The following is a 115,343-nucleotide window of genomic DNA, read 5'->3' on the forward strand; positions in this document are numbered from 1 at the left end:
TACTCAGCGTGAAGCCGCTGTTGTCGGGACAACGTTCTCAGCAGTATCGATCACGTTTAGCTTAGTGGTTATCGCTCAGGTACAGTTAGAGCATCTGTTCCTACCTTTCTACGGCGCAATCTGTTTAGCAGGTATTGTCGCTGCGGTTATCATTCCTCGCTTACCGCCGCTAAGCCTGAAGAAAGATCGCTACATTGATGGCAGCAACCCAGATAAAGATGCTGACGCCGTACCAGAAGGCCACACCACATTCTCATGGGGTATGGATCTAGCACTTAAGCGCGCGGGTCAGGTAACATCTGTTCAGTCGGTATTTAAAGAAGGCGTACATAACGCAATCGACATGGTGTTTGGTGTACTGCCTGTGGTTATGGGTCTGGGTACCGTGGCATTAGTGATTGCAGAGTACACTCCTGTATTTGAAATTCTAGGTCAGCCATTCATTCCATACCTAGAGCTACTGCAAATTCCAGAAGCTGTCGCCGCATCACAGACTATTGTTGTTGGCTTTGCGGATATGTTTATCCCGGCAATTTTAGCGGCATCAATTGATAATGAAATGACACGTTTTGTTATTGCAGCAATGTCAGTAACTCAGCTTATCTACATGTCAGAAGTTGGCGCCCTACTACTAGGCAGCAAAATTCCAGTAAACATTGTAGAACTGTTCGTTATTTTCATTCTGCGTACGCTAATCACATTACCTGTGATTGCTGGTGTTGCTCATCTGATTTTCTAAAATCAAAGCATCAATCAACAAAGGCTCCGCATTGTCGGGGCCTTTTTTATGTCTAAAACTCTATCTACAGCTCTATTCAGATCACTTAATTAGCAAACGCTCATAACTTACAACGAACAGCTCCAATCACGCCCCCTTTTACGACAGTTAAGTCGCTCTCATCTCACCAATAACGCCAACCTGAAACACTATGCTTTACGCAATTCTTTTCATTATTACGCTTTCATTAACAGAGCGCACAAATCTGATCAAACTCACGGTTTTTGTCGTAACTTACCGTTTTGTTTAAATTTGGTTAAAAAAGACAACAAATAGACTCATGTTTTTGACAAAGATGTCGATAAAAAAGATAACCAAACACAATAGGTTTCTCTTGATGCCGAATTCGCCCGTTCAAAAAGAGGTGAAAGCATAGTGAAGCCAACCGGGAGAATCAGAGGAAAGCTCATGAAATTTAGACATAAGGTTGTCATAGCCTCGTCATTTTTGCTGCTAATTACCGTGTCACTACTGTCGACGCAACAAGTTATGACGATTCGCTCCCAAACGCAGGAGCACATTGACTCGAGTGTGAACGAGATATTGACCAGTGTTGGCAATACTGTGCAATCAGAAATGAATGCTAAAAAGGATCTCGCTCGTTCTATTACTGAAGTTATCGAACTTAATCCAAGTTCACACAACTACGTTCAGAACATTCTTGAGCGACCAACACCAAAAGCCAGCTTTCTTGCGATTGGCTTTGGTTATGAAAGCAATGGCTTCGTGATTGAAAATGACGACGGCTGGGAAGCAGGACCAGACTACGATCCGCGTCAACGTCCTTGGTTCATCGCAGCTAAAAACAAAGGCGATTTGGTCGTAACAGACCCATACGTCGATGCGTCTTCAAAAAACGTCATCATCTCTGTTGGTACACCAGTAAAAGAAAACGGCCAGTTCTTAGCTGGTATGTTTTATGACCTTGAGCTCACTACCCTTTCTGACCTCGTCAACCAAGTGAATCTGTTTGACGCTGGTTACTTATTTTTGGTCACCGCTGATGGAACTACCATTGCCCACCCTCAAAGTAAGTACAACGGTGAAAAAGTTGGTAGCTACCTACCACAGGTCGATCTTACACAATCAACGCAACACATTGAGATCGATGGCGATCGTTATATGGTTAACTTGACTCACATCCCGGGCGAGAACTGGTACGTGGGTTCAGTTATTGATGAAGCTATCGCCTACTCTGCCGTAGGAGAGCTTCGCAACAGCGCTATTATTTATTCAATCATTGCCGTGATTGCTTCTGTTATTGCACTGACTCTGCTCATTCGCACACTCATGCGTCCGCTAGACACATTAAACAACGCGATTAAAGATGTTGCGTCAGGGAAAGGCGATCTTACACAGCGCCTTGAAACTGATACTGACCAAGAATTCTCAGAGCTTGCTACAAACTTCAATACGTTCATGGAAAACTTGCAACAGCAAATTATTGAGTCGAAGAGTATTTCTGATCAAATTTTGAATGGCACTCAAATCACCGCTGAGGGTGCAAAAGATTCGGCTGGTGCTATTCAAACTCAGCTACAAGAGCTAGAACAATTAGCCACCGCGATGCACGAAATGTCTGTTACCGCGACTGAAGTTGCCAATAATGCGCAAGGCGCAGCGAGTGCAGCCAAAGAAGCTGATCAAGCAACGGTTGAGGGCTCTTCTGTGGTCGGTGAATCGACACAAACGATCAATATGCTTTCCGATAGCATTGACCTTGCAGTCGAAGAAGTGCAAGTGCTTGAATCTGCAACCGCCAACATCGAAACGATTCTAAAAGTCATCAACGATATTGCGGACCAAACGAACTTACTCGCGTTGAATGCCGCAATTGAGGCTGCACGTGCGGGAGAATCTGGCCGAGGCTTCGCCGTCGTTGCTGATGAAGTTCGTACACTGGCGCAACGAACTCAAGAATCAACAACAGAAATTCGTACTATGATTGAGCAGCTGCAATCTGGCGCATCATCTGTGGCAAATGCTATGCATCAAAGCAAGGGTAGCGCTGTAGAAGCCGTAGAAAAAGCAGACTTGGCAAACAACGCGCTACAACGTATTCGTGATGCGATTAAGCGTATTTCTGATATGAACTTACAAATCGCCTCAGCGGCGGAAGAACAAAGCTTAGTTGCGGAAGAGATCAACAACAATACGGTGAATATTAAAGACCTATCGACTCAAGTCGCCGAATCTGCAAATCGAACTAACGATGCTATGCAGGCACAGCAAGAAGATGTACATAAACAAGATCAAATATTAAACCGATTTACAGTCTAGTCTTCACCTAAACAAAAACAGCGAGCCAATGCTCGCTGTTTTTGTTTTTAGACCTCTATCGCAGTGGTATCTAGACTTAGAACGCCTAGTTTTTAGTGTTGTTGCCACTCGGCTCAAAACTGTTATCACGCTTGCTATGCTGCCTTTCCCACTCTAGTTGAATTCAACATGGATATAGCGGTCATTGGAGCGACGATAGAAACGATCATCCACTTTTAAATAGGTGAAATCTCCAATCTTTATGTAGGTACTATTACGAGGAATTCGGTCGTGGTAGTAGTAACTGCGTCTTGGTCGTCGAGACTCCACATAAATAACGTCACGATGTTTATACTTATGTTTATGTTTATGCTTGTGCTTGTGCTTGCGTTTATGATGATGGTGATGCTCATGATGGTGATCATATCGATGACCATGCCTATGTTTCGGGTCAGCCATCACTTCTGTACTGAACACACCTAAAGACAATATAACGCCAACCATGGCAAAAGATAATTGCTTTGACACAACAGAGCCTCTTATTCATATCAACATCGATATAATAGAAGGGTGAATCACTGTACATGTCAGCCTTTCGCTAAGGAGTTTTACTACAAGGTCAAAGCTTATCGTGATTATCAGAGAAACGTCAAACATCACAAATGCTGATGACTTTGAGTGGCCTGGATTCGGCTATGAATACAAAAAAGCCGCCCGTTATACAACGAGCGGCTCAGTTTTTAAATCAGCTAGCGTGATTTTATACTGCTTGGGCAAACAGCAAGAAACAGCCGAACAGGAAGATCATGCTCATTCCCATTACGCCACCACCAGCTTCATAAATATTGTCATCTTCTACTGGCACTCGACGCACTTTCATTGTCATTGATAATGGGACAAAGACCGCGAGAAACACAAGAATAATCCCCGCGTAGCTAAGAATAGCCAAGAAGTGTTCTGGCGCAAATACAGCACCTAGTAGTGGTAGCACAAACGTGGTAACAAAAATCACCGGCTTGCTTGCTTTCAGTAGGTCTGCATTTTGATCGTATAGCGCCATTGCCACACCTAAGAACGATGTTAACAGTGCTAACCCAGTGAACATGGATAGGATAAACTCCAAACCCTCGTATTGCTGACCTAATACCGAGATCAACTCCGTTACGTTGGAGTATTGAACAAGCTCATGAGGTGGTAGGTTACCGACAACTGCTAACAACCATAATAAGTAACAAACAAGCGGAATAGTTGAACCCACGATAATCATATTACGCAGTTGAGTTTTGCTCGCTTCTTTGTTGTAAGTTACAAGCGATGGGATCACGACCATAAAACCGAAACTGGTGAAAAGCACCGAGCTTGTCTTAATTAGCGCCATCTTATCGTCACTCACGACTTCATCAAGTCCCTCAAACGAGACGCTTGGTGCAAGCGCAAAAAGTGTCAGAATCAGCGCCACGATCATGCCTAGGAACAAACCGCGATTAAGCTTATCTACAACCCCTGTGCCTGCCGAAACAATGATACCGACTAAAAGAGTAAAACCGACTTGGCTTGCGATCGTAGATGTTGGCAGCCCAATTGAGGCTGTTACTTTTTGTACGAGATCACCCGCACCAATGATATAAGCCATCAATAGACAAACTAACAGGGCGTAAAGCAAGCTGTTGGTTACCAACTGGCCACCTTTACCTAGCGTTTCGCGAGCAATTGCATTCATGCTCACGCCGCCGCCTACTTTGCAACTGGCCTCAAGAAGGAGCAGCGCAGCGTAAGTCGTCCCAGCCCAGATAAATAACATAAGAAGAGTGCCCCAGAGGAGGCCAAATTGAGCAAGCACCATTGGTATAGCAAGCATACCAGCGCCAAGAGCAGTACCTGCAACGATCAGGGAGCTGCCGACAAGTTTTAGGTTCACGGTTAATACCTCTAAATTCAATCCGTTTATTTCTCGCCAGTTGTGCTACATCCAAAGCACACCCAACAAAACGCTCTACTCAACCAAAATTTGGTTACAAGAACCCTATATGGCTAAGAAAACATGCAGCAAAAGGTGGTTAATTCAATTGCACATGAACACTTGAGAGTCGTTTTGGGCGATGTCATCGTTGATGAAATGCGCACAACTTTGGGTTCGAAGCAAAATTGTTCATCTTAATTCATCAACCCCATTCGTTGTGAATGGATTTGGTTCGAAAAGATTGTAAGGCATAAGCAGGACGATTGAAAAGCAAAAGGTCAATCTTATAGCGATATATTTTAACAACTCTCCTCATTCACCTAAGATGTGTTGTTATTTTCATCACTAATCAGTCTTTTATCGCCTAATGAGAGTAAGAACGTGCTCAACCGCTCAATTTTGGATGGGTGTACAAATTAATTTACAGTTCAAGTAAAGGTGTTAGATTCCAGGGGCGTAGCCTGAGATCGGACAATATCGCTATTATTCGCTGCGTACCGACACTGTTCGGTTCACATACCTCTAAACACTGATTTACGGTTCGAAACTATAGGTAAATGAGTGTCCGAATGCTGGGTGTGGTTCCCAGCATTTGCATCCTTTCTTTTTGGTGTTATCCAAACTGTCTAAATCTAAGCTAGCTTGCCCATTCTATTAATACGCTTTATCTAACGCTCCGATGATATAAGTTAATGCTGAAACGCCCATATCCGCGACCTGCTTCTCAGTCACACTCATATTTTCATACGCAATCTGCAACTCTACCTCACCTATCGATTCTTTATGAAGATAAAGCTCTTTGTAGTTCATCAACCTCTGTTGAGACTGTCGAGTCAGAGCGACAACATTTTCTTTAGTGACACGATACTGCTCATTAAGCTCGCTAAATAATTGATCTAAAATGCGTTGCATTTTGCGAATTGAAGATTTTGTCTCGATTGATTTGTATGATTGATACTTTTCCATTGAGTTTATAACTGACTAAAATATGTACATTTTTATTAGATAGCTATTCTTATACTGATTGCAAAACAGGTAAATATGAGATGGTTAAACTGGTCCACTTCTTGCTTTATTTAGGTCAAAACTGTCCTTTCAGGAGAGCACATGCAGGTCGACCCTATTATTGAAGCACTGATTGCGAGAAGAAAAGCGAGTGGCCTCTCCCGTGAACAAATGGCAAACATCGCAGGGATGAGCGTGAAAACGTATCAACGGATAGAGCGTGGAGAATCCGACCTGAAACTTTCCCAATACCGCTCCATACTGCGCTCTCTGCATTTGACCGATCTCGACATCGCATTGGATATAAGAGACGTTCAACATGTAACAGCGGATGATCTAATGGCCGTTGCACGCTTGCTGTCTCCTGAAGCTCAGTCCCTACTTGTTCGCCTGTTATCGCTCGTTATTGAACAGCAGAACACAAAAAGCGGCTCATAACCTTATGACTGATTAAGAGCAATAAAATTCCCGCTCGGCCTATAATATTCTCGAATTATGGCCTTCGTTCCCTTTTTCATTGATTCCTCTTTTCACGCTTTATATGACAGTCGCGTTGTTTGTTCTACGCCTCCCCAAAACGAATAAAACCCGCAGCTTGGCGGGTTTTAGGGCTGTATAAGAAAATACTTCATTTAATGTGTTTGGGATTTTACTTAGTAAAAATCCTTAAACTCTGAAATCCTCGCCTTACCTCTCAGCAATAAGAAGTTCAAGAATCGGCTCGTCGACGTAGTGAGTATCTTCTCTTCTTCCACACCGTGTTTTTCCAGCAAAGCAATCGCCAAATCTAACTTAGAGATCTCTTCACAGAAGTGCGCATCAGATCCGGTACTGAAGTAAACGCCAATCTCTTTACCCAGTTCCACAATACGATCACAACGGGAATCACTGCCCTTGCGGCTTTTGCCTGTCAAAGATGTATTGTTAACTTCAATTGCAACATTGTGCTCTTTGGCACATCGCAACACTTGCTCCATATCGAATGGGTAATTTGGGTTACCTAAGTGACCAAGAACATCCACTCTACCGCTTTTAATCGCATTGATCAGGGCTGCGGTATGTTCAGCTTCAGTCGCGGGTTTGAATACGGGCTCATGAAAACTAGCAATCACCCAGTCAAGATGTTGGTCAGAGGACGGTGGTAAGTCTATCTCCCCTTTCACATTCAGCGTGTTGGCTTCTACGCCACGGAGAATACCTACATCGTGTAAAAAGCGGGGCAAAATTCTTTGATTATTGAAATACCAGTAGTGAGGGGCTCCTGGCATCTCGGGAGCATGATCGGTGGTACAAAGAAGTTTTAGCCCCTTATTCTTAGCAGACAATGCGTTCTCTAAAATGGTGCTGTAAGCGTGTCCACTGGCAATAGTATGGGTGTGGCTATCAATCACGATATCCATGGTGACCTCCTGAAATTGTGGACGAACTATCGAATTTCGAACGAACCGTTTTGATTGAGGAACAACGATAAGTCAGCAGGAATTGAGTGATTCAACACTTTATCAACGTTGATCGCATCGGAGCGTAAATAGAACTCCAAGGCGGCTTCTGGGTCTGTGCCACCACGGATCTTACGATTGACCAAACGCTCTTGTAGGAACTCCGCTTGGGTATCAATAAACACCGTAAAATCAGCCAAGCGATGCAGTTCTTTCCATACCGGTTCATCTAGCAACAACCAGTTGCCCTCGACGACGACAATGTTGCGGTTAACCTGAATGGCATCATCAACCGGATCATGCATATTACGGTCGTAGTAAGGCCATTTGCTGTCTTTCACTTTAAGCTGTTTCAGCTTGTCGATAAGCTCGGTGAGATTGAACGTCTCGTAAGAGCCTTTAATGCTGCGCAGAGGAACAATTTCACCATTACGCTCAATGGAGTTGCTGTCTAGGATTTCGTTCGGGTAGTGAAAACCATCAAAAGGCAGAACCTGAAGTGGCTCTTGGTTTTCATCTTGTTCAGAGAGGTGTTCCCAGAACGCAGCAAGGGTCGACTTACCACTGCCCGGAGGGGCACACAAGAACACGACAATGCGCTCCTGCTTCTCATGATATAGACGGGTAAACTTTTCGATAAGAGGTTGATGGATTCGCTTTACGTCGGCATCAGGAAAGGTAGCTTCGGTTTCAAAACCACTGACGTTTAAATTCACTTTCATGGTGAACCCTTATTGATTGATCTCCCCTTCGATTCTTTCTATCAACATTTCACATGACAGCTTCAACACTGTTTTGATGAGAGATTCGTATCTCATTTGCGAAAAGGACTCAAACGAAGAGAACTTAAGCTGATTGATCGACTCAAGATAAAAGCTGTCTTGCTGAGAAGAGAGTACCGCTTGGTTTTTGATGAAGTCGTAAATCACGTCATCCGCAAATTCGACTTTCTCCGGTTGGCTAATCGCGTACTCCAAGACCTGATCGTACAATCCGATATCGGCGTAAGTTTCCAAAGAGATTTTGCCCATCGCAAACATCAGCTTCGATACCACATCGGTCGTCACCAACGGACCATCTTCTTTCAATAGAGGATCCACAGCATACTCCTTCACTAGATCGTCTTGGACGAACACGCTCGGAAGTAATGCTTTTAACTTGAGGTTAATTATTTTGTTAGAAACCTGAAGAAACGCAGTGGCATTTTCGCACTCGTCCAGTTTCTCCAGTAATTCATCTTCACGTGACAACGTATTATGACCTCTCCATTATGTGGCAGCGCAAAGGCTACCACACAAATTCGTTGCAACTAAACCGTTAAGCTCACGTCATAAAACTCAAGTAACGCTTTTTCTGCATGCGCGTTCCACACATAGTTGTTCGCGCACAAAATCGCATCGAGTTCCGCAAAGAACGGGTCTTGATCTGCCAGCGATAAAAAGTCATCAATCGCGGTCAATGGCAGGTCAATATGCGGGTAAATCAACTTCTTACCGCCCGGAATATCCAGCTGATTCAAAATCGTATGGGGTGCAGCTTGTAAGCCACCAACATGGGTGATCATGAACGATGGATTGATCTCACCTTGTGAGGAAAGCTCGATAGATTCCACCATGTCACCCTTTGAACCACCGGACGTTCCCACAATGTGCGTTGATTCGTAATGCACGTTGTAGAAGTTAAACGGCACTTTGAAATTCTTATCGGTAGGGCCTGCGAAGAAGTTTAGGCAGCCATCGTTACCCAACAGCTCATCGGCTTGTTCTAGCACTTGAGCAACAGCCGCGTAGACCATTACATCGTCATAACCATTGCCACCGTTGAGTGCTTTGAGATACGCGACCGGATCGTCGATTTGAGCGGTATTCACATAGTGCAGTTCAACGCCCTGCTCTTTGGCTTTTGCAACCGGAATGAGGCTTTCAGCTCGGTCTAAACGCGCAGCATCAATGTCAGTAACCACCACCAGCGTTGGCTTTACAGGGCCGTTAATCGCATAGTCAATTGCACCAATCCCCATTGGGCCAGCACACGCAAGTAGCGCTAATGCTCCGCCCTCTTTGATGCCCATATCGTGCTCGTACACGTATTGCGTGGTGTGGTAGCTCGCATGGTACGCACCGATAATGCAAGACATTGGCTCAGCCAGCGACGCATCAGCAAAGTAATCGCCGTGGTAAGGCAGCACGCAGCCTAGGTCGATAGCGATTTTAGGAATAATGGAATACGTCGCGTTGCCGCCAAATGTCTCATAGCTGTAGCCCGCCGAGTAGCCTGTTGGCAAGCCCATGGCAGGTTGCAGAACAAAGTAATCGCCAGCTTTGAATCGGTCTTTTAGATTCTCACCGACTTCAACAATCACACCTGCGTATTCATGACCTGTCATCACTGGCACTTCGTCAATGTTTTCAGGAACGCGTTTGTGTTTGCTACCTAACAATGCTGCTTTGTAAGTGGATAGACAAATGCTGTTTGAAATGTTTTTAACCAGAAGTTCATCGGCTGAAATGTTTGGTAAATCAAAGGTTCTTAATTGAACGTTTTTCTCACCACAGATAACCGCTGCCGTTGTTTTTACCATGATTTTTCTCCTAATTGGGGCGATACCTGCCGCCCCAAACTGCATTGTTAGGCTGGTTGCTCAGTCGCGACCGTTTGTTGCTTAATCTTATCCATCAGCTCGTCAAGCGCTGGGTCGTTGAGGAAGTTCTTGATCGTTACTACCGGTAAACCTGTCGCGTTGACTGCGCGGCTTTCTAAGCTCTCGTGTGTCACGACGATATCGGCTTCACTCGGGACTTTCTCGATGGCAAAGTTCTTCACTTCAATATCTATCCCAGCTTGTACCAGCTTGCGTTTGAAGGTCGATGCGCCCATTGCACTAGAGCCCATACCCGCATCACATGCGAATGCGACAAATGAAATTGGCTTGCTCGGTTCTTGCGTCGTCGCAGCTGCAACTGGCTTAACTGCGCCTTCCGCTTTCATCTCTTTCATGTCAGAAACTGATTTCTCAAACTCGCTTTCTTTTTCTTCTGATTTGCTCACTTTCAAAATCGCACTTGCTACCAAGAAAGAGACAATCGTTGCACTTGTCACACCTGCGATGGTCGCAATGAAGCTACCTTTCGGAGTAAGAGCAAGGTAAGAGAAGATAGAGCCTGGACTTGGACCCGCGACCAAACCGGCATCAAATAGGTTGAAGGTTGCGATGCCTGTCGCCGCACCAGCAATCATTGCCACAATCATGATTGGTTTCATGAGTACATATGGGAAGTACAGCTCATGAATGCCACCAAAGAAGTGAATGATGATGGCACTTGGCGCAGAGCGTTTAGATAAACCCTGACCAAACTTTGCGTAAGCCAGCAGCATACCAAGACCTGGGCCTGGGTTAGACGCTACCATAAAGAAGATGGACTTGCCCGTTTCTGCGGCCGCTTGCAGGCCTAGTGGGTAATAAATACCTTGGTCAATGGCGTTGTTCAGGAACAACACTTTTGCTGGTTCGTTAATGATCGCTAACAGAGGCAGGAAACCCGTCGCAACCAACGCTTCGATGCCTGATTTCACAAACAAGTTTGCTGCGGTGACTGAAGGGCCAACAATCTCGTAGGCGAACAGACACAGAATCATGCCCACAATACCTAGTGAGAAGTTGTTCACGACCATCTCAAAACCAGAAGGTATGCGGTGTTGAATACGTTTATCCACTTGCACCACAATCCAAGCGCTCAGTGGACCCATGATCATTGCGCCAACAAACATCGGTATATCAGCCCCGACAATCACGCCCATCGTACCGATAGCCCCCGCTACCGCGCCGCGTTTTTCACCAACAATCTGACCACCGGTGTAACCAATCAAAAGTGGCAGCAAGTAAGTGATCATTGGCCCCACGAGTTCGCCAAAGGCTTCGTTTGGCATCCAACCCGTGGGAATAAAGAGTGCAGTAATAAAGCCCCAAGCGATAAAGGCTCCGATATTTGGCAGCACCATGGCGGTCAAATGACCTCCGAAGGCTTGCACATTGGCTCGCATGTTTGCTTTCACGTTATGTTCCTTTTAGTATGCTTTTATTATGTCCAGCACTTGTTCTTTGGAAGAAGCTTGTGCCAGTTTTGCAATGTTCTCTTCATCCACAAACATCTCGCTCAACGCTTGAATCACCTCAATGTGGGTATCAGAGTCTTTCGCAGCTAAGGTAATAAGAATATTGGCCGGACCGAGATCCGATCCAAAATCAACAGGTGATGGGAAAATATGAATGCCTAAGCCTGTTTTTAAAACACCAGTTTCAGGTCGGGCATGAGGCATTGCCAATCCAGGGCATAACACATAGTAAGGACCGTTTTCTTCCGTTGAACGGATGATTGCATCAACATAATGCTGGGAGACGTAACCTTTATTTTCTAGGTATTGAGTGGTCTTTTTAACCGCATCTTGCCATTGGTAAGCGCGATCATTAATTACATCTACTAGTTCGTGGTCGATTAACTCGTACAACATATTTAACCCTATCAACAGTTCGTCATCTGATGGGTTAATTATCAATAACAGAGTCCCAACCGCGCAACCGAGCTACTTTTGCGCTTCGAGTCACACTTTAAAGCCTGTCAATTTGTTTAAATGGACAGAGCTCAAAAATCCCACACGTAAAAAATCTACAAATTTTATTTGAGCAACAAGTCAATAGACGAATTTTGAATACAATCACCTTCTCGAAAATATTCTTAAAGTTACATTATTTAAATCAGATCACATTAGACCTATTGACTCGATATAATTCGTGATTAATTTCAAAGTTCATTTCGGACCGTTTCTTGATCACTCGCGCTCAAACGTAGATAAGCATCACACTTGTTGGCTAGAAAAAATAAAAACGTCACTGGCTTTCACCAAATTGCAGACACAAAAAACCGCCATTCAGGCGGTTTTGATCAGTCCGCAGACCAAACGGATCGTATGTCTGGCCATCCCCAGTTTGTGAGTGCGACATCTTCCAAGACCCCTTGAAAACGTAGCGTCTGAGTATGGTGGAACATCGGTGCAATCCAATACTCGCTAATCAAAGTGGACGCAATCGGCTCTAACGCGCTCAGGTAATCTTCAAGCGGTGAGAATGCACGGACATTCTCCATTTGAGCATCCAACCACGCCGCATTTTGCACCCCCAAGGTGTGGTAAAGCACGGCATTGCTAAAGAAGTTGCTAAACGCAGACGCATGACGGTTATCGTCCAAGTTGATATTGGTGACAACCAGAGTCTCATCTAGCGTGCCGTTTTTGGCTTTCTCGCTCAGTTCACGGTAGGAGTACATAACGATCTCCACTCGGCTGCCCGCACGCTCTAAACGCGAAGAAATCGCTCGTGCGCACCGGCGTAGCGCCGTGTAATTGTACCCTGCGATGGTGATCAGCTTTGGCAACTTGACCGCATCTCCAAAGGGGCGCAACACTGGCTTCCAGTTAGGCAATAAGTTATAAGCAGGTATGCTCCCAAATATAATGTTTTCATTACGCATCACGTCAGCTAGCAGTTCAGGTTGAATCAATTCACTGATGTATCGGCGCTGGGCCTGAGACAAAGCGTGCTTTGCATGATGGTTAAACAGTGCGAACAAACAACCGTCTTCCGTTCGACTGCGTTTACTCGCTGGTGATACTTCACTGTTTGGCGTCGACATATAGTGGCTGCACATGTCATCAGCAGAATCAGGTTCTGGTTGCAATGTGTTTGCGGCAAGCGATGGATTTTCCATCTGTTCATCGTTGACGATCCATATCGTCACAAAATCCGTTAATACTCGACACGCGTAATAGCCATCAAACGCTTGCAGTTTCAAACGGTTTTCACTGTGCTCAACGACGGAAAATGGACCACTCCCCACCACCAACTTGTTGTTAGCAACGTTCACCTGACTCACGGGCTGAATGCCATATTTCACGCCAGAAATAAGTCCAGCAAAACCCAAGTCAGGTCGGTTAAGCTTAAAAACAACCTTCAATGGATTAAGTGCCGTAATGTTGGCAACATGCGCCAGCTCTTTTTCGTAGTATTCCAAAGAGCTTAATTTGGCGAACAAACTCACCACCGTGTCGGCATCGATTGGGTTGCCATTATGAAAAGTCAGACCCGGACGAAGATAAAATGTCCATTCGTACAAGCTGTCATCATAACGCCAATGATGAGCCAGCTCTGGCTGCACCTGCCCGTTGTAATCGCTCGAAACCAAACAACAATAAATTTGGCGAAGCAAAAAACGTTCACTACTTCGCTGCAGTTGATGCGGAACCACACGCTCGAACATGCGTTTGTAGGTCAGCTGAATATTGAGCCGCCCCTCTTTTACCGATGCGCCCGACGTTGTTTTGAGGAGTCGCCCAAATGCAGCTTCATCTTCATCCAGAATCGACAGCGCTTTCTCGTACTTACCAAGCTTGATCCGCTCTAGTGCAAGGCTTTCTTTTAGCGCGCTGAGTTCAACATTTAACAACAATGTTGAACGTTGGTTCCGTCCCGGTTTTGGTCGCCAACTTAACCACGCTATCTCTTGCATCTGCGCCAGCAAACTGCGCGCATGACGAGGCGAAGTAAACAACAAATCGGCGATTTCTTGCAGCGTGGTTTTTGCTTCATTACCAACACCAAAAGAGAGCAAGCGTTGGTAATAACGAAATAAGTTGAGATCAGACACCGCACGCACCTTAACTCTAGGAGGCCATTCAATAGGCGTATTTTACTGAACTTGGCGGCAATAAAATAAGAAAACTTCCAAACACTTTGTTCCCCTTTTACTAACATTTCGTACCTATATTGTAGGAAAACCCCACCAATTCGGTTTTATCAGGAATAAAGCGAAGAAATCTACTCTCTTTTTGCCTCCCCTTTTTTCACCATACTGGTTTGGCGAACAGGAAATATAGAGAATTGCTCATAACCTAACCCACAAGCAGAACTTAGCTCCTGATACCACACCCCAATTCGTCGTATCTTTAAGTTCTGCTTTTTTACTGCCAACAGTTGCGCCTTAGAAAAAGCACACGTACACTTAATCGCAATTCGACGATTAACTATAAAGGTTTGCTCATGAGCAACAAATGCAGCGAAACGTGCCAAATTGCTTTTGAAGCCACGCAAAAACAACTCGATAAAGAGCAAGCACTCGCCGCTCAAGCAAAAGCGCTGTCTCATCCTGCTCGCTTACGCATTCTGCATATTCTTCACACTTTAGACACTATGGGCGGCTGCTTAAATAGCGATTTAGTCTCTGAGTTAGGTTTAGCGCAATCGACCGTATCAGAACACTTACGTATTCTAAAACAGGCAGGGTTTATCAGTGCAGAACCTAACCCGCCAAAGGTTTGTTACCGCATTCAACGTGAAAAACTGAACGCGTTTAACGCTCAATTTTCCGGTTTATTTAGCTAAGACACGTTGCGCGCTTTCCATGCGCGCAAAGATAAACTATAACCTTATATATCGCCTTTCGACGATAAACGAATAGAGACCACTATGACGACTGAAGTTTTAAATAGTGCCAGCGAAAAAATGAGCTTTCTTGACCGCTACTTAACGGTTTGGATCTTTGTCGCAATGGCCATCGGCGTGGGGATAGGCGCAGCCTACCCGCAAGTAGCAGAATGGAACGAAGCAATGTCCGTTGGTAGTACGAACGTACCACTCGCCATTGGTTTGATTTTGATGATGTACCCACCACTCGCCAAGGTGAACTACGGTCTATTAGGAACGGTAACGAGAGATAAAAAAGCCATCACGCTGTCTCTGGTTATGAACTGGATCATCGGCCCAATCCTGATGTTCGTTCTTGCTTTAACCTTTCTTGGTGATCATCCAGGTTACATGGTCGGTATTATTTTGATTGGCCTTGCACGCTGCATCGCTATGGTTTTAGTGTGGAATGATATTGGCGGCGGCAACAAAGAATATGGCGCGGCCTTGGTGGCATTAAATAGCGCATTTCAAATTCTGACTTACAGCGTTATGGCTTGGCTATTCATCACCGTACTTCCACCGTTCTTTGGCTATGAAGGTTTTGTGGTTGATATTTCCATGGGAGACATTGCGGAAAGCGTATTGATTTACTTAGGCATTCCGTTCCTCGCTGGTTTTCTCAGTCGTAAATGGTTAGTCACTGCAAAGGGTGAGAAGTGGTACAACGATGTGTTTATTCCTCGAATTTCACCCATTACTTTGATCGCTTTGCTCGCCACCATCGTGCTTATGTTCAGCCTCAAAGGAGAGATGATTTTACAGCTACCAATGGATGTGTTCCGCGTGGCAGTCCCACTAGCGATCTACTTCGTATTGATGTTTTTTACCAGCTTCTTTATCGGGAAGAGAATGGGCATCCCCTACGATAAAAATGCCTCCATCGCTTTTACGGCGACGGGCAACAACTTCGAGCTGGCGATCGCGGTTTCCATTGCTGTATTTGGCCTGAACTCCGATCAAGCATTCGCTGGCGTGATTGGTCCGCTAATCGAGGTTCCTGTTCTGATTGCTTTGGTTAACGTCGCACTGAGGATGAAAATCAAATACCAGAGCTAAAATTGGAAACATAAAGATCGAGCCAAACAGCAATATTAAGTACTAACTGACGACAGTTTTTATGTACTCACTGGGCGTTAAACCAAACTTCCCTTTAAATCGTTGGCTAAAACGGCCTTCCGATTGATAGCCACACAACTGCGCGAGTAACGCAACGTTGTATGAACCATTTTGCATCAGGTAGAGTGCGTGATTTAAGCGCACTTCTGCCAGCACTTCGCGATACTGAGTGCCCTCTTGCTTGAGTTTGCGTATCAACGTTGCTCGGCTCATAGCAAAGCGCTCAGCAACAAATTCCAAAGGGTGGTCATCGCCCGGAGAGCGTGACAGATAGCGGCTGAGTTTCTGACTGAACGAGGTATTGGAACTCGAGAAAAGCCGATGCAATAGTCCTCGCTCTGCTAACTGCTGATACAACCCCATCATCCAATAACGTTGCGTCGCTTCACTTAAACTTTCCCGTTCAAAAGAAAACAAGGCATTTAATGTCGCTTGCAGTGCTTTGTCTGTCTCCACCGCTGGGACGTAATTTCCCAATGCATTACTCATACTCAGCTCTAACATTTCATCGCTAGGTACGCAGTGAAAACTGAACATTCGTGAAAGAAAACGCCCTTGTTGAGGAAGGTTTTCAAAATTCAGCGAAGCGTTTGCTTCACAAAGCATGATGTTAGGATGAAGAATATCAAACGCTTCGTCTTTCCAAAACAGACGCTTACTCCCTTTAATGATCTGGATAATACTCGGGAGTGAATCCTGACGTTACGCAGCTTTTGCTGCTGCTCCGCACGAAACAGCGTCACTTGATATTGATGCCCCATCTTCTCCCCTTAAGTATTTAATTATCGCGTGTAAGTCGCGGTTAACTTCGCGTTGTCCAATGCGACACTATTCAACGTAAATCCCACAACCGCCGCTGGCGTGTTCTCATCCAAGTTCAACTTATCACTCGGCAGCGCCCAAACGGTAAACTGGTAGCGGTGCATACCATCTTTTTCTGGAGGACATGCGCCGCCAAAACCAGTAGTACCGTAATCGATACGAGACTCCTTACCGCCGAGCTTGCTGATATCAACGCCACGAGGCAGCTCGTTAACTGAGGCTGGAATATCAAACGCTATCCAATGCCAAAAACCACTGCCTGTTGGTGCATCAGGATCGTACGCGGTAATCGCAAAACTTTTTGTACCCTTTGGAACGTCTTTCCACATCAGTTGTGGAGACTGGTTCGCACCATCACATCCCCAACCTGAATATTCAAATGTCTTCGCCATTGGATGACCTTCTTGAATATCTTTGCTCGTTAGTTCAAAAGCATGGGCAGAGCCGATAACCAAAACGCTAAGGGCCAAAACAGACTTGTGAATCGCTTTCATGTGTTTATTCCTTTCAATGAGTTCAATTCAAGTCTATTCATCAACCCAAGCCAAGATACATCAATAAGTATCACAAAATATAAAACCATCGTCTATTTTGATACTTTAAGATTCAAACATAAATTTCTTATTCTCTGAGTTGCATCTGGTTTATGCTAACCAACCGCTCAGAGAACAAGGAAGACAAAATGGAACTGGATATCTACGTCGTTGACGCATTTACAGACACGCAATTTAAAGGCAACTCAGCCGCAGTCGTACCCTTGCAAGAATGGTTAGAACCAGAGCTAATGCAAAACATTGCAGCGGAAAACAACCTCTCTGAAACCGCGTTTGTTAAAGCGATTGGTACGAATCAATATGAAGTACGCTGGTTTTCGCCACTCACAGAAATCGACTTTTGTGGACACGCAACGCTCGCGGCTTCCATGGTGTTGTTCGACCAACTCGGCGTTACAGGAAGTATTGAGTTTCACACATTAAAAGTGGGTACCTTAACCGTAATTAAGAACGCACTTGGCAAGATTGAAATGACATTTCCAACAAGACCGCCACTACCCGTCGACGCCATTCCTATGCAATTAATTAAGGGATTAAACTGCGAGGTCACACACGTACTGCTTAGCCCGCAAGCTTACTTCGTCATCGTGGAAGATGAGCAAACCGTTTTCGATGTTCAATATCGATCCGACCAACTGAAACAACTAGCCCCTTACGATGTCGTCGTCACATCAAAAGGCAGTCAATACGACTTTGTATCTCGCTACTTTTGGCCAGCTAACGGCGGAGATGAAGACCCTGTCACAGGATCAATCCACGCAGGCTTAGCACCATATTGGGCGCAAGAGCTCGGCAAAGCATCTTTAGTGGCGTATCAATCATCAGCACGTGGTGGCATTCTGTACTGCGAAGTCAAGGAGGATTGCGTCAATGTATCTGGTGATGGTGTGTTGTATATGAAAGGCAAAATTTACGTCTAACTGCGCGTTGAGGATTGGCGTTAACTGTTTTTATCCTGAAAGCCTAGCCGCCCGCTAGGCTTTTCTATTTCCTGTTGTTTCAGCGTTAATCGTTACAAAGGTTGTTCGACAATACACACTGGAGAGCCTATCTCACAGTCATAACCCGTTGGGGTAATTTCACCGGTTTGAGGGTTGCGACGAAAGCTCACCACATTGTTGGAATGTTGATTGGCAACCAGCAACCACTTTTGATCATGAGACAACACAAAATCTCGTGGAAAAGCCCCTTCACAGTGAATGGCTGCTCGCCTTTTGGGCGTATCACCAGACACATCAAACACACTGATTTTGTTCTGAGCTCGGCAAGAGACATACAAAAACGTTTCATCTTGCGACAGACGAATCGCCGCCGCCGCTTGCTGATTCTCTTCCCCTTCTAACAATTCTGTTTGATTCGAGATAAGCCATTTATCTTGGTGCTTAACCAGAACAATCAAGGTTTCTGACAGTTCGCAAACCACATACGCTGTCGACTCTTGTTGGTTAAACACCAGATGGCGCGGTCCCGAACCTGCGGGCAAATGAATCACTTGCGACAGTGAAAAATCCGGCGGCTGGGCATCGTAATCATAAATAAGGACGCTATCGCTGCCTAAGTCTACGACAACCAATTGATCACTGTGCTTTAAAAACGTGACTTGATGAGCATGAGGAGAAGTTTGGCGCTCTAAATTCGGCCCGCATCCATCAACGTATAAATCCGCCAATAAACCAAGCGGTTTACCATCGCGATCCAATTGAAATACGCTAACATTTCCAGAACCATAGTTAGCGACCGCCAACAACGGTTTTTTGATATCCAAATGACACGGATAATCGCCGTTAATCGGCAAAGAGACGGATTCACTACCGCGAAAAAACGCGAGCTCAGCACCTTCATTTCTATCCATTTCGCTAAACGTATACAGCCCGTGTTCGGTGGTCGTGAGATAGGACGGATTACGTTGAACTACAATATCGTCAAGCCGAGTCAGTTCACCCGTTTCAGTGTTCAGCGCTACACGCGCGATGCCCGTGCTCGTACTCGGTGGGTTGGTGTAAGTGCCAATATAAAAATGCACGTGACCAGTTGTTGTCATGGATGGCCTTATATGAGTGATTCGTATTATTCAACACCTTGCCTATTGTCATGGTCGACCGCAATCCATTTTACGAATCAACCACTTAAAATGTGAAGTGATTTCTAATTCAGAATCAATTGACAACTTGCAGCCTCAACTAGCCTAGTGTTTACCGCTGGGCATTTAATTTTACTTATCAGGAAAAACCTGACCTCGTTCAAGGTTTTTTCATTCCACCTCGCGACAAGCTTGTTCCAACGCTAAGCCTCTCTATTTAAAAAGAATCGCTTGTAGATAAAATGCTAAGCTCTAACAAGAAATCGTTATGGATGGCGATGAGCGACGGGTTAGCGGACTCAATCAACACGCTCCCGTTCACAAGTTATCTATTCATGCATTATTTCTTCAAAGGAAGCACCGCACTATGAAGCGAATCATTTTTGGCACATTGGTTATTGCCCTTTTAAGCGCCTGTTCAAAAGATAACACGCACCAAGCGCTTGGCACTTTAGAACGTGACCGCGTAACGTTTACTGCCACATCTAATGAGATAATTAGAGCCCTTCCTGTCAAAGAAGGCAGCTTGGTCAGTGAAGGGGAAGTGTTGGTTCAGCTCGATACCAAGAATCAACAAGCCGTTCTTGCACACGCCGTTGCCGAGCAAGCCAAAGCGGGAGCGTATTTGCTTAAATTGACCAATGGTGAACGTCCAGAAGACATTGCTGCCGCATCAGCACGCGTAGCCCGAGCGGAAGCGCAGCTCACCGAAGCGCAGAAAAACTATCAACGCAAAGCAGAACTGGTGCGTAAAAAGCTCATCAGCCAATCCGAAAAAGATTCCGCTCTTGCGGCAAGGGACTCTGCGAGAGCTGAATTAGACTCAGCAAAAGAAGAGTTCAGTAAGCTCACCGCAGGTTCTCGCCTAGAAGACATCGAACAAGCTAAAGCCGCTTTAATGGCGGCAAAAGCCGAAGTGGCGTTGCAAGAGCAAAAACTGGCAGAACTCACCATCACGGCCACGCGTGACGGTACGCTCGATAATTTGCCTTACAACCTTGGCGAACGCGTACCAGTGAACGGTGTGGTTGCCGTGATTCAAGCCAACCGCGTGCCGTATGCGCGAGTGTATGTTCCTGCCGATTATCGAATCGGGTTTATTCCTGGGAAAACCGTGACGGTAAATGTCGATGGCCTGGAGAGTCCATTACAAGGCACCGTTCGTTGGGTGGCTAGTGAGCCGTCATTCACGCCCTACTTCGCACTAACCGAAGAAGAACGTTCACGATTGATGTATCTAGCAGAAGTTGATTTACCTGAGACTGCCAAAACGTTGCCGTCCGGTGTGCCTGCCCAAGTAGATTTGATGGAGTAAGCCAATGACCGAGTATGCAATTCAAGCTCAAAATGTGGTCAAAAAGTTCGGCGACTTTACTGCTATCAATAACATCACACTCAACGTGCCCAAAGGCAGCATTTACGGATTTTTGGGGCAAAATGGTTGTGGTAAGTCGACCACCATTCGTGTGCTCACCGGCCTTCTTAGCCCAAGCGAAGGCAGTGTGAATGTGCTTGGATTAGAAATCCCAAAGCAATCCGAACAACTGCGGCTCAAAATTGGCTACATGACACAAAAGTTCTCGTTGTACGACGACCTATCCGTTCAAGAAAACCTCGAATTTATTGGGCAAATTTTTGGTTTAAGCAGCAAGTCGCTGAAAGAGCGGATCGAAGAGCAGCTCACCACTTACGGGTTGGATCAATTGCGCAAACAGCGCGTAAGCGGCATGAGTGGCGGTCAAAAGCAGCGCCTTTCACTCGCCGCGGCGACCATGCACAAACCCGAACTGCTATTTTTGGATGAGCCGACATCCGCCGTTGATCCCGAAAATCGACGCGATTTTTGGGAGCAGTTGTTCGACTTGTGCGATCAAGGTACGACGATTTTGGTCACCACGCATTACATGGACGAAGCAGAGCGCTGCCACCGTCTGGCGATCATGGAGTCGGGCGAAATTCGTGCCGATGGCGAGCCAGAACAGTTAATGGAACAGATGGGCGTTAATATCATTGAGGTGAAAACCGACAAACTTCGTGAACTCAAAGAAAAGCTGATTCAACGTGACGAAGTTCGCTCTGCGGCGCAGTTGGGGATTCGTTTACGCATCCTTATCCACCAGCATGTCGAGCAGCCGATTGAATGGTTAAAGCAGACGTTTCCCGAACTTCAAAACACTGAAATGAACCACGCTCGCCCAAGCTTAGAAGATGTTTTTGTCAGCGTGACAGGGAAAGGCCGCCAATGATGAAACCTATCGCCCGCATGAAAGCCGTCATGATCAAAGAGATTCGCCAACTTTCCCGTGACCGAATCACATTTGGCATGGTGGTGATGATCCCGCTTATCCAGCTTTTGTTGTTCGGCTTTGCAATCAATACGGACATTCGCAACATTCCGGTAGGTGTTGTCGACCAAAGTGGCAGCACCGCCGGACGGATCATTACCCAGTCCGTCAAAGTCACTCAAGTGGTGGATATCAAAGAAACCTATGCCACCGCGCAAGAGGCTGAACAAGCGATTCAAGATGGTATTGTGCGCGCCGTGCTGATTTTGCCAAGCGATCTCACACAACGCATGATGCAAGGTCGGGAGCTTGGGCAGTGGATTGTGGATGGGTCAGATACCATGATCAGCTCGGCAATATTGTCGTTGCAAACCATGCCATTGACCGATTTTGATTTCGAGATTCGCCCAGCGCCAAGCAAAACATTCGAAGTCGCACTCTACTACAACCCAAGTCGGCGTTCTGCGGTCAACATCGTACCCGGCTTACTCGGTGTGATTCTCACCATGACGATGATTTTGTTCACCAGTGCCGCGATTGTACGAGAACGTGAACGGGGAAATTTGGAGCTATTGATCACCACGCCCATCCACTCGATAGAGCTAATGGTGGCGAAAATCGTGCCGTATATCTTTGTCGGCTTAATTCAGGTTTTCATCATTCTAGGGTTGGGACATTGGATTTTCGGCGTGCCGATTAACGGTGCAATCAGCCAAATTTTGTTTGGAACCTTGTTGTTTATCGCCGCCAGCTTAACTTTAGGATTGGTCATATCCACCATCGCCACAACTCAGCTTCAAGCCATGCAAATGACGGTGTTCATTCTTCTGCCTTCAATTCTGCTGTCTGGATTTATGTTCCCTTACGAGGGCATGCCAGTCGCAGCACAGTGGATTTCAGAAGCCCTGCCCGCCACTCACTTTATGCGCATGATTCGAGGCATAGTGTTGCGAGGAGCGGATCTGATGGACTTATGGCGAGATACCCTTTGGTTGCTCGGGTTTACCGTATTTGGATTGGTCGTTGCGTCACTGAGGTTTAAGAAATCGCTCGATTAAACTTGCCAATTTTTCTCTTTCGCAGAAACAAAAATAGCCTCGACAATGAGGCTATTTTTGTTTGGATATTCAAATTTAGTTTTACCGGACTTAACTAAGCAACTCACCTTAATAATATTCGCCGTACGAGCAGTCTCGTAAGTCTGAAATACTGTAGTTTTTCAAAGAGTTGATTTTAAAGTTAAACACCACCTGTTTACAGACGACACCTTCACGATCGGTATAGGTAATAAAGCCTTCACTGTAAGCACGTTTGCCATCAGAAGACGTAACATCGGCCACGAGTTCTAAATGCCCTTTGTGCGCCTCTACGCGATTCATCATCTCAAACACATCCATCCACTCTTCGCGATTTGCCATTTGTATCAACATGGATTTGGCCTGTGTTTCCAACTGCTGCGGATACACGTAATAACGGTTGTAACCAAAGTATGCGCACATCAGTAATAGAACGAGTGCAAATGAGGTTGTTCTTGTCATGCAAGCTGCCTCTTGTTGTTATAAAAATCCTGCTTCGTTAGTTCAGTATAGGAAGCAAGCAAAGTTTAGGTCATGGAACTTGCTCAAATAACAGAGAACAGTCAGAGACAGTCAATTCTATGAAAAGCTCAGTACCGGTTTTACTTATGAAACATGACAAACTCTAAGGGCTTGAACTATGGGATATGCACACCGATCTGGGTTGTCACCATGCGGTGATCTGAGCCTTGAGGAAAAGCAGAGGATTCACGAGAGCAGATGATTCGCTGTCCTTGCTCAGATTTTAGCCACAAATGATCAATACCTATCATCATCGGCTCTGGCACGTTGATGCCTTTGATGTTAGTTGGCCAGCTCGTCACTGGCGCGGTTTGGAAACTCGGGAACAGCGCAGAAAAACGAGGGCTAACCGAGGAGAGATTGAAATCCCCCACAACCAACACCTCTGGCTCGGGATAAAGCGCGGTCAGCATTTCTATAGTTCGCACCAGCGCATTTCTTTGATGCCAAAGCTCGCTGGTTCTTGGTGACGGTGGATGAGCCGCAAACAAAGTGATCGGTGCTTGACCTTTAGGCAACCAAACCGCTCTGATGACTTCTTGTCCATTTGGCGCACGATAAACCGAAACCTCCGTGATCGGGTGTCGGCTAAGAATCATCAAATTTGATGGGTACCCTACGTCACGTTGGCCACCATAATAATGCGGATAGACATCATCCAACATGTGCAAAAGGCTGCCAACACGCGGCGTCAGCTCTTGCATCACCGCCAAATCAGCAGGATGCCTCAACAGATAGTTGATGAACTGATTGATGTCTGAGTTTTCGTAAAAAAGATTGAATTGAATGACGCTCAACGAGTGCGAGCAAGACGCCACGTGGCTGCGCTGCGACGGAACAAGTAACGAGACAAACAAAATAGCGACAAAGGCAGAAAATGCACTTTGCAACCATCGACGAGTGATGAAAAACGCCGAGGCTAACACAACGTAAGTGAACACAATGAGGGCGGGAATCGAGGTAAGATTCTCCGCCCACCAAATATGTTCAATTTGCCTGACCGCCAGCCAAATAAGAGCGGGTAGAAGCAATATGATCCACTTAAAAACGCTCGGCACACGCACTGCTCGTTTCGCTATTACATATCATAAGCTTAAATGCAATTTCTCAACTCGCCAGTGCGTGAAGCGTTGATGTTAGACGTGGTGTACCGCTTCCTCGACAGGCTCTGGTTGAGCAGCCGTTTCACTGATTTCAATCTTCACCGCTGCGACTTTGAATTCAGGAATTTTCGCATGCGGGTCCGTTGCCGTAGTCGTCAAGCGGTTGACCGGCGATTCAACGAAATGAAACGGGATAAACACGACGCCTTTTTGCATTCGCTTGGTCACAAACGCATCAATTTCGATGCTGCCACGACGAGTCGACACTTTTAGGCGCTGACCATTATGGATACCAATTGCTTCGGCATCTTCAACACTGATCATCGCTCTTGGCCCAGCAAGGTTATCCAACCCTTTCGTTTTGCGTGTCATCGTACCGGTGTGGAACTGTTCTAGCACACGCCCTGTTGTAAGCACCAAAGGATACTCTTCATCAGGCAACTCAGCTGCATAGCGGAACGGCACGCCCACCATTTGCCCTTTCCCTCGGGTAAATTGGGTTTGGTGCATAATACGAGTACCGTTTGGATTGTTCTTGTTACTTGGCCATTGAACACCGTTCGGCGTGATCGCGTCCCAGCGCAACCCTGCATATTGCGGCGTTACACGCGCGATCTCGCTAGTGATTTCAGAAACGCACTGGTAATGCCAATCGCTACCCATCGCGTTTGCGATCGCTTGAATGATCCACCAATCTTCTTTCGCCTCACCCGGCGCTTTCACTGCCGCATTAACGCGCTGCACGCGGCGCTCAGTATTGGTGAAGTGACCGGATTTCTCCGCAAATGAACAAGAAGGCAATACCACATCGGCGTACTGCGCCGTCTCGGTGAGGAAGATGTCTTGCACGACCAAGAAGTCGAGTGCTTCCAACCCTTCAATCACGTGTGCTTGGTTTGGATCACTCAGTACTGGGTTTTCGCCCATGATGTACATCCCGCGAACTTCTCGTTTGCACGCCGCATCGATGATTTCCGTTAGGGTAAGCCCTTGCTCAGAAGGTAAGTTCGGCGCATCCCACTCAATCGCGAATTTCTGACGAACAATCGGGTTATACACTTTTTGGTATCCCGGATAACAGTTCGGCAATGCGCCCATATCACACGCACCTTGTACGTTTGATTGACCGCGCAGTGGGTTAATACCACCACCCTCAATACCGATGTTGCCACACAACAATTGCAGGTTTGCAATCGAACGAACGTTGTCGTGCCCTGTAGTATGCTGGGTAATACCCATTGAGTAATACACCGCCGTGCGTTTTGCCGTACCGATCATTCGCGCCATCGCGAAAATATCGTCCGCTTTTACGCCCGTTACTAACTCAACTTTATCGAGGTTGTACGCTGGCGACATCACCTCTTGAAGCAAGGTATCAAAGCCGTCGACGCGCTCTTCGATGTATTCTTGATCGTACCAACCATTTTTGATGATTTGCTGCATCACGCCGTTGAGCAACATAACATCCGTACCCGGTCGATGCGCTAAGTACAGCTCTGCATGTTCGGCCATGTCCACTCGTTTCGGGTCTGCCACAATCAAGCGTGCCCCGTGATGACGAATCGCCTGTTTGATATGCGAAGCGATGATCGGGTGCGCAGATGTGGTGTCAGAACCGATAATAAAGATCACATCGGAATGCTTAATGCTTGGAATGTCGTTGGTCATCGCACCACTCCCCAGCGATGCTTCAAGCCCTGTCACACTTGATGCGTGACACAAACGTGCGCAGTGATCAACGTTGTTCGTACCAAGTTCACGACGGATGAATTTTTGAAACGCGTAGTTATCTTCGTTAGTGGTTTTCGCTGAAGAGAATCCGGCCAGTGCGTTGCTACCAAAATCTTGCTTGATGGTCGAAAGCTTCGAAGCCACTAGCTGAATCGCTTCGTTCCAACTTGCTGGCTGCAACCAACCATCTTTACGAATCAGTGGTGTCGTTAAACGCTCTTCGCTGCTAATGAAATCAAAACCAAAACGGCCTTTCACACACAGCATACCTTGGTTAACTGGCGAATCCGCACCTTTTACATAGCGGATTTTGTTTTGTTGCTCATCGACAAACATGGTCAACTTACAACCCACACCGCAGTAGGTACAAATGGTGTCGACGGCTTTTAGGTGTTCGGTTCTACCTTGAGAACGATCACGGCTGTCCACCATCGCGCCCGTTGGACACGCCTGAACACACGCCCCACATTGCACGCATTTTGAATCGCCCATGAGCGTCAAACCGCTGCAACTTGAGCCTTTTTCATCGGAACGGAATCGTGGACGATCATCTGGTCTTAAAGCTGGTCGGCCATTTTTATCCGACACAAAACTCAACACACCATGTACCGCTTGCTCGCGGCATGCTTGAATACACTGACCACAACTGATGCAGCGGTTAGCATCAAATTCAATGAACTCAGAACTGCGGTCTACTTCGTACTTATGACGAAGATCTTTCGCTCGCAAATCGAGCCAATCTTGATGGCCAATCACGCTAGCAGAGGAAACGTCCACGGAAACATCGAAATGTTGCTCGGCATGATATTCCGTTGAGTAATCTCGCAAGGCACAGTCGGTATTCGCTTGGCACCCACACTCTAAGCACCGCGCCGCTTCTTTCATGGCCTCTTCGTTATCAAAGCCCAGTTCCACTTCAGCAAAACTCTGCTCACGCTGCGCTGGAGTCAACTCCGGCATGATTGAACGAGCAACTTTTTGGATATTTTCGAAATGAAGTGGGTCTACCTGCGCCAGTTTTTTCTCTTTACGAGAGTTGAACGCAGGTTTCGGCAAGTCCGCCATATCGCCATTGAGGAACAGATCAATCGCTTTTGCCGCAACTCGCCCATCTCCCACTGCTTCAACCGCTGTCGCAGGACCACGACGAAAATCACCGATACTGAAGATATTGCCCGTACCCGTGTGCATGGTTTGCGCATCGGATTCAGATGTGTTCCAACGCGTTAGAGGAATGGAGAGCTCATCGTTTTCTAAGAAGCTGAGATCCGGCTTTTGCGATACCGCTGCAATCACGGTATCAAATGCTTCAGTAAAGAACTCACCCGTTGGTTTCGGGCTACGACGACCAGACGCATCTGGCTCACCTAACGCCATTCGTTCTAATCGAATTGCCTTCACGCGGCCGTTTTCATCCGCGATGTTTTCCGCCGGATTCGTTAAGAAATGGAACTTTACGCCCTCATGTTCAGCTTCGACGATTTCGTAGTCTTCGGCTGGCATTTCGTCACGAGTTCGACGATAGATCAAAGTGGTATCGGCACCCGCACGACGCGCCGTACGCGCGCAGTCGATCGCAGTGTTACCACCACCAATCACGGCAACTTTTCTGCCCGTCGCGTAGTTTTGTTCTGTAACGTAATCTTTCAGGTAATCAACACCGAGATAACAGCCGTCCAAGTCGCTACCAGGATAATTCATTTCTACCGCTTGAGACGCCCCCACAGCCAAACAGACGGCATCGTAGTCTTCACTCAATTGAGACAGCGTGAAATCAACACCAAGCTTTTTGTTGGTTTCAACTTGCATGCCGTTGCGGCACATCAGTTCGATTTCTTTGTCTAGAATGTCTTTGGGTAGGCGATATTCAGGAATGCCGTAGCGTAGCCAACCGCCTGCTTTTGGCATGGACTCAAATACGGTGACGTCATAACCTTCATTCGACAAGTAATAACCTGCCGTTAAGCCACCGGGGCCACTACCAACAACGGCGATCTTGCGATGCTTCGCTGTTTTTTTCTCTGGGACATACGCTTCATGCGCCGCTAAATCTGCGTCTGCGGCATGGCGTTTGAGTTGGCGAATGGCAATCGGCTCATCCACCAAAGAACGGCGACACTCACTTTCGCAGAATGCCGGACACACGCGCCCAATCGACAACGGCATTGGCAGTGTGCGTTTAATAACTTCAATCGCTTTTTGATGATCGTTTTGCGAGATATGGTAGAGATAAGATTGGATGTCTACTCCAGCAGGACACGCCGTTTTACAAGGAGCTTCACAGTCGGCGTAGTGGTCCGTCATGATTCGGTTGAGCGCTTTTCTGCGGTGCTCACTCAGTTGTTCTGATTGTGTGACGACATTGAGACCGCGGTACACTTTGAGATCACAGGCGCGCTTAGTTCCGCCACTTTCCACTTCGACCACACACAAATCACACGGAATTTTCTCGTTACTTTTGTTCATTCCGCACAGTGAAGGGATTTCGACCCCGCACACTTTGGCTGCTTCCAGAAGGGTTAGCCCCTCTTCTACAATTCTATATTTTCCATCGATGACAATTTCTATCATACAACCCCCGAAGCAGGCACACTAAACCTTACATTCTATAAGGATAAACCCTACCATGGAAAGTTCGTGTGACAAAAAACTCACTAGCGAGATATTTCTTAGCGATTAATATGTCCAATTGACTTTAAGATGTAGAACTCATTATCTCGAAGTGGGGTCGGTATAATCCTTGACTTTACCCCTAGGGTAACCTTTATTATTTAGTGGTTACTCGATATATAAGCTCATTTTGACTGGAAACCGTATGCGTCTGAAATCATTGCATACAATTTGGCTAACGTTATGTACAACGCTGATACTGCTGGTATCTAGCGTGGTAAATAGTGCGCCTTTAATGAGCCTAAAAATGATGTCGAGTGATGCCATGATGTCTGCTCACATGACGGAAATGGCAAGCGAGAACGATCACTGCGGCTCCCCGAGTATGAGCATGGAGATGGCCTCATCGTTGAGCTCCGACTCTGCAGAGATTACCATGAGCTGTGTTGATGGCTCCGGTATGATCCACAATTGCTGTACAGCATCTTGCTCATTCGTTTTTGTCCCATTACCAGTCACTGACAGCCAGCTCTCCCCATTGGCTTGTCGCGCATCCATTGCCTCAGAAATTACCGCACCAGTGGTACAAGTCACCCATGATTTGTATCGGCCTCCGATAGTTTAATCCATACAAAGCATTCGACCCTGCATCGCTTTGCAGGCAGTTTCTTTGCGCCCAACTGATAGCGTGCTCACCTCAGCTATTCGCTCGTAACTCCATTTGTTACCTGCTATTTAGCGATAAAAAAGTGCGTCATCCGTTTGGCAAATACCAACGCTCTCCCGCTCGGTTCAATCGATCCCGAAACGCAAAAGAGCTTGGTATCAATTTGGATGTAAATTATGGAATTCAACCCAAATCGCTTAGTGGCACCAGTATGCTCACTGGCTCTGGTTGCCCTACCTGCTTTCAATGTGGTGGCACAATCGCCAGCCAATACGAAAGCACAACAAGAAGCGCAAGCTCAATCAATCCAAGCTCAGTCAATCCAAGCTCAGTCAACCAATGAGCTAGCAAACCTCATTAGCGTTGCGTTGAGTAACGATGGCAACCGTAAGCAGTTCTATGCTCAATCGGAAGCAATGCGTGAAACAGGCGTAGCCAGCGCAACCTTGATGGACCCGAAATTGAAAGTCGGTTTTGGTGGTTTGCCTGTCGATAGCTTCAAATTTGACGAAGATCCAATGACCAATATCTCCGTCGGTTTGATGCAACAGTTCGAACGTGGCTCGACGCTCGATCTTCAACAAAAGAAAGCCAATCAACAAGCCGATGGTTTGTCGTTGCAAGTTCACGCACGGGAGCTTGAAGTGGCAAACAGCATGACTCAGCTTTGGTTGGAGCTGGGCTATCAGCAGAAAGCAGAGCAAATTTTGCTAGAAAACCGTCGGCTCATGACGGAAATGGAAAACTTCATTCAAACCAATTACTCAATCGGCAAAAGCGAAGCGCAAGATTTACTGAATGCACAGCTTCAAGTGAGTAAGTTGGATGAAAAGCTGCAAGCCAACGCACAAATGCAGCGCCGTTTGGTCTCGCAACTCTCAGAATGGTTGGGCTCTGACTGGCTCAATACCTATACCCAAAACGGACGCTCAACACTTCAAGCCAGCAACACACTGACTTGGGCGTCATTAAACCAAAAGTTGTCTGCAAATAACGAAACGACCAAGCACTACCAACAGTTGAGTGAGCACCCGATGGTAAAAATGGCAGACGTAAGTATTTCTGCCAATGAAACTCAAGTGGACATTGCAGAGCAAGCTTACACACCTCAATTTGGTGTGGAAGTGATGTATGCCTATCGTCAAGCCAACAATATGAAAGGCGAACCAGCATCGGATTTGGTGAGCGCGTATCTAACGATGGACATTCCCCTGTTCACTGGCAATCGCCAAGACCGCAACTTAGCTGCCGCCCAGTATCAAGTGGGTGCCGCTCGTTCACAAAAAGATACGTTACTGACTCAGATGAACGCAAAGGTCAACACATTGCTGGTTGATCGCGCCAACTTGAGTCAGCGTTTAGAGCGTTATCAATCCACCTTACTTCCCCAAGTTCAAGCTCGTATTCACGCGGTAGAAAGGGGCTATCAAAACAACACCGCACAGTTTAACGACGTGATCATGGCAAGCACAGACGAGCTGGCGCTAAAGCTCGAACAGCAACGTCTTATTACCGATTTAAACATCGTAAACAGCAACTTAGCGGCTTTATTGGGTGGTTTCGAATATCAAGTATCCGCACCCAACATCACGACTGAAGCAAGCGCGAACTAAAACAAAACATGAGAGAACCCAAGTTTGGGGACGATGGCGAATGCACACCAATAAACAATCAACATCGCTGTCATGCCTCATGGGGAAAATAAGGAATTAGGAATGAGTTCAAATTCAATCAAGATAGCAACCATCGCTCTGCTTGTTGGCGGGGCACTAGGGTTTGGCGTTAATCAGTACCTATCTGGTGCAAACCACGACATGAGTGGCTCAGGCGCTAACGCTGCAAGCAGCTCAAACGAGCCACTCTATTGGGTTGCTCCAATGGATCCAAATTATAAGCGCGACAAACCGGGCAAATCGCCAATGGGCATGGACTTGATCCCAGTGTACGCTGAAGATCTCGCAGGTGAACAAGACAAACCCGGCACGGTAAAAATTGACCCATCAGTTGAAAACAACTTAGGTGTAAAAACCGCTCAAGTCTCTTTAGAGCAACTTTCACCTCGGATTGAAACTGTCGGCTATATCGCGTTTGACGAAAGTCATTTGTGGCAAACCAACGTTCGCGTGGCTGGCTGGGTTGAAAAGCTTTACATCAATGCCGTGGGTGAAAAGGTCAACAAAGGCGATGTGCTGTTCACGCTGTATTCGCCTGAGCTAGTCAAAGCACAAGAAGAGCTACTGAACGCCTACCGAACTGGGCGTAATGGTCTGGTGAAAGGCGCGACAGAACGTTTAGTGACACTGGGTGTTGATCGTTCTCAAATCAGAGCCATCACTCAACGCGGGAAAGCATCGCAAACTATTGAAATTAAAGCTCCGGAAGATGGCGTCATCGCGAGTTTGAACGTTCGTGAAGGTGGTTACCTATCCCCTGCTCAAGCGGTGATCAGCGCGGGCCCACTTGAAAATGTATGGGTGGATGCCGAAGTATTTGAGCGCCAAGCTCACTGGATGAAAGCAGGAAGTAGCGCCACTATGACGCTTGATGCTATTCCAGGCAATGAATGGAAAGGGGTTGTCGACTACGTATACCCTATTCTGGATCCTAAAACTCGTACCTTGCGTGTACGCCTCAAGTTCCCTAACCCGAATGGCGATCTTAAACCTAATATGTTTGCCAACATTGCCCTTCAACCAGTCACTGATAACGCAGTTATGACGATTCCTAAATCTTCCGTTATTCGATCCGGCGGTATGACCCGAGTCGTGTTGTCTGAAGGCGATGGTAAATACCGCTCAACGCGCATCAAAGTTGGGCGTGAAGCCGACGACAAAATCGAGGTGCTGCAAGGTCTGTCTCAAGATGATCGCATCGTAACCTCTGCACACTTTATGTTGGATTCGGAATCAAGCCAAACGGCTGATCTATCCCGTATTTCATCACCTAACGAAGCCAAAGCAGAAACAGTTTGGGCTAAGGGTGAAATCACCGATGTGATGAAAGATCACCGTATGTTGACCATCAACCATCAGCCCGTAGCAGAGTGGGATTGGCCGGGTATGGTCATGAACTTTACCCTCGCAGATGACGTTGATGTGGGCACTCTGCAAAAAGGCCAAGCTATCGAGTTTGAAATTCAGAAAACAGAGTCCGGTCAATATGAAGTCGTTGACTACAAAGCCGATGACAGCGTTGTCGTGACTGACGTATGGATTACCGGAGATATCAGCATGTTGATGGCGGATTTTGGGATGATAACTCTCAACCACCTCCCAGTTGCAGAATGGAACTGGGAGGCAGGAGAGATGAACTTCTCTGTGGGTGATGAAGTGGATCTATCCGGATTCAAAGAAGGTCAGAAAGTACGGTTTTTAGTTGAAAAACAAGGAGCTGACTACGTCTTGAAGCAACTTGAAGCGGTTGAGGGCTAACTATGATTGGAGCAATAATCCGCTGGTCGATCAAAAACCGTTTCATGGTTTTGATCGCTACCTTAGCGCTTGTTTTAACCGGACTTTACAGTGTAAAGAATACACCTGTAGACGCCATTCCGGATCTTTCTGATGTTCAAGTGATCATCAAAACAAGCTACCCAGGCCAAGCACCTCAAGTGGTGGAAGATCAAGTTACTTATCCGCTAACCACCGCGATGCTCGCCGTACCGGGTGCAGAAACCGTTCGTGGTTATTCATTCTTTGGTGACTCATATGTTTATATCATTTTTAACGATGATACCGACATGTATTGGGCACGTTCGCGCGTTTTAGAGTACCTAAGCCAAGTAGCACCTAAATTACCACCGAGTGCAAAACCGACATTAGGACCAGATGCAACGGGTGTGGGCTGGGTCTACAGCTATGTACTACAAGATAAAACTGGCAACCATGATCTTGCTGATCTGCGTAGTATGCAAGACTGGTTCTTGAAATATGAGCTGCAAACCGTCGATGGAGTCTCTGAAGTCGCAACCGTTGGCGGTATGGTGAAGCAATATCAAGTTCAGATTGACCCAGCTAAGCTACGTGCTTACAACCTGACACTGCAACAAGTGAACATGGCGATCCAAAACGGCAATCAGGAAACGGGTGCCTCTGTTGTTGAAGTAGCAGAAGCGGAACATATGGTTCGCACTACAGGTTACCTAACGAGTATTGAGGATATTGAATCACTCCCGCTCAAAGTGACAGAGAAAGGTACACCGCTCTTACTGGGCGACATTGCCGACATCAACTTAGGTCCGCAAATGCGTCGCGGCATCTCTGAGCTTAACGGCGAAGGTGAAGCGGTTGGTGGCGTTATTGTCATGCGATTCGGCGAAAACGCGAGTGAAGTCATCAGCAAAGTTAAAGACAAACTGGAAGATTTACAGCGCAGCTTACCGGATGGTGTAGAAATCGTGCCTACTTACGATCGCTCCACGCTGATTAACGCTGCCGTAGAAAACTTGTGGAAGAAATTGGCGGAAGAATTCATCGTCGTGGCGATTGTTTGTGCCCTCTTCCTATTTCACATCCGTTCGTCTTTGGTTATCGCGCTGAGCTTGCCCGTCGGTATTTTATCCGCGTTTATCGTCATGCATTCTCAAGGCATTAATGCCAACATCATGTCGCTAGGGGGGATTGCCATCGCCATCGGTGCAATGGTTGATGGTGCCATCGTAATGATAGAAAACGTCCACAAGCATATTGAACGAACGCCTCTCACGGATAAGAACCGCTGGCAAGTGATTGGCAAAGCCGCTGAAGAAGTGGGCGCGCCCCTGTTCTTCTCACTGCTTATCATCACGTTAAGCTTTGTGCCAGTATTTGCACTGGAAGGTCAAGAGGGCAAGATGTTCTCCCCTCTCGCCTTTACTAAAACTTATGCAATGGCCGCAGCGGCAGGTTTGGCAATTACCCTCGTACCTGTGCTAATGGGGTATTTCATCCGTGGCAACGTATTACCAGAGCATAAGAATCCAGTAAATAGAGGCTTAATTGCGCTGTATCGCCCGTTGCTGAATACCAGCCTCAAGTACCCTAAGAGTATGATCGTTATCGCTTTAGGCCTAATGGCGTCAGCTTACTATCCAACCAGTCAACTGGGTAGCGAGTTCATCCCACCATTGGATGAAGGCGATTTGATGTACATGCCGACCACCTACCCGGGCATTTCCATCGGTAAAGCACGTGAGTTGGTTCAGCAAACGAACAAGCTGATCAAAACCGTACCGGAAGTTAAAACGGTTTGGGGCAAGATTGGCCGTGCAGAAACGGCCACCGACCCTGCACCACTCACCATGATTGAAACGGTAATTCAGCTCAAACCTCATGACCAATGGCGTGAAGGTGTGACCACTGAGTCATTGCGTAAAGAGTTCGACAATCTCGTGCAGTTCCCGGGGCTAACCAACGCGTGGGTAATGCCGATCAAAACGCGTATTGACATGCTGGCGACCGGTATTAAAACGCCAATTGGGATCAAAATCGCAGGCCCAGACCTGAAAGAGATCGAAAAAATTGGTGCTCAGATGGAACCTATTCTTAATAGCGTTCACGGTACCTCATCTGTATATGCGGAGCGTGTCGCGGGTGGCCGTTACGTAACGATTGATATCAAACGCCGCGCAGCTGCGAGATATGGATTGAGCATCAAAGACGTTCAGCAAGTCATCTCAACCGCTGTCGGTGGTATGAATGTTGGAGAAACCATTGAAGGGCTAGAGCGCTACCCGATTAACGTCCGCTATCCGCAAGATTACCGTGACTCTGTGGTTAAACTGCAAAACCTACCACTGGTAACCCCCAACGGCGCACGCATCGCACTCGCAGACGTGGCAGATATTCGTTATGAGGATGGCCCACCGATGATCAAAACCGAAAACGCGCGTCCAAACGGTTGGGTTTTCGTGGATATCGAAGGTCGTGACCTAGGCTCATACGTAGTGGAAGCACAACAAGTAGTAGCAGATCAACTTGAATTACCTGCGGGTTATTCGCTGGCTTGGTCAGGTCAGTACGAATACATGGAACGCGCCAAAGACCGCTTAAGTGTCGTAGTACCAATCACTATTGCGATCATCATGATGCTACTTTACTTCAGCTTCCGCCGTGTAGGTGAGGTGCTGATCATCATGCTGACGCTGCCTTTAGCAATGGTTGGTGGCTTATGGCTGATGCATTATCTGAACTACAACTTCTCTATTGCCGTGGGGGTAGGTTTTATCGCCCTCGCCGGCGTTGCGGTGGAGATAGGCGTCATCATGCTGGTGTATCTCAACCAAGCGTGGCACCACCGAAAACTGGATGCAGAAGAGAAACAACGACCGCTTCAAGCACGGGATCTTACAGACGCAATTCGCGAAGGCGCTGGCTTGCGTGTGCGGCCTGTCATGATGACCGTATTAACGGTAATCATTGGTCTTATTCCAATCATGTACGGCGAAGGGACAGGCTCTGAAGTGATGCAACGCATCGCTGCACCGATGATTGGTGGCATGGCCTCTGCCCTGCTGTTAACGCTGCTTGTGCTACCTGCCATCTTCAAGCTGTGGAAACAGCGTGAAGTGAAATCAACTCAACACCAAGATAAATAACAACGAGCGCCATTATTCAGAGAGTAATGGCGCGATAGCTCATTGATAGTAAAGGAAATCAACATGAAAAAGACTCTTATCACTCTTGCTCTAACCATGGTATCGGGTGGCGTATTTGCTCAAATGGATAACTCAAACATGAACCACGACAACATGGAGCATGATCAAATGGATCACGGTTCCATGAACATGGATAATATGCCGATGGATCATGGAAAAATGGACCACGGTAAAATGGATCATTCTGGTATGAGCGGCATGCCGGGCATGTCAGCGGTTGGTATGCCTGCAAATGGCGCAAAACCAGACAAAGTCGTTCATGTACTCTTAACGGATGATATGAAAATTACATTCAAAAAAGACGTGACAATAGAACCGGATGATGTGGTTCAATTTGTGGTAATGAATACAGGCAAAATCAATCACGAATTTACCATTGGTTCAGCAGAAGAACAGCTTAAACACCGTGAAATGATGAAAACCATGTCTGGCGATCACATGCATGACTCCGGCAATGCGGTCACAGTTGAACCAGGCAAAGCGAAACAACTCCTGTGGCACTTCCATGGCGATAAAAATGTAGAGTTCGCGTGTAATATTCCCGGTCATGCAGAAGCCGGCATGGTCAAAAAAGTGGAACTGTAGTGAAACCGGATTTACGCATTCACACGGTTCTTAGACGTTAAATGTAAATACAAAAGGAGCTGATTCAGCTCCTTTTTATTTCACCCCAAATACTAGATTATCGCATCACAAACAGCTCTTCATGATAGTGATGTTCTGTATCAAAACGATATGCCTCTAACTCTTTTTTCAGGGTTCGAGAAAATACCTCCGGTCCACAGAAATAAAACTCATAACGCGATAAATCGCCGCATTCCTTCGCAATTTGTTCAACATTAAGTCGAGGTGAAATCGCAGTATCTATCACGTTCAGTTTCACTTGTGCCTGACGCGCAGCATTCCACAGTTCATCCACTAAATGACTATCTAAGCCACGTGTGCAATAAAACAAATGCACTGGCGGATGTATTTTTAACGCTTTCAGTGAAGATAAGATGGCAAAGAACGACGCTATCCCGACACCACCAGCAATCCAAACTTGCGGCTTGTTGACATCAAACTCTAAACGTCCATACGGCCCTTCAACAACAACCTCATCGCCCGCTTTCACGCGCTGGTACAAATTGGTCGTGAAATCGCCTAGCTCTTTGATCAAAAAGCGAATCTCTGGATCGTGCCCACCTGAAACAATCGTAAACGGATGCGGATCTTCATTACCAAAACGAACATAAGCAAACTGCCCGACTTTGTGTCCTTGCCAAGGTTTTCCTTGACCGTTATTGCTTGGCGCCAAAACCAGCTCCATCACGCGCGCTTGAGGGAAGTAGCGAGTCGACACCACTTTGGCGGGATAGCGATTCGCTCGTCCGACAAAGCCAAACAAGCTATAAACGGCAGCCGCAGAGCCCATCAATGCAAAACCAAAAGCGACAAAATGAATGGGATCGCCCCAGTATGCATGCTTTATCAATAAGACCGAATGCAAGGCAACCATCAAATACACCACAGCCATTAAACGATGGGATAACTTAAACGGTTTGTATTTAACAACAGTCCAGAGTGACACTACCAGCAATACCAATAGCAAATAAAAGCCCCACTCACCTAAATCCAAGCCTATATCACGCAGTTCTTTAACCCATAACTCAAAACCAACGAAGTTATTGCCTGATGGCCCCGCTCCAGTGTGTTTTACTGGTTTTTCCAACCAACCAGCAGCAACGAGCCACTTCGGCACTTTATACATAAGCCAATGGATCACACCCAAACTGACGCCTGCTATACCTAACCACTTGTGTACTCGATATGCCTTGTCCATGCCATGAACCCATTGCTCTATCACAGGTAAGCGCAGCGCCAGAACCATCGCAATAGACATCAAAGCTAACGACAAAACACCAGAATATTGAATAAGCGCGGAGCGCCATTGGAAGAATTGGGTCGAGGAAAGCAGTTGCGGTTCACTCATCCACCACAACACAGACACGGCGGCAATTATCATCCATACAAAATTTCGTACAGTTTTCATGAACATCACTCTCAAATTGACGACAACTCTAGTTTAGTTTTTCTAGCGTAATGCAACGTCAATATTCGTAAAGTTGAGTAAAGCCACAATATACTTAAGGTCAATAACAAACTTGGAGGTATTGCGCAGAATCCTACAAAAAATCGACATGGATTTAACAGTGGTTAGAGTATTCGCTCGTTATAGTTTGCGTAACATCGCCACAGTGCGAACCAAAACCAAAATGAAGAACACGACGCATGAAAAAGTTATTTTTGTTGGCTGGGCTAATAGTTTGCTCAACCCTAAGTTACGCTTCCCAACTGAATGAAGACATTTCTCTCATCGAACAACAAACCTCAAGCAGAATTGGAGTCTCGGTTTGGGATACGCAAACCGATGAGCGCTGGGATTACCGTGGCGATGAACGCTTCCCACTCATGAGCACATTCAAAACCTTGGCTTGCGCCACAATGCTAAGTGATATGGACAGCGGTAAGCTAAGTAAAAATGCGACCGCGAAAGTCGATGAGCGCAGCATCGTTGTGTGGTCTCCAGTGATGGACAAACTCGCAGGCCAAAACACACGCGTAGAACACGCTTGTGAAGCTGCGATGTTGATGAGTGATAATACTGCTGCCAACTTAGTATTGAATGAAATCGGCGGCCCTAAGGCCGTTACAATGTTTCTGCGATCAATTGGTGATAAAGCGACGCGCCTAGATAGATTAGAACCACGTTTGAACGAAGCGACACCGGGAGACAACCGCGACACAACCACACCTAACGCCATGGTAAACACTCTGCGAACCTTGATTGAAGGAGAAACGTTGTCTTACGAGTCTCGCGTGCAATTAAAAATCTGGATGCAGGACAACAAGGTTTCAGACTCGTTAATGCGTTCAGTATTACCAACAGGTTGGTCTATCGCCGACCGCTCTGGTGCGGGTGGTCACGGTTCGCGCGGTATTAACGCAATCATATGGAAGGAAAACCATCGTCCTGTTTACATTAGTATCTATGTCACAGAAACCGAGCTATCACTGCAAGCCAGAGACCAGCTCATCGCGCAAATCAGTCAGTTGATTTTACAGAAATACAAAGATAATTAATTCACTGCTTACGTATTTACTTTCCTAAGTTCACCCTCTTTGCCCTTCTCTTCCCTGAAGGGCTTTCCTATTCTTTGGTTCTACCTCAAAAACACCCCTTATTGAGTAATGACTTACTTATAAATAGGTATAACATTTATTCATTTAGGCGTGAGTTAACGCCCACATTAAGCAATTGAACACACATAGATGGCGATAAATAAACCATAATCTTACGTAGAAACGCATTTTTCTTGAAAATAGCTTCGTGTAACTTATTGTTGGTATTTGCAACATCGCAAGGAGATGTCTATTGAGACTTGAAAGAACTTTTAACCCTGATGACTTATCGATGCAGAATATGGAAAGTCCGATCTGTATGCCGATAGGGTTTGTTCACTTTTTAGCTCAATCGGAAACATTGCAGCAGGTGCTTGATACGGTCGCAGAATGGATAAATCGTATATTCAATTCCGACCGCGCGAGTATCACGCTTTATGAAAATGATGATCATCTAAAGGTCTACTCTTTCTCTGGTAATAAAGCGATTCCGGCTGAATTCTTGGTACCTATTCACCGAGCTTTTGTTGGCCGAGTGTTCAAAAAACAACAACTGATGATCTGTGACGATGTCACTCAATCTGATGAGGTCGATTGTGTGATGCTGGCATCCAATGGCATGGGGACGTGTATGGATGCGCCTTTAATGCACGGTAAAGTCTGTTTGGGCACGCTTAATGTTGCACATCATCAAACGCACACTTACACAAACGAACAAGCGGCACAGCTTCAGTGCATCGCTAACTGGATTGCTTTAAACATTGCTCTTCATATACAAATTATGAAAATGGAGCATCTCGCCACAACGGATGATCTGACTGGCATTCCAAACCGCAGAGAATTCATGCGACAAATCGAAAGCCGCTTGACTGAATACCGCACCCAAGGCATTGACTTCCATGTTGCTATTCTAGATTTAGACAACTTTAAGAGCCTTAATGATCGGTTTGGTCATGATGCTGGCGATAAATCGCTGATCCATGCAGTCAACACCATTCAAAGTCATCTACTTGACTGTGACTTACTTGCCAGAGTTGGCGGTGAAGAGTTTGCCATCGTACTAAGAAGCCGCTCATCGCAAGAAGCCCTAAACACATTAGAAACGATTCGCTATGCGCTAGAAACTACGACGATTCAACACTCAGGTCGTGATATGAGCTTTACCGCTAGTATTGGTGTAACTCAAGTCTGTAGCTTGGATGACTCGTTTGAACCACTCGTAAAACGCGCCGACTTAGCCCTTTACAAAGCCAAAGAAACCGGTAGAAACCGTGTTGAGGTTCATAAAACAGAAGAAAACTAGAAAAGAGAGTGATAAAAAAGGTAGCGACTTGTTGCGCTACCTTTTATAAATTCTAACCCGCCTAAAATAAGTAATACGAACTTTAAGCCAGTTTAGAAATAAGAGTGAGCAAATTTAATTATGCTTTCTTAAGATCTTTAGCTGGGTAAGTTAGCGTTTTCTCGCCTGCTTTTACGTGTGTGTAAAAACCGCCACTGCTTAAACCTGTAACAACCATTTCGCCAAGATCGATACCTTTAGTCGCTACTACTACGTCACCGATTGAAAACATATTGAATACCTTGTTTATTTAGATTAAGACACTAAGTCGTTGCGCGGTATTTAATATGATATTAGGCAAACCACCTAATCGAATTTTTTATCGTAAAGATTAATTTTTATTTGGCGTGAACTCTAAGTTTCCATATTGAAAAAACCACAATATTTCCCAAAAACAGATGCGCTATTCTTGTTAAATACGTTAAGATTTTCTAGCATCAATTGCGGAGGTTTACTCCGCCTCATTGGAGATAAATGATGAAGAAAGGCCTAAAAATGCGTGCACTAGAACGCTCTGATTTGCGCTTTATTCACGAACTAAATAACAACCGAAATATCATGGCCTACTGGTTCGAAGAGCCTTATGAATCTTATGATGAGCTCGAAGAACTGTACCGAAAACATATACATGATGACGCAGAAAGACGCTTTGTGGTTGAAGATGAAGACGGCATAGTGATTGGATTGGTCGAACTTATTGAGATCAACTACATTCACCGAAGCGCTGAGTTTCAGATAATCATCGCCCCAGAGCATCAAGGACGAGGTTATGCGACAGAGATGATTAATCGTGCATTGGATTACTCCTTCTCGATTCTTAATCTACGTAAAATATACTTATTGGTCGCAGTGGATAATGAAGTCGCTATTCATTTATATAAGAAATGTGGTTTTATTGAAGAAGGCCATTTAGTAGAAGAATACTTTATTAACGGAGCCTATAGCGATGTTAAGCGTATGTATATATTAAAACACCAATATCAGAAAAAGATCGAAGAAAAGAACGCGATTCACTAATTTATTCCATCAAAGTAAAAACGCAGCCATCGTTGCTGCGTTTTCAATTTACTCAAATTGATATTGGTAAGATAATGCGACGCGCCTATCTGCCTCATCTAAATAGGTGTTGTTGTCCATGACAAACGTCATTACGTTAAACGAGTGACGTTTATTCACGAGATAACCAAGGCCGATACCACCAAAGAAGCCTTTGTAGTTCTCTCCTTCACTGTTTTCTGAGCCGTAAGTGCCTGCTGCGAAGCTGATTAACGTCAGCTCTTTGGTAAACGATTTCAGCGCAAATGCACCAACGTAACCACTGCTGCCTGAAGAGCTCATCATATTGAAGCCATTCTCTGCACTTGGAGTGCCCGTAAAATTAGGCTCGCTACAGTGGCTACTTTCTGCACCGTCACATACGGGAACATCACCAGTGTTGTACGTATAGCCTGCCATTGGGAAAATTTGGAAGCCTGCTGGCTCAATCCCGAAATAACTTAACGGCATAAAGGTACCAACGCTGTAGTTGGTTTGATCCGCGCCGTTTACGTATTCATTTTTACCAAAATTGAAATTCACGATACCGACCGGAAACAACCACGAACCACCAATACGCCACTCGCTCGCATCATCATTGATACGCAGGTTGATTTTGCGCGCTTGGTCAAGCGCAAGTGAGCCCGAGAAGGAGATGTTTTGATCATCAAAATCGTAGTTGTTTGCGTACGACGCGCCAAATTTCGTGATGACTTTTGTTGGGTCATCCGCCAACTTGTTTTTATTGTCTTTTACTCGATGCTCGGCACCATGAGCCAGCGTACTGACCAACAAAGTCGTACACACTAACGCTAGTTTGTTTTTCATTTTTAGTCCTTTGAGATGTTGAATACCCACACTTAGCCGCACAGATACTTTTTAAATCATCACTCACTGGGTGTGACAGAAGCGCCCTAACTACCTTAGATAGCGCGACAGCATCCAGTGCAGGTAGTTAGGGTAGAATGGCCTGTAAGGAAGGCGTTTTAGCGATTAGGAATGATTAGTTTTTCCAGTTGTAGCTCATGCTCATGAAGTACAGAGCAGGCTCATCAAAGCCAGCTTGTAAGCGTGGCGTTTCTGACGATTCCATCAAGATCGCTTCAAACGCGAAACCAATTGAGTTTTCTGAATCCAATTTGTAATCAATGCCTGTACCAATGCGGTACGCCTTGCCAGTAGGAACGGTTATGTCACCGTTTGATTGGCTTTCATACATGCTGGTATCGAATGCAAAACCTGCATTCCACATCATTTTTTCATTCAGTTTGTACTGAGTACCCAATGCGATTTGGTAAGTGTCTTGTGTCTCTACGTTCAGCGTGGTTGTGTATTCGCTCCAGTCTTGCCAGTTCACGTTCCACATCACCGCTAGGTCATCATTCACTTCATGGTAAGCACTGAAGATCAGTTGTTGCGGAGCAATGGAGTTACTATTGTCGAATTCAAATTCGGTTTCAGAAGAGTAAGACAGACCAAGACGCGTGCCTGATGTTGCCTCATAAAGCACACCTACTCGGCCATTAACCTGAGTATTTTGGTCTTCGTCTAAGTATTTTTTATGCACGCCAGAGCTAGCCAACGTCCCTTCTACTTCATACATACCGTACTGAATACCAAGCGCCGCACCCACAGACCAGTGATCATTGATGCGGTAAGAAGCGGAAGGTTGAATGGTCAAGGCTTGCGTCGTTGCTGTAGGAATATCTAAATGATTATCCAAAAGACCTTCGTACTCGAGGCCAAGACCGTAGTTGCCATACAGACCAATACCCAGCGTCCATTTGTCGTTCACTTGTTGGCTGTAAAATGCCGACGCCATAGGAACAAAACCAATCACGTTGCCCGCATCACCAGTCATCGTGTCTAGTTGCGCGTCACCGTAAAGGCCAATCAGGTTACCAGAGAAAGATTTACCAGAAACATTCGCCAGACCAGCCGGGTTTGCTGCCATTACTGAGGCATCTTGCGCACGAGCCGCCATACCAGCGGATGCCAAACCAATATCCGATGCTGTTGTTTCGTAAAGGTATAACCCACCCGCTTGCGCAGCAGCACACGTCAGTAGAGAGCTCGCTACGACGATTTTTGAAAGATTTTTCATGCTAAAACCTATTATTGTTAGGGGAACCCACGCTGCGACGGTGGTTGTATATCAATGAAAGGCATTGGCCAATCGCACACAGCGTGGGGGTGTTGTGGAGTCAGTCGGTTGAAATCAGCGTTATTGCTCGCTCACCTCAAGTTCAGTGGGTTTCTTTCGCTTAAACTTCTCGCGCAGAGATTGCATCATCACGAAGAACACTGGCGTCAGTAACGTGCCTACAAACGTAGAGAGAATCATGCCGCCGAATACCGCAAAGCCCAGTGAATGACGAGATGCCGCACCAGCACCCGATGCAATCACCAACGGGAATACCCCCCAGATGAAGGCGAATGCGGTCATCTGTACTGCACGGAAACGGATTCGAGCAGCTTCTTTAGCAGCATCAATGATGGATAAGCCCTTTTCTTCTCGCAGAACTTTGGCAAATTCCACGATAAGAATCGCCACTTTGGCGGACATACCGATCAAGATGACCACACCAATCTGCACGTACAAATCGAACGGTTGTCCCACCAGTAATAACGTCCCCATTGCGCCGAGAATCGCGACTGGAACCGCCATCATTACCGCAGCAGGAATGGTCCAACTTTCGTACTGAGCCACCAAGAACAAGTAGGTGAACAGCAAAGACAATGCGAACGCGATTGGCGCCATGTTGCCTGCTTTCATCTCTTGGTAAGTCATGCCTGACCACTCGTACGAGTAACCACTTGGTAAAGATTCTGCAGCCAGTTTTTCAATGGCTTTTACAACATCACCCGAGCTGTAACCTGGCGCTGGTGCACCGTTCACGGTTGCAGAACTGAACATGTTGTAGTTCGACAAGGTATCAGGGCCGAAGATCGGCTTCACTTTCACTAGCGTTGCCAATGACACCATTTTTCCAGAGCTTGAACGAACAAACAGATGGTTGATGTCGTCGATGTTGTCACGGTATTGCTCTTCTGCTTGCACTTTCACTTGGTACGAACGACCAAACAAGTTGAAGTCAGAAATGTAGGCACCGCCCAACTGTGCTTGCAGTGTGCTGAAGATTTCATTCAACGGTACGCCCATCGAAATCGCTTTATCGCGGTCAATATCGATGTAACGTTGCGGAATGTTCGCACGGAAAATCGAGAACGCACGCGCCACTTCAGGCAGTTGATTGATTTGGGCAACAAAATCAGCGGTTGTTTTTGCCAACTCTTGTGGAGAACGGCCCAAGTTGTCTTGCAGCACAAGGTTGAAACCATCCACCGCACCCATGCCTTTGATTGCCGGCGTCGCGAAAACGAACGAAGCGGCATCTGGCGTTGAGTTCAGCATTTGGTTAACTTTGTTCATCAACGCGCGTTGGTGTAACTCAGGGTCTTTACGTTTGTTCCAGTTATCCAGTTTGATGATCAACATGCCCGAGTTTGGAATCGACGCCATGTTAATTACCGAGAAGCCCGCAACCGAAACCACGTTCTCCACACCTTCCATCTGTTTTAGCTCATCAACGTACTTCTTCATTAATGGTGCAGTACGCTGCAATGCTGCTGCGTCTGGCAAACGCATTTCGACCATGAACACGCCTTTATCTTCGTTCGGTACGAAAGAAGAAGGTACGGTCATGAACGCAAACGCCAGCACCGCAATAAGCGCGCCATAAACACCGATACTCAGCACAATGCGACGGCTCAAGAAACCAACTAAACCTTGGTATTTGCGCGTTATTGCTTCAAAACCTCGGTTAAACGCACGCAAAGGCGCAATAGGTTGCGAGTGAGTTGATTTCAACATCAACGCACAAAGCGCTGGCGTTAACGTTAATGCGTTGATCGCAGAGATCAGCACCGACACACAGATGGTGACCGCGAACTGGTTGAACATTCGACCAGAAATACCCGGCAATAGCGCAACCGGTACGAATACCGCCAACAAAATAAGCGTTGTTGCCAATACTGGACCCGTCACTTCTTTCATGGCTTGGATCGTGGCCGGAATCGGGTCTAAATGCTCTTCATGAATAACCCGCTCCACGTTCTCCACCACGATGATCGCATCGTCCACCACGATACCGATGGCGAGGATCAAGCCAAACAACGAGATGGTGTTAATGGTCATGCCCATCACGCCCATGATTGCGAACGTCGCAATGATGGAAACCGGAATCGCTAAGGTTGGAATGATGGTCGCTCGCCAGTTCTGCAAGAAAACGTACACAACGAAGGTGACAAGAAGTACCGCAATCACCAGCGTCTCATACACTTCATCAATCGACGTCTCTACGTATTCGGTAGAGTCATACGCGATGTCGTAGACCAAATCATCTGGGAACGATTTCTCGTACTCTTTCATGGCCTCTTTCACGCGTTCCATCACGTCTAGCGCGTTCGCTGTCGGCAACTGGTACAAGGCCAGAACGGCGGCTGGTTCGTTATTCATACGACCATCAGCTTCGTAACCTTGTGCGCCAACTTCCACACGAGCCACATCTTTCAAGCGAATCAAAGAACCTTTCTTGCTCGCACGGATGATGATGTTCTCGAACTCTTCCGCAGAAGTAAGGCGGCCTTTGGTTTGCAAAACATATTGATATTGCTGGTCACCAGGAGCTGGCATACCACCGATCTTACCCGCCGCCACTTGGATGTTTTGCGTTTTAATTGCGCCAATAACATCACTAGCGGAAAGCTTCAAGGTGGCCAGTTTATTTGGGTTCAACCAAATACGCATTGAGTAGTCTTTCTTACCCAGCAGCGTAATGTCACTCATACCTTCGATACGTTTTAGACGCTCAACAATATTGAGATCCGCATAGTTGGAGAGGTAGATACTATCGTGAGACTGTTTCGGAGAACGCAGTGTAATAACGCCCAACATGTCGGAAGATTTCTTCTTAACCGTCACACCGATTTGGTTTACTTCTTGTGGGAGAGAAGACGTCGCTTGCGCCACCAAGTTGTTCACACGAACCTGCGCCATATCGCCATCTGCGCCCACTCGAAAATAGATACGTAGTGTGTATGAACCATCGTTACCAATCACAGAAGACATGTAAATCATGTCTTCAACGCCGTTGACTTTGGCTTCTATCGGCTGTGCAACCGTCTTTTTAACCACGTTCGCGTTTGCACCCGGATACAGGGTGCTCACCGTAATTACCGTCGGAGAGATTTGAGGATACTCAGAAATTGGCAAGACTTTCAGGGCGATCATACCCATCAATGTCATCGCCAGTGAGATCACCAAAGCAAACTTCGGCCGGTGAATGAAAAATTTACTTAACATCAGTACTCACTCAGCCTTGTTCACTCTGTAGTTCAACGTCTTTCACCGTTGCACCCGGACGCACTTTTTGTAGACCATTGACGATGACTTTTTCGTTAGCCGCCAAACCAGTCAGCACAGCACGTTTCACACCGTAGGTCTGACCGAGTTCAACGTTACGACGAGACACCACGTGATCATCACCAACCACCATGACGTAGTCACCCGCTTGATCTTGCTGAACAGCCGCCGATGGGATAAGCAAACCATCAATGGTTTTGTTGCGCAGCTTGATGGTCAAGTTGCCATATTCACCCGGCATAAGCGCGTAAGTTGGATTATCGAATTGTGCCTCTGCTCGAATTGAGCCTGTTTCTAAATCGATCTTGTTGCCAACGGCGTAGATCTTGCCATCAAGCGGATACAATGAACCGTCTGAAAGCGTCAGTGTTAAATCAACATCCAGTTTGTCATCGTTACGATGAGCCACATCAATGGCACTTCTTACTCGGCGGTAGAGCTTCTCATCCACATCAAAGCCAAAGCGAATTGGGTCGATTTGAGTGATCGAAACAAGAGGAACGAGTTGAATTTTCGAAATACGGTCACCCACTCGGAAGTTGCTGAAACCCACGCGGCCAGAGAAAGGAGCACGCACAGAGCTAAATTCAAGATCGAGCCTTGCTGAAACCAGCGTCGCTTTCGCCTCTTCTACCGAAGCAATCGCTGCGGCGTGCGCGGCAATGGCGTCATCGTATTGCTGCTCACTGATGCTTTTATCTTTGATGAGTTTCTTCACACGTTCTGCATCACGCGTAGTTTGAACGAGTTGTGCTTTTGCTTTTTGCAACGACGCTTTTGCATACGCCAGTGCCGCTTTGTAAGGACGGTCGTCGATTTCAAACAGCAATTGGCCTTTTTCTACCATATCGCCATCTTTAAAATGAATCGCGGTTAATTCGCCACCGACTCGAGGCATAATATCAACGTCATTTACCGCTTCAGTTCGACCGATAAAAGTATGATAAGGAGTGATTTTTGTTTCGGTTAGGGTAACGGTTTCAACAGAGTGTGCTTGGGCAGTTTTCGTTGCGATATCGCCAGTTTTGCATCCTGATAGTAATGCAGAAGATATAGCAATAGATACCAACGCAAATTTATATTTGGCTTTCATGATAAACCTACTTTATGTAGAAAGTGCCCTAGCCTAAATATTTAAATATATGGATAAACACACTTTATATTCTGGAAATAAACGAGGGAGTTAGAATTGGTAGTTAAATTCGATACGGTGATCACCATCACCGAAATTAACGTGCTCATTCCAGTTTGCAAAGTAACGAATATTTGCGCGAGGATTAATTTGATAAGACAACGCAAACTCATGAGTTAAGATATTATCTTCACCCGCGTAATAAGTATCTTTATATTGACTAGACCCTGACAATGTATGCATATACATTGGGTTGTAGTTAATCCAGATTTTATCGGTTAATTCAATTTTTGAGTACATACCGACAACGGTGAAAGTACCTGGAATTTCATAACCTTTGCCATCACCACTAAAATCATTAGCAATAGTGACACCTGCACCAGCCAAAGGAAATAACTGCAACATACCAAACTTAGGTAGGCCTTGAATAAAGCTGTAAGATGCATCTAATTTATCGTTATCAACGTCGTAGTTTACATCTAATTGACGGCCTAGACCTTTTGCGACTTCTACTTGGAAATTACGTAGTCGGAACGAGTCAATGCTGTCATCAACATTGGCATACATTGGATCGTCATTGTCGCGAATGCCAAATAGCTCACCACCAATGCCTTTCATTTCGATGATGTTCATCGCCATGGTGCCAGGCTGGCTAGATTGGTAAGTTTGACCGATTTTGATGTTTGCGCCTTTGTCAGTAATACCAAAGCCCGCTTGGGTGTAAACCGCAAGTGGGTCAGACATATCTTGTAGTTCTTCGTCATTATTTGTCTGAGCATAAGCAGAAGACGCGAGTTGAAGGGCTGCTGCCATGATAACAACAGACGGTTTCACTAAATTCATAAAACTGTATCCATTTTAATGATTATAAAATTATTCACGTCATGAGGTCATCATAAATAGCAAGCAACACAACTCGCTTTGGATAATATAAATTATCAAAGCAAATTTAATAATGACGAAACATTAGACGTTTTAATTAAAATAAAATAAAGCGTCGTAAAAGTTCAATCACTGCTACTTATATCTTATATAACTTGAAATTTGGTAGGCTTTACGAAGAAGGGAATATTAAAAATTATGAAAATTCAATTATCATTAGAACAAATGATTAATTAAATTTACCATATAATTAAGGAGTGCAATGGTGTTAGGTGATCGCGATCAAGTTTTATTTGTATCGTATATTACTCTTCAGGTAAAGAAGAGAGTTGTAATAAATTGCAAATACCTTAATTTAATTAGCCTTGCGGTCAATTTAGAATAGTTACTCCACAATAAATTGAAAGGAAATCACACTCTGTGATTCCCTTTTATTTTCGAGAGCAAAAGCACCAATGCATTTCGTTAACTAAAAACGCAAACGATTCGCACTATTGCAGTTTCTCTATCCCCATATTGAACAGTGCAAAGCTATAAATATCTGCATTTGTCTCAATTATTTTACGCGTTGGTGTGCCAGCACCATGTCCTGCATTGGTTTCGATGCGAATCAAGGTCGGATTTGAACCCGCCTGTTTTGACTGCAACTCAGCAGCAAATTTGTAAGAGTGAGCAGGAACAACACGATCATCATGATCACCCGTTGTAATCAATGTTGCTGGGTATTCCACCCCCGCTTTTACATTGTGCACTGGCGAATAACCTTTCAGATATTGGAACATCTCTTTACTTTGCTCTGCCGTACCGTAGTCATACGCCCAACCAGCACCTGCGGTAAAAGTATGATAACGCAGCATATCCAGTACGCCGACTGCTGGCAGCGCCACTTTAAACAACTCTGGACGTTGCGTCATAACAGCCCCCACTAACAAGCCACCATTCGATCCACCGTTAATGGCTAACTTGTTTGATGACGTTACCTTTTCATCAATTAGAAATTCAGCCGCCGCAATAAAGTCATCAAACACATTTTGCTTTTGCATTTGAATGCCAGCGTTGTGCCACTCTTTACCATACTCCCCACCGCCACGAATGTTCGCTACCGCGTAAATACCACCAAGCTCCAGCCAAGCCGCACGTGTCGGGCTAAAAGATGGTGGGAGGCTAATGTTGAAACCACCATAACCATATAGGATGGTTGGTGCACTGCCGTCCATCGGTGTCCCTTTTTTATAGGTGATGATCATCGGCACTTTTGTTCCGTCTTTTGAGGTGTAAAACACCTGGCGAGAGTCATACAAAGCGGGATCAAATGGCGCTTTAGATTTGTAGTACATCTCGCTATCACCATCTTTGATGTTCAGACGATACGTAGTGCTTGGCATCTTGTAGTTGGTGAAAGAATAGTAGACTTCGGTTTCATCTTTTTTACCCGAGAAACCGTATGCGCTGCCAATATCAGGCAATTTGATTTCTCGGATGAGTTTGCCGTTCATGTCGTATTGCTTCACCATCGAGATCGCATCAACAATATAACTCGCAAACAAATTGCCACCCGCGGTAGAAACGCGTAACACATTCTTTGTTTCAGGAATCAAATCTTTCCAGTTTTTGGGCTGCGGCTGACTCGCATCCACCGTCACGACGCGTTTGTTCGGCGCGTTAAGGTTCGTAACCAAGTACAGTTTCGTGCCTTGGTTGTCTATCACCCAAGTATCAGAACTGGTGTTATCTAAAATGGTTTTAAGCGGGCTGTTTGGCTTACTCAGATCTTTAAAGAACAGTTTGTTACCCGATGTCGATACGCTGGCTGAGATAAACGAGTAGCGTTCATCATCTGACGTATAGCCGCCAACATAACGGTATTTCTCTTCCTCAAAGCCGCCGAAAATCAGCTGGTCTTCACTTTGCTTCGTTCCAAGTTTATGAAAGTAGAGCTTGTGTTGATCTGTCTTCGCGGAGAGTTCACTCCCCTGTGGCTTGTCAAACTTGAGTAATAGAAACCTTGATTGCCGAGCCAACTGATGCCGCTGAACTTAATATCCACCAGCGTTTCACCGACTGGCTTTTTGGTTTCTGTGTCTAACACAATGACTTTGCGCCAATCGCTACCGCCTTCCGAAATGCTGTATGCGACCAAAGAACCGTCTCGTGAAAAACTCACTCCCGCTAACGATGTGGTGCCATCCTCACTAAAAGTATTTGGATCGAGGAAAATTTCTGCTTCACCATCACCTAGCTGCCGATAAAGCACATCTTGGTTTTGTAACCCGTCATTTTTGTAGAAATAAGTGAACTTACCCTCTTTGAACGGTTGGCTTTGCTTTTCGTAGTCCATGAGCTTAGTGATGTGCTCTTCAATCTGCTCGCGGTAAGGGATTTTCGACAGATAATCAAACGTCACTGCATTTTGTGCCTTCACCCATTCTGCGGTTTCTAGGCTGAGATCGTCTTCCAACCAGCGATAAGGATCACTCACTTTTGTACCAAAGTAGTCATCGACAACATCCACTTTTTGTGTGATTGGATACGTGATGGCTTTCGGGGTTACTTGTTCAACCGACGACTGCGCCGCTTCATTTGCATGCGCCACAGACAACACACTTCCGAGTGCGAGAGCCGTTGCTAATGCTAGGGTGTTCTTTTTCATGAAATTCCTTTTTATTTTTCTGTTGTCTTTTTGTGCAATACATCAGAACTCTACTATATATCGACAAAATGAATCTAATTTCATTAAACGAGTTGTGAAAGCCATCCTAACTCCCTCATTTCCTACCAATTCTACATATCGGTAAGTGGCGGTGTAGAGCTTAGGAACAACGCTGAAGAGCTACGATGGCGTTTACTCTCTTTCGTTTAATTCAGTTCGATTTGACGCAAAACCCCAGACTCAGAAGCGAAATCTTGGTCGTGACTAATCAGAACAAATCCACCTTTGTATGTATTTAACGCCTGACTAAGCATTATTTTTGAATCGAGATCGAGATGGTTATCTGGCTCATCAAGCAGCAGAAAAGGCAGAGAGTGTTGGTGGCTGACGATCAGCATCGCGAGCTTCATCTTCTCGCCACCGCTCAGTACGCGCCCCAACCGAAATACAGCATTCCGACGAAAACCGATCCCCGCCAATAAGGTTCTCGCTTCACTTTCCGTCATCTCTAGGCAGCTCTCCATTACGTTCTCAAGTAACGAAAGATTTGGATTCACTGCGCCAAAGTGTTGGTTGAGATAATACAAGGGTGTATTCACTTGCAGCTCACCACTCAGCAACGACAACTCGCCAAGCAACGTCTTTAACAAGGTTGACTTTCCGCAGCCATTTTTCCCTTTGAGATGGACTTTATCGTTCGCAAAAATCTGCAAAGTGATAGGAGTAGAATCCCCAAAAGGCAATATACCTTCTTGTGTCGACAACACTTTTCTCGAACGGTTCGGATTATCTGCAAGATAAAACTTTTGCGCTTTGAGCTGCTCATGTCGCGATTGCAACGCCCGCTCTTTGGCTTGTAAATGCGCTTGTCTGAGTTGCTCATTCTTATTGCGATTTGAGGCGCTGGCGGTCGCGCTATCCTTTTTGCCATCAAGCAAAATTTTGGGCTGACTGCCGTCTTTGCGCAGTTTGTTCCCTTGCGCGGCGCGTTGGTCTGCTTTTTCGCGATTTTTCTGGGCTTGCTCAGCTAACCGTTTTTTGTGTTTATCGACCTGCGCTAACTGCCTTTCGACCGCTTGTAACTCAGTGCGTTTTTGCTCGGCATACACATCGTAATTTCCACCAAAAACCTGTAAGCCTAGGCCCGAGAGTTCCCAAATTTCCTCCATTGCTCGAAGCAGCTCGCGATCGTGACTGATGAGTAAAATCGCGCCACCGAAATGCCTCATAGACTCTATCAACCATTGTTTCGCCTCGGTATCGAGGTGATTGGATGGCTCATCGAGAATCAAAAGTTCCGTTTCGTTTTCAAACAACTGCCATAACTGCAAACGCGCCAACTGACCACCACTGAGCCGAGCACAAGAGAAATCAGGGTCTTGCGGTAAGCCCATCGCAGCAAGCTGCTGTTTGAGTTTCAGTTCAATATCCCACTGTTCGCCAACCAGTTCGAACCAATGCTCAGAAACATCACCTTGTTCAATCTGCTTTAAAGCATGTAAGACCGAGTCTGTTCCCAGAAACTGGGCGATCGATTGCTGACCTGAAAGCAAATCAGACGGCTGCTGGCGATACATCATGAAAGAAGAGGGAGAAGTCACAACACCGCTGGCAGGTTGAGTTTCGCCCGCCAAAATGGAAGCCAAAAGCGACTTACCGATGCCATTGCGCCCGACCAAACCAACACGTCGTTTAGTCATGGAACAAGAAATAGACTGGAATAGCGTCTCGCCATTATCAAACTGATGGCTAACATTAAAAGCTTGTAAAACTGGCATAATTTGCCTCCTGTATGACAGGGACAACAGCCGTAGCTATGATTTGAGATTGAAACAAAACGCGTGCACAAACGCATTAAGCTTTATGTACAGCTCGACGATAAACGTCAAATCAAAAAGTCGTCTTGTTGCAAAGAAATATCGGAAAGTGAGCTACGCCTACTAACCCTGCAGATCCAAAAAATAAGTAAAAATATGGATAACAGGTTTAGTTCTTCATGTTGGCGTAATCTCCTAGAGAAATGATTTGCGAAGTTTAGCGGGTTTTCTGACTAAAAAGCAAGCAGCATTATTTATCAAAACTTTGAACGATTTCGAGATCTTATCTACACAAATTTTGCCCAAGCCATACTATGCTTACAGTAAAGCTAATCCACATAAGGGCGTGGTAATGAAATACAAACATATCCTTGTTGCACTCGAACTGTCCGATGAGAGCACTGTTCTGATCGACAGAGCCGTAGCGATGGCTAACTATCTCGACTCCGATATTTCATTCATCCATATTGATGGAACTCACGGGGAAATTTATCGTGAGCTCGTAGACATTAAAGAGAACCCAGACCAAAGGCCGCTGAATGAGCACTCTATGGAATGTTTGAGAACATTCAGTGAGTACATGGATTATCCACTCAAACACTTCTTCGTGGGTACTGGTGATTTAGCCGATAAGCTCGAAATTACCATCAAAGAGCAAGAAGTGGACTTGTTGATTTGTGGACATCATCAAGATTTCTGGAGCAAAATCATTTCCTACTCAAGACATCTTATCAACAAGTCACCAGTCGATATTTTAGTCGTTCCTATTCATGATTAATTAGAATTTGACGCTTGCCAAAACCACCAACTTATTTGGTGGTTTTTTATTGATATTGAAACAGCTTAAGCACTTTTCCAAGCTAGCTTGACGGCCATTTATGAGTTACATTTTCTAACCAACCTGCGCTCCTACCGGGCATGGTTATTTAGATAGCAAGGATCCTTATGGCGAATAAAAAAGTATTAATTCTCTTTGCTCATCCTTCCCAGCATCGTTCAGAAGTGAATACTCCACTTTTCAAAGAAGCTCAAAAAATTGAAGGCGTGACATGTGTTGATCTCTATGGTGAATACCCTCGTTTCGATATCAATATCGACCGTGAACAACAACGCTTGCGCGAGCATGATGTGGTGGTTTTTCAATTCCCACTATATTGGTATTCAACCCCAGCAATTTTAAAAGAGTGGCAAGATCTGGTTTTGGAGTATGGCTTTGCTTACGGCACTGAAGGAACCGAACTACAAGGTAAAACCATGCTGTGCGTGCTTTCGGCCGGCGGCAAGGAAGAAGCTTATAAAGCCGAAGGCTACAACCATTTTACGATTCGGGAACTGCTCGCTCCTATTGAGCAAATGTCAGCACTCACAGGTATGCACTACATTGCGCCTCTTGCTTTGTTCGGCGCACGTACAGCCGAAGAAGAAGGACGAATTCCCCGTCATGTCGAACGGTACAAAAGCCTGCTAACAGCATTAGTCGAAGATAGACTGGATGTTGAAGCAGCTGCGTCATTAATCAAACTCAACAGCGCACTTCCGAAGCTCATCAAGGAGGCTTCATGACAGGGATATTCTTACAAGCCTTCGTGTATTTGATTGCCGCTGTAATTGCGGTACCACTTGCCAAGCGTTTAGGGCTCGGTTCCGTTTTAGGTTACCTCATCGCTGGTGTGGTAATTGGTCCAATTATCGGTTTAGTCGGTGAAGAAACAACGACAATTCAGCACTTTGCCGAATTTGGCGTGGTGATGATGCTATTCCTAGTGGGGTTAGAGCTAGAGCCTAAAATGCTCTGGTCAATGCGAAATCGTTTAATGGGCTTAGGCGGTCTTCAAGTTGGCGGTACCATCGCGGCGATTATGGGTATTGCCCTGTACTTTGAGCAGCCTTGGACCATTGCCTTAGCCATCGGCTTGATTTTCACCCTTTCTTCTACCGCGATTGTTTTGCAAACTTTTAGCGAAAAAGGGTTAACGAAGACAGAAGGCGGACAAAACGCGTTCTCTGTTTTGCTTTTCCAAGATATCGCTGTTATCCCGATGTTGGCCTTTATTCCATTGCTGGCCCTGCCGGAGTTAGTCGAACAAGCACAAAATGCTGTTCAAACGGCTGCGCAGCATCATGACGATTTAAACCTCGTGGCCGATTTACCGGGCTGGGCGTACGGAATAGTCATCACAGCATCGATAGCGATTGTTGTCGTTGGTGGTCACTTTTTAAGTCGACCTCTGTTGAGCTATGTTGCTAGCTCTGGGCTGCGTGAGATTTTTACCGCCACCGCATTGATGCTGGTGATCGGCATCGCAGCACTGATGAGTTTGGTTGGCTTATCTCCTGCTTTAGGAACTTTCTTGGCTGGCGTTGTATTGGCGAACAGCGAATTTCGCCACGAGTTAGAGTCCAATATCGAACCATTTAAAGGGTTGTTGCTGGGTCTGTTCTTCATCACCGTCGGAGCTGGGATCAATTTCTCGGTTCTATTTGGTGACTTCTGGTTGATCATGGCACTGACCATTGGCGTGATGGTATTAAAGGCCTTGGTGCTATTTATTCTCGCGCTGATATTTAGAGTGAAAGGCAGCAACCGCTGGCTGTTTACCTTAAGCTTGGCTCAAGCGGGTGAATTTGGTTTTGTGTTGCTAAGCTTCTCTGTGCAAAACCACGTCATTCCGTTTGAACTCTCGCAAACTCTTGCGCTGGTTGTTGCTATCTCAATGTTCTTAACGCCAGGTTTGTTCATTCTATTTGACAAATTAATACTGCCGCGTTTTGAAACTCAATCAAACGAAAGGGAAAGCGATACGATTGAAGAAAAAGGCACAGTAATCATCGCTGGTATCGGCCGTTTTGGTCAGATTGTTAACCGCTTGCTTGTTTCTAATGGTGTAACAACAGTGGTGCTCGATCACCAAGCCAACCAAGTTGATAACATGCGCCAGATTGGCACTCGTGCTTATTTTGGCGATGCGACTCGACCAGATATGCTGCACACTGCAGGCATCGAGCATGCGGCTGCGTTGGTCGTCGCAATTGATAACCAAGAATCGAGTGTGGAACTGGTGAAGTACGTCAAACACACGTACCCCAAAGTAACGGTGATCGCACGCGCCTTTGACCGTGGTCACGGCTATCTTTTGCGTCAAGCTGGGGCTGATATTATTGAATCGGAAACCTACCATTCCGCATTGGAGATGGGTGGTCACACGATGAAAGCACTTGGTATTCACCCCTTCTTTGTTGAGCAGCAAAAAGCGACATACAAGCGTGTTGAAGCACGCAAGTCCGAGCTACTCTACAAAGCTTGGGAAGATGATTCTGAAGGCGAACGTTATGACAACAATTTCCGACAACTGTTTATTCAGTTAGAGGAAAAAATGGCGGAAGAGATGCAAAAAGATCGCCATGACAAACTCTCGCGCTCAGAACGTGGTTGGACGCCACCGCCGAAAGGTTACGCCGATGACTTCAATGAAGATAACGTTCAAGAACTAACACCGCCGAGAGAAGAGCCGATCTGACGGTAACTTGCTCAATATTAAAAACCTCCCGCTTGGGAGGTTTTTCTTTTTCAGTACAGAGCCACATGCCGTGCAGGATAAAATGATCTTCTCACGAGATTACATAAGATCATTCATTAAAATCTCATACTCTTCGTTTGCTTCTTCCACTAAGTGAGAAAGCTCTAACGCATCAGTAACTGCAAGATTGAACTGCCACGGAGTTGTGTCTTCTTTACCACAGATTCGAGTTTCACACCCACGGCTCTCAAAAGACAAATCATCAAACTCTGTGGTATGGCGCTCTTGAAGTTCTACAATCTCAACTTCTAATTTACCGACAGGGTTAACTTTAACGCGAGCATGTAAATCCGAACTGTTAGACAAACAATAATCTCTATGAACCGCAATCATGGCCGCCTCCTTGGTCTGCCAACTAACAACTCACCCATGAGTGTAGACGAGGGAGTTTGAACGTGGGGTGAAATAATAATGAAGATTGATCTGTCTCATTGGAGTAGACAATTATTGTTGTGCTGGTATGAGCCGGTATGAATCTCATCTGATTTAAATCGTTCCTAGATCACAAGAGTTGGCATTTACCGAGACTTTCCCTATTATCGAAACAAATTTACTGTAGTCATTCTTTAGAGGTCAGTATGGAGCTTGAAGCCGTCGCTAAAGCACTAAAAGAGTTAGGTCATCCTACTCGTTTAAGTATTTACAAAGAAGTTGTCAAAGCGGGATACAAAGGTATCGCGGTAGGCGGCGTACAAGAAAAGCTTGGCATTCCTGCTTCAACTCTCTCTCATCATATTTCTAGTCTAGCCTCAGCCGGGCTTCTCACCCAACGTCGTGAGGGGCGAACCCTTTTTTGCGTTGCAGAGTACCAATGTTTAGATGATGTGATCGGTTTTTTAAAGGCTGAATGTTGCGTTAATGAGTGCTCATAACCTCATAGCAGACGCGAAAGACTTCGGTTTTACATTAGACTTTACCCGTTCTTGAATGACCGCCGATAAACATAAACACCGAGCTCGCTAAGCTCGGTGTTTTATTTTTTAGTTTTCGACGAGCAACATTGAGGCTTTAGGTGGCACAATTAACTTACCGTCAGATGGAACGTCCTGATCCGTCATCAAATCCACCCAGTCGCCACCCATTTTCAATGCCAAAGACTGCTGACGCTGCGATTTATTAAGCACGACAATGCCTTTGCTCCCTCGCTTAAGTACCAGCATATCATCGTTACCTTCAAGAACACTCATCGACTCGCCATGCGTCATATTGTGGAACTGGATCATTTTCGCCATTCGCGGATCGTTCCATGCGCCTTGCCATCTTGGTTTGCCATTTTTATCTGTAATACCGCTAGTGTTTAAGTCGGTATAAACCAATGGCACACCACCATCGCGGCCTAGAATGTAGGCATAAGCTAACCATTCGTTTTCCTCATCCATGATCAGATCAAGAAAAACGTCATTGTTAGGAATGTCATGCGTGACAACAAATGTAATGGCGCGACCAGGCGAAAGGGCCTGACCGAAACAGTATGGGTCAATCAACGACTTGAAACTGCCCTTTTTAGCAAACGCCTTAAAAATGGTCGAGAACAACGGGAAATCGTAAGCGCCTAAGCGAGTTTCCTGTAAATACGGCTCAAGAAACAACTGATACTCTTCTTCTCTCGCACCGCCATCGGTAATAATTTCGCCAAATATATGCACATCGCGCGTGATGTCGTCTGTCCAAACACGTTTAAGATGCTCTAACGTCATGTGTTTCGCGGCATCAATACGAAAACCTTTCACACCAATGGCTTTCAGTGCTTTTAGGTAAGCGCGTTGCTGCTCAACGACATGGTCACAAACACGGAGGGTTGGCAAGCCAGGATCAGTTGGTCCACCAGTGATGCGTCCATTTTGTACCTGCCATTTATCTTTCCAGTCTTTAATACCGAACGCTTCAACAAAGTCCTCTTCATCAAAAAGCGGTTGAGATAAGTCGCCAAATAACGTTAGCGACTGATATTTCTGTTTGTTTTGTTGGTATTCCTCCAAGACCTCTTGCCTTGGATATTGGAGGTCTCGGCGAAGGTGGGCCTCATTTGCCATATGGTTAAACACCACGTCAGCGTAAACCCACACGCCAACTTGCTCCAGTTCACGAACCATACGGATAAAGTCTTTGGTATCACCCAACGCATTGTCGATGACACGGTAATCTTGAGGTTGATAGCGCTGCCACCAGCGATCATCGTGGGCGCTTTTCATTGGTGGCGAAACCAACACGGAGCCGTAACCTAGCTCGTGGATTTCTTTTGCTCGTTGGGCAATGTCAGCATACTTCCAATCAAACGCATGTAAGATAACATTCGCACCGAATGATTGTATTTCCTGTGAGCCACTCATGTTGTTCTCCTACTCGTTTTCACTCACGATTACTTGTTTGCATTTTTTTGTGAGTGAATTCAATAGTCGAAATTATAAGAGCTATTCATCAGACGCCCTCACCCTTTTCGCCCTAACTCAAGGCTGAAAATGAAGGCGTAGTGACTCCTCCATTGCCCAAGTAGAAACGGTTCTGGACGTAAACGAGTAGATGACATTCAAGCACACCGCACATAAAACAAACTAAATCATTGTTTTGTATTGCAAAAAATTGCATTCAAAATATATAAAAGAAAATGCCCGGGTACGCCCTAAAGGAGGCCAAAGACTAAAAACAGCCAAACCACTCTATTGAGTAACTAATTTTTAATAAAGTGAAACTGGCAGGTGGATCACGTTTGGCGCGTATTCAAAATAGCCCCCTTCTGCGTATCCCACCTTAAAACATGGAAGATTACCGTTTGTATCTATCCCGAAATGACTTCAAAATGCGGAACTTAGCTTATGCCTATTGGTATGAATTACCTTGGAGGGTAATCATGAATATCAAAGAGTTTTCTAGCCTCGTCGGCTTGTCTGCTCATACACTTCGATACTATGAAAAAATTGGCTTACTTAAACATGTCCATAGAAACGCGAGTGGGCATCGAGTGTATAGCGCGAAAGATCTAAGCTGGATTAGCTTCGTAAAGCGATTAAAAGAAACTGCAATGCCACTTGAAGAGATTCTGGAATATGCAAAATTAAGGGAAGTCGGCTCAGAGTCTGTACGACAACGCCAAGCCTTGCTAGAGCAACATCAAGAAAACCTCAAACTCCACATTGAACAGCAGCAAAAGCACTTAACGGCTCTAGAAGAAAAAATTGCCTTGTATAAAAGCGGAAAAGTTCGTTGACTTAGAGTTAACTCTAAGGATTAAGGTATGTTTGCATTTATTCACTAGGAACATATCGATGGAACAATCACGCTTTAACAAAGGACTAGAACTACTCTCTCACATTGATGGCGACGCTGGTCATAACGTCATCGAAACCTTACAAGATATTTGCCCAGATTTAGCTCAGTACACCATTGAGTATCCGTTTGGCGATATTTATGCTCGCCCAGGCTTAGACCTAAAATCGAGAGAAATCGCAACCGTCGCCGCGCTAACGGCAATGGGGAATTGTGCGCCGCAACTGAAAGTACATCTCAATGCAGCACTGAATGTGGGCTGCAGCGAGGCTGAAATTAAGGAAGTCATCTTACAGATGTCCGTCTACGCAGGGTTTCCAGCGGCATTAAACGGCATGTTTGCCTTCAAAGAAGTGCTGGCGGAAAGAGCAGAGTAATCACGACGTTGAAATCAATTTAAAGGCAATTAAAAACGGCCCTTGGGGATCGGGCCGTGATTTAAACAACGAGTGAATTAGCGCTCAGGGGTTTCAAGCAGTTTAACCGCGCAATCTACCGCGTTGTTAATGCCTTGACTACTCTCCAACTTGCCTGAACTTGCAGGACCAAGGGCACAAGAATACAAAGCCAGCTGCTTATCGAACGGCAGATCCAACTGTTCATATAGATTTTGTCGGATTCTTGCATGTTGTTCTGGTTCTTGGTTAGCAAGGCTAATCAACGTTTCATAAATAAGCGTTTTCATGTCTTTCCCTTTTCACTTTATTGCACGGGGTGCATATATATTGTATCCGTTTGGAAAGCACAAATCAGAAGCTAGGTCACAGAACGCGTCGCTAAAAAAGTTTATGTGCGCGGTAAATTGTAATACAAACCTAAAGCCGTTTAGAAAAAGAGCAAAGGATAACTCGATAAATCAGCCGATTAACTGGCATTCGCCGCTGTTTGATCACAATGGCATCCGATACAAACAAAAACGCCGCTCTATGAGCGACGTTTTTTATCTCGATTTCAGCTAATCGAGCATGTTTTAGTTGAAGTGCACTAACATTTCAACATCATCACCTTGTTCTGGTGCTTGAAGAGAGAAGTGCACATAGCCCGCTTCAGTAACAGGAATCGCAAAGTATTCGTTGCTACCTGCATAGTTGGACACGTACTCGTGTTGCTCAACCGTAGGCCAATGCTCTCTGCTGGCGTATAGATCGACATTACCAGTTTGAGAGTGGGCCGTTAGCCATACACGAATCTCTTCAACACCTTCAGGTACATACACTGCCGCATAACGCTGCTTGTGCACAGTGAGCATTTTTGCTTCACCAGACTCTAGTACCACTGGTGCCAAATCGTCTTGCACTTGTGTTGGCGGTGTTTGCGCTTCAACGTCTAAAGCAGCCACAAGATTCACAGAGTCATAGCTATCACGGCCAGTTAAACTGATGTAGTAACGACCTGCTTTCACGTAACCATCCTGCTCTGGCTCAAATACAATCTCTTCATTGCTGCCATCGCCATACTGGCTCATTTCAAAGTCGTAGTAATGCGCGACTTTGTTGTAGCTCATGTAAAGATCCGCATCACCCGCGCCCTCAATAGATACATTGAAGTTAACGGTGTTGGCTGGAACATCAACGTAGAACAGTTTTTCGCTGTATGCTTCGCCACTGAGTTGAATGCTTTGGTTCGCCGTCAATTCAGTCACTTGTGCTTCAGGTTCTGTTGGTTCTATTGGCTCTTCTGGGTCAGTACCTGGTTGCTCTGGCTCCACTTCTAACGTATCCAACCAACGCTCAAACTCTGCGTCATATTGTTGACCTAATGTCGTCACCTGTTGCGCCCACTGTTCAAACTGACCAGTGCGCGACAACGCCAACAAGCTTTCTACGTCTTGCGGATGATTTTCCAGCATGAATCGAACGGCCAAGTAACCCCAACGATAGATACGATTAGTATCGTGAGAATATGTGGTATCAAACACAGTTGAAAGGCTCAATTTACCGCCTGCAATCAGTTCGATCGCAGCTTGGTAGCCTTGTTTGTAATGCATGTATTCAGCAAAACCTTCCAGCCACCACACGATATGACCGTGGGCTAAGTTATCACTGAATGAACCGTACTGGTTAAATCGCGCGTCCAAATAGTGCGTGTACTCATGCTCTAGATTCAAAATCGATAAATCTTCGCCATTCGCATAGCGATAAGCCACGAAACGGGCGGTATTGTCCGCTTTTGATGGATTCCCTTCAAGGTACTGACCACCGTTGTCCGTTGTATTACCAAACAGGAACGAAGAATAATCAACGTAGCTGTCGTTACTAGCAAACACCGCCACCTCAACACGGTCATTCAAGTCATCAGCGACAGGTTGATTGCCCGTATTCGCCACTTGATGGAAGTCGGCTTCTTTCGCAGCCAGCACTTCACACGCTTTCGCAGCTTGAGCATCGGTTAGATCTTCAGAGCGAATGATGGCAGGTCCCTGACACTCAAAACGATTTGGCATCACGCGCGCTGCTAGATCTTGCTTCGCTTGATCTAGGTCCAGACCGTTTAAACCTTCAGGTGCGTAGTAGCTCATCATCTCTACGGCAGCAAGCCACAGTTTGTCATGCTCACTACCCAGTGGGTAACGTTGCATCACTTGTTGCATCACAGCCAAGGCTTTGCGTTTGGTCTCCTGATCTGGGCTCGCAAGCAAACGACCAGTTTCACGTAATGCATTGAAAACAATAAAGCTCGCATCCGTATCCAATGCCCAAGCGTTATCAGATGCGAATCTCGCTAATGTATCAATATGGTGAGTATTGTTTGCCATGTAGCGGTAGAACTCATCGTTTGCTACATGACCTGCCATAGAACGGAACAGGTTGTTTAAACCATCGACCCATTGCGTGTCCTGCGCGGTTTCACGGTTAAAGTGCATCAACGCGGCCATCATGCTATCCATGGTCAGCGGCAACTGCTTCACGTTATCAACCATCAAAGTCAAGCTCTTCATTGCGCCAACTTGTTCACGGCCTTGTTCCAAAGCATGAGGGTTGTTAAGGAATAGGTTCGTCGACTGAGCAAAACGCTGACTCAACGCTTCTGAAAACTCAGGTGTACCTGTGCCAGCATTGTAACGAACGTAGTATGCAGCACGAATAAACTCGCCCAGATTTTCTAGAACACGAGCTTGCTCTGCTTCTCCACGATAGCGGGCAATTTCTTGATCCAACGCGACTTGGATACGGCTTAAGCTCGCTTCGCTGTAAATATCGTTCAGCGTTGCGGAAGGAGCTGAAAACCAAGCGTGGTAGCAATCATACTCAGCACCAGAAACGGCAGCAGCCAAGTCTCTCGATTGTTGTAAATCAGCAACAGCGCACTGGTTTTGTGCAAAAGAGAAGCTAGACACACTCGCTAGCATACAAGCAAGCGCCAAACGATGGCGCGGGAAAAAACGGATATGAGACATAACAACACTCATTGATTATTAACATACATTGAGTGGGGGTTTATATTCTTTACAGCTCAAACAGTGAAATCAGTATCATAAAATTTATGAAATCGCTCCCAAAAATAGGCTTTTTACTCTAAATTTATGGGATCAATCCCAATCCAAGATTTCTCACAATTATCAATAAAAACATTAATTTACCTTTTTCTAAATAACGACTTTATGAGGAAAATTGCCCTTAAACTCCACCCTTAACTCTTCCAGATAGAGTTCACGACAATCAAAGGTTCTAAATTAAATTTTGATGCTTGATACTATCTATTTTTATTTGTGACTCATTCCCAATAAGTCATCGAGTGCATATCAAAAGGTTGGCATTAATGGTAAATTCTCCGCCAAATCAAACACATTTACTCCTCGAATCATTGATGAGTGAATAAGCAGATATTTGGCTAGGGATAATACATGTCACTTTGGGGATTTTTGGGAGCGGCGCTTGCCTACTTCATGACAACGTTTGCCTTTGTTTTTGGCGGCATTTTTTGGTTATGTGCTGAAGGTAATACATTAAGAGAAACAAAGCGCCAGTCATCAATAATGTCCGGGATTATTGCTTGTACTATTGGAACTTGGGTGCTTGCTTTTGGTGTTTACGTTTACGGTTACTTTTGGGATAACTCTTCTCACTATTATTTTTATTTGCTCGCTCCATGGGGACTTGCCATTTTTGGGGTAACACTTCGTAACCGCTGGGTTAAGCAATACGCGCGTGTAAAACACGCAAAAGAAGAACAGTGGCAAAAGCGCTGGCGAGAATTATTAGGGGAAGATACTGAAGATCTTCCACCATATACACATGATTACGAGCTCTACTCGGGCATTTGGCAAGCCAATGAAGCGCTCCTAGAACAGTGTTTTGCAGCCCTTCCTCACGGGAAAGCAGTCTACGAGAGAGTGAAAGCCTTCCAAACGATGGCCTCCCCGCTGGTGACATAAACAATCAAGTTTTGCTGAGTAAACTCGATCAACTAGAGGATGAAATCATTCAAGTTCTTGAGCAACACTCGCAAAAGAAAGTAAGCATTGAAACTGGCTCAGGTACTTTACGCAAAGAGTCAAAACGCAATGTTTATCACCATGAGAATGGCCCAACAGAAGAGCAACTGTACGACTCAATCAACCTCCAACATGATTTGGATCGAGAGCTACGCAACATTATCTATGATCGGCTCGGTTACGATGGTGAAGATGAGTACTTTTTCCTCCAAGCGCCACTCGAAGAGCTTACCGAGAATGAAACCGCAATCAACTGGATGCTCTGGGGTTTAGTAAGCGACCATTTTGCTGTTGACCCATACCAAACGGCGTTGGATCTCAGCCTAATGAATGCGGAACCAAGATGGGGGCAAAATGAACGGTTTGTAATGATTACGGCTCAATAAACGCAAGTACTAAGTCTAACTTTAATACCACCTATTCTGAAACCACCCTCGCGTTGGTTAACTTAGCCAATAAGCCGCCAACGCGATCACGCATTTCACGTCTGTCTACAATCATATCTAATGCACCATGTGCCAATAAAAACTCACTTCTTTGAAACTCGTCTGGTAGCTTTTCACGTACCGTTTGTTCAATAACACGCCTTCCCGCAAAGCCAATGCTTGCTTTAGGTTCACCAATATTGATGTCTCCCAACATGGCTAAACTCGCCGAGACGCCACCATAAGTTTGGTCCGTCAATACTGAGATATAGGGTAATCTGTGCTCAGATAAGTGGTTTAACGCGGCGCTGGTTTTTGACATTTGCATTAGTGCTACCAAAGACTCTTGCATGCGCGCCCCTCCGCAAGCAGAAAAACACACTAGCCCAGATTTTGTATTAATCGCAGTTTCAACGGCGCGGACAAATTTCTCGCCAACCACCGCCCCCATCGAGCCAGCCATGAAAGAGAATTCAAACGCACAAGCTACAACAGGCAAGCCTAGCAACTTCCCCTGCATCACAACCAAGGCATCTTTTTCTCCAGTCGTTTTCTGCGCGATGGCAATTCGCTCTTTATATCGCTTTAAGTCTTTAAAACCCAAAATATCCTGCGGTTCCAACTCACTTGCCAACTCTTGCTGTGTTCCATGATCCAGAAAAGTGTTCAACCTTTGACGTGCAGCCATTCTCATGTGATGAGAGCACCTAGGACATACTTCCAAATTCTCTTTTAATGCCGCGCGATAAAGTATTTGTTCACATTCAGGGCATTTTGTCCAAACGCCCTCAGGAATAGACGCTTTGCGCGAACCTATTATATTCTTATTCTCAAATAACCTTTCTAGCCAACTCATGAGTACCTCATTATTGATCACCTCGTAGCACGACATCTGCATCGTTTGCCCGCTCTGACTGTTAAATAAAATTGTATGCAACTCAGTCTGAGGATAAAGTGCAATATGCTGGCTTGATAATCCAATAAAGTGGGACAATAGAATGTTTGATAACGTCGACCAAATCTGGTTAAAAAGTTTTCACTGTGTGTATGAAAACAACAGCTTTAAGCGAGCCGCTGAGTGTTTGAATATACCAACATCGAATGTCAGCCGACATATTGCCCTGCTTGAAGAAAAGTTAAACATCAGGTTGTTCAATAGAACGACAAGGCGAATGACGCCTACCGAGGCTGGAGAAGAGCTCTATAGCAGCACTCGTCCATTATTGGAACAACTCAACAACGCGCTAGAAACCGTGACTCGCCACTCGCACACCGTAACGGGAGAGCTACGTATTCTTATGCCAGACACACCTGTACTGGCCAAAGCGGTTGTCACCTTTTGCACGCAATACCCGTCAATCTCTTTGTCTTGCGATACAACGCTAAACCCTAAAGATGATGTTATTGATAGCTTTGATGTCATTTTGAGTTTTCATAGAGGGACTTTGTCTGACAGCAATTGGGTAGCAAGGGAAATCAAACGCTGGCCCAGTGCTATTTTGGCTGCGCCTCAACTGCTTAATAAGTACGCCAGCCCTTACAAAATTACGGATTTAAATCATGTTCCCTGTATCACGACACTTACCGCAGTAAATGGTGCTCCCTGGGTGTTTAAAAACCCCAACGGAGGTCATATTACGCAAACAGTACAATCCTCGTTCAAAGTAAACAGTGGCCATCTCGCTAAATCTGGCGCGTTATCAGGGCTTGGATACGCAATACTTCCAATAGAATCATGCAAAGATGAGATCGAGAGCGGCAAGCTTGAAGTCATCCCTCTAGAATACGAACCTGAAGATTTAGTGCTTTATGCGTTTTACTCTTCTAGAAAGCACTTAGCCAAGAAAATCTCTATGTTTGTTGAGCACTTAAAACAACACGCGAAGCTTAACGCCTAGTTAAGCACTAATCATTTATCCCAATAACTATAAAAACTGGCATAGTAGAGCAAATCGACATTCGATTTTCTCAAATAAAAAAGCCAGCAATCGAGATTTACTGGCTTTTGCAAAAGGATTTCCGTTCGCGCTTAAATTCTAAACGCTCCTACGTGGCGATCGAGAGTTCTCGATAATTCCGCAAGTTGTTGACTTGATTCTTCCAATTGCTCACTCGCCGTTAGCGCGTTTTTCACGGAGTGACTGACGGTATCCATATTCATGTTAATTTCATTTGCTACCGTCGATTGCTGTTCTGTTGCCGTTGCCACTTGAGTATTGATATCCAAAATAGTAGTAACTTGATCAGCAATTGCCTCTAGTGCTTGTCGAGCCAGCTCCGTTTCTGCAGTGCCTTCTTCAATTAAGGTTCTACTATTACTCATTGAATTAACCGCACTTTGGGCTTCGGTTTGCAACTGATGGATCATATTGTCAATTTCATCAGTGGACTGAGCCGTTTTAGTGGCAAGATTACGGACCTCGTCTGCCACTACGGCGAAACCTCGTCCGGCATCACCGGCGCGCGCTGCTTCAATAGCGGCATTTAACGCCAATAGGTTCGTTTGCTCAGAGATCCCTCTAATGACTTCGAGAATACTACCAATCGACTGAGTGTTGTCCGCAAGACTTACGATAATATTGGAAGTACTGTTCATCTCGTTTTCAAGATTCGTCATCGCCGTCTTGGTGCGTTCTAGCGTCTTGTAGCCATCTTGAGTCTCATTACTTGCCGTGCTCGCAGCACTTGCTGCACCAGCAGCATTTGACGCGATTTCGTTGACGGTCGCGATCATTTCGTTCATAGACGTGACAACCAACATGGTTTGCTCATTCTGCTCCTGCCCTCTTGCGAGCGCTTGTTGAGATTGTCCACGCAGCGCAACAGCAGAACCATTCAGATCCACACCAGTATTTACAACTTGTGTAATGATTTCATGTACCTTGCCAACAAACACGTTGAACGCCGAAGAAATTTGTGCGACTTCATCATTACCTTTTGCTGGTAAACGAACCGTTAAGTCTCCGTCACCTTTCGAGATGTCTTGCAACGCCTCCTTAAGCGCAGAGAGCGGTCGCATCAGCTTGTTGAGTAGCAGCGATAGAGCCAAAACACACAGAACGAAGATCACCACCATGGAAATCAGTTGGGAAGTAATAATTCCATTCGTCGCTTGGCTTACTTCTGTAATAGGAATACCAATATCAAACGTACCGTACAACTGACCATTCACGTAGATCGGCGCCATGATATCAAACACCCACACTTTCTGGACATCGGCATACCACTTTGAATACTGTTGTACACCCTTGGTTGCACCTTCAACGGTATAGTTATCATTGTAGGTTTTATTTAGCTTTTGCTTATCACTGTGAGCAACCGCCGTCACATTGCGATCAATTACGACTGCATAGCTTACGTCTGAACGTTGTTTCAAACCCTCAACAAGCGATTGTAAGTCTTGCATTGGGTTGGCTGAGTTCTCCAAAATATAACTTGCATTTCCTGCTAAAAACTCAGCTTGAACTTGGGATTTGTTTAAGATGATGTCATCGATTTTCTGACTCGAAATTAGGTACGTTGATGCCATACTTGCCACGACAGCAATACCAAACATGGCGCAAACGGCTAATAAGATGATTCTTTTCATTTTAATTGTCTCGGTACAATTCAATGTGATGCTCACGACAGAGCGTTAAGCCTTTCGCCTCTTATAACCAACACAAACTGTATTTTTAGCCTGTCTGGCAAAGCTAGACGTAACTTTGTAGCCACTGTATCTGCCTGATTACCGATAACTTTAGAATGAAGGAAGAAAAGTCTTCAAAACGTCACATTTCTACGAGGTTTGACTGAAAAACAAGAGAGTAATCGATAACTTCAAGTAAGCGGCCACACTAGCATCGAGAGTTAAAAAAAGAGTTCTAGTTAGAGCCTTGAAAATATAAATAAGCGAGCGCTTCGACCTATATTCTTACAATTCTCCTTTGCTCAATTAAGTTAATTCTATTCCAAACTCTTTAATAACGATGGTCACAATGAAGAAACAAACGATTGAAATAATGGCGCAAATTCCCAAAGAGAACCAAAACGAATATCGGCTCAGTAAGAAAGGAAAAACTAGAAACATCGGCAATGTAGGCAGTACATACCAAAAAGTATAAAACGCGTGGTTCGCGAGCTTTTCCTGACCTTGCCCTTCAATATACATCCAAATTAAAGCTAAAATAGTGACCGTCGGGAGCGCGGCAATCAGCGCTCCCGCTTTATCACTTCTCTTGGCAACTTCAGATATCAGCACCACTATTCCTGCGGTTAACGCGTACTTAGTAATCATCCACAACATGAAAGAGCTACCTTTAATAAACAAAAAGCGACGTAATAATTACAACAGAGCTTAGCTCATTAACGTCGTAAACCCGTGCATGCCCATATACATACCAACGGCACTAATCAAGATCCCCGATAGATAAGGTGCACGACGAGCCACATCGTTCAAACCACTCCACTTCGATGTTGCTTTTTGAACGCCCACTGCCGCGACAACACCAACCGCAACTAAAGTTAACGCTAGACCAATACTGAACGACACCACCAAGGTTGCACCAAGTGTCATGGCCTTAAGTTGCAAACAAATGAGTAAAACAGTGACCGCCGCCGGGCATGGTATTAACCCACCAGTCAAACCAAACAGAAGTATTTGTCCATTGGTAACATCTCGATCGCCAAAGCGCTTTTGAATATCTAGAGCGTGAGCACGCTCATGAGCATCTTGGTACTCTTTATTCTCACTTTCCGAATGGGAATCCGCATGAAAATGCACCTCGAAATCGTGGGTGTGATCATGGTGCCCGACCATCAATGTGACGAAAAAATCATCAGAGGCTTCAATACAGGAGGCAGATTCCAAATAGCCATCGCGCTCAATAAAGTGATAAATATCAGAAGGCTGTCTGATTGCGTTGGGTAGCACTAGTTTAACGTTTTCAGCCGTTAAAGGCTTACCGTTAAGTGTGCGTAACTGAAAACGGCAGTGATGCCCTTCTTCTACGATAGAAAGCGATAGATGCCCATGACCAGTATCGACAACTTGCGTTCTCCAGTCTCGAGCTTGCTTATGAGCTTTGTGCCAAGCTCGCTCATCACTCCACGTTCTCCAGAACATCCATAAACCCGTCGAAACGATAATCACCCCAGAGATAAGCTGCATCCATGGCTCCGCAGCTTCTGCAGTAAATCTTTGGCTTATATACATCCCACCCGCAGCAATTATCCATACGATCGCCGTATGGGAAAGCGTTGCAGCCAACCCCAACATCACCGCCTGCTTCACTGTTCCTTTTACGGCCACAATAAACGCCGCCATCATCGTTTTTGAATGTCCTGGCTCTAATCCATGTAACGCTCCTAATAAAATGGCGCTGGGTATAAAAAACCATCCATTACCTTGTTGTAATAATGCGACAAAATCCATTGTTATTCTCAATATGCTCTTCTAAAGTTGCCCCAAACTATACTCCCCCCAGTATTTAATACTACCCCCCAGTATAAGATAAGTGCTACATTATCAGTTAGAATCTCGCAGTCAGTAACTTAAAGAAGATAAGTCATGTCCCATACAACCAGAGATCAAAAAAAGCTCAGTACCCGTGTCAGCAAAATACAGGGTCAGGTGAATGGTCTTAAAAAAATGCTGGAAGAAGAACATGAGTGCCAAGATGTGTTGCAACAAATCGCTGCAATTCGAGGGGCTGTAAATGGCTTAATGAAAGAAGTAATTAAAGGCCACTTACTTGAGCACGTTGTACTTGAGGAAGACAAAACTCAACGTGAAAAAGATATGGAAGTCGTATTGAAAGTACTGGACTCTTATATAAAGTAACCCTACTTCGCTAGAGTAAAGTCACTAGGGTTAAACTCGAATAGATCCTTTATATGTAATCGTTAACTAAACGGGAAATAGAGATTCCATTTCATATCGATTAGGTTGAAAGAAACTATATCAGTTCAAGTTAAATAGTTTAGTTATCAGAACTAAAACGGCCCAAACGTAGGGCCGTTCATATTATTAAAAATCCTTAAACTATCTGCTAAAAATACATATTGTGATAGGTTTTGACTTTATGGAAGAGTACAAGTAAACCTTTATACCTCTTGTAATTCGACGTGCTTAGCGCTGTAAGATTTTGTAAATGCAATACACCCCAAAAGTACAGCAAGTGGTAACACGGGATCAAAGATTGAACCATGAGATCCGAAGAATAAGTTAAGAATCATGACTAATGAACCACCAATAGCCCAAGCAATTGTTGTTGGAATAGTCCAAATAATGAGTTGTTTCTTAACCTCAGTCACCCCCATTAGTCGATTAACAATATGGAATAACGAGTCATTAAAGTAGCCAGCAAATAGAGATCCCATCGTAGCTGCCGTCGCTGCGAATAAAAGGTTAACATCAGGAATATTCACTAAAACTGGGGCAGATATAGAAGCAGCGGTTATCATGGAGACTGTACCAGAGCCTTGAATAATGCGAACTAACGTCGCAATAATAAATGGAATCATAACCGCAGAAATAGGAAGCCCTGCAACTTGGTTGGCAATCTCTGCGCCCGCACCCGTTTCGCGCAATACCGCACCTAACGCGCCACCAGCACCTGTTACTAACAAAATGATGCCACAAGTGGAGATTCCTTGTTCCATCTTTTCATTCGCTTCTTCTTTGGTAAGGTTATTACCCAATGTGTAAACCGCTAATAAGGTTGCTATTGATAGTGCAATTGTAGGGCTGCCGATAAAAGCGATAAATTGACCAAATGTTGTTGCTGTCAGCCCTTCGAAACCGAAAGTACCCTCTAATAAACCCATCACTGATTTCGCAAGTATAAGTAAAATAGGGATAATAATTGGAGCGATAGATTTACTTAAAGATGGTAGGTCTTTCGCTTCTTTACTTGCAATGTACTCTTTGTGATCATTAATCAGTTGCTCACTAGACTTCGAGAAATGTTCGGTTGGAATGAATTCAGGAAACTGCTTTTCTAACCATCTTGCATACCAAACAATACCCATGACACAAGGCGCTGCGATCATCAAACCAAAACCTAACATGCTGGCAAGATCGACACCAAAGATACCAGCAACTCCCAAAGGCCCTGGAGTCGGCGGAATAGCGTGATGCGCTACGACCAAGCCGCCCGCCAGAGCAACCGTAAGCGTTAAAATCGAGCGATTGGACGTTTTTGACAAAGACTTCGCAATTGGATAAAGAATGATAAGCGCGCTATCCACAAAGATTGGGATGCTAACAATATAGCCAGTTACAGCAAGAGCGGCCTCTTCTTTCTTTTTTCCTAACCACTTTATAAAATTATAGGCAATACTTTCTCCTGCTCCAGAAGCCTCTAAAATAGCCCCCATCATAACGCCGAGACCGATGACAATCCCTATACCGCCTAATGTTCCACCAAATCCTTTGCTAACGGTCGCAATCGTGTCGTCAACACTTAACCCACCAATAATACCTGCGATACATGCCGCAATTAACATCGCAATTAACACATGTACTTTTGTACGTAATACAAGAAAAACAAGGACTGATACGGCTACTATTAGTCCAATTACTGAGGTTGGTAACATTAGACAATCTCCATATTGTTAACAGAAATAAATTGTTGTAATACATCCTTGAAATTACTGTCTGCTTTAAATCCAAGCTCCAGTTCTTTAGTACAATCAATTTTTTGTGGCCAACTACTCACAATACGATCAATACCCGCATCATGCTCATAGGTAATATAATTAGAAAGTTGCTTACCCACTAAAGTGTCCATTGTTTGAATCATCTCAGCTGGTGTAGTTTGAATGCCAGGTAAATTAAGCGTTCTATAGGACAGATTATTTAACTGCTCATAAGGCATTAGCCCTGCATACTGAATATTGTCAACCACTCTAGACGGGCTCGATATCCAAAGTTTTAGCGTAGGGTCTACAGGACAATTTGATTCTTGAGCATTCAAAGGCTCACGAATAATTCCGCTTACGAAAGAGCTAGCGGCAAGGTTTGGTTTCCCAGGGCGAATACAAATAGTCGGTAAACGTACGGATACAGCTTTAACAAAGCCTTTACGGGCATAGTCGTTAACCAATAACTCACCTATAGCTTTTTGCGTCCCGTAGGATGACTGAGGATGAAGTGCTGTTATTGGTGTAATCGTTTCCGGAAGCTCACCACCAAATACAGCTAAAGATGAAGCAAACGTAAAACGAATATTAGGGTTTACTTTACGGCAACGCTCAAGCAATAACTGTGTGGTCGTCAGGTTTACAGCTACGCCTAAATCAAAATCTTGCTCAGCATGGCTCGATACAATTGCCGCTAAATGAAAAATGTGTGTCGTTTCGGCAGTAATAACTTGGTCTATATTTTCTCGCTTTGTCATATCCATGACTAAAGAAACGACTCGGTCATCAATGCCCTCTAAGCGCGACTTTTGAATGTCGACAATAGTAATACTTTCAGCTTTGTTTTCTTTTAGTAGTGATTTGGCAAGTAGGGTTCCGAGAAAACCCGCCCCTCCAGTTATGATAATATTCATAGTCACGACCCTTTGTTTTTGTAATTAGTTTCAAGTTATTTATGGATAGAAATTAAAATTGTTATAGGTATGGTTTAACCCAACTAAGGCCCAGCTGCGTGCTATGCCTTGGGTTGTATTCACAACCGATCCAGCCTTGGTAACCAGAGTCATCCAAAACATTGAATAGGTGTGGGTAATTCAGTTCGCCTTCCGATGGTTCGTGCCTTTCAGGCACAGAAGCAATTTGAATATGGCCTGTGTATGGCGCCACATCGCGAATCAACGTACTCAGATCACCGTCCATAATTTGTGCGTGATAGAGATCGAGCTGCAATTTCACGTTTGGACGAGCCACTTGTTTGATGAGTTCAACCGCTTCACGTTGATGTGCAACAAAGTAGTTCGGTACATCGCGATTGTTGAGTGGCTCAATCATCAGCTCAACACCTTGTTCGGCAAACTTATCCGCTGCATAACGAATGTTTGAGATAAAGGTTTCAATATGCTGATCACGAGTGAAGCGAGAATCAACAATGCCAGACATAGCGTGAACCTTTTTACAGTTCAGTGCCTTGGCGTACATCAGAGCAGTCTCGACGCTCGTTTTAAATTCATCCTCACGCCCCGGAATAGCTGCAAAACCTCGTTCACCTGCATCCCAATCACCTGGAGGCATGTTGAATAACGCTTGCTCAAAACCAAACTGCTGTATCTTGCTTGCTAGTTTTTGCGCTTCGAATGCGTATGGGAAAAGGTATTCCACCGCTTTGAAGCCCGCTTGGTGTGCTTTTTCGAAACGATCTAGAAAAGGAACTTCTGTGAATAACATTGTCAGATTTGCCGCGAATTTAGCCATTACTTACCTCTCCCTTTTAGGTCTTGAATCTCAGTATCCGTTAAGTAGCGGATGTTGCTGTCTTTAAGAATGAACGCTAGCTTCGCTGTCTCTTCTAGCTCTTCTGCGTTATCCACTGCATCTTCAAAGTCCGTACCCGTGATCACTGGACCATGGTTCGCCAGGAGGAAAGCTCGGTAGTCACTAGCCCGCTGCGCAAGTTCTTCAGCAATCTGAGGGTCGCCCGGGCGCAGGTACGGAATCACTGGCAGTTCGCCAATGCGCATTACAAAGTAAGGTGTGAAAGCTTTGATGGCATTCTCGCGATCTAAACCTTCAAGACAAGAAAGCGCCGTCAAGTAAGTAGAATGCAGATGCACAATCGCATTACACTTTGAGTTATTTCGATAAATCGCCAGATGAAAAGCCACTTCTTTTGATGGCTTTTCACCAGAGATATGGTTGCCATCAATATCCACAACCGAAAGCTCTTCAGCAATCAAGCGGCCGAACGAAGAACCAGTTGGCGTTGCCAGAAAGTGTCCATTAGGCAGTTTTAGAGAAAGGTTGCCAGCGCCGCCAGTCGCATAGCCACGTTCAAACATAGAGCGCGCCATAGTGACCATTTGCTCTCGCAGTTGTTGTTCTGTCATCAATTCTTTATTCATCACAACCTCACCTATTCAAAAAACGACTGTGCTTTGGCAAAGAAGTGTTCATCGCCGAAGTTGCCCGATTTCAGAGCCAAAGAAAGCTCGCCTTCAAGTGACTTCACCCAAGGTACACCTGGTGCGATTTGAGGACCGATATGAAAACCTTTTACGGCTAGGCTTTGGGTTACAACCCCTGAGGTTTCCCCACCCGCAACGATGAAATTTTTCACACCGTGCTGCTGAAGTTTGATTGCAAGTTGGCTAAAGAATTGTTCAACCGCGTGACTTGAAGCATGCGCGCCAAACTCTTGTTGAATCGCTTTTAACGCCGCTGCATCTGCGGTTGCGTAAACCAGTGGTGCGAACTCGCTTTCGACGTTGGTCATGACCCAATCAAACACTTGATTTGAGTAATCTTCTTCCGTCAGACACGCCTTCACATCAATAGCAAAGTGTGGCGCTTTTTCTTTGTAAACAGCGACCTGTTGGTTGGTCATGACAGAACAAGATCCAGATAACACAACGGTTGGTGCCTTTTTAGGGTTCCCCTCTTGCTTCGCATCACTTTGATCTTCAAGGTTCTCTATCCAGTTCTTAGCAATACCCGCAGCCAAACCAGAACCACCAGTTACCAGTTTTAGAGACTTCGCCGCTTGGCCAAGTGTGACAAGATGCTCTGCATTGAATGCATCAACCACTGCATAGCGGTTGCCTTGTACTTTTAGCTCTTCAAAGCGCTCAATTACCGCTTTTGGACCTTGTTCAATTATTTGGAAGTTCACCAGGCCAGATTTGCCTTGAGATTGAGCATCCATCATACGAACTAGGCTTGAATCAGTCATTGGTGTCACAGGGTGATTACGCATACCTGAGTCGCTTAGCAAGTCTTGGAATACAAATAGATGGCCGTTGTAAACTGTGCGACCATTCACTGGTAATGATGGGCATACAATGGTGAACGCTTCACCTAACTCTGCAAGCAGTGCATCCGTTACAGGACCAATGTTACCTTCTGCTGTGCTGTCAAACGTTGAGCAGTACTTGAAGTAAAACTGCTGACAGCCATTTGCTTGCAGCCACTTAAGCGCAGCTACTGAATCCTCGATTGCCTCATCTACAGGACAGGAGCGAGATTTAAGACTGATCACGACCGCATCTGCGTTTACATCAATCTCTTCTTTTGGAATACCGTTAAGCTGAACTGTGCGCATGCCGTTTTCTACAAGAAAACCTGCGATGTCTGTTGCGCCAGTAAAGTCGTCTGCGATAACGCCTAATAACATCATTTTTTCTCCGTTTTACGTGCGCTTACTTCTGTTTGTTTTCTACACCTGGAAGCTCAATACCATCAAAAATCTTGATAACGGCACTGTCGTCTTCCTGGCCAAAACCAGCATTGCTTGCACTCAAAAACATGTTTAGTGCTGTGCTTGATAGAGGAAGTGGAAATTTGAGATCTTTTGCTGTGTCCGATACGAGGTTTAGATCTTTCACAAAGATGTCGACCATAGATTTAGGGGAGTAGTCACCATCAACTACATGCTTCATGCGGTTCTCAAACATCCAAGAGTTACCCGCTGCATTCGTCACCACGTCGTACATCAGGTCAAGAGGAATGTTTGCACGTGCCGCTAATGCCATTGCTTCAGCACCAGCTGCGATATGAACACCTGCTAGCAATTGGTGGATAATCTTCACAGTTGCGCCTAGGCCAATCGCTTCACCGATGTTGTAGACCTTAGCTGCCGTTGCGTTGAGTACTGGTTCAAGTGCATCAAATGTGCTTTGCGCTCCCGACGCCATAATAGTCATCTCACCTGATTCTGCTTTTGCAGCACCACCAGATACCGGTGCATCAAGCATCACAAGGTTGTGTTCTGCCAATTTCGCTTCAATTTGTTTTGCGTCTTCTGCTGAGATGGTTGCTGAAACCATTACTGGCGTATTCGGCTTAAGCGCTGTAGCAAGACCGGTTTTGAACAAGACCGTGTTAACTTGAGCTGCGTTCACAACAAGAACTAGAACCGAATCAAGCTTATCTGCAAACTCAACTGCATTTGTAGAAACAGCTTTTGCACCGAATGAACCTAGCTCTTCAAGCGCTTGAGAATTTAAATCGAAACCATATACATCTAGGCCTGCACGCACACATGACTTTGCGGCGCCCATTCCCATAGAGCCTAAACCGATAACACCTACAGATTGAACTTCACTCATAAAAACAATGCCTTCTGGTCTATTAAACTTTGTTAATTCTTGTTTGGTTGATGTGATTATATGTGAAGATTAATACTAAGACTTCGCTTTAAATCACATTTTTTCACATAAATTAACAATGTCGTGATATATACCTCTTTATGGGAAGAGACATTCCGAGCAGTTAACACAAGCGAAGGCTGTTCTTACAACGTTGAGAACATAATTCACAGATATTCACAAAAAATAAAAAGATTGGTAGGATACTGAAAAACAAGAATATAGAAGTGAAATTATGATCCCAGCAGAACGTCAAAGAACCATATTATCCCTGTTATCACATCAAGAAGTGTTAAGCATTTCAGATTTAACCGACCACCTTGGCGTATCACATATGACCATTCGTCGTGATATCGTGAAGCTTGAATCCTCAGGTAAAGTCGTTTCTGTTTCTGGTGGAGTGCAACTCGCTCAAGCTCTACATTCAGAACTTTCCCATGATGCGAAGGTCGAGCAACAAGCGGATGAAAAGATTCAAATTGGTAAGCTGGCGGCTACGTTAATTGGCCAAGACGCTACTATTTACTTGGATGCGGGAACAACCTCTCTAGAAATCGCCCATCAAATAGCAAATCGTAATGATCTTTTAGTGATCACCAATGACTTCTCTATTGCTGCTTTCCTTATGACGCACAGTGAATGTGAGCTTTACCACACAGGAGGAAAAATTGACCGCGAAAACCAATCCACCATTGGTGGAAAAGTCGCAGAGTTCTTGAACGGGCTAAATATTGATATCGCCTTTATTTCGACTTCTTCTTGGAGCTTGAAGGGCTTATCAACACCTAATGAAAATAAAGTTCTCGTAAAAAAAGCGATCATCAAGGCGGCACAAACCAACTATCTGATCTCAGACTCAACTAAATACGGTCAGATAGCGAGCTTTCATGCATTAGACATCGAGCAATTGGACGGAATTATTACCGATCGAAACCTATCAGAAGTGGTCACACAAGAATTAACGGATAAAGGATTACGTGTTTATAAAGAGTAACACTACCTAAACACCTGAGTTCGCGTCACTTTTATACTCGTTAATCTATAGGTGCTTCCAATATACATAGACCTTATTGTGTACTTTCTGGCAGAAAACACATCCTTTTGTTTTCTAAATTACCAAATTACTGATTACATCTGGATATGGACGCTCACTTCGCTTTATCGCTGCTCGTCACTTGTCATCAAAAATCAAATTCACCGCAATTGCCATCAAAACTAAGCCTGAGATTGGCAGCAAGACACCTAATGGCGAGCGCTCTATGTAAGGCAGATTCTCTGCAATCAATAAACCCCACTCGGGTTCTGGCGGCTTAACGCCTAGTCCGATAAAACTCAGAGAAGTCAGGCTGATCGTAATGTACGGCAAACGCAGAAACGCGTGACGAATCAATGGCGGCAGCACATAAGGCAACAAGTAGTAACGGAGTACTCGCCACTGACTGGTTCCCCAAATGGGCGCAAGATGCGTATAAGGCTGCACTTTGGCTTCCATCAACAAGCTCGCGCAGGGCGCCGCTAATGGTGCCCACGACACCATAACAATCGCAATCAAGGCACTGTTTGGGTTCATCCCCGTTAGACCAGCGGTCAGCAGACCCGCCACAATGTATGGCACACCTTTGGTGATCTCAATTAAGCCTCGGCTATAACGAGTCACGAAGCCGAGCAGCAAACTAATCACCAAACTTAGGAACGTTGCGATGATGCCCATTTTGATCGTCGACCTCATACCGCCGCCTACACGAGCAAGCAGATCTCGACCAACGGCGTCGGCACCAAACGCAATTCAAGGCGAGTAAAGTGGATGGTGTAAGGATCGCGCATTAACGCCCACCCCGCACAACCAATCAGCAAGGCAAAGCGTAAGATTTGAAACTTACTGATGTTCGCCGATAGCCAAGTGATCACCCAAGGCTCATCTAATACACGCTAAGGCTGTCATTGAGCAAGCGCCCGAACATGAACCAGAGTTCTCCAGCAAGGAATAGCATGGATAACTGATACAACCAGCAAACGTATTCTCATACAAAGCTTCAAATAGGATAACGACTTATGAGAAAAGCCAAGTTAACTACATATAAATGAGTTTCTAGTTTGGAAAGATTAGCGTTTGGTTGAGCATGGCAGATCAGAATATATCTGCCATGTCATAACGGTAGTGATTGGTGAAAAGAGACCGTACAGATGATATTTAAGGCTTGTGGGTTTCATCTGACAATGTTTAGGTAGATACCAAGCCTTATGTTCTGTAAAGCACCTTAATTAAGTTTCCTTAAAGACATAACTATTTTTGTGACATATAACACATCAGATGCCACTAAATGCTAAGCTAGCTGCACTTATACTTGTGTGACAGATAAATGGCATGGAAACATTACACTGCTAACTTGGACAGTATCTAACTCGAGTCCCAGTTACCATCTAAAACAACGCTGAAAAACCATGTGTTAACAAAACTCCCCGTGCTTAACTTAGCAACTGATACTACAGGTCTTTAGTAGAAAGAATGATTAGAGTCTGTTTTTGAAACACAAAATGGGTTTATGTTTTGCCTTTCTTCTCACAACAAACTTTAATATGTACCGATAAAAACTAGTCAAAAGAGAAATAAGTACAATACGAAAATCAACAAACCAAAATATGAACAATTATTTTTTATACGTCTCTAAAGCTTCCTTATATAGACCTTCGACTTCATCAATAAAGCTTTGCTTATTAATATAGAACTCACCTAACTTAAGATAGATATTTTTATAAATAATGTTATGAGCTGGATTTTTGATACGTTCTTCATCATACTCATCCATTACAATCTCTTTTTCAACACATAAATCCAATAACTTAAGTATATCTTCCTTTCCTATTCTATCTATTGGAGTCCAATCTAATCCATTTAATGAAAAGCAGGTTGTTCCATTATCATTAATTTTTAAGATTTGCATAATCTTGCCCTCGGTTATCATATGGTTTCTGACCAGCTTCAAGAGAGTCTAATTGTATGTTATAATTTTTTACTGTCTTACCATCATGAGTTGTAAGATAGGTATCTGTAGGGTGACCAAAATAAACATTATATTCTAGACTTTCCTTTATAACGTTTTTTTCTGTATATAATATATAGTCTGGTTCTATAGACGCTCCAACTGTGTTGTTGTGTGTAACTACAACTACTGGCATCTGCTTAGATAAATCCTTAATTATTTTATTCACACTTTCAAATAAAAATACATTATCAAACGAAGACTCTGGTTCATCAATTAATAAAATATCATAGTCTTTTGCATCGTGGAGACTTTTCAATAATCTGTACTCAGATCTTTCGCCTCCAGATACAGTTGTACCATACTTGTTTAAGATTCTATATGAGACTTTCGTAAATAACTTATAAAGCTCTACATCTTCTATTCCTGCTTCTTTTAACTTATTTATATAATTAAAAGGCTCTTCATAGTATTTATATGCATCTTGTAATGAGTTTCTACCTTTAAAAACCGTCTTTAAATCTGAGGCTCCAGAAAACTTGTCTCTTTCAGCTACTACAGAGTAACCGTAAAGCTCTTTTGTACCAATACGTTTTTTTTCTCTAATTGCCATAACTATTTCATTGAATTTTTTGGCTTTTGCTTTATTCAAGGCTAGTTTTCTAAAGTTTATACTATCAATAGTTTTATGAGAAGTCTTATAACTAAGCTCAGATTTAATCTTCGTTACCATATCATTTACCAGTTGCATTTTCTTATTAGCCAACACATCAAATTTATATTGATTTATTAGACTAGTATGCAACGAAATTAAACTTTCCCGACTAACAGACCTCTCTATCAACTCAGCATATTCTGTATTTTTAATTATATTTTGAACAGAACTTATTAGCTTTTCAAGCACATTGAGTTCCTTCTCAAGAAAAACATGTTCAGAAAATAAAATAGCTTTAGAATATATATCTTTCCTAGCTTGGTTATGTGCATTTTCCAAAAGAGAGCTTAAAAAAGCTCGACTTCATTTTCATCATTCTTCAAGTTTATCCTATGAACATCATCTACTACAGACTTGAAGCGTGATAAATATCGTTCAGTAAACTCACTCTGGTTTTTACTAACTGCATCATCAAACTCCTTTTTGTCTCTTTCTTCATTATTTTCAAGAAGCTCAAACTGACGAATAAACTTAACCGCATCCTCTCCGGAACTTTTTTTAATTTTCTCCAGAGTATACGACTTACCGGAAGATCTCTTACCTAGAATAACATTTAGACCTGTAGATAGCCTTATTCCAGAATCCATAACATTAAAGAAATCATTTCCTTCTTGTTCACTAAGGCTCACAAAACTCTTTTTAGTCAGCGCTATTTTTAGATTTCTAAAATCAAGAGACTCTAAATTGATATATGTAGCTCTTGATTCAAATTCTGTGAGTCCCAGTTTCATTCTCAGATCACTGAATAGAACTGGAACTAAAGAACCTTCTTCTTTATATTGCTGAATAAACTTTTTAGGCGACTGTACTTCACCAGCAGTGATAAAATCAGATAGCTTGTCCAAAATATATTTAGTAATTTTAGGGCTCTTATCATAGTGAGGAATGAGTATGTATTTTTTTAAGTTAGGAAAGATCTCTTTAAACTCTTCAAGAGAAATATTCGGATGAGGATAGTTGACTCTTTTTGTTACCTCTTTACACCGCATGTCAAAGTCAACCAAATCATCCCCCTCTGATATCAATAACATATGCCCCCCATCTAAATCTATTTCAATACCTGGGAATACTATTGCGTCTATTTCTCTTTTAATCTCAGAAAACTGCCCTAAGTCAAATACATTATGATTTGTTATGGCTATGCAATCGAGTTTTGAAACCTCTACATACTTTTTAAGACTATCTAATGAGTATTCAAACCATGGATCCGACTCTGTATGGACAGTGTGTAGATGAAGGTCAATTTTTTTCATAATATCAACAACCCAGTAATTAGTTTAAACACTATCAGTGTCAGAAAGTACGGTGCTGCAAATCAGATGTTGGTAGCCATCTAACACTCAAATACATCTTTATGTACACGCTAGCATATTCATTTATCGTTGTCGTCTATCAAACCCCAATATAACAACCAGTTATCATATTCTTATTTTTCTCTTTTGGTACTCTCATATAGGAACCCTTCATGCTATACCCATTAGGTATACCCAAACGACTACGGTCAAACCTTGATCAAACAGTACCCAATAGGATTGCCTTTGATTTATGACCACAATAAAATCTAACGCATCTAAAGTTAAACGGGTACACCTAATGGCGCATATAGCTTACCTACGAGTTTCAACTATTGAGCAGAATACTGAACGTCAACTGGCAGACTCAGGCATCACCTTCGATAAGAGCTTTGTGGATAAATGTAGTGGAGGGTCAACTAACAGACCAGCCTTAGCAGCCCTTAAAGATTATGCACGTGAAGGAGACACAATTCATGTCCATAGTATCGACCGTCTAGCTCGTAACTTGGTTGATTTGAAGCAGTTAGTAAATGACTGGACTAGCCAAGGGATTAGCATTAGATTCCATAAAGAGAACCTAAGCTTCAAAGCTGGTGGCTGTGACCACATGTCTGAGCTGATGCTTAACATGCTGGGTGCCGTAGCTCAGTTTGAGTTAGCAATGATTCAAGAAAGACGTCAGGAAGGCATTGAGAAGGCTAAAGCAGCAGGTAAATATAAAGGCAGACCAACAAACAGTGAAAACCACCTACGTATCCACCAGCTGCGTTCTAAGGGACTATCTTTGCGGAAGATAGCCTCTCAGGTAGGTGTATCCTTGTCTACAGTGCAAAGAGCTTTATCAAAGAACGTAACTTAGTAACTGAACAAAAATCTAAAAATTCAATCACACATTGTTTATAAAAATAAGGATACGCAGCAATAGAAATCAAATAGTTGTACTCCAGCCCCTCCCCCTTATTCAGATACAAACCGAACAGAGAAATAATCACTAAGTAATCATATATAGGTACCAAGACCACTATGAATCAATTCATGGCAGATAGCAGATTTGAGTATTTAGACCCTCGTACTCTCATACTAGATCCAGCAATGCAAGCCCGTGACGTTGAACTCATACAAGACAAACGAGTACGTTCAGCGCAAGAGATCAAGCAAGAGAGTCAAAGCAAAGAGATTCTTGAAGACCTTCGTAATGGACAGCCTATAAGGCAGCCTATCACCGTTTTTGTGGTCGATGATAAGTATTATGTAGTGGATGGTTTCCATCGTACTGGAGCTTGCTTGGAGTATCTTGCAGAAAACCCAAATACTGAACTAAAGATTAACTCACGAGTGATATATAACCGTACTTACATTGAAGCGTTTTCAGCAGCTCAAGACGCCAATCAGTCACATGGTGTAGGTGTTACTCATGATGAAATTATGCAGGCTAAGTTCCGCAAGTTAATTGTAAATAAAGAATTTGACCTAAGTGTATCTCAAGTAGTAAAGGCCGTGGGTTGTAGTCGTGGTCAAGCTGCGCATATTGCTAGAGACTTAAAGGCTTGTGGTGAAGCTCTAGGTGATAACATCTATATGAAAATAGTAGATTTAGAGAGCTTTGTTGAACGCCTTAGATTTGGTCTGGAGAGTAAATATCACTTACCGAGCAATTGTTGGGACTCTAAAGGTTTTCCTAAGATCAGACGTCTCTCAGATGCAATTACTGGCAAAGATAATATGTCTGCGTATTTCGGTGATTGCGAACGCTTGTTTCGGTTTATTCCGAACACCTTAACCAGCACTTTTTCTCTTTCCCTATTTTTACTCTAAGTGTTCGGATTGCGCCAGTTTTCTCATTGATTCTCCTCCCAGTTCTATTCGATGACTATTGTGAACTAGACGATCCATTAGAGCGTCAGCGACAGTGGCGTTGCCGATCATGTTGTACCATTCTTTTACTGGTAACTGGCTGATGACGATTGTGCTGCTGTTTTGGTAACGATCTTCAAGTACTTCTAACAAGTGACCAGCATGCTCTTGAGTCAGTTTTTCCATCCCCCAGTCGTCGAGGAGTAGTAAGCCTTTCTTAGCCAGCGACTGAAGTTGTTTTTGATAACTACCATCCAGACGACCTGCGGTCAGGTCATCGAGCAAGCGAGTTAATCGGTAGTATCTGACCGTTTGCTGTTGGTCGCAGGCGCTGGTTGCCAGTGCGCAACCAAGATACGTTTTACCTGCGCCTGTTGGGCCTGTGATCAAGATGTTCTGGTGCTTGTGCAGATAGCCACCCGTTAGCAGTTCGCTCATCTGCTTGCGGTTGAGGTTTCGTCCCTCCTTGTAAATAAGTTGGCTCGGCTGAGCATCCACTCTCAGCTTGGCTTGTCGTTTCAGGCGTTGGATTTTGGTTTGATTGCGATTCAAGATTTCACTTTCCAGAAGTAGGCTTAACCTCTCCTCGAAGTCCAGCTCTGCGTAGGTGGTCAGTTGCTCTTGTTGCTGCTCTAACGCTTTCGCCGCATGACTTAAGCGCAGGGTTTTGAGTTGGTCATTCAGTGCGTTCATATCCTTTCTCCTAGTGATAACAGTTCGGGCCACGAACATTGCTGTGAACAAGGTTCGGCGTATTCGCTTTATCTTTACTCAGGTGCCCCTCACGATTGTTCTTGAGTAGATTGTTGACGAAGGTGTAATTGGGTTTTGTCAGCATCAATGCATCTTTACAGGCTTGTTCTAGGCGCGACTCGCCATAGGTTTTACTCAGATTGAGCAGCCCAAGACAGGAACGATAGGCCTGCTCTGGATGAGGTTTGGCGTTCAGCATCTTATTGACGACTTCTCGGGTGGCTGGGCCGATATTGGCTCCCCAGTTGAGCAAGCGTCCAGGCGACCACTTTTGATGTTGATGGTTACTCGGCATGTGCTCTGGTTGAGTGCTGTTTCCACGTTCCCTTTGGCTGCGTGGATGTTGAGCGATCAAGTTACCTTGGTGGTAGATCTGCACCAGACGGTTGGAGGCTTCCAGCTCGACATGGTGGCCAACCAGTTGATGGGGAACCGAGTAGTAGTGACGGCGATATTCGATGTGATAATCAGGCCCAACTTTGGCTCGCTTGGTTTCGGTATAGAGATATCGCTGTTTAGGAAGGGGCTTTAACGCGGGTTTATCGAGTTTGTCGAACAGTGCTTTGCGGCTCGCACCATACTGCTTCATCTCACGTTCGTTTAAGTCATTCATAAGCTCACGGATGGCGAGGTTCAGCTCTTTAAAGGTATGGAAGGTTTGATGGCGAAGTCGCATCATGATCCAACGTTCCACTAGGAGGACGGCATTTTCTGCTTTGGCTTTGTCTTTCGGTTTGTAGGGGCGAGCTGGCATCACGGCAGTTTGATAATGATTTGCCAGTTTTTGATAGCTTTCATTAAGCCTCGGTTCATAACGGTTAGGTTTGCTGACCGCGCTGCGTAGATTATCGGGAACCAAGAGATGGGGGACGCCACCGAAGTGCTCGAAGGCATTGGCATGCGCCTCTAACCAGTAAGACTTCCCTTGGCTGGGGAAGGCTTCCACATAGGTGTAGTTGGACGCGCCTAAGCTTGCTACGAACACTTCTGCTTCGCGCACTTCACCTGTATCAGGGTTGACCACTTGAAGCCGAGGCCCACAGTAATCGATAAACAGCTTATCACCTGCAACATGGAGCTGACGCATACTGCGCTTTTGGGTTTTGAACCAACGAGTGAAGTGCTCGCAGAACTGAGTGTAAGCGTAAGCTTGCTCTTGATATTGCTCATGGTACTCCTGCCACAATAACATCTTTGTCATGCCTTTACGTTTGAGTTCGACAGCGTACTGAGCGAAGTCTGGCATAACCTTGTCTCGACTGGCTTGCTTCGAATGATATAGGGCTTTGGTAAGGTCCGTATCACTGCAACCTTCTGGGAGAGGCCAGCCTATCTGACTTTGCTTAAAGCGAGCGACAAGCTCTGAGACTGTTGCAAGGCTGACATTGAGACAACTAGCAATACTACGGTAGGACAACCCACACTCGTACTTAAGGCGTAATATCTCTTTGATTTTGTTCATTGGAGTTCTCTTTTTAGCCATTGTCGCTTCCTTACGTTCTTGTTTAAGAAGTAAAGAATAGCGAGCTATTGATTTAAAAGAGAAAAAGGAAGGATTTCGGGCATTCCGAACGCGGTTTTCGCTATTCCGAACGCTGATTTCGGAGTTCGCTTAAAAGTGTTCGGATAATCGCGGAATGTACGTTCGGATTAAACCGAAATAGGTGTTCGGGTCATACCGAAATGGCTGTTCGGAATGCTCCGAAATACGCAATGTCAAACCTAGACGATGAAAAGTGGGAGCAGCAACAGATCAAAGATGTCTCAAACAGTCTCAGTCGTCTCATTACATTTTACGGAGAGGATATCTTTAGGGAAGGCTTACGAAAAGTAACTAGAGGTTCACAACTAGGCATCTCTATATCCCAAAGAAATAAGTGGCTAGATCAGGTTGGTTCTATAGAAGGGTGTATTCAAGACAAAAATGACGGAATTAAAGCACCTGACTTAATCGAAAATTACGACTTTTAGAAATAACGTTGTGAGCTCGTAAGCCTTATACCACAAGGCCTACGGGCTCATTTAAACAAAGATGTACACGTGTGTACAATGAGAGTTACTTAGGTGTACACAACAGAGTATTACTAATCTCGTTTCTTTTGGCGTCAGTAGCAGGAAGCAATTCAAAAGTCTCTAGACCATCCTTACTCTCAAAAAGTGCACCTTTGAGACTATGATCACATTGAATACTTACAAGCTCATCACCATCCTTTCTATATATCTTTATATACCGATACTCTTCTTTCTTATCTGCATGCATTTCTATTTTGCTCAAGTACCGTCGTAAAACTTGATTAAGCTTTATTCGACCATCTATATCTTTAGTACTATCAATGAGCTCGAGAAAACGGCCAGTTAACATTTCAGAATCTTGTTTTTGAATTACTAACTTACCTTGAGAGGTCTCTAGTTCTGTTTTGACATTAGAAAGTTGCTTCTCAATGTTCGTGACTGACGTTTTTAGCTCACGAAATTTACTTTGTAGCTGATCGTTTAATCCGAGTGCTGCAATGGCATTTATCGTATTGTCTAATTGTCTTCTGGTATCTTCTAGAAGGAATGTTAGTTCTCGTTCTTTAGCATTCAACTCTTTGATATTGTTGTTATCCTGACTACCCATAACTTCAAGGATAGGTAAGCGGCGTAAAGCAAAGAGAACGAAGGAAGACAGCCTGTAGAAGTTCCAAGGGCTATCAAAACAACTAATGCGATATTGAAGACAACGAAGCTGGTAATACCTTTTTCCTTTAACGCATGAGCTCACAATATGCATACCTTCACCACATGAACACCGAAGTAGACCAGCAAAGTAATTGCGCATCTCTTTTCCCCTGCGCCCTTTTCCTGCACCACCTTCTTTTAAGACGGCTTGTACTTCATTAAACTGGTCTTCATCAATAATCGCAGGGTAGTAGTTTTTTATAGCCTCGCCTTCAGGCTTCCCATTTAAGGTTGGTTGGTACTCACCAAGAACTGCACGATATTGAAGAATTCTGGATATACTTCTTGGATACCACGCTCTACCAGTTAAAGGCTTCCGGCCTTCCTCTGTTAAAAGACGACCAATCCTAGGCGTGCCATACCCATTAACGTATAAATCAAATATTTTTCGAACGGTTTCCACACGTTCAGGAATAAGCTCAAATTCGGTTTTATCTTGATTGACACGCAACCAACTAGGACAGCGTCTCGTGATAATTTCTCCAGTAAGACGAGCCTTTTCACGAGCCTTTGCCTTAGCGTTCAGAATCATTTGGCTTTTACGTTCTGACTCTTCAAAGGCTCGCTGGGCACTTAAAGCCCACGCCATTAAATCCATTAGAGGATTATGAGAATCAGGTTCGTATAACTTACTATCGGTGAATGTATAAATGCTAATACCACTAGCCAGTAGCTGCATTAGAAGTGAGACCGCACGCTGGACACCAGCACGGGAAAGACGGTCAACATTTTCCACTATCAGAACGCTGCCTTTCTCAATATAGCCGTCTTCGACACATTGAAGAAACTGGCTTAAGGCACCAGTTTCAATATTTGCACCTTTCCAACCACTGACTCCAAGATCAGAAAAGGTCTTTTCACTAAGTGACCAGCCGTGAGCTAGAGCAGCTGCCTGTATAGCCTCCCACTGACGCTCTTGACCATAACCTTGAATTTGTTTTTTTGAAGAAAGTCTTACATAACTATACGCTGTGCGCATAACGCCCTCCTAAATAACAAGGGCGGATTCTAGAGTTATGTCATAACCGATACAATACTTTTACAACATGCCAGCCGAACTTGGTTTTGACTAGGTGTGGCGTCAAAACCTCGCCAGAAAAGCACACTTTGTCGAACTGAGGTACCATTTGACCACGGCGGAACTCACCAAGATCACCACCGCGCTTGCCTGACGGGCAAGTGGAATACTTCTTCGCTAGTGTCTGAAACTTTGCGCCTTTTTTCAGTTGCTTGATAATGTCTTCTGCTTGCTCTTTGTGCTTCACAAGAATATGTAATGCGGCTGCTGTATTTGCCATTGATCTATCTCTCACTATTCTGGTCGCGCAAGTGTACCCAATCCCTTTTAACACGCCAAACATTTCTTGTTTATACCTAGGCGGCTTCAAGGTTCAAATACATGGGACTATCAAACTTTCGGCATGACAAGATTAAAATACAACCAAGTTTTGCTCAGTTAATCACTATTCTTTAAGAGATTGTCTAAAAAGCTCACATTTGTCTCTCCGATGGTTGAAGCCTTCGTCTGATAAGATTAGATTAGACACAATTCGGTGGTATTTATAAGGTTATTTCATGGCAAAAGTCGTTAGTAAAGCGAATCAATCTCAGGGCATGTTGATGTTCAAACTCACCCTGCAACAGAGTTTCGCGATAGGCACGCTAAAAGTCCGTGAAATCGTTCCGTATATGCCAACCACGAAGATCCCTTACTCGCATCATCACGTCATTGGCACCGTTACAATACGTAACTTAACAGTGCCTGTGATCGACATGTCAGCGGCTGTCGGCTTTCGTCCTATCAGTGAAGAAGAATACAAGAATTGCTACTTGATCGTGACAGACTGTTTGCGAACCGTGGTCGCCTTTATGGTTCGTAGTATTGAGAAGATCATTGAATGCGATTGGAAAGCCATTGAAACCCCACCAGCGAGCGCTGGGAAAAATATTTTCGTAACAGGTATTACTCGCTACGAAGACAAAACGGTTCAGATGCTGGATGTAGAACTGCTGCTTTCCAAAATTTATCCGCAATACGAAAACTCAAAGATCCCGATGCTGACAGATGTTGAACGTGAGCGCCTAAAAGCATTAAGCATTCTTTTGGTGGATGACTCTTCCATCGCTCGTAAACAGCTGTGTGATGCTCTTGATAGTATCAATATCGGATACCAAATTTGTAAAAATGGTTTAGACGCATTAGAGCTCATGAAAAGCGAGGCTGAGGCTCATCGACCAATCGATATTTTGGTCAGTGATATTGAGATGCCAGGGCTTGACGGCTACGAGCTAGCATTCGAAGTACAAAATGACTCCGCTCTTAATCACTCATACCGCATTTTGCATACGTCGTTATCGAGCGAAATCTGTGTAGACAGAGCTCACCAAGTTGGCGCACACGAGGCGCTTGAGAAGTTCAATGCTGGTGAGCTGATTGAAGCCATGCTGCGCGGTGCAAAAGAACTAGAAGCCAAAGCTATGGCTTCTTAACTCTTAACTAAACAGCCAAGAAGCAAATTGTCGAATATGGTGTTTTGCGGCCATTTTTTCGCGCAGAAGCTTTGATGTTCGCAGCTGCTAGTTTCTCAGGTCACTTCTTTGGCATCGAGTAACTACGAGATACAAACTCTGTCTCTTCGACTTGATTGATGTGATTAATATAAGAAGCCAAGCTATAAAGTACATTCGCCAATAAGTTCGCGTAACGAAATAGAATGGGGGCAGGTTGCTTCTTACCTGCATGTTCGATCGCAACTAATGCTCGTACCGTTTTTTTAGCTTGGCAACGGCACAAATGCAATTGACTGGATGCAGGGTGCCCTCCGGGTAGAACGAAACCTTTGAATCCACCGTCAATGCGTTGCTTAAGTAATTCATAATCTGCCTTTAGCTCTTCAACTTCCGCTTCTGTAATCGCTAGCTTTCCGCGAACCGAACCATTTAGGTGATATACATTAGGCTGCATTCTTGTCAGTATATCGCGGCTAAACTCGTCCAGATCCATCGCGAGAACTAAACCAATACGACTACAAAGTTCATCTGCCGTGATTTCAAAGTCACAAACCGGACTGTCCTCGTAAATAAAGGGATAGCAAATCTCGCTCAATTCCTTGCTCACAGGCTTCATGCTTTTGTTCCAATATAAAAAAGGGAGCCAGTATAACCTAACTCCCCTTATGCGTTCATTATTCCGAATGCTCGATATTTACATGACCGGTTTACAATCAAGCACTTTCGATTTTCTTGTGACCTTCTTGAAGGTGAACAAAGTCCACTAAATCGTCGCCAGAGACTTGATACGCTTGACCAAAGCCTTTAACAAACAGTCCCGATTCTGGCTTTAAGTTAAACAACACGAAATCCTCTAGTTGGCTGAGACCATCAATTATCTCCCCAAAACGTTCTTTCATTTGTCCAACAACTTGGTGCCACATCTCCGTGTCACGCTCAACCACATTTGCCACAGCATCAAAAGTTAAGCGCTTACGAGCAAACAACTGCTTTGAAGATTCTTCATCTTCGATCATCATCAAAGAAACGTTAGGATTTTCTAGAAGGTTACGAGCATGACGAGCGATTTTAGAAATGAGTACGAAGTAGCCTTCCTGATTTTGGACATAAGGCGCGTAACTTACATTAGGGCGACCTTCTGCATCGACAGTTGCAAGCTGAAGCGTACGACGCTCCTGACGAAACTCTTTGATCTCTGGCCCTAAACGACCTTGCAAACGCTCTTGTTTAACTTGTTGATCCATATTGATACCTGACTTTACTAATTAGTATTCGAGTTGAGCCTCGATTATGTTTGTGATTACTTTTTCAATTCGGCTTGTAAGGCTCGGAATGCGGTGACTTGATCTTCAAGTAGCTCGCGCTTTTCGTTACGGCCTAAATAAACTTTGAAAATATTGCTTCCGCACTCAGAGAAAAAGCCAAAATAGTGACTCTCTCTACTCATAAACGGTTTGCTGACCAACGCAACATTTTTAACATTATCTAGCTTCAAGTGACCGTGTAGCTCACCTTCTCTGCCCATTAAATTGTAATAGCCACGCGCTACTTTTCCCTTTGGGAATGGCGCTTTGACTTCAAAAATAGAGCCAAAAGAGTGAACAATAGTCGTCACTGGGCCGAAACCAACCAAACCTTCTAGAATGCTTTGTGCTTGCGCTCCTGGAGCGATGGCTACCATTTCCTGCGGCAAAGCCGCAACAACCTCAAATTCAGAAATACCGAGACGTTCAGCCATCGCAGCTGGCAATAATTGTGGTTCTTGCTCTAGTAATACTTCAACTTGTTGCTTGATTGATTCCATTGTGTCTTCCGTTTTTGTTCAATTTGTTTTCATTAATTATTGGATACTTTCGGTACGGTTTCGTTCATCTCTGACGTAAGTACCTGAATACAACCTTGAGCCAATGAAACAGCCCAGAAACTACCAGCAAGAGTAAGAACTAGGCTGCGTTCATGCAGTTCCACTAAACCTTTTTGCTGCCACACTTTAAATAGAGGCATTAAAAATCCGAACGTGTCCTCCCCCATAAACGATGGCAGTTGGTTTGCCTGAACGATACCGCGATCAAACCCGGATTTGAGTGCAGCAAATAGTGGCTCTAGAGGGCTTTGCTTCATCATCATAGCGATGGTGCTTTGCCCTTCTTTGATGGCTTTAATATAGGTCGCCAATGTGCGATGTTGCATCATTCCGTAACCACCGATATTACCTCCAGCGCCACAGCCAATTGGCAGTACCTCTGCATATGTCTTGGCTAAACTGTTGTATATACTACGTTCACGGTTATCGATTGCCCAATGGTTCACACTCAGTTGCTTCATATGGTGTTTGGCCATAAAGTTCACACCAAGCTCATACATGCCTGCTTTTTCTGGCGTGGTAGCTGGTGGGGGGATTTTTCCTTTTTCTACAAGGTTGAGCATGGGAGCTGACCCACCAACCACTAACTGATACAAATCCAGTCCGTGTGCGCCAGTCGAGAGAAAATCATTTAAATCTTGCTCTAACACTTCTTTGGTTTGATAAGGCAAGCCGTAGAGTAAATCGATAATGACAGGAATTTTGTCTTCATTGGCAATCTCACCAACTCGCTTTAGCACATCTTCTCTATCATCTAATCGTTTCGCGCTGCGACGCACTTGTGTATTAAAACTTTGTACACCAAAAGAGAAACGATTAAATCCACCGTCGAGAGCGCCTTGGTATAGCTCATCAGAAAAACGGTTGATGCGACCTTCTAAGGTGATTTCACAATCCGCAGCCAAAGGAAAGTGATCATGAATCGCCTGACCTAACACGCGAACCTGTGCTGGAGACAGATCCGTTGGCGTTCCACCACCGATATACACAGCATGGAAAATACCGTTTTGTGTCCAAGGCAATGCAGCTTTCTCCTTGAGCTCCTGCATCAGTGCGTCAAAGTACTCGTCAACCAGTGCGCGGCTCGCAGCATTTTGAAAGAAGTTACAAAAGGTGCAACGTACGCGACAAAATGGAACGTGAATATAAAGACAACGTTTATTGGTCGCTTTAACCGAGTTAGCGGTAACGCTTGAAAAAATTGCCTGTTGCTGAGGTGGAGGTACAGGCACGCTCGCTCCGCCAGCGTGTGCCGAATGTTTCTTAACAAAGGCAAATCGCAATGGGTCAGGGCTATCGCTTCCCAACACTGATTCGTCAAATTTATCGATATCGACGCTCATATATACTCGCTTAGCTCCCACCATATAAGGGATGGAGGCTGGTCTTTAAAAATCTGCAAGAATCATAATTTGAGCGTAATGATAATGCAATTGATAATTGATCTTATTTCGGTTGTGAGTAATAATCTGCTCAAGTTTTCATAGTTTCCCGAGATATTCCGTGAACGTACAAAGATATGTCATTGCAGGAGGTGCTTCCCTTGCCATCCATGCCGCACTTCTTTTTGTTTCTCAAGATACGAAAGTGTTCGCGATGCCTGCTGGAAATCCAGCAAGTTCGGTAAGTTTAAACCTTGTATCGGTACCACCACCTACCGTCGAAAAATCCACGCCAGAAAATGTGGCGCCACCAAAAGAGCCGCAGCCTCAGGAACAGCCTGAGCCAGAAAAGAAGATCGTAAAGAAACAGGTCGTCAAGAAAGACGCTGTTAAGAAAAAGGTAGTGAAGAAAAAACAGAGCCGGTTAAACAATCTAAGCCTAAGACGGTGGAACCAGCCAAAGCCGTAACAAAACAAGAGAATCAGCCCGAAGCCAAACCGAAGAAAAAAACGGAACCGGCGAAGAAAGAGATGGTCGCTCAGCAAACCGCGCCAGCGAGCCAATCCAAAGGGGCAACGTCTCAACCTATTTTGGTCGACAAACCAACGTTTGTTAATCAACCAACTCAGCCTCGCTACCCAAGATCTGCACAAAGACGCGGTATCGAAGGCGTAGCCTTATATGAAATATGGCTCGATGAAAATGGCAATCAAATTAAACAGGTTTTGATTGAGTCTTCCGGCACAGAATCGCTGGACGCCTCAGCGCTTCGTGCCATCAAACAATGGCAATTTACACCACATATTTCGGGCGGGCTAAAAGTGGCTCACCGAGTAAAAGTACCTGTTCGTTTTAAGTTGGATGGATAATGGAACAACTACAAGAATTACAAACTCAACTTGGCCTAATGACATGGCCTTTGATCATTTGCTCAGCCCTCACCGTCATGATCATTACCGAGCGGTTATTCCACGTTTTGATTAGCCTTGGCGTCGGGAAACGAGCCATTCGCCAAAAGCTCATTGGGTTAGACCCAACGAATGGAAACGATCTTGAGACGCTTGCAGAAGAATTGTCACATAAGCGACCGCTCCTTTATCGTGGCGTTGCCATGTTGCTTGCCCATCACTCTTTCTCAAAGTCTCTAAGAGAAGATGCCGCAGGCATTTGGCTGCAAGAAAAACGTCATCAGCTGCATTCTGGCCTTCGCTTACTGACGTTGATTGGCGTAATTAGCCCTTTGATTGGTTTGCTTGGTACGGTACTTGGCTTAATTGAGATGTTCAAAGGCATCGCTGTCTCAACGGGGAATATCACCCCGAATGATTTGGCAGACGGTCTAGGCTTGGCCATGCGCACTACTGCAGCAGGTCTTATTATCGCCCTTCCTGCGATTTCAGGAGCACAAATCATTGGTTTGTGGGCGGATCGTGTGATCGCCAAACTCGAACACACATTAAACTATGTCAACTTATGGCTTGAAGGTATCTCTCTGCAACACGTGTCGCCAGACAATTCAACATTAGCAGTGCGCTCTTCTGCAAAGGTCGAGGCAGAAGCACAATGATTAAAACGCCAAAAGACAACACTCGTAACGACTTAACTCCTGATTTAACACCGCTGTTGGACATCATTTTTATCGTAATGGTTTTCCTGATGTTAACTGCAGCGGTCAAGCTCGATTCATTAGATGTCAATTTACCGAGTACAGAATCTCAGGCCGTTGCAGATGTCGATAAGCAATCCATCACGGTAAACATTCTTAAAGACGAGCCTTACTGGGCCATTAACGGCAAGACATACATCGATTGGGACAACTTTACCCTCGCGCTGCTAGAAGAGAGTAAATCAAGCGATAAACCGATTGTGATTGGAGCAGAAAAAACCGCGAACATTCAGTCGCTAGTTCAACTTCTCGGCTTTTTACAAGAAAACGGAATTCAGGCAACTCAGTTACTCACTGAAGAGCCATCATAAAAATAAGTAAGATAGAGATCCTTTCAAAATGAAGAACACACGTGCCACCATTCATGCTGTTGTTACGGCAGCCATTTCCCTACTTGCGAGTAGCCAACTTTTTGCCAATGAAACACCATCATCAGAGCGTGTTGTTAGTGCAGGCAGTGCCGTCACTGAACTGTTGCTTGAACTCGACGCCAAAGATAGCTTGGTTGCTATCGACGTAACCAGTCAGTTACCAAAAGGCATGGAGCTGCCTAAAGTAGGCTACCATCGCCGCCTTTCAGCAGAAGGGTTGCTCGCCTTACGTCCGACAAAAGTCATTGGCTCTGATGAGATGGGACCGAAAACAGCATTGAACCAATTAAAAGCGGCGGGGGTAGATGTAGAAATCGTCAATACTGATGCCAACGTTGAGGGCCTTTACCAACGTATCGATCAAATTGCGAACCTTATGAATCGCCAGGCTAAAGCGGAAGATTTAAAGCAAGATGTGAAAGCGCAAGTTCAAGCACTCAATGCAAATCAACCTGCTCAAGCTCAGAAAAAGAAAGTACTGTTTCTACTCATCCATGAAGGTCGACCTGCGAACGTTGCAGGATCAGAAACCACACCCGATGCAATTATCCAGCTAGCAGGCGGACTAAACCCAGCTGCTGACCAGCTGTCTTCTTACAAGCCTTTATCCACAGAAGCCATGGTAGAGATGCAGCCTGACGTTATTCTCGTTAGCGGTCGCAGCTATGAAACGCTGGGCGGTGCCGATGCGATTTTAAAAGCAATGCCACTGCTCGCCACAACACCTGCGGGAATGAATAAAAATATCATCAAGATTGACGGTCACGCCCTTGTTGGTGGTTTGGGTCTTAAAAGCCTTGCAGAAGCCGAGCGTTTGAATGCGCTGCTTTACCCATAGAGACATGACATGTTGTTAAGACGTATCTCCCTTTCAACGACGTTATCCGTACTTAGTGGCTTTTTAGCATTTGTTGCTATCGCCTCTATTACAGTAGGTCCAATGAGCATTAGTTTCACTGACAGTTTGCGTAGCCTAACAGGAAGCAGTTCTGATCTCGCTCCTCACATTCAGTTGGTGATTAATGAGATCCGATTACCTCGCACCATTTTATGTATGTTCATCGGGGCTATTTTGGCGATTTGTGGCGTGGTTATGCAGGGCCTATTCCGTAACCCGCTGGCCGAGCCCGGCATCATTGGCGTGTTCGCTGGCGCTGCTCTTGGTGGTGCATTCGCTATTGTTGTATTTGCTGAGTTTAGCCAAAACTATCCTCAATTGATGAGCTTAGCTGCGCTGCCTCTTTTTGCTTTCCTAGGAGGTGCGTTGACGACCATTCTCGTTTATAAACTCGGCACAAGTAAATTTGGTACCTCAGTTACGATTATGTTGTTAGCTGGTGTTGCCATCAGCGCGCTTTCAGGAGCGGCGATCGGTTACATGAATTTTATTGCTGATGATCAGATGCTACGAGACTTGACGCTTTGGTCGATGGGCTCATTAGCTGGTGCAAATTGGTCAGGGATTGCTCTATCTGCTGTAACACTCGTCATCCTATTACTCTGGTTCCAGAAGAAGTCGATGGCGCTGAATGCTCTTCTGCTAGGGGAATCAGAAGCAAGACACTTGGGAGTTCCGGTCCAAAAACTCAAACGACAGCTTATTTTGCTCTCTGCATTGGGGGTTGGTATTACGGTGAGTATTAGTGGTGCAATTGGTTTTATTGGGCTCGTGATTCCTCACTTAGGACGCATGCTAGCAGGCCCCGACCATCGAACGCAACTGCCAATCTCTGCACTCATGGGAGCGCTGCTTCTTACCGCTGCTGATATGTTTGCTCGTATTGCCGTGGCACCAGCAGAATTACCCGTCGGTATCGTGACCGCCTTGATCGGTGCGCCCTTCTTCATCTACTTATTGTTCCAGCAGAAAGGGAAGATTTTGTAATGAACCAGATCGTTTTATCGGGTAAAAACATTTCGATGAAATTTGGCAAGCGCGTTGTTCTCGATGACATCAATATTGATATCCGAGCTGGTGAAGTGACCGCCCTACTCGGCCCCAACGGTGCGGGCAAAAGTACTTTGCTCAAGCTTCTGTGTGGTGAAATCTCTTCAAATCATGACATCGCCTACTTCGGTAAACAAAAGCATGATTGGGAGCCTGAAAAAAGCGCAAAACACATTGCGATGCTTCCACAGCACAGTACGTTGACCTTCCCATTTCTAGCCAGAGAAGTGGTCGAATTAGGCGCGATTCCGCTATCGCTGTCCAATAAAGAAACCACTAAGTTAGCTTTACACTACATGGAACAAACCGGTGTAATGCATTTGGCAGAAAGCCTCTACCCATCTTTATCTGGTGGCGAAAAGCAACGATTACATCTAGCACGCGTGATAACACAGCTACACCAATCTGGCGAGGAACGAATCTTGATGCTTGATGAACCAACCTCTGCCTTAGATCTCGCCCACCAACACAACACGTTAAAGATTGCTCGTGAGGCCGCGAAAACACAGAACGCCGCAGTCGTTGTCGTGTTACATGACTTGAATTTAGCCTCCCAGTACGCAGACCGACTTGTACTTTTACATAACGGAAAACTGGTTTGTGATGACACACCTTGGAATGCACTGACGCCAGAGCGCATTGAGCACGTTTATGGCTACCGCTCCATCGTGACAAAACATCCAACTTTAGACTTTCCTCAAGTTCACGCCGCCGCTTAGCGTGTCTCTCTTCTGAGCCGTCTCTTCTGCTTTCCAAACGACAAAGGCCCGCAATAATCATATTGCGGGCCTTTGCTTTGATATTTAATCGAATCTTGGGCTCAAAAGAGCGGCGAGAAAATTACTGTGTTCTGCCTTGGCTTTACAACCAAAGCAGCAAACAAGTGTTCATCTAGCGCTCTCAATTGCGATTACTTACTCATTTGGATCAATGAACGACCAATCAACCACTCGAGCTCTTTGTCACCACCTGCGCCAAACTGGCTTTCAACCATTTTGTATAAACGGTCAATACCGTTAGCAGCAAATTCTTGCGCATTTTCGGCCGTGACAATGTGATGGAATAGCAGTCGTAAAATCGCGAGGAACTCAGCATCTTCCAGTGCTTTAATCCAACTTTGTGAAAATGCACTTAGCCCTTTATCAAACTCTAGGTGTTCAACAAACATTTTAAAGATACGGCCATCCAGTGCGGCGGTGAAGTCCGTTTTCTTAGGGAAGTGATGGCTAATACCGGTACGAGATATACCTGTCTGCTGACTTAGAGTCGTGTACGACATTTTGTCGTAACCTAGTCTTAGTAGCTGATCAACAACGGCATCCATGATCTTTTGGATAGTGATTTCGGTATCTTCTTTACTACGCTTTGGCATATTTTAAGCTCTTCTCTTTGTAAATCCATCTAACTCACTATTAAATGAGGCCAGAATGAAATCATTCTTAGCATTATACCCAAGTTGCCCAAGGCACTTCGTTAAGCGAAACCTAAAAATTGAACCGCTAACACCTGCGCATTAAGGCCATTTGGATATATGTACTGCGACTACTTAATATAAAGTTAAGTTCCAAATCATAACGTCTTTACACTGCGTAATGTGCAAGTTGCAGTTATGTTTTTGTCAATACATGCTACTCAAAATAAGGCGAAAAGTTAGTCTCATCAAAACCTTGCGCCATTTATTCATCGAAACTATTCAAAGACCAAGAATGATAATTATTAAAAATAATCAATCAAGAAATAGTCTTATAAATTGTCCATTAGTTCAACTGGGCTGAGCGAAATCTCGTCACTATGTTCGTTAATTGATTTTAAATGTTGATATATATCACATTAACGTTCTTGATGATTTAGTAATCCAATCTTTAACCCTTACTTAATAAGCGCCTATTCTGTTCTTTTTTTATTCAAAACTCGTCATTTTTGTAGATACAGATCAAATACCTGATAGAATACCCTTAGTATTTACAAGAGGATTCGTTATGAGTGTCGAATTAGAAAAAAACAAGTATGTGAAGCTTGCGGCTGCGCAGGCGAGATTGGCTTCATCATCAAAGAAGGTGACGAAGTTGCCGACGTAACGGTTTTCGCACAGACAAAAACAGAGCTAGAGTCTGAACTACAAAAATACATTGAGCTCGCTAAATCAGTATGTGCTGATGTTGAATACAATGTTTCTGAAATAACAGAAGAGTCGAACCAAGCGACGGCTCGATTCAAATTTGAAGTAAGTGCTGAAAAGCTTATCTTTGAATTAAAAACTCGCTCACTCGCGCGTTAATGGAAAAAGCGAGCTCTGTGCTCGCTTTTTTATTTTTCCGTTATCCTAATATTAAACAGACCGTTTTTTGGCGTTTATTTATCTTTTTTGAATACCACCCACTTTAACGAACCATTCGTTTCAAAATCGTTCTCAGCTGTACACATCAGTAATACACCCTCAACATTAATCACGGCTCCGGTGGTGTAGGCTTTATCATCGTAGTAACAGATACGCTGACCTACCTTGCCGTCAGCGACCACCAGCGCTTTGCTTTCTGGCGTACTGTATGATTTAGCAAAAGCGGCCCCAGATAGTAGTACTGCTACAACACCAGCGGCAAAAATAGACACTCTTTTTAACTTCATGAAAATCTCCCTCAGACGCTCATGATACTAACAAGGACGCTTGTTCAGTTCTTGGCAGAACCTCATATTCTTCATATCTCTACTGATATTTTTCTTACATTTACTTTTAAATAAACTATATAATCAATCACTTAATCATTCCCTAACTTGCACACTGGAGCAACTCGGCATCGTGAGAGCGTGTATGCTTTAAGATAAAGCCCTAATTTGAAGTTCTTGGGCTAAAATCAAAAACTGTTAACAAAGTATGCATAATGAGTCTATTTAAGTATAAGATGAGCACTTAAGATCTTTATGTTTAACTAAGTCTCTGGCTATGCGTTTTGTTTCCCTTTTCCTTACCTTGATGCTGCTCTGCTTCCCATCTTTCGCATATGAGCTAGATTACTACTCTAAGTTTGGTCACACCGATAATTACGGTAATCTTGATCTACGAAACAAACCTTACACCCAACTACCTTCTGGGTTAGTGGTCCAAGGCAACTTAAATATCTCGCAAACCCCGATCAAAAAGCTGCCTAAGGGGCTTGATGTTGGAGGCAGTTTAGAAGCAACCAACAGCGCACTCAGAACCATTCGCTCAGGTACAAAGATAAAAGGTTATGCGAATCTACTGGGTAGTAAGATCGAAAGCTGGCCTAGGGGCATCAAACTCGGCGGTTATCTGAACTTGACGGATACACCATTAAAAACGCTCCCAGCTAAACTTCGAGTCAAAGGCGACTTAAGTGTTATTCGCACTCCTATCTCTGCTCTTCCTGAAGGATTGGTGGTTGATGGTAACCTTTATATAGGAGGATCCGCGCTACAAGTATTTCCAGACACGATGACGGTGAAAGGGAATGTCTTTTTAGGTGGTAACAAGATCACCAAGTGGCCTAGCAATTTAACCCTTGGCGGGGCTGTTGCACCTTAAAAAGCAGACAAGAAAAAGCCCCGGTAAACCGAGGCTTTAAGACGTTCATAATCCATCAAGTTCAGTGATGAATATTACTCTTGATTGTTCACTGGGTTGGCATAGCTCGCCACCAAATAAGGTCTTGCCCCTTCAGGTAACTGCTCCAATTTATCCGCGAGGTGACGCTTCACCGCCTCTGTGATGATGCTTGAATCTTCGCGTCCAGCAGCTAGCAAGTTGATTGGGTACAACTTGTAGTTGTTGTGAATTTGGCGGTCGATTTCGCCGGCAAGAGATTCTGGCGTTTCAAACTCTTGATCAATCACATCACCAAACGCGACATGCACACGGCCTTTATAACCAATGATGCCCTGAATGATGCTTTCGATATCTTCAAATTCACCTTTTTCATAACGGCCATTTTCTGCTTTTTCGTACAGCTCTTTTGCTTTGGCAATGTCACATGGATCATTTTCATAGGCAATCGAGACAGGAACGATTTTCAAAGAACGCGTGTATTCACCAAAGCTGATCTTCTGCTTGCGGCCTTCAACATGGAACATTTTTAAAATCGCAGGATCAGTAAAATCGTTTCCATCTTTGGCACGACCTTCCTTTTGGGCAATCCAAATTGAATTACCGGTATCAAGCGAGTGTTTAATGTAGCTCGACAGTTGTCCTAATGCTTTCATCATTTCTCTAGGCGCCTTAGCAGAGCGCTTAACGATGAAGCTTTTATTGAGTCGCATCAATTCAGTCGCACATGGCTTCTTCAGCAGGTTGTCACCAATCGCAATACGAACTGTACGGTGCCCACTTTGGTACAAGCCATAGTTTACTAGCGCAGGGTCCATCGCAATATCACGGTGGTTAGAAACGAATAAGTACGACGTGTTTTTATCCAGCTTATCCAAACCAGAAAAAGTGACGCCATCCGTTGTCTTACTCAATGTATCTTTCAGATACTTCTTCACTTCAATCTGAATCGCTTCTACTGAATCAAGCTTGCTCCATTTAGCTTTCAGGTAGATGCGCAGGATCGGGCTCATTAGCGTTTTAAACCACGCTGCTTTATTAGCAAAGCGATGATCGAGAATAGCAGTGATAAATTCATCATCTTGGATTAGACGATCCAGCGCTGCTGGAATTTCTTCGTCATTGTAAGGACGAATTTCAATATAAGGATCGGTATTGGCAGTCATTGTTCATTACATATCAAAAAAAGCTGGCACATTTTACGCATAGTTTTGCTGACAAGCAGCATTTCAACCCATACTTTTAACATGGTCATACCAGTTAGGCTACAATTTCTCATGCTAAAAAATTCTCTCAGCTGGTTGGAATCGTATAGGTTTAACGTTACCCTTAGCGCCAAAAAACACTGGTACTCATAATGAACTACGCAATTGAATTTCACGACGCTAAATACCCCTTTCTTGAAGTAGCTGCGCGCAAAAAAGCACTGAAGCACAGTCTGCTGTCTGTCGTCGAAGGGTTAGCCGTCATTAAATTGGGTAAGCAGGAGTATGCCATTGAACCAGGCCAATATTTTTGGATTCCTCAAGGATGTTTGAGCTCCCTCACCTTTTTACCTAATTCTCGTGTATATCGTTGTGATTTTTCTGTGCGTTTAAATGATGACTTCTCACAACAAGCAGGGTTTGTGAAACCTTCACCGCTGCTAAAAGCCCTCGTCGAGAAACTAGCAACAACAGCCGAGCGCTCAGATCTGCAAACCGATCTGCTGACGGTAGTAAGACATGAAGTATTGACTCTCTCTCCTAAACTAGCGCACTCAACGTTAACAAAAACCATCAATCAGTGGACGCCTGGTTGTGACATGGACATTTCTAAAGAGCTGTGCTTGGTACTCACACTCCGTGAAGCAAGAAAAATGAAGCTGTCGGGACAGAAAGAAGAGCAGATTGTCGATACGCTTTTTGCGGGTAACACAGAAGAATATGAGCAACTTTGCTTTTTGGTCTTTGGAGAATCGCTATAAGTCGCACTCTAACGAGCCATCTTTTCAGTATTACGCAGAGTAACGCGCGCAGAAAATAGAGACTCAGATAAAAATAAAAAGGGCGTACATGGATGATGTACGCCCTTTTTATGTTCGCTCAAGGTGACTAGAAGGGAACTTCAATCTGCATCATCCAGTCAGCGTCGTAATATTCGTGCCAACGATAATCAAATCGCATTCTTGGCTGTCCGTCGGATTTATCACCAAAACCCACGCTAAACATCAGGCCATGACTACGGAGCCACTCTTCTGTGTCCATTTTGCTCTCTTCGTCTCGGAGCTCTTCCGGCATCCAAAAACCAAGCCCAAAATAATTCTTTTCTAGATTTTGGGTTAGGAGTGGTGTGTCTTCCGGCTTAATCGCCCACTCTTCCCAATAGTTTTCTGTTGGCCCTTCGAATTTCGCTTCCGCAGCATACCAAATCAACGCATCCGTACTTAATACGCCAATGGAATCTAAAATTTCTTCACAGATAGGAAGGGTGTTATCTTCAAACACAACAGAACGATCAGAAAAATAGTTACACGCAGAATGAGCTTGTGTGACCACAAGCAGCGCACATGCACTAAATACGGCTAATCTGACCATGAAAATCTGACCTCTCAGTTCCCAGATAATGTTTCTTTGTATAAGCCTTCGTTAAGCAACAATTCACAAACGGACGGGGTTGTGTAGGCGTTTATGTCTTCACCCGTAACCAATGCGTTACGTATATCCGTGCTTCTGACTTTTACTTTTTCAGGGCACGCCATAACAGTCCAACGTTCCATAATCTCGTCTGCTCTACTAAATTTAGCAAATTTGAAGAAATTATCAGGACCTATGACAAAAGTTATATCGGCTGTTGGGTAGATTTCTTGAATTTTTTCTAACAACGCATAGGTTGTCACACTTTGTCCGGGTTGGTATAAAGCTTGCTCTGCATCAGAACGCTGAACATTAGAAAGCCCCATATCTTTGATGAATGCATCAACCATTTTGCACCGAGTTGGGTAATCGAGCATATTCTTGCCCCAAGCGTGTGCAATGCTAGGTTCAAGTAGCACAAGGTCAAAGTGGCTCAATGACTCAATAACACTTTTATGCCCTAAACTAGGTGGGTTAAATGCACTACCAAAAATGGCGATTTTTTTCATATCCGGTGATTACCTGGTTGAAGAGAGTTTTCTAATCTGATGATTTCGGTATGATACTACTAATCTTTACAGCTTTTGACCCTAAAGTCGTGTTTATCAGTCTCAATTGCATGGTTTATCACCATTTGAGCAAGCGGGCTTTGGTGTCTGAAATATTTGCAGGAAAAGGAACCCTAAATGGAACAATCCATCCGTGATGAAATGCGTGTACTCCCTTCAATTGATCCGCATTTTGAAATTGAACGCCGTATTGCTTTTATTAAGCGTAAGCTACAAGAAGCAGGTTGTAAGTCACTCGTGCTTGGCATTAGTGGCGGTGTTGACTCAACCACGTTAGGTCGCCTTGCCCAGCTTGCAGTAGAACAATTGAATGCGGAATCTGGTACTGACAAATATCAGTTTATCGCAGTACGTCTGCCTTACGGTGAGCAAAAAGATGAAGATGAAGCGCAACTGGCACTCTCTTTCATCAAGCCAACACACTCTGTGTCTGTGAACATTAAAGATGGTGTTGACGGTTTGCATGCGGCGACTGATACCGCATTGCAAGGGACGGGCCTGCTTCCGACTGAAGCCGACAAAATTGATTTCGTAAAAGGTAACGTAAAAGCGCGAGCTCGTATGATTGCACAATATGAAATCGCTGGTTACGTTGGCGGCTTAGTATTGGGAACAGACCACTCAGCAGAGAACATCACCGGTTTTTACACTAAGTTTGGTGACGGCGCGTGCGACCTTGCCCCTCTATTTGGTTTAAGCAAACGTCAAGTCCGCGAGTTGGCTGCAACATTAGGCGCACCAGAACTACTTGTTAAGAAAGTACCAACGGCAGATCTAGAAGAACTAGAGCCGCAAAAAGCAGATGAAGATGCTCTGAACTTAACTTATGAACAGATCGATGACTTCTTAGAAGGCAAACCCGTTCCGCAGCAAGTGAGTGATCGTCTGGTAGCGATTTACAAAGCAACGCAGCACAAACGTCAGCCAATCCCGACGATTTACGACTAAGCGATATTTTCCGTTCACTTTTAAACTCAAAACGCTGCTAAAGTTAGCAGCGTTTTTATTGAGAACCGGGGAGCCTTCTCGCTTAGTTTGTTACCGTCACGTCCGTCTCTGGAACAGCACAACACGCCAATACGGTTCCCATCGCACGTTCCTCATCTGTCAACGCAGGCACGTCCGGATGATGTACTTGACCCGACGTAAGCTGAACCTTACACGCTCCGCATAAGCCAGCACGGCAGCTATTGCTAACAACCTTCCCTGCGTCTTCAAGCTGATCTAACAACGTTTTCTGATTATTCCCTACAACTTTCGTCCCATTAAAATCGATCGCTATGCTCTTCTCTGGTCTTGAAGTGACTGAAGATACGCCAAACGCTTCTTGATGGTAGTTTTCTTCTGGCAGCCCTTTTCTTAGTAGGAGATTTTTCGCTTTCTCCATAAAACCATCAGGACCACACACAAACACTTGGCGCTGTTCAATATCTTTGATTTGCTTAATGTGTGACAAACTTAAACGCCCTTTTAACCCAAACCAATCAACGGCAGGCTGCGTCAAGCAGATTTTCACTTCTAACCCCGGGTGCTTACGCTTTAACTGCTCCAACTCAGAGCGACAAGGAATATCATTTTCGGTACGACATTGATGGTAGAAAACCACGTTCTCCAACTGATTGTGATCCGCTAAGTAACGTACCATCGATAGCATTGGTGTTACTCCACTGCCTGCAGAGAGTAACAATAGAGGCTGCGCTTCATGAGTTTTTAGGTGGAACTGGCCATCAGGTTGTTCTGCCTCTAAAACATCACCGACTTGTAAATTGTCTAAGAGCGAATTAGAGACTCTTCCACCTGCAATACGCTTAACAGAAATAGCATAGCGACCCGGACGAGACGGACTGGATGATAGCGTATAGCGTCGACCTACTTTCTTACCATCAATATTCACTTCTATTGGCAGGTGTTGTCCTGGCAAGTAATTAGGTAAAGAACCTTTGTTTGGTTCTAACCATAAGGTCACGAAGTCTTGGGCGATTTCTTCACGCTCAACACATGTTAACGTCATGCGCACTGGCGAGTTATCTGCGTAAAACTCCGGCTCTTTGTACTCCAATACTTCAACTTTATCGCCTTGACGAATAATGCCTTCATTTCGCGCGACAAGATTCTGGCCAAAGAACACACCACCGACATCGTTTGCACGGAACTGTTGCAAGGTTTTGAGCGGCTCTTTGCTCTCACGGAATGTGCCTCTTTGGGTATTCACCGTAGTCAGGATACAGCGCTCGCAAGGTTTGAGAGACTCAAACTCTACCTCACCGATTCGTATGCGCTTCCATGAATCTTCTTCAAACGGCTTGGTATCAGAGACAACTAAGTTAGTACGAAACTGATCCATTGAATGTAGCTCTGAACTTCTTCGGTTCAGCTCATCAAGTGAAGCTTGGCTGATCACTAAAACCGGATAACCATCAGCAAAACTGACGTTTTGACCTAGCTTTTCACGGACACGATTCGATTGCTCACCACTAAACAACAACTCAACGCGCTGCCCCAACACACGACTAAACCAGTCATCTGCATCATCTGTCGTGGTATAGGCAGTAAACGTATCTTTCCAAACCGTTGCAGGTGTCTCCTGCATTTTGAAATCTTGGTAACGGATTTTAAGCGGCTCCATCCCCAAACTGCTAAACACCACTCCATCGGACAATAAGGCGGACTTAATGGTTACCATTTGCGGATACTTTCTCGCGGTAATCATAGCGCCATCAGCTTTCGCAATCATAAAACGACGATCGAAGCTCAATCCTTGCTTCTCAACCCATACTGACGACAGCGATAATCCGCCAACTGACTTAACCGGAAAAACATTAATTTGGGACAAAATGGGTTGCGACATAGCCTTCTTCCTACAGGGTGTTTTTTATTTGTTGCAGTATTGTATACCCAAATCACATTAAGGTGCAGAGTCTATTGCCGCTTCATCCAACTCAATTTTTTCTGAATGCTATTCTTATAAATTTGGTTTGAGCGACAAGTATTTACTACACTCAACATTCGCGTTTTTTAACATCGTTCTGACCAAATACCGTTTGATAAAGTGTGATACGGCACACATAATTCATCTGAGTTATCACTGCCCCCATTTATTGATTTGGAGCTTAATTATGGATACAAGAAAACTGGTTCTGATTTTGTTATGTATCTTTCTTCCGCCTGTCGCGGTGTTTATGGAGAAAGGTCTAAATAAAGACTTTTTGATTAACCTAATCTTGACGTGTTTCTTCTTTCTACCAGGTACGATCCACGCGCTTTGGTTAACAATGAAGTAATCACTTACACTCTCACTCTGTAGAAAAGTGAAAAATGGGATGAAATGTGAGGGCAATTCCTCTATCATCCTGTCGCCTAAGCGCAAGCGTTTGCTCAAAAGCAAATACGGCGCTTGGGCTCCAATCAGACAACTTTTCAATGGTGGGAGCAATTAATGACAACACTGACAATCACTCGTCCTGACGACTGGCACGTTCACTTACGCGATGGGGAAGTTCTTAAAGACACCGTTCGCGACATCAGCCGCTACAATGGCCGTGCGCTGATCATGCCAAATACCGTCCCACCAGTTACTACAACTGAGCTCGCCCTAGCCTACCGTGACCGAATTCTAAAAGAGCAACATGGCGAGCAGTTTGAACCTTTGATGGCGCTTTACCTCACAGACAACACCACACCAGATGAAATACGTAAGGCTAAAGCCACCGGAAACATTGTTGCTGCCAAGCTTTATCCTGCAGGCGCTACCACAAACTCAGATTCCGGTGTGACCAATGCGAAGAACATTTACCACGTTCTCGAAGCGATGGAAGAAGTCGGAATGTTACTTTTGGTTCATGGCGAAGTAACACATCACGATGTTGATATCTTCGACCGAGAGAAAGAATTCCTTGATACTGTCCTCGCTCCCATCGTCAATGACTTCCCTAATCTTAAAATCGTTCTAGAACACATCACCACTGCCGACGCAGCAGACTTCGTTAATAACGCCTCAGATAACGTAGCTGCTACCATCACTGCTCACCACCTTCTTTTCAACCGTAACCATATGCTTGTGGGTGGTATTAAGCCTCATTTCTACTGTTTGCCAATTCTTAAGCGCAGCACCCACCAGCAAGCGCTGATCGAAGCTGCAACCAGTGGTAGCAAGAAGTTCTTCCTAGGTACCGACTCTGCGCCACATGCGAAAGGGGCAAAAGAGTCAGCTTGCGGTTGTGCTGGTTCTTACACCGCACACGCAGCGCTAGAGCTTTATGCAGAAGTATTCGAGAATGAAGGCAAGCTGGAAAACTTGGAAGCGTTTGCAAGCTTCAATGGTCCTGATTTTTACGGCATTGCGCGCAACACAGATACGGTAACGTTAGAAAAATCCGCTTGGGATGTGCCGGAAACGATGCCATTTGGCAATGATATCGTTGTGCCTATTCGAGCAAATGAACAGATCGAATGGAAAGTGAAGTAAGTACTTTATTGACGTTCCATCCATAAAAGAGGGTCATGCCTTTCTGTGAAAAGAAGTCATGACCCTTGTTGTTCTCGTCTTGTTTTGGGCTGTGATTACTAGTGGCCGCGAATTTTTTCTACAGCTGTCCACACAGCAACCACAATCAACCCCGCCACAAAACCGATAATACCGTTAAGCAAAATAGGCAGAATCGCTGTAGCAACCGAATGACCACTAAAGTTCATAATAATCGGCTCTACAAAGTGATGAATGACAGGCACGTTGTGCACTACAATCCCCCCACCGACTAAAAACATCGCGGCAGTACCCACAATCGTTAACAACTTCATCAGCTTTGGTGCAAAAGCAACTAAAGCACTGCCGACTTTCGCCATCCAGCCCTTACCTTTTGAGCGAATTTCAAGGTAGAAGCCCAAGTCATCCAATTTCACGATGCCTGCTACTAAGCCATAAACACCAATGGTCATGATGACTGCAATTAAGCTCACCACTAAGATTTGCGTCACAAGGCTCGCCCCAGTCACGGTACCCAACGCAATCACAATGATTTCCGCTGAAAGAATAAAGTCCGTTCGAATCGCACCAGCAACTTTGCGTTTTTCATACTCTTCTATCGACTCGCCAGTATTAACTAACTCTTCTTTTTCTTCGTGCGGATGGGAGTGAGGGAATACTTTCTCAAGCACCTTTTCTGCCCCTTCAAAGCAGAGAAACAAGCCGCCAATTAGCAATAGTGGCATGATAAGCCATGGAATAATCGCGCTAATTAGCAATGCTGAAGGAACTAAAATCAATTTGTTTTTGAACGAGCCTTTCGCAACCGCCCAAACCACTGGAATTTCTCGCTCAGATGCAACACCAGACACTTGTTGAGCGTTTAACGCTAGGTCATCACCCAACACACCTGCGGTTTTCTTTGCCGCCATTTTCGACATTAAGGCGACATCGTCGAGTACCGTGGCAATATCATCCAACAGTGTGAGTAAACTTGCTCCAGCCATTTTTTGTCTCTTATATGAAATTGAGTAAGTAACAGAATGTAACACCAATAAATCACTCATCAAAGTGATGATTTTGCAAAGAATACTATCCCAAATGGTGTTTTATATTGCCGTTAAGATAAGACAGGTCTAGTCTTGTGGTACCTTTCAGTAGTCAAAAGAAAAAGTATAGATGAAAAGTGGATACATTTACCCAATCGGTACCCCTGGCCAACCTTGGAGCGAAGAAGAACGTAAAACCTGGTTAGCAACGCAAGAAGTAAAACGTAGCTACCAAGATGAAGTCGTCAGTAAAATCGATGCTCTACGCGAGCGTTTTGATGTTGAACAATATGGTGCGCTCTCATACAACGAGGCACGTTTCCCTCTGTTTTGTATCAAAACACGCAATTGGGATTCAACGAAACCTATTGTGTTGGTCACAGGCGGCGTACACGGTTATGAAACCAGCGGTGTACATGGCGCTTTAAAGTTTGTAGAAACAGAGGCAGAGCGCTACGCAGAGCATTTCAATATTGTCGTTGCACCTTGCGTGAGCCCTTGGGGTTACGAGGTGATCAACCGCTGGAATCCAAACGCGATTGATCCAAACCGCTCTTTCTATAAGGATAGCCCCGCCGAAGAATCCGCCAACCTCATGAAGCTCGTTGCGACATTAGGCGATGTATTAATGCACATTGATTTGCACGAGACGACAGACTCCGATGAAACAGAGTTCCGTCCTGCGCTTGCCGCTCGTGATGGCATTGAGTACATCGAGGGCATGATCCCAGACGGTTTTTACACAGTTGGAGATAGTGAAAACCCTCAACCCGAGTTTCAAAAAGCGGTGATTGAATCGGTTGCGAAAGTGACTCACATTGCACCTGCAGATGAAAATGGCGAAATCATTGGTTCACCAGTCGTACAGTTTGGCGTTATCAACTACCCAATGGTGAAGCTGGGTCTGTGTGGCGGCGTAACAAATTGCGTTTACGGCACGACAACGGAAGTGTACCCAGACAGCCCAACGGTGACCGACGAAGAGTGCAACGATGCGCAAGTTGCAGCCGTGGTCGGTGGTCTGAATTACGTTCTGGCTCAGTTATAATAAGCGGTTCTTATATTGCTCCGGTGTCATGCCGGAGTATTTCTTGAACATCGCGATAAAAGGGCTGGCTTGGTTATAACCTAACGTTAGCGCGACTTCTTTCACGGTCTGCCCTTTACGCAACAACTCCATAGAATGCAAATAACGCACACGTAAACGCCACTCAGTAAAGCTCATGCCCAACTCACTCTGACAGTGTCTCGCCAACGTGCGTTCTGTGGTATGCACTTTTTCCGCCCACTCCGCCAAACTGATCTCATCCGTCGGCGATTCTTCTACTGCTTTTAAGATCGGTTCAAGATACTTGTTATCGGTCGTTGGTAAAAAGTGGTGTTCCACTTCTTGCTTTGCGAGCTGGTCCAATAACACCTGGACCAAGCGCTTGTCTTCATCACTTTGCGCCACGTTAATGTCTCGTTGGCGAAAGTCCTCAATAATGGACGACACGATTGGAGTCACTTTGATCAGACTCGTTTTGGTAGGAAAGTGCGCCGTCAATTCAGGGGCAATGTTCAAAGAACAATATTCGATAGGTTTACGGTTGTAACTAGTATGACGGATTCCAGCAGGAACCCAAATTGCAAGATGTGGAGGCGCTAGAAATCTTGTATCTTCTGCATCCATCTCTAGGATCCCACCGCTGATCAGCTGCACTTGCCCCCAAGGATGGCTATGAATTCGCGTTTCTGTATTAGAGAGAAAGGCTTCAAAATTCATAAATACATCCGATGGTGCGCGGTCGATTGATAATGAGGGATGAAGATTTCTAGCGCTCTTTTTCAAAATTGTCTTCCTATCGCTTACGATGTCTTTTAAGAGATACTTTTTATTATAAAGACCTGCCAGACTAGCGCCATCAATAATTGTGCTATAGGGTTCTCATGATTTATTTACTTCCGTTTTTCACCGTTATGATTTGGGGTGGTAACTCAATTGTGAATAAGATGGCAGCAAGCGCCATTGAACCAAGTGCGATGAGTTTCTATCGTTGGTTTGTCGCAATGGTACTTCTAACTCCATTTTGTCTGCCTGCGATCATCAAACAACGACACATTATTCGACCTTACTTAACTAAGCTGGCATTTCTTGCGTTACTTGGCATGGTGCTCAACCAATCACTTGGCTACTACGCTGGTTTAACGACAACGGCTTCCAACATGGCACTGATTACCTCTTTGGTTCCTTTGATCAGTGTGTTTTTAAGTGTTCCTCTGTTAGGCAAGTCTGTATCAATGTTAAGTATCGTCGGTGGTGTGATTTCGCTCGGCGGCTTGGCGTTTATGCTTGGTCATGGTGATATCACCTACTTTTTACATCAAGACATGACCCAAGGTGATAGCCTTATGCTGATTGCAGCCATGGTATACGCGGCTTATTGCGTGCTGCTAAAACGCTGGAAGATGCCTTTCAGTAGTTTGACTCTGGTTTACATGCAAGGCTTCTTCTCGGTTGTGATGCTTACACCACTTTGGCTATCTAGTGAGCAACTGTTACCAAGCCAAGACGCGCTACCATTAATCGCCTATGCTGGCATTGCGGCTTCCATTTTTGCGCCGTTAATGTGGGTGAAAGCGATCGATTCAATTGGCGCTGATTCAAGTGCCATGTTCATGAACTTAATGCCCGTGGTTTCTGTCGTACTTGCTTCAACGTTGATTGGTGAGAAAATTTACGCTTACCACATTATTGGCGGACTGTTAGTCATCTCTGGCGTTATCCTGTCGCAAATAAAAATACGACACAGAAAGCCATTGCCCAATTCCGAGATTGCCTCCACCGCCAATTAATCCCAGTTCCCCAAGCCACAGAACTACGCTGTGGCTTTTTGTTTTTAGCGTTCGAATAAAAGTTAATATTTTGTTTCATTCTCTATTCCCGAAAATTCATCTTGCTGCTAAATTGGGAAAACAATAACCCATCAAGGAAAGACAGATGAGCAGTGGTCAAAGAGACATTACCCTTCGCTTTTTAGCAGAACCCAGTGACGTCAATTTCGGCGGAAAAGTGCACGGCGGCGCCGTAATGAAATGGATCGACTTAGCAGCCTACGCCTGCTCTGCAGCGTGGAGTGGCAAGTATTGCATTACTGCATACGCAGGTGGTATTCGTTTTGTTGCGCCGATTCATGTCGGCAACTTAGTCGAAGTTAGCGCGAAAGTCATTTATACCGGACGAAGCTCAATGCACATCGCGATTGACGTGCAAGCCAGTGACCCAAAGCAAATGAAAAACAGACTCACCACTCACTGTATCGTTATCATGGTTGCTGTAGATGAAAACGGAAAACCAACCGATGTACCGAAATGGATTCCAGAGTCAGATGAAGACAAAGCCTTAGAGCAATCCGCTATCCGTCTTATGAACATGCGTAAAGAGATTGGGGAAGAAATGGAAGCGCACGTAAAGTATCTCAAGTAACCTACCTCCGTTAAGAACGCTATTGACTACCTCAACGTTACTTATAACCAGAGTGTGGAGCAACATCATGGTTTTGCCATTTGCTTCACACTCGGCCTCCTCTGTCATAAATCCTTCACCTAGCTTTGCTTAAATCCATCCACTATTTTGGAGTTGGATAGAGTTTGGATCTTGAGACTAAAAGAAACGACCTTAAGTGAAGAGACGTTGACCAATTTAAAAGCGGTCGAGTACCAGTGGGTAAGAACCATGTACGTCGAGGGGTATAACGAAACAGAAATTAACCATTACATTCAAACCTGCTTTGGCGGTGATGTCACCTTTGCAAATTTATTTCGTCGCGTCGCACTACAGCAAGAAAGCTTATACACGCTGCTTCAATACGTTGGATGTGCCCCCTCCAGTCGAGAGTTTTAATCCTTACCTACCTCAATTTTACTGATACCTGAACTCAGGTTATTTATGTGAAGTGCTACGCAGGGCATTCTCCTAGCCCTGTGTAATCCATTGCAAAGCAGCTAATCTTTACCTGCTTATTGAACAACTGTATTTAACAGGTATAAAAAAACCTGAGTCAAAACTCAGGTTATGGTTACAAAAACTGTTAGTGATTGAATCGTAAGGAACTAAGCTAACAGCCAGCTATGCGTAACGCCAATAAAAGCCAAGATATTACTGATCGGCGGCCAAACCAAAATTGTAATATCCGTGCTACGTATAAGGGCGACCATGTGGTCGCCCTTTTCTAGTTATTCTTATCAATCTCAGACCACAAGAGATTATCCTTTCACACCACCAGCGGTTAGACCACCAACCAACCAGCGTTGAGCAAGTAAGAATACGGCAGTGATTGGCACTGCTGAAAGTACAGCAGCTGCTGCAAAGTCACCCCACAAGTAGTTTTGTGGATATAGGTATTGCTGCATACCCACTGCAAGTGTGTACGAGTCTACATCAGAAAGTAGTAGTGATGCTACAGGAACTTCACCAATTACCATGATGAACGACAAGATGAATACTACCGCTAGGATTGGCACAGACAATGGAAGCAATACCAAACGGAATGCTTGCCATGGTGTCGCACCATCCAGTGCCGCCGCTTCTTCTAACGAAGAGTCAATACTTTCGAAGTAGCCTTTAATCGTCCAAACGTGCAGGGCGATACCACCTAAATAAGCGAAGATCAGGCCACCGTGCGTGTTCAAACCAAGGAAAGGAATGTACTGACCCAATTTGTCGAACAACGCGTATAGAGCAACCAATGCCAATACCGCAGGGAACATTTGGAAGATCATCATCGCTTTTAGGATAGTGTTCTTACCTTTGAACTTCATACGAGCAAACGCATAAGCTGATGTGGTTGATAGCGCCACGATTAGGATTGCAGAAATACCACCCACTTTTACTGAGTTCCACAGCCATGTCATGACTGGGAATGGTGGCGGTGTAACTGTACCGTCTGGGTTAGTCACCGAGAAACCTAATGCCAATTTCCAGTGATCAAGCGTTGGGTTGTCTGGGATCAGACTACCCGTTGCAAAGTTACCTTCACGGAATGAAATCGCGATGATCATCAGTAAAGGGAAAATAATCAGTGCCAAGAATGCCCACATCGCAATATGAGTAGCCCAAACACGATACTTTAATGACTTACCTTGTACCATTGCCATTGTAATCTCTCCTTAGTCCTGAGCTACTTTAGTTACGCGTAGGTTGATAAGTGCCAATGCGCCAACCAATAGGAAGATAAGTGTTGCTACTGCACTTGCTAGACCGAAGTCTTGACCGCCCGCACCTTCGAATGCGATTCGGTAGGTGTAACTTACCAATAGGTCTGTGTAACCCGCAGGTTCTGACGTACCAATCATGTTTGGACCACCGCCTGTCAACAACTGGATAAGCACGAAGTTGTTGAAGTTGAAGGCAAAGCTCGCAATCAACAGCGGTGTTAACGGCTTCAACATCATTGGTAGCGTGATACGAGTAAAGTTAGT

At 44.7% G+C, this 115,343-nt stretch carries 104 protein-coding genes and 5 pseudogenes (2 of these 109 only partly in view); 47 read left to right on the plus strand and 62 right to left on the minus strand.

Features of this window, described 5'->3' with window-relative positions; genetic code table 11:
* Together P4S59_RS22620 and P4S59_RS22625 are read left to right on the plus strand one after the other, a co-directional pair.
* Positions 1–739, plus strand: partial view of a YjiH family protein gene (locus P4S59_RS22620; protein WP_041853121.1) — the 3' portion only. It extends 626 nt beyond the left edge of the window; the window shows 739 of its 1,365 coding nt (coding positions 627–1,365); the start codon falls outside the window, past its left edge; its stop codon occupies positions 737–739.
* A 447-nt stretch (positions 740–1,186) separates the two neighbouring features.
* The gene (locus tag P4S59_RS22625; RefSeq protein WP_337169097.1) at positions 1,187–3,058 is read left to right on the plus strand and encodes a methyl-accepting chemotaxis protein; all 1,872 of its coding nucleotides are present in this window, start codon (positions 1,187–1,189) and stop codon (positions 3,056–3,058) included.
* Positions 3,059–3,211: 153 nt separating this feature from the next.
* On the opposite strand, the gene P4S59_RS22630 is transcribed toward P4S59_RS22625, so the two are convergent.
* From P4S59_RS22630 to P4S59_RS22640, 3 genes are all read right to left on the minus strand, one after another.
* Positions 3,212–3,565, minus strand: coding sequence for a hypothetical protein (locus P4S59_RS22630; RefSeq protein ID WP_301575760.1), 354 nt, complete (start codon positions 3,563–3,565; stop codon positions 3,212–3,214).
* Positions 3,566–3,797: 232 nt separating this feature from the next.
* Positions 3,798–4,955 (minus strand): amino acid permease, encoded by a 1,158-nt coding sequence (locus P4S59_RS22635; RefSeq protein WP_005391218.1) that lies wholly within the window; start codon positions 4,953–4,955, stop codon positions 3,798–3,800.
* Between the two features lie 696 nt (positions 4,956–5,651).
* Positions 5,652–5,963, minus strand: a complete 312-nt coding sequence (locus P4S59_RS22640; protein WP_337169098.1) for a hypothetical protein — start codon at positions 5,961–5,963, stop codon at positions 5,652–5,654.
* Between the two features lie 141 nt (positions 5,964–6,104).
* On the opposite strand from P4S59_RS22640, the gene P4S59_RS22645 reads away from it, so the two are divergent.
* Positions 6,105–6,440, plus strand: a complete 336-nt coding sequence (locus tag P4S59_RS22645; protein ID WP_337169099.1) for a helix-turn-helix domain-containing protein — start codon at positions 6,105–6,107, stop codon at positions 6,438–6,440.
* A 215-nt stretch (positions 6,441–6,655) separates the two neighbouring features.
* Here the strand turns inward: P4S59_RS22645 and P4S59_RS22650 are convergent, their stop codons facing one another.
* The 7 genes from P4S59_RS22650 to P4S59_RS22680 all read right to left on the minus strand — a co-directional run bounded on the left by P4S59_RS22650 (position 6,656) and on the right by P4S59_RS22680 (position 14,139).
* A complete protein-coding gene (locus P4S59_RS22650) occupies positions 6,656–7,402 on the minus strand; it encodes a phosphatase (RefSeq protein WP_337169100.1) in 747 nt (248 codons plus the stop codon).
* Positions 7,403–7,428: 26 nt separating this feature from the next.
* Positions 7,429–8,163 carry a nucleoside/nucleotide kinase family protein gene (locus P4S59_RS22655; RefSeq protein WP_337169101.1) on the minus strand — a complete coding sequence of 245 codons (735 nt, stop codon included), beginning with the start codon at positions 8,161–8,163 and terminating at the stop codon, positions 7,429–7,431.
* Positions 8,164–8,172: 9 nt separating this feature from the next.
* A complete protein-coding gene (locus P4S59_RS22660; RefSeq protein ID WP_048625273.1) occupies positions 8,173–8,691 on the minus strand; it encodes an MltR family transcriptional regulator in 519 nt (172 codons plus the stop codon).
* Between the two features lie 59 nt (positions 8,692–8,750).
* Positions 8,751–10,022, minus strand: coding sequence for a zinc-binding dehydrogenase (locus tag P4S59_RS22665; protein ID WP_337169102.1), 1,272 nt, complete (start codon positions 10,020–10,022; stop codon positions 8,751–8,753).
* 47 nt (positions 10,023–10,069) lie between these two features.
* Positions 10,070–11,494: a PTS mannitol transporter subunit IICB gene (locus P4S59_RS22670; protein WP_337169103.1), complete on the minus strand. Its 1,425-nt coding sequence runs from the start codon at positions 11,492–11,494 to the stop codon at positions 10,070–10,072.
* A gap of 12 nt (positions 11,495–11,506) precedes the next feature.
* A complete protein-coding gene (locus tag P4S59_RS22675) occupies positions 11,507–11,950 on the minus strand; it encodes a PTS sugar transporter subunit IIA (protein ID WP_337169104.1) in 444 nt (147 codons plus the stop codon).
* Between the two features lie 431 nt (positions 11,951–12,381).
* Positions 12,382–14,139, minus strand: coding sequence for an SgrR family transcriptional regulator (locus P4S59_RS22680; RefSeq protein WP_048625275.1), 1,758 nt, complete (start codon positions 14,137–14,139; stop codon positions 12,382–12,384).
* 392 nt (positions 14,140–14,531) lie between these two features.
* Here P4S59_RS22680 and P4S59_RS22685 point away from each other — a divergent pair, with 392 nt between their 5' ends.
* Both P4S59_RS22685 and arsB read left to right on the plus strand, forming a co-directional pair.
* A complete protein-coding gene (locus tag P4S59_RS22685) occupies positions 14,532–14,873 on the plus strand; it encodes an ArsR/SmtB family transcription factor (protein ID WP_006742094.1) in 342 nt (113 codons plus the stop codon).
* 84 nt (positions 14,874–14,957) lie between these two features.
* Positions 14,958–16,013 carry an ACR3 family arsenite efflux transporter gene (arsB, locus tag P4S59_RS22690; RefSeq protein ID WP_337169105.1) on the plus strand — a complete coding sequence of 352 codons (1,056 nt, stop codon included), beginning with the start codon at positions 14,958–14,960 and terminating at the stop codon, positions 16,011–16,013.
* A gap of 42 nt (positions 16,014–16,055) precedes the next feature.
* Here the strand turns inward: arsB and P4S59_RS22695 are convergent.
* Positions 16,056–16,834 (minus strand): annotated as a pseudogene (locus tag P4S59_RS22695) (helix-turn-helix transcriptional regulator).
* A gap of 21 nt (positions 16,835–16,855) precedes the next feature.
* Positions 16,856–17,389 carry a YbhB/YbcL family Raf kinase inhibitor-like protein gene (locus P4S59_RS22700; RefSeq protein WP_005391235.1) on the minus strand — a complete coding sequence of 178 codons (534 nt, stop codon included), beginning with the start codon at positions 17,387–17,389 and terminating at the stop codon, positions 16,856–16,858.
* A 188-nt stretch (positions 17,390–17,577) separates the two neighbouring features.
* Between P4S59_RS22700 and P4S59_RS22705 the strand changes: the two genes are divergently transcribed.
* A complete protein-coding gene (locus tag P4S59_RS22705) occupies positions 17,578–18,369 on the plus strand; it encodes a PhzF family phenazine biosynthesis protein (RefSeq protein ID WP_337169106.1) in 792 nt (263 codons plus the stop codon).
* 92 nt (positions 18,370–18,461) lie between these two features.
* Here the strand turns inward: P4S59_RS22705 and P4S59_RS22710 are convergent, their stop codons facing one another.
* Positions 18,462–19,490, minus strand: coding sequence for a lactonase family protein (locus P4S59_RS22710; protein ID WP_337169107.1), 1,029 nt, complete (start codon positions 19,488–19,490; stop codon positions 18,462–18,464).
* A 406-nt stretch (positions 19,491–19,896) separates the two neighbouring features.
* Here P4S59_RS22710 and P4S59_RS22715 point away from each other — a divergent pair, with 406 nt between their 5' ends.
* From P4S59_RS22715 to P4S59_RS22725, 3 genes are read left to right on the plus strand one after another with little or no spacing between them, the layout of a single operon-like run.
* On the plus strand, positions 19,897–20,844 hold the full coding sequence (locus tag P4S59_RS22715; protein ID WP_104973854.1) for an HlyD family secretion protein: 948 nt from the start codon (positions 19,897–19,899) through the stop codon (positions 20,842–20,844).
* Between the two features lie 4 nt (positions 20,845–20,848).
* Positions 20,849–21,775, plus strand: a complete 927-nt coding sequence (locus tag P4S59_RS22720) for an ABC transporter ATP-binding protein (RefSeq protein ID WP_337169108.1) — start codon at positions 20,849–20,851, stop codon at positions 21,773–21,775.
* Positions 21,775–22,872, plus strand: a complete 1,098-nt coding sequence (locus tag P4S59_RS22725; RefSeq protein ID WP_005498311.1) for an ABC transporter permease — start codon at positions 21,775–21,777, stop codon at positions 22,870–22,872. Before P4S59_RS22720 ends, P4S59_RS22725 begins: the two co-directional genes overlap by 1 nt.
* A 108-nt stretch (positions 22,873–22,980) precedes the next feature.
* Here the strand turns inward: P4S59_RS22725 and P4S59_RS22730 are convergent, their stop codons facing one another.
* From P4S59_RS22730 to fdhF, 3 genes are all read right to left on the minus strand, one after another.
* Positions 22,981–23,352, minus strand: coding sequence for a hypothetical protein (locus tag P4S59_RS22730; protein ID WP_005391248.1), 372 nt, complete (start codon positions 23,350–23,352; stop codon positions 22,981–22,983).
* Positions 23,353–23,528: 176 nt separating this feature from the next.
* Positions 23,529–24,476, minus strand: coding sequence for an endonuclease/exonuclease/phosphatase family protein (locus tag P4S59_RS22735; RefSeq protein ID WP_104973857.1), 948 nt, complete (start codon positions 24,474–24,476; stop codon positions 23,529–23,531).
* A gap of 72 nt (positions 24,477–24,548) precedes the next feature.
* Positions 24,549–28,817, minus strand: a complete 4,269-nt coding sequence (gene fdhF / locus P4S59_RS22740; protein WP_337169109.1) for a formate dehydrogenase subunit alpha — start codon at positions 28,815–28,817, stop codon at positions 24,549–24,551.
* A gap of 244 nt (positions 28,818–29,061) precedes the next feature.
* Between fdhF and P4S59_RS22745 the strand changes: the two genes are divergently transcribed.
* The 5 genes from P4S59_RS22745 (at position 29,062) to copI (ending at position 36,742) form a co-directional block, all read left to right on the plus strand.
* A complete protein-coding gene (locus P4S59_RS22745; protein ID WP_005391253.1) occupies positions 29,062–29,481 on the plus strand; it encodes a hypothetical protein in 420 nt (139 codons plus the stop codon).
* Positions 29,482–29,699: 218 nt separating this feature from the next.
* Positions 29,700–31,136, plus strand: coding sequence for a TolC family protein (locus tag P4S59_RS22750; RefSeq protein ID WP_337169110.1), 1,437 nt, complete (start codon positions 29,700–29,702; stop codon positions 31,134–31,136).
* Between the two features lie 102 nt (positions 31,137–31,238).
* Positions 31,239–32,954 (plus strand): efflux RND transporter periplasmic adaptor subunit, encoded by a 1,716-nt coding sequence (locus P4S59_RS22755; protein ID WP_337169111.1) that lies wholly within the window; start codon positions 31,239–31,241, stop codon positions 32,952–32,954.
* Between the two features lie 2 nt (positions 32,955–32,956).
* The gene (locus tag P4S59_RS22760; protein ID WP_337169112.1) at positions 32,957–36,097 is read left to right on the plus strand and encodes an efflux RND transporter permease subunit; all 3,141 of its coding nucleotides are present in this window, start codon (positions 32,957–32,959) and stop codon (positions 36,095–36,097) included.
* Between the two features lie 63 nt (positions 36,098–36,160).
* Positions 36,161–36,742, plus strand: a complete 582-nt coding sequence (gene copI / locus P4S59_RS22765; RefSeq protein ID WP_048625289.1) for a copper-resistant cuproprotein CopI — start codon at positions 36,161–36,163, stop codon at positions 36,740–36,742.
* 97 nt (positions 36,743–36,839) lie between these two features.
* On the opposite strand, the gene P4S59_RS22770 is transcribed toward copI, so the two are convergent.
* Complete coding sequence (locus P4S59_RS22770) at positions 36,840–38,189, minus strand: ferredoxin reductase family protein (RefSeq protein ID WP_048625564.1); 1,350 nt, start codon at positions 38,187–38,189, stop codon at positions 36,840–36,842.
* A 239-nt stretch (positions 38,190–38,428) separates the two neighbouring features.
* Here P4S59_RS22770 and blaCARB point away from each other — a divergent pair, with 239 nt between their 5' ends.
* Positions 38,429–39,280, plus strand: a complete 852-nt coding sequence (gene blaCARB, locus P4S59_RS22775) for a CARB family carbenicillin-hydrolyzing class A beta-lactamase (RefSeq protein WP_337169113.1) — start codon at positions 38,429–38,431, stop codon at positions 39,278–39,280.
* A gap of 292 nt (positions 39,281–39,572) precedes the next feature.
* Positions 39,573–40,622: a sensor domain-containing diguanylate cyclase gene (locus P4S59_RS22780; protein WP_337169114.1), complete on the plus strand. Its 1,050-nt coding sequence runs from the start codon at positions 39,573–39,575 to the stop codon at positions 40,620–40,622.
* A gap of 118 nt (positions 40,623–40,740) precedes the next feature.
* Here P4S59_RS22780 and P4S59_RS22785 read toward each other — a convergent pair whose 3' ends face one another.
* Positions 40,741–40,893: a hypothetical protein gene (locus tag P4S59_RS22785; RefSeq protein ID WP_005375418.1), complete on the minus strand. Its 153-nt coding sequence runs from the start codon at positions 40,891–40,893 to the stop codon at positions 40,741–40,743.
* 245 nt (positions 40,894–41,138) lie between these two features.
* On the opposite strand from P4S59_RS22785, the gene speG reads away from it, so the two are divergent.
* Positions 41,139–41,678, plus strand: coding sequence for a spermidine N1-acetyltransferase (gene speG, locus P4S59_RS22790; protein ID WP_041853120.1), 540 nt, complete (start codon positions 41,139–41,141; stop codon positions 41,676–41,678).
* Positions 41,679–41,726: 48 nt separating this feature from the next.
* On the opposite strand, the gene P4S59_RS22795 is transcribed toward speG, so the two are convergent.
* The 8 genes and pseudogenes from P4S59_RS22795 to P4S59_RS22825 all read right to left on the minus strand — a co-directional run bounded on the left by P4S59_RS22795 (position 41,727) and on the right by P4S59_RS22825 (position 53,563).
* Entirely contained in the window at positions 41,727–42,524 is a 798-nt protein-coding gene (locus P4S59_RS22795) for a hypothetical protein (protein WP_104970180.1), read from the minus strand.
* A 175-nt stretch (positions 42,525–42,699) separates the two neighbouring features.
* Positions 42,700–43,800: an OmpP1/FadL family transporter gene (locus tag P4S59_RS22800; protein ID WP_258658629.1), complete on the minus strand. Its 1,101-nt coding sequence runs from the start codon at positions 43,798–43,800 to the stop codon at positions 42,700–42,702.
* A gap of 120 nt (positions 43,801–43,920) precedes the next feature.
* Positions 43,921–47,061, minus strand: coding sequence for an efflux RND transporter permease subunit VmeQ (gene vmeQ / locus P4S59_RS22805; RefSeq protein WP_337169115.1), 3,141 nt, complete (start codon positions 47,059–47,061; stop codon positions 43,921–43,923).
* Between the two features lie 10 nt (positions 47,062–47,071).
* Entirely contained in the window at positions 47,072–48,214 is a 1,143-nt protein-coding gene (vmeP, locus tag P4S59_RS22810) for an efflux RND transporter periplasmic adaptor subunit VmeP (protein ID WP_337169116.1), read from the minus strand.
* A 90-nt stretch (positions 48,215–48,304) separates the two neighbouring features.
* A complete protein-coding gene (locus P4S59_RS22815) occupies positions 48,305–49,096 on the minus strand; it encodes a hypothetical protein (protein ID WP_114322857.1) in 792 nt (263 codons plus the stop codon).
* A 530-nt stretch (positions 49,097–49,626) separates the two neighbouring features.
* Complete coding sequence (locus tag P4S59_RS24445) at positions 49,627–50,520, minus strand: prolyl oligopeptidase family serine peptidase (protein ID WP_443089055.1); 894 nt, start codon at positions 50,518–50,520, stop codon at positions 49,627–49,629.
* Positions 50,521–50,526: 6 nt separating this feature from the next.
* Positions 50,527–51,785: pseudogene (locus P4S59_RS24450) on the minus strand (S9 family peptidase); the annotation flags it as partial.
* A gap of 206 nt (positions 51,786–51,991) precedes the next feature.
* Complete coding sequence (locus tag P4S59_RS22825; protein WP_337169117.1) at positions 51,992–53,563, minus strand: ATP-binding cassette domain-containing protein; 1,572 nt, start codon at positions 53,561–53,563, stop codon at positions 51,992–51,994.
* A 391-nt stretch (positions 53,564–53,954) separates the two neighbouring features.
* On the opposite strand from P4S59_RS22825, the gene P4S59_RS22830 reads away from it, so the two are divergent.
* The 3 genes from P4S59_RS22830 (at position 53,955) to P4S59_RS22840 (ending at position 57,120) form a co-directional block, all read left to right on the plus strand.
* Positions 53,955–54,380, plus strand: a complete 426-nt coding sequence (locus tag P4S59_RS22830; protein WP_005392539.1) for a universal stress protein — start codon at positions 53,955–53,957, stop codon at positions 54,378–54,380.
* A gap of 167 nt (positions 54,381–54,547) precedes the next feature.
* Positions 54,548–55,165 carry an NAD(P)H-dependent oxidoreductase gene (locus P4S59_RS22835; RefSeq protein WP_005392538.1) on the plus strand — a complete coding sequence of 206 codons (618 nt, stop codon included), beginning with the start codon at positions 54,548–54,550 and terminating at the stop codon, positions 55,163–55,165.
* Positions 55,162–57,120, plus strand: coding sequence for a monovalent cation:proton antiporter-2 (CPA2) family protein (locus tag P4S59_RS22840; RefSeq protein WP_337169118.1), 1,959 nt, complete (start codon positions 55,162–55,164; stop codon positions 57,118–57,120). Before P4S59_RS22835 ends, P4S59_RS22840 begins: the two co-directional genes overlap by 4 nt.
* A 99-nt stretch (positions 57,121–57,219) precedes the next feature.
* Here the strand turns inward: P4S59_RS22840 and P4S59_RS22845 are convergent, their stop codons facing one another.
* Entirely contained in the window at positions 57,220–57,513 is a 294-nt protein-coding gene (locus tag P4S59_RS22845; protein WP_054867530.1) for a hypothetical protein, read from the minus strand.
* Positions 57,514–57,758: 245 nt separating this feature from the next.
* On the opposite strand from P4S59_RS22845, the gene P4S59_RS22850 reads away from it, so the two are divergent.
* Positions 57,759–58,052 carry an ArsR/SmtB family transcription factor gene (locus tag P4S59_RS22850; RefSeq protein ID WP_005375388.1) on the plus strand — a complete coding sequence of 98 codons (294 nt, stop codon included), beginning with the start codon at positions 57,759–57,761 and terminating at the stop codon, positions 58,050–58,052.
* Between the two features lie 108 nt (positions 58,053–58,160).
* Here the strand turns inward: P4S59_RS22850 and P4S59_RS22855 are convergent, their stop codons facing one another.
* The gene (locus P4S59_RS22855; protein ID WP_337169119.1) at positions 58,161–59,510 is read right to left on the minus strand and encodes an alpha-amylase family protein; all 1,350 of its coding nucleotides are present in this window, start codon (positions 59,508–59,510) and stop codon (positions 58,161–58,163) included.
* Positions 59,511–60,028: 518 nt separating this feature from the next.
* Here P4S59_RS22855 and P4S59_RS22860 point away from each other — a divergent pair.
* Complete coding sequence (locus tag P4S59_RS22860; protein WP_005392533.1) at positions 60,029–60,385, plus strand: MerR family transcriptional regulator; 357 nt, start codon at positions 60,029–60,031, stop codon at positions 60,383–60,385.
* A gap of 58 nt (positions 60,386–60,443) precedes the next feature.
* Positions 60,444–60,821, plus strand: a complete 378-nt coding sequence (locus P4S59_RS22865; protein ID WP_256953135.1) for a carboxymuconolactone decarboxylase family protein — start codon at positions 60,444–60,446, stop codon at positions 60,819–60,821.
* A 77-nt stretch (positions 60,822–60,898) separates the two neighbouring features.
* On the opposite strand, the gene P4S59_RS22870 is transcribed toward P4S59_RS22865, so the two are convergent.
* Positions 60,899–61,129 (minus strand): PAS factor family protein, encoded by a 231-nt coding sequence (locus P4S59_RS22870; protein ID WP_005375384.1) that lies wholly within the window; start codon positions 61,127–61,129, stop codon positions 60,899–60,901.
* A gap of 285 nt (positions 61,130–61,414) precedes the next feature.
* A complete protein-coding gene (locus tag P4S59_RS22875; protein ID WP_337169120.1) occupies positions 61,415–63,841 on the minus strand; it encodes a M9 family metallopeptidase in 2,427 nt (808 codons plus the stop codon).
* A 447-nt stretch (positions 63,842–64,288) separates the two neighbouring features.
* Here P4S59_RS22875 and P4S59_RS22880 point away from each other — a divergent pair, with 447 nt between their 5' ends.
* A complete protein-coding gene (locus P4S59_RS22880; RefSeq protein ID WP_337169121.1) occupies positions 64,289–64,819 on the plus strand; it encodes a hypothetical protein in 531 nt (176 codons plus the stop codon).
* 11 nt (positions 64,820–64,830) lie between these two features.
* A complete protein-coding gene (locus P4S59_RS22885) occupies positions 64,831–65,265 on the plus strand; it encodes a hypothetical protein (RefSeq protein WP_337169122.1) in 435 nt (144 codons plus the stop codon).
* 31 nt (positions 65,266–65,296) lie between these two features.
* Here P4S59_RS22885 and accD read toward each other — a convergent pair whose 3' ends face one another.
* Complete coding sequence (accD, locus tag P4S59_RS22890; protein ID WP_047008421.1) at positions 65,297–66,160, minus strand: acetyl-CoA carboxylase, carboxyltransferase subunit beta; 864 nt, start codon at positions 66,158–66,160, stop codon at positions 65,297–65,299.
* A 142-nt stretch (positions 66,161–66,302) separates the two neighbouring features.
* On the opposite strand from accD, the gene P4S59_RS22895 reads away from it, so the two are divergent.
* Positions 66,303–67,202 carry a LysR family transcriptional regulator gene (locus tag P4S59_RS22895; protein ID WP_337169123.1) on the plus strand — a complete coding sequence of 300 codons (900 nt, stop codon included), beginning with the start codon at positions 66,303–66,305 and terminating at the stop codon, positions 67,200–67,202.
* Positions 67,203–67,333: 131 nt separating this feature from the next.
* Here the strand turns inward: P4S59_RS22895 and P4S59_RS22900 are convergent, their stop codons facing one another.
* The 3 genes from P4S59_RS22900 to P4S59_RS22910 form a co-directional block, all read right to left on the minus strand.
* Positions 67,334–68,893 carry a methyl-accepting chemotaxis protein gene (locus tag P4S59_RS22900; protein ID WP_047008423.1) on the minus strand — a complete coding sequence of 520 codons (1,560 nt, stop codon included), beginning with the start codon at positions 68,891–68,893 and terminating at the stop codon, positions 67,334–67,336.
* A gap of 345 nt (positions 68,894–69,238) precedes the next feature.
* Positions 69,239–69,589, minus strand: a complete 351-nt coding sequence (locus tag P4S59_RS22905; RefSeq protein WP_005392525.1) for a DUF3147 family protein — start codon at positions 69,587–69,589, stop codon at positions 69,239–69,241.
* 51 nt (positions 69,590–69,640) lie between these two features.
* On the minus strand, positions 69,641–70,717 hold the full coding sequence (locus P4S59_RS22910; protein WP_104970192.1) for a nickel/cobalt efflux protein RcnA: 1,077 nt from the start codon (positions 70,715–70,717) through the stop codon (positions 69,641–69,643).
* A 135-nt stretch (positions 70,718–70,852) separates the two neighbouring features.
* Between P4S59_RS22910 and rcnR the strand changes: the two genes are divergently transcribed.
* Positions 70,853–71,125 (plus strand): Ni(II)/Co(II)-binding transcriptional repressor RcnR, encoded by a 273-nt coding sequence (gene rcnR, locus P4S59_RS22915; protein ID WP_048625306.1) that lies wholly within the window; start codon positions 70,853–70,855, stop codon positions 71,123–71,125.
* Between the two features lie 263 nt (positions 71,126–71,388).
* Here the strand turns inward: rcnR and P4S59_RS22920 are convergent, their stop codons facing one another.
* The 6 genes from P4S59_RS22920 to ltnD form a co-directional block, all read right to left on the minus strand.
* Positions 71,389–72,882, minus strand: coding sequence for a GntP family permease (locus tag P4S59_RS22920; RefSeq protein WP_048625307.1), 1,494 nt, complete (start codon positions 72,880–72,882; stop codon positions 71,389–71,391).
* Positions 72,882–73,841 carry a D-erythronate dehydrogenase gene (gene denD, locus P4S59_RS22925; RefSeq protein ID WP_243327591.1) on the minus strand — a complete coding sequence of 320 codons (960 nt, stop codon included), beginning with the start codon at positions 73,839–73,841 and terminating at the stop codon, positions 72,882–72,884. Before denD ends, P4S59_RS22920 begins: the two co-directional genes overlap by 1 nt.
* Positions 73,842–73,902: 61 nt before the next feature.
* Entirely contained in the window at positions 73,903–74,679 is a 777-nt protein-coding gene (gene otnI, locus P4S59_RS22930; protein WP_017635261.1) for a 2-oxo-tetronate isomerase, read from the minus strand.
* Positions 74,679–75,326 (minus strand): 3-oxo-tetronate 4-phosphate decarboxylase, encoded by a 648-nt coding sequence (gene otnC / locus P4S59_RS22935; protein WP_005385078.1) that lies wholly within the window; start codon positions 75,324–75,326, stop codon positions 74,679–74,681. Before otnC ends, otnI begins: the two co-directional genes overlap by 1 nt.
* An 11-nt stretch (positions 75,327–75,337) precedes the next feature.
* Positions 75,338–76,594, minus strand: coding sequence for a 3-oxo-tetronate kinase (otnK, locus tag P4S59_RS22940; protein WP_301657718.1), 1,257 nt, complete (start codon positions 76,592–76,594; stop codon positions 75,338–75,340).
* Between the two features lie 25 nt (positions 76,595–76,619).
* Positions 76,620–77,528, minus strand: a complete 909-nt coding sequence (gene ltnD / locus P4S59_RS22945; RefSeq protein ID WP_085344551.1) for an L-threonate dehydrogenase — start codon at positions 77,526–77,528, stop codon at positions 76,620–76,622.
* Between the two features lie 274 nt (positions 77,529–77,802).
* On the opposite strand from ltnD, the gene P4S59_RS22950 reads away from it, so the two are divergent.
* Entirely contained in the window at positions 77,803–78,561 is a 759-nt protein-coding gene (locus P4S59_RS22950; RefSeq protein ID WP_005375354.1) for a DeoR/GlpR family DNA-binding transcription regulator, read from the plus strand.
* A gap of 177 nt (positions 78,562–78,738) precedes the next feature.
* Here P4S59_RS22950 and P4S59_RS22955 read toward each other — a convergent pair.
* The 4 genes and pseudogenes from P4S59_RS22955 to P4S59_RS22970 form a co-directional block, all read right to left on the minus strand.
* Positions 78,739–79,427: pseudogene (locus tag P4S59_RS22955) on the minus strand (ABC transporter permease); the annotation flags it as partial.
* Positions 79,428–80,215: 788 nt separating this feature from the next.
* Positions 80,216–80,509 carry a hypothetical protein gene (locus P4S59_RS22960; protein WP_025527099.1) on the minus strand — a complete coding sequence of 98 codons (294 nt, stop codon included), beginning with the start codon at positions 80,507–80,509 and terminating at the stop codon, positions 80,216–80,218.
* On the minus strand, positions 80,490–81,542 hold the full coding sequence (locus P4S59_RS22965) for a hypothetical protein (RefSeq protein WP_337169124.1): 1,053 nt from the start codon (positions 81,540–81,542) through the stop codon (positions 80,490–80,492). Before P4S59_RS22965 ends, P4S59_RS22960 begins: the two co-directional genes overlap by 20 nt.
* 8 nt (positions 81,543–81,550) lie before the next feature.
* Positions 81,551–82,516: a PHP domain-containing protein gene (locus P4S59_RS22970; RefSeq protein ID WP_337169125.1), complete on the minus strand. Its 966-nt coding sequence runs from the start codon at positions 82,514–82,516 to the stop codon at positions 81,551–81,553.
* 340 nt (positions 82,517–82,856) lie between these two features.
* Here P4S59_RS22970 and P4S59_RS22975 point away from each other — a divergent pair, with 340 nt between their 5' ends.
* Together P4S59_RS22975 and P4S59_RS22980 are read left to right on the plus strand one after the other, a co-directional pair.
* Positions 82,857–83,417 (plus strand): recombinase family protein, encoded by a 561-nt coding sequence (locus P4S59_RS22975; RefSeq protein ID WP_258658309.1) that lies wholly within the window; start codon positions 82,857–82,859, stop codon positions 83,415–83,417.
* A 176-nt stretch (positions 83,418–83,593) separates the two neighbouring features.
* Positions 83,594–84,373 carry a hypothetical protein gene (locus P4S59_RS22980; RefSeq protein WP_337169126.1) on the plus strand — a complete coding sequence of 260 codons (780 nt, stop codon included), beginning with the start codon at positions 83,594–83,596 and terminating at the stop codon, positions 84,371–84,373.
* Here the strand turns inward: P4S59_RS22980 and istB are convergent.
* The 4 genes from istB to ppiC form a co-directional block, all read right to left on the minus strand.
* Positions 84,365–85,105 carry an IS21-like element ISVch3 family helper ATPase IstB gene (gene istB / locus P4S59_RS22985; protein WP_238131037.1) on the minus strand — a complete coding sequence of 247 codons (741 nt, stop codon included), beginning with the start codon at positions 85,103–85,105 and terminating at the stop codon, positions 84,365–84,367. The genes P4S59_RS22980 and istB overlap by 9 nt on opposite strands.
* 10 nt (positions 85,106–85,115) lie before the next feature.
* Entirely contained in the window at positions 85,116–86,648 is a 1,533-nt protein-coding gene (istA, locus tag P4S59_RS22990) for an IS21 family transposase (protein ID WP_337167981.1), read from the minus strand.
* A gap of 573 nt (positions 86,649–87,221) precedes the next feature.
* Positions 87,222–88,865, minus strand: a complete 1,644-nt coding sequence (locus P4S59_RS22995) for a recombinase family protein (protein ID WP_337169127.1) — start codon at positions 88,863–88,865, stop codon at positions 87,222–87,224.
* A gap of 40 nt (positions 88,866–88,905) precedes the next feature.
* Positions 88,906–89,247 (minus strand): peptidylprolyl isomerase PpiC, encoded by a 342-nt coding sequence (gene ppiC / locus P4S59_RS23000; RefSeq protein WP_256894035.1) that lies wholly within the window; start codon positions 89,245–89,247, stop codon positions 88,906–88,908.
* A gap of 214 nt (positions 89,248–89,461) precedes the next feature.
* Here ppiC and P4S59_RS23005 point away from each other — a divergent pair, with 214 nt between their 5' ends.
* Entirely contained in the window at positions 89,462–90,376 is a 915-nt protein-coding gene (locus tag P4S59_RS23005) for a chemotaxis protein (protein ID WP_005392519.1), read from the plus strand.
* A gap of 100 nt (positions 90,377–90,476) precedes the next feature.
* Here P4S59_RS23005 and P4S59_RS23010 read toward each other — a convergent pair whose 3' ends face one another.
* The 4 genes from P4S59_RS23010 to hutW all read right to left on the minus strand — a co-directional run bounded on the left by P4S59_RS23010 (position 90,477) and on the right by hutW (position 93,604).
* The gene (locus P4S59_RS23010; protein WP_048625311.1) at positions 90,477–91,013 is read right to left on the minus strand and encodes an ATP:cob(I)alamin adenosyltransferase; all 537 of its coding nucleotides are present in this window, start codon (positions 91,011–91,013) and stop codon (positions 90,477–90,479) included.
* A gap of 97 nt (positions 91,014–91,110) precedes the next feature.
* Positions 91,111–91,641: a heme utilization protein HutZ gene (gene hutZ, locus P4S59_RS23015; RefSeq protein ID WP_006742192.1), complete on the minus strand. Its 531-nt coding sequence runs from the start codon at positions 91,639–91,641 to the stop codon at positions 91,111–91,113.
* A 56-nt stretch (positions 91,642–91,697) separates the two neighbouring features.
* Positions 91,698–92,201 (minus strand): heme utilization cystosolic carrier protein HutX, encoded by a 504-nt coding sequence (gene hutX / locus P4S59_RS23020; protein ID WP_124007549.1) that lies wholly within the window; start codon positions 92,199–92,201, stop codon positions 91,698–91,700.
* Positions 92,202–92,233: 32 nt separating this feature from the next.
* On the minus strand, positions 92,234–93,604 hold the full coding sequence (gene hutW, locus P4S59_RS23025) for a heme anaerobic degradation radical SAM methyltransferase ChuW/HutW (RefSeq protein ID WP_337169128.1): 1,371 nt from the start codon (positions 93,602–93,604) through the stop codon (positions 92,234–92,236).
* A gap of 160 nt (positions 93,605–93,764) precedes the next feature.
* Between hutW and P4S59_RS23030 the strand changes: the two are divergent.
* From P4S59_RS23030 to P4S59_RS23055, 6 genes and pseudogenes are all read left to right on the plus strand, one after another.
* Positions 93,765–94,513 (plus strand): annotated as a pseudogene (locus P4S59_RS23030) (energy transducer TonB).
* The gene (locus tag P4S59_RS23035; RefSeq protein WP_005392513.1) at positions 94,513–95,211 is read left to right on the plus strand and encodes a MotA/TolQ/ExbB proton channel family protein; all 699 of its coding nucleotides are present in this window, start codon (positions 94,513–94,515) and stop codon (positions 95,209–95,211) included. Before P4S59_RS23030 ends, P4S59_RS23035 begins: the two are co-directional and overlap by 1 nt.
* Complete coding sequence (locus tag P4S59_RS23040) at positions 95,208–95,621, plus strand: ExbD/TolR family protein (protein WP_046873761.1); 414 nt, start codon at positions 95,208–95,210, stop codon at positions 95,619–95,621. Before P4S59_RS23035 ends, P4S59_RS23040 begins: the two co-directional genes overlap by 4 nt.
* Before the next feature lie 28 nt (positions 95,622–95,649).
* Complete coding sequence (locus P4S59_RS23045; RefSeq protein ID WP_337169129.1) at positions 95,650–96,519, plus strand: heme/hemin ABC transporter substrate-binding protein; 870 nt, start codon at positions 95,650–95,652, stop codon at positions 96,517–96,519.
* 9 nt (positions 96,520–96,528) lie between these two features.
* Complete coding sequence (locus P4S59_RS23050; protein WP_337169130.1) at positions 96,529–97,566, plus strand: FecCD family ABC transporter permease; 1,038 nt, start codon at positions 96,529–96,531, stop codon at positions 97,564–97,566.
* Positions 97,566–98,348 (plus strand): heme ABC transporter ATP-binding protein, encoded by a 783-nt coding sequence (locus P4S59_RS23055; RefSeq protein ID WP_337169131.1) that lies wholly within the window; start codon positions 97,566–97,568, stop codon positions 98,346–98,348. The genes P4S59_RS23050 and P4S59_RS23055 overlap by 1 nt, the downstream gene beginning before the upstream one ends.
* 191 nt (positions 98,349–98,539) lie before the next feature.
* Here the strand turns inward: P4S59_RS23055 and P4S59_RS23060 are convergent, their stop codons facing one another.
* Positions 98,540–99,001, minus strand: coding sequence for a TetR/AcrR family transcriptional regulator (locus tag P4S59_RS23060; RefSeq protein WP_337169132.1), 462 nt, complete (start codon positions 98,999–99,001; stop codon positions 98,540–98,542).
* 607 nt (positions 99,002–99,608) lie between these two features.
* On the opposite strand from P4S59_RS23060, the pseudogene P4S59_RS23065 reads away from it, so the two are divergent.
* Positions 99,609–99,907, plus strand: a pseudogene (locus P4S59_RS23065) (YfcZ/YiiS family protein).
* 74 nt (positions 99,908–99,981) lie between these two features.
* On the opposite strand, the gene P4S59_RS23070 reads toward P4S59_RS23065, so the two are convergent.
* Positions 99,982–100,254: a YnjH family protein gene (locus P4S59_RS23070; protein WP_006742199.1), complete on the minus strand. Its 273-nt coding sequence runs from the start codon at positions 100,252–100,254 to the stop codon at positions 99,982–99,984.
* Positions 100,255–100,570: 316 nt separating this feature from the next.
* On the opposite strand from P4S59_RS23070, the gene P4S59_RS23075 reads away from it, so the two are divergent.
* Positions 100,571–101,170, plus strand: a complete 600-nt coding sequence (locus P4S59_RS23075; protein WP_337169133.1) for a hypothetical protein — start codon at positions 100,571–100,573, stop codon at positions 101,168–101,170.
* A gap of 74 nt (positions 101,171–101,244) precedes the next feature.
* Here P4S59_RS23075 and P4S59_RS23080 read toward each other — a convergent pair whose 3' ends face one another.
* Positions 101,245–102,354, minus strand: a complete 1,110-nt coding sequence (locus tag P4S59_RS23080) for a 1-acyl-sn-glycerol-3-phosphate acyltransferase (protein WP_337169134.1) — start codon at positions 102,352–102,354, stop codon at positions 101,245–101,247.
* A gap of 191 nt (positions 102,355–102,545) precedes the next feature.
* On the opposite strand from P4S59_RS23080, the gene P4S59_RS23085 reads away from it, so the two are divergent.
* Entirely contained in the window at positions 102,546–103,154 is a 609-nt protein-coding gene (locus P4S59_RS23085) for an AraC family transcriptional regulator (RefSeq protein ID WP_203342767.1), read from the plus strand.
* Between the two features lie 127 nt (positions 103,155–103,281).
* Here the strand turns inward: P4S59_RS23085 and P4S59_RS23090 are convergent, their stop codons facing one another.
* Both P4S59_RS23090 and P4S59_RS23095 read right to left on the minus strand, forming a co-directional pair.
* The gene (locus P4S59_RS23090) at positions 103,282–103,764 is read right to left on the minus strand and encodes a hypothetical protein (protein ID WP_006742203.1); all 483 of its coding nucleotides are present in this window, start codon (positions 103,762–103,764) and stop codon (positions 103,282–103,284) included.
* 14 nt (positions 103,765–103,778) lie between these two features.
* Positions 103,779–104,312 carry a nicotinate-nicotinamide nucleotide adenylyltransferase gene (locus P4S59_RS23095; RefSeq protein WP_104973047.1) on the minus strand — a complete coding sequence of 178 codons (534 nt, stop codon included), beginning with the start codon at positions 104,310–104,312 and terminating at the stop codon, positions 103,779–103,781.
* A gap of 177 nt (positions 104,313–104,489) precedes the next feature.
* On the opposite strand from P4S59_RS23095, the gene nadE reads away from it, so the two are divergent.
* Entirely contained in the window at positions 104,490–105,320 is an 831-nt protein-coding gene (gene nadE / locus P4S59_RS23100; RefSeq protein WP_006742205.1) for an ammonia-dependent NAD(+) synthetase, read from the plus strand.
* Between the two features lie 82 nt (positions 105,321–105,402).
* Here the strand turns inward: nadE and P4S59_RS23105 are convergent, their stop codons facing one another.
* Positions 105,403–107,220 carry a hybrid-cluster NAD(P)-dependent oxidoreductase gene (locus P4S59_RS23105; protein WP_104973048.1) on the minus strand — a complete coding sequence of 606 codons (1,818 nt, stop codon included), beginning with the start codon at positions 107,218–107,220 and terminating at the stop codon, positions 105,403–105,405.
* 268 nt (positions 107,221–107,488) lie between these two features.
* Here P4S59_RS23105 and P4S59_RS23110 point away from each other — a divergent pair, with 268 nt between their 5' ends.
* Complete coding sequence (locus tag P4S59_RS23110; protein ID WP_005375297.1) at positions 107,489–107,653, plus strand: YqaE/Pmp3 family membrane protein; 165 nt, start codon at positions 107,489–107,491, stop codon at positions 107,651–107,653.
* Positions 107,654–107,808: 155 nt separating this feature from the next.
* On the plus strand, positions 107,809–108,837 hold the full coding sequence (pyrC, locus tag P4S59_RS23115; RefSeq protein WP_257887347.1) for a dihydroorotase: 1,029 nt from the start codon (positions 107,809–107,811) through the stop codon (positions 108,835–108,837).
* 98 nt (positions 108,838–108,935) lie between these two features.
* Here pyrC and P4S59_RS23120 read toward each other — a convergent pair whose 3' ends face one another.
* Positions 108,936–109,841, minus strand: a complete 906-nt coding sequence (locus P4S59_RS23120; protein ID WP_337169135.1) for a DUF808 domain-containing protein — start codon at positions 109,839–109,841, stop codon at positions 108,936–108,938.
* Between the two features lie 172 nt (positions 109,842–110,013).
* On the opposite strand from P4S59_RS23120, the gene P4S59_RS23125 reads away from it, so the two are divergent.
* Positions 110,014–110,931, plus strand: coding sequence for a M14 family metallopeptidase (locus P4S59_RS23125; protein WP_337169136.1), 918 nt, complete (start codon positions 110,014–110,016; stop codon positions 110,929–110,931).
* Here P4S59_RS23125 and P4S59_RS23130 read toward each other — a convergent pair.
* Positions 110,926–111,714 carry an AraC family transcriptional regulator gene (locus P4S59_RS23130; RefSeq protein WP_048625321.1) on the minus strand — a complete coding sequence of 263 codons (789 nt, stop codon included), beginning with the start codon at positions 111,712–111,714 and terminating at the stop codon, positions 110,926–110,928. The two genes, P4S59_RS23125 and P4S59_RS23130, sit on opposite strands and share 6 nt — an antisense overlap.
* 98 nt (positions 111,715–111,812) lie before the next feature.
* On the opposite strand from P4S59_RS23130, the gene P4S59_RS23135 reads away from it, so the two are divergent.
* The 3 genes from P4S59_RS23135 (at position 111,813) to P4S59_RS23145 (ending at position 113,766) form a co-directional block, all read left to right on the plus strand.
* Positions 111,813–112,718, plus strand: coding sequence for a DMT family transporter (locus P4S59_RS23135; protein ID WP_074189861.1), 906 nt, complete (start codon positions 111,813–111,815; stop codon positions 112,716–112,718).
* A gap of 145 nt (positions 112,719–112,863) precedes the next feature.
* Positions 112,864–113,349 carry an acyl-CoA thioesterase gene (locus tag P4S59_RS23140; RefSeq protein WP_005375279.1) on the plus strand — a complete coding sequence of 162 codons (486 nt, stop codon included), beginning with the start codon at positions 112,864–112,866 and terminating at the stop codon, positions 113,347–113,349.
* Between the two features lie 171 nt (positions 113,350–113,520).
* Entirely contained in the window at positions 113,521–113,766 is a 246-nt protein-coding gene (locus P4S59_RS23145; RefSeq protein WP_005375277.1) for a hypothetical protein, read from the plus strand.
* A 362-nt stretch (positions 113,767–114,128) separates the two neighbouring features.
* Here the strand turns inward: P4S59_RS23145 and malG are convergent, their stop codons facing one another.
* Together malG and malF are read right to left on the minus strand one after the other, a co-directional pair.
* On the minus strand, positions 114,129–115,019 hold the full coding sequence (gene malG, locus P4S59_RS23150) for a maltose ABC transporter permease MalG (protein WP_005375275.1): 891 nt from the start codon (positions 115,017–115,019) through the stop codon (positions 114,129–114,131).
* A 12-nt stretch (positions 115,020–115,031) separates the two neighbouring features.
* A protein-coding gene (gene malF, locus P4S59_RS23155) for a maltose ABC transporter permease MalF (RefSeq protein WP_031780258.1) crosses the window boundary here: on the minus strand, positions 115,032–115,343 show its 3' portion. Its footprint extends 1,263 nt past the window's final position; only the last 312 of its 1,575 coding nucleotides appear in the window; its start codon lies beyond the right edge, outside the window; the stop codon is at positions 115,032–115,034.

Origin of the sequence: Vibrio sp. M60_M70 (genome assembly GCF_037162085.1) — a bacterium.
In the GTDB taxonomy this organism is placed as follows: Bacteria; Pseudomonadota; Gammaproteobacteria; order Enterobacterales; family Vibrionaceae; genus Vibrio; species Vibrio diabolicus.

Bases quoted from the DNA above. Each gene is read 5' to 3' on its own strand.
- P4S59_RS22625 (WP_337169097.1), top strand. From the start codon at position 1,187: ATGAAATTTAGACATAAGGTTGTCATAGCCTCGTCATTTTTGCTGCTA.
- P4S59_RS22640 (WP_337169098.1), bottom strand. From the start codon at position 5,963: ATGGAAAAGTATCAATCATACAAATCAATCGAGACAAAATCTTCAATT.
- P4S59_RS22645 (WP_337169099.1), top strand. From the start codon at position 6,105: ATGCAGGTCGACCCTATTATTGAAGCACTGATTGCGAGAAGAAAAGCG.
- P4S59_RS22650 (WP_337169100.1), bottom strand. From the start codon at position 7,402: ATGGATATCGTGATTGATAGCCACACCCATACTATTGCCAGTGGACAC.
- P4S59_RS22655 (WP_337169101.1), bottom strand. From the start codon at position 8,163: ATGAAAGTGAATTTAAACGTCAGTGGTTTTGAAACCGAAGCTACCTTT.
- P4S59_RS22665 (WP_337169102.1), bottom strand. From the start codon at position 10,022: ATGGTAAAAACAACGGCAGCGGTTATCTGTGGTGAGAAAAACGTTCAA.
- P4S59_RS22675 (WP_337169104.1), bottom strand. From the start codon at position 11,950: ATGTTGTACGAGTTAATCGACCACGAACTAGTAGATGTAATTAATGAT.
- P4S59_RS22685 (WP_006742094.1), top strand. From the start codon at position 14,532: ATGAGCAACAAATGCAGCGAAACGTGCCAAATTGCTTTTGAAGCCACG.
- arsB (WP_337169105.1), top strand. From the start codon at position 14,958: ATGACGACTGAAGTTTTAAATAGTGCCAGCGAAAAAATGAGCTTTCTT.
- P4S59_RS22700 (WP_005391235.1), bottom strand. From the start codon at position 17,389: ATGAAAGCGATTCACAAGTCTGTTTTGGCCCTTAGCGTTTTGGTTATC.
- P4S59_RS22705 (WP_337169106.1), top strand. From the start codon at position 17,578: ATGGAACTGGATATCTACGTCGTTGACGCATTTACAGACACGCAATTT.
- P4S59_RS22710 (WP_337169107.1), bottom strand. From the start codon at position 19,490: ATGACAACAACTGGTCACGTGCATTTTTATATTGGCACTTACACCAAC.
- P4S59_RS22715 (WP_104973854.1), top strand. From the start codon at position 19,897: ATGAAGCGAATCATTTTTGGCACATTGGTTATTGCCCTTTTAAGCGCC.
- P4S59_RS22720 (WP_337169108.1), top strand. From the start codon at position 20,849: ATGACCGAGTATGCAATTCAAGCTCAAAATGTGGTCAAAAAGTTCGGC.
- P4S59_RS22725 (WP_005498311.1), top strand. From the start codon at position 21,775: ATGAAACCTATCGCCCGCATGAAAGCCGTCATGATCAAAGAGATTCGC.
- P4S59_RS22730 (WP_005391248.1), bottom strand. From the start codon at position 23,352: ATGACAAGAACAACCTCATTTGCACTCGTTCTATTACTGATGTGCGCA.
- fdhF (WP_337169109.1), bottom strand. From the start codon at position 28,817: ATGATAGAAATTGTCATCGATGGAAAATATAGAATTGTAGAAGAGGGG.
- P4S59_RS22745 (WP_005391253.1), top strand. From the start codon at position 29,062: ATGCGTCTGAAATCATTGCATACAATTTGGCTAACGTTATGTACAACG.
- P4S59_RS22750 (WP_337169110.1), top strand. From the start codon at position 29,700: ATGGAATTCAACCCAAATCGCTTAGTGGCACCAGTATGCTCACTGGCT.
- P4S59_RS22755 (WP_337169111.1), top strand. From the start codon at position 31,239: ATGAGTTCAAATTCAATCAAGATAGCAACCATCGCTCTGCTTGTTGGC.
- P4S59_RS22760 (WP_337169112.1), top strand. From the start codon at position 32,957: ATGATTGGAGCAATAATCCGCTGGTCGATCAAAAACCGTTTCATGGTT.
- copI (WP_048625289.1), top strand. From the start codon at position 36,161: ATGAAAAAGACTCTTATCACTCTTGCTCTAACCATGGTATCGGGTGGC.
- P4S59_RS22770 (WP_048625564.1), bottom strand. From the start codon at position 38,189: ATGAAAACTGTACGAAATTTTGTATGGATGATAATTGCCGCCGTGTCT.
- blaCARB (WP_337169113.1), top strand. From the start codon at position 38,429: ATGAAAAAGTTATTTTTGTTGGCTGGGCTAATAGTTTGCTCAACCCTA.
- P4S59_RS22785 (WP_005375418.1), bottom strand. From the start codon at position 40,893: ATGTTTTCAATCGGTGACGTAGTAGTAGCGACTAAAGGTATCGATCTT.
- speG (WP_041853120.1), top strand. From the start codon at position 41,139: ATGAAGAAAGGCCTAAAAATGCGTGCACTAGAACGCTCTGATTTGCGC.
- P4S59_RS22795 (WP_104970180.1), bottom strand. From the start codon at position 42,524: ATGAAAAACAAACTAGCGTTAGTGTGTACGACTTTGTTGGTCAGTACG.
- P4S59_RS22800 (WP_258658629.1), bottom strand. From the start codon at position 43,800: ATGAAAAATCTTTCAAAAATCGTCGTAGCGAGCTCTCTACTGACGTGT.
- vmeQ (WP_337169115.1), bottom strand. From the start codon at position 47,061: ATGTTAAGTAAATTTTTCATTCACCGGCCGAAGTTTGCTTTGGTGATC.
- vmeP (WP_337169116.1), bottom strand. From the start codon at position 48,214: ATGAAAGCCAAATATAAATTTGCGTTGGTATCTATTGCTATATCTTCT.
- P4S59_RS22815 (WP_114322857.1), bottom strand. From the start codon at position 49,096: ATGAATTTAGTGAAACCGTCTGTTGTTATCATGGCAGCAGCCCTTCAA.
- P4S59_RS24445 (WP_443089055.1), bottom strand. From the start codon at position 50,520: ATGCCAAGCACTACGTATCGTCTGAACATCAAAGATGGTGATAGCGAG.
- P4S59_RS22825 (WP_337169117.1), bottom strand. From the start codon at position 53,563: ATGCCAGTTTTACAAGCTTTTAATGTTAGCCATCAGTTTGATAATGGC.
- P4S59_RS22830 (WP_005392539.1), top strand. From the start codon at position 53,955: ATGAAATACAAACATATCCTTGTTGCACTCGAACTGTCCGATGAGAGC.
- P4S59_RS22835 (WP_005392538.1), top strand. From the start codon at position 54,548: ATGGCGAATAAAAAAGTATTAATTCTCTTTGCTCATCCTTCCCAGCAT.
- P4S59_RS22840 (WP_337169118.1), top strand. From the start codon at position 55,162: ATGACAGGGATATTCTTACAAGCCTTCGTGTATTTGATTGCCGCTGTA.
- P4S59_RS22845 (WP_054867530.1), bottom strand. From the start codon at position 57,513: ATGATTGCGGTTCATAGAGATTATTGTTTGTCTAACAGTTCGGATTTA.
- P4S59_RS22850 (WP_005375388.1), top strand. From the start codon at position 57,759: ATGGAGCTTGAAGCCGTCGCTAAAGCACTAAAAGAGTTAGGTCATCCT.
- P4S59_RS22855 (WP_337169119.1), bottom strand. From the start codon at position 59,510: ATGAGTGGCTCACAGGAAATACAATCATTCGGTGCGAATGTTATCTTA.
- P4S59_RS22860 (WP_005392533.1), top strand. From the start codon at position 60,029: ATGAATATCAAAGAGTTTTCTAGCCTCGTCGGCTTGTCTGCTCATACA.
- P4S59_RS22865 (WP_256953135.1), top strand. From the start codon at position 60,444: ATGGAACAATCACGCTTTAACAAAGGACTAGAACTACTCTCTCACATT.
- P4S59_RS22870 (WP_005375384.1), bottom strand. From the start codon at position 61,129: ATGAAAACGCTTATTTATGAAACGTTGATTAGCCTTGCTAACCAAGAA.
- P4S59_RS22875 (WP_337169120.1), bottom strand. From the start codon at position 63,841: ATGTCTCATATCCGTTTTTTCCCGCGCCATCGTTTGGCGCTTGCTTGT.
- P4S59_RS22880 (WP_337169121.1), top strand. From the start codon at position 64,289: ATGTCACTTTGGGGATTTTTGGGAGCGGCGCTTGCCTACTTCATGACA.
- accD (WP_047008421.1), bottom strand. From the start codon at position 66,160: ATGAGTTGGCTAGAAAGGTTATTTGAGAATAAGAATATAATAGGTTCG.
- P4S59_RS22895 (WP_337169123.1), top strand. From the start codon at position 66,303: ATGTTTGATAACGTCGACCAAATCTGGTTAAAAAGTTTTCACTGTGTG.
- P4S59_RS22900 (WP_047008423.1), bottom strand. From the start codon at position 68,893: ATGAAAAGAATCATCTTATTAGCCGTTTGCGCCATGTTTGGTATTGCT.
- P4S59_RS22905 (WP_005392525.1), bottom strand. From the start codon at position 69,589: ATGTTGTGGATGATTACTAAGTACGCGTTAACCGCAGGAATAGTGGTG.
- P4S59_RS22910 (WP_104970192.1), bottom strand. From the start codon at position 70,717: ATGGATTTTGTCGCATTATTACAACAAGGTAATGGATGGTTTTTTATA.
- rcnR (WP_048625306.1), top strand. From the start codon at position 70,853: ATGTCCCATACAACCAGAGATCAAAAAAAGCTCAGTACCCGTGTCAGC.
- P4S59_RS22920 (WP_048625307.1), bottom strand. From the start codon at position 72,882: ATGTTACCAACCTCAGTAATTGGACTAATAGTAGCCGTATCAGTCCTT.
- denD (WP_243327591.1), bottom strand. From the start codon at position 73,841: ATGAATATTATCATAACTGGAGGGGCGGGTTTTCTCGGAACCCTACTT.
- otnI (WP_017635261.1), bottom strand. From the start codon at position 74,679: ATGGCTAAATTCGCGGCAAATCTGACAATGTTATTCACAGAAGTTCCT.
- otnC (WP_005385078.1), bottom strand. From the start codon at position 75,326: ATGAATAAAGAATTGATGACAGAACAACAACTGCGAGAGCAAATGGTC.
- otnK (WP_301657718.1), bottom strand. From the start codon at position 76,594: ATGTTATTAGGCGTTATCGCAGACGACTTTACTGGCGCAACAGACATC.
- ltnD (WP_085344551.1), bottom strand. From the start codon at position 77,528: ATGAGTGAAGTTCAATCTGTAGGTGTTATCGGTTTAGGCTCTATGGGA.
- P4S59_RS22950 (WP_005375354.1), top strand. From the start codon at position 77,803: ATGATCCCAGCAGAACGTCAAAGAACCATATTATCCCTGTTATCACAT.
- P4S59_RS22960 (WP_025527099.1), bottom strand. From the start codon at position 80,509: ATGCAAATCTTAAAAATTAATGATAATGGAACAACCTGCTTTTCATTA.
- P4S59_RS22970 (WP_337169125.1), bottom strand. From the start codon at position 82,516: ATGAAAAAAATTGACCTTCATCTACACACTGTCCATACAGAGTCGGAT.
- P4S59_RS22975 (WP_258658309.1), top strand. From the start codon at position 82,857: ATGGCGCATATAGCTTACCTACGAGTTTCAACTATTGAGCAGAATACT.
- P4S59_RS22980 (WP_337169126.1), top strand. From the start codon at position 83,594: ATGGCAGATAGCAGATTTGAGTATTTAGACCCTCGTACTCTCATACTA.
- istB (WP_238131037.1), bottom strand. From the start codon at position 85,105: ATGAACGCACTGAATGACCAACTCAAAACCCTGCGCTTAAGTCATGCG.
- istA (WP_337167981.1), bottom strand. From the start codon at position 86,648: ATGGCTAAAAAGAGAACTCCAATGAACAAAATCAAAGAGATATTACGC.
- P4S59_RS22995 (WP_337169127.1), bottom strand. From the start codon at position 88,865: ATGCGCACAGCGTATAGTTATGTAAGACTTTCTTCAAAAAAACAAATT.
- ppiC (WP_256894035.1), bottom strand. From the start codon at position 89,247: ATGTTTGGCGTGTTAAAAGGGATTGGGTACACTTGCGCGACCAGAATA.
- P4S59_RS23005 (WP_005392519.1), top strand. From the start codon at position 89,462: ATGGCAAAAGTCGTTAGTAAAGCGAATCAATCTCAGGGCATGTTGATG.
- P4S59_RS23010 (WP_048625311.1), bottom strand. From the start codon at position 91,013: ATGAAGCCTGTGAGCAAGGAATTGAGCGAGATTTGCTATCCCTTTATT.
- hutZ (WP_006742192.1), bottom strand. From the start codon at position 91,641: ATGGATCAACAAGTTAAACAAGAGCGTTTGCAAGGTCGTTTAGGGCCA.
- hutX (WP_124007549.1), bottom strand. From the start codon at position 92,201: ATGGAATCAATCAAGCAACAAGTTGAAGTATTACTAGAGCAAGAACCA.
- hutW (WP_337169128.1), bottom strand. From the start codon at position 93,604: ATGAGCGTCGATATCGATAAATTTGACGAATCAGTGTTGGGAAGCGAT.
- P4S59_RS23035 (WP_005392513.1), top strand. From the start codon at position 94,513: ATGGAACAACTACAAGAATTACAAACTCAACTTGGCCTAATGACATGG.
- P4S59_RS23040 (WP_046873761.1), top strand. From the start codon at position 95,208: ATGATTAAAACGCCAAAAGACAACACTCGTAACGACTTAACTCCTGAT.
- P4S59_RS23045 (WP_337169129.1), top strand. From the start codon at position 95,650: ATGAAGAACACACGTGCCACCATTCATGCTGTTGTTACGGCAGCCATT.
- P4S59_RS23050 (WP_337169130.1), top strand. From the start codon at position 96,529: ATGTTGTTAAGACGTATCTCCCTTTCAACGACGTTATCCGTACTTAGT.
- P4S59_RS23055 (WP_337169131.1), top strand. From the start codon at position 97,566: ATGAACCAGATCGTTTTATCGGGTAAAAACATTTCGATGAAATTTGGC.
- P4S59_RS23060 (WP_337169132.1), bottom strand. From the start codon at position 99,001: ATGCCAAAGCGTAGTAAAGAAGATACCGAAATCACTATCCAAAAGATC.
- P4S59_RS23070 (WP_006742199.1), bottom strand. From the start codon at position 100,254: ATGAAGTTAAAAAGAGTGTCTATTTTTGCCGCTGGTGTTGTAGCAGTA.
- P4S59_RS23075 (WP_337169133.1), top strand. From the start codon at position 100,571: ATGCGTTTTGTTTCCCTTTTCCTTACCTTGATGCTGCTCTGCTTCCCA.
- P4S59_RS23080 (WP_337169134.1), bottom strand. From the start codon at position 102,354: ATGACTGCCAATACCGATCCTTATATTGAAATTCGTCCTTACAATGAC.
- P4S59_RS23085 (WP_203342767.1), top strand. From the start codon at position 102,546: ATGAACTACGCAATTGAATTTCACGACGCTAAATACCCCTTTCTTGAA.
- P4S59_RS23090 (WP_006742203.1), bottom strand. From the start codon at position 103,764: ATGGTCAGATTAGCCGTATTTAGTGCATGTGCGCTGCTTGTGGTCACA.
- P4S59_RS23095 (WP_104973047.1), bottom strand. From the start codon at position 104,312: ATGAAAAAAATCGCCATTTTTGGTAGTGCATTTAACCCACCTAGTTTA.
- nadE (WP_006742205.1), top strand. From the start codon at position 104,490: ATGGAACAATCCATCCGTGATGAAATGCGTGTACTCCCTTCAATTGAT.
- P4S59_RS23105 (WP_104973048.1), bottom strand. From the start codon at position 107,220: ATGTCGCAACCCATTTTGTCCCAAATTAATGTTTTTCCGGTTAAGTCA.
- P4S59_RS23110 (WP_005375297.1), top strand. From the start codon at position 107,489: ATGGATACAAGAAAACTGGTTCTGATTTTGTTATGTATCTTTCTTCCG.
- pyrC (WP_257887347.1), top strand. From the start codon at position 107,809: ATGACAACACTGACAATCACTCGTCCTGACGACTGGCACGTTCACTTA.
- P4S59_RS23120 (WP_337169135.1), bottom strand. From the start codon at position 109,841: ATGGCTGGAGCAAGTTTACTCACACTGTTGGATGATATTGCCACGGTA.
- P4S59_RS23125 (WP_337169136.1), top strand. From the start codon at position 110,014: ATGAAAAGTGGATACATTTACCCAATCGGTACCCCTGGCCAACCTTGG.
- P4S59_RS23135 (WP_074189861.1), top strand. From the start codon at position 111,813: ATGATTTATTTACTTCCGTTTTTCACCGTTATGATTTGGGGTGGTAAC.
- P4S59_RS23140 (WP_005375279.1), top strand. From the start codon at position 112,864: ATGAGCAGTGGTCAAAGAGACATTACCCTTCGCTTTTTAGCAGAACCC.
- malG (WP_005375275.1), bottom strand. From the start codon at position 115,019: ATGGCAATGGTACAAGGTAAGTCATTAAAGTATCGTGTTTGGGCTACT.